Here is a 114,147-nt window from a genome sequence, read left to right as displayed (position 1 = left end):
GCGGCCCGGGCAGGGGCGGCCGCGCTCTCGGCCCGGTCAGCTCGGGGAACGTCCCGGGGTCGTCCGGCGGCAGGACGGGGCGGAGGTGCGCGACACCGAGCGGTGTCGCCACCTCGTCCAGCAGCGCCCGCGCCAGGGGCACCGCGGGGTCGTCCGGGACTTCAGTCGACAATGGCATCGACGAGCCCCCACCGCAGTGCCGTCGCCGCATCGATGCGGTCGCCGGTCAGGGCGAGGTACGCGGTGCGCCACCGCCCGATCCGCGCTGTCACACCCACCGTCCCGCCGGCGCCCGGCACGAGCCCCAACGACAGTTCCGGCAGCTGGACGAACGCGTCGCGCCGGGCTGTCACGTGGTCCGCGAAGCTCGGCACCTCGATCCCGGCGCCGATGCACGCGCCGTGCAGGCGGGCCTCGACGTGCGCGCGGGTGCGCACGATCCGGTCGGCGGCGCTGCGCTCGAGTCGGACGAGGTGCGCCGTGGTGACGTCGGGACTGCTGCCGAACTCGTCGAGGTCGCCGCCACTGCTGAACGACCGGCCCGCGCCCGAGAGCACGACGCGGGCGATGTCGGGGTCGGCGTCGGCGACGTCCAGACCGGCGAGCAGCCCGTCGCGCACCGCCCGTCCGTAGGCGTTGTGACGGTCCGGGCGGTTCAGGACGATGTGCAACTCGTCGCCGTCACGCGCCAGCAGCACGGCCTCGTCGGTGTCGGGCACCCTGCGCACCGGCCGGGACGCGCGCCACCGGGCGAACTCCGGTCCCGCCAGGAGCATCGAGTACGCCGACGATTCCGCGATCAACCCGGCCGACGGTGGCACCACCGACGTCAGGCGGAGCAGGCCGTCCAGGGTGGCAGCGGCGCGCGGGGCGAGGCTCGCCGCGGCCACGGTCCTCGCGATCGCCGCGTCGACGTCGTCGACCCCGACCGTGGCGCGCCCGGCGGCATCCGGGACGAATGTGGCGGTCAGGCGTTCGAGGAGTTCCGACCACGCGTCGGGAACCGGTCCGTGCGACCGACCGATCAGAAGCCGGGTCGGCGCGCTGACGCGGTCGAGCCGCGACACCACGGCGGCACAGGCCCGGGCGTCGTCGTCGAGGCCGTCGAGGTCGACCACGACGAGCGGCGAACCCACCCGGCCGTCGGCGTCGACAATTCCCGGTCCGCCGGCCACGTCCGGCAGCAGTGCGGGGGGGACGCACACCGGGTCGGTCACGACCGGACCACCTCGTGTCGCCGGTACGCGACGGCGCCGTCGATCAGGGTGAGGGCGACGTGTCGCTCGTGCAGGTGCGCCAGCGCCCGGTCGAGGGGTTCGTCGAGCAGCACGAGGTCGGCCGGCCCGCCCGCCTCCACGCGGCGGGGTGGGCCGCCGGGCGCGTAGGCATCGGACAGGTAGCCGCCCAGCGCGACGCGGGCGTCGACCCGCTGGTGAAGACCGATGCGCGACCCGGATGCCGTCGTCCTGCCTGCGGCGAACGCCACGGCTGCCCAGGGGTCGGTCATGCCGTACGGCGCGTCGCTCGAGCACGCCACCGGCACACCCGCATCCAGCAGGGTGCGGAACGGCCACAGGTCAGCGAGGTCGTCGGTGTCGACCTCGGCGAGGTAGACGTCGCCGCGCAGCAGCGGCAGCGACGGCTGTGTCACGACGGTGACGCCCAGCTCGTGCAGGCGTGGGAGCACCTCGCGCGGGGCCACGGCGGCGTGCTCGATGCGGTCGCCGGCGACGGGTCCTGCGTCGGCGAGCGCGGCCAGCGCGAGCAGCAGCGAGGCGCGCGTGACCGCGTGGATCGCCACGGGTCGCGGTCGCAGCGCCGAGATCCGCCGGGTGAACGCATCGAGGTCGGGCAACTCGTGATCGGGCAGCACGAGCTTGAACGGTTCACGTCGGTCGCGGCCGGGTGCCCCGAGCAGCACCACGTGCTGGGCCACGGGTCCGGGAAGTGCGGCCAGTTCCGGTGTCGCGTCGGTGACGCCCGTGATGCCGTACGACGCGAGCTCGAGCGAGAGGGACGACAGTTCGGGTGCATCGTCGCCGATCCGCTCGCGAAGCAGGCCGTCCGCGCGCCACAGCCGGCCGGTCGCACGTCCGGACGCGTCGCGTTCGATCCCCGGGGAGTCCGTCGCGTCGAGGCCCAGAAGGCGCAGGGCGAGCGTGTTCAGCATCCACAGCGCCCCGGACCGGTGCTGGATGCGGACCGGTACGTCGGCGCGCAACCGGTCGATCGCGTCCCGGTCGAGGTCCCCGGCCACGGACTCGTGGTAGGCGACGCCGCGCACCCACCCGTCGGGCGCGTCGTGCAAGCGCGCGGCGAGGCCGTCCGCATCGAGCGGCGGTCCGCAATCGATCGACGCCCGCGCCGCCGCCGTCGCCAGCAGGTGGATGTGATGGTCGTGCAGGCCCGGCAGCAGAGCTCCGCCCCGGCCGGACACCACCGGTTCGTCACCGGCGGGGAGATCGGCGGCGATCTCCGCCACCCGACCGCCCCGGATGCGGACGTCGCTCCGGACCCCGCTGCCGGCACCGTCGTCCAGGACGACGTCACGCAGCAGCATGGCCGTCAGCGTAGGACCATCACGTGCGGCCGGGGCACCGCTCGCTACTCCGTCGCCGGACCGGCCGCCCCGTCGTTCCGCTGCGGAGGACGCCAGAAGAGCGCGAGAAGGGCGCCCGCGCCGACGACGCCCAGAGCCCAGGCGACGCCGCTCGCGGTCCATCCCGGTGGCGCGAGAACGCCCACGGCGTGGTCCAGGGACCAGCGACCACCGCCGGTACCGCCGAACAGCAACCCGCAGCAGGTCAGCACCATGACGTACTCCCAGCCCTCGCCGGGCTGGAAGATGAAGAAGCCGTTACGCAGGTGATTGGTCACCCACGCCACGATCATCACGCCGACGACCCCGGCGCCCGCGAACGGCGTCAGCAGGCCCAGCACGAGGAGCACGCCGGCGCCGATCTCCGTGAGACTGGCCGTCCAGGCGTGCAGCGTGCCGGGCCGCATCCCGAGCGAATCGAACCACCGGGCGGTGCCGGCGATCTTCCCGCCGCCGAAGACGTGGTTCCAGCCGTGGGCGAGGAAGACAGCACCCACTCCGACACGCAGGATGAGAAGAGCCAGGTCTGCGGGTGTCGAGGTCATGCGGTCGGCCCCGTTCCTGGGTCGATGGCGTACTTCGTGGGTGGGCTTCGCCGAAGCATAATAGGTATATCAGTAATCTGTTGTAGCGAGTCGCGTACCGGGTGCCGGGCCGCTGAGATCGGAGGGGAACCCATGGTCGACAAGCCCGTGCCGCAGCCCACGCTGGCGAGTGCCGAATTCTGGAGCTCCGGTGGTGACGGCGTCCTGCGTGTGATGCGGTGCGCGCGGTGTCATCGGTACTTCCACCCCCCGTCGCCGATGTGTCCCCACTGCCGCGGTCGGGACGTGGCTCTCGCAGCGGTGTCGGGACGCGGCACGGTGGCCGCGCTGTCGGTGAACCACCAGACGTGGACTCCGGCCCTTCCACCGCCCTACGCCGTCGCGATCGTGGCGCTCGACGAGGACGACGGCGCGCGGTTGACGACCAACGTCGTCCACTGCGATCCCCAATCGGTCTTCATCGGTCAGCGCGTCCGCGTGGTCTTCGAGCCGCGTGGCGACGGTGACCCGGTGTACCTGCCGATGTTCGAGCCCGACCCCGACCGGGTCGGCGAGGTCGGACGGGTTCCCGAGCCGCGCGACATCAGGACGCGGTTGCGCACGCCGGCCTCGACGCGCAAGTTCGAGGACGACGTCGCCATCACCGGCGTCGGCCAGTCGCGGGTCGGACGCCGCCTCATGGTGGACCCGGTCGCACTCACGGTGGAGGCCTGCCTGGCCGCGGTCGGGGACGCCGGGCTCACCCTCGACGACATAGACGGTCTTTCCACCTACCCCGGCGCCGCCGCGCCAGGCTTCTCGGAGGGTGGCATCACGCCGGTCGAGGAGGCGCTGCAGCTCAGGCCGGTGTGGGTCAACGGCGCCGCCGAGACGCCGGGGCAGAACGGTTCCATCATGGCCGCGATGCTCGCGGTGTCGGCGGGACTCGTGCGCCACGTGCTGTGTTTCCGCACCGTCTGGCAGGCCTCGCAGACGGCGATGCGGCGGGCAGGCACCTGGCCCGCCTCGACGGACGCCGCGACCGGGTTCATGGAGTGGCGCGCGCCCTTCGGTGCGCTGTCCGCGGCGCAATGGATCGCCATGAACGCCTCGCACTACATGCACCGGTACGGCGTGGGCCGGGAGGCCCTGGGCTGGATCGCGGTCAACAACCGGGCGAACGCCGCACGCAACCCCGAGGCGCTGTACCGCGACCCGATCACGATGGACGACTACTTCACCGCGCGCATGGTCACGACGCCGTTCGGGCTGCTCGACTGCGACGTCCCGTGCGACGGCGCGGTCGCCGTCGTCGTCTCCGCGGCGGAGACCGTGCCCGATCTGCGCAAGCCGGGCGTGTTCGTCGAAGCGGTGGGGACGCAGATCCTCGAGCGTCTGTCCTGGGATCAGGACACGCTCACGCACCTGCCGCAGTCGCTCGGCCCGTCGGCTCACCTCTGGACACGCACCTCGCTGCGGCCCTCGGACGTCGACGTCGCCCAGCTCTACGACGGCTTCACGTTCAACGCGCTCTCGTGGCTGGAAGGGCTGGGCTTCTGCGGCCCCGGCGAGGCCACGGCGTTCCTCGACGAGGGCCGGACCATCGCGCTCGACGGCGCTCTGCCCCTGAACACCTCGGGCGGCCAGCTGTCGGCGGGGCGTCTGCACGGGTACGGGTTCGTGCGCGAGGCGGTCCTGCAACTGCGCGGCGAGGCGGGTGACCGCCAGGTGGCGGACGCCCGCGTCGCGGCCGTCACCGCGGGTGGCGGGGTGCCGTCGGGCGCGATGCTGCTTCGGCGCGGCTGACGCGCTGTGGTCAGAGCGTGTTGGGGATGTGGTCAGTAGCGGGCCTTGAGCTGTGTGATCTGCTCGATGTCCCACAGAAGTAGTGCGAGGTCCCGAGACGTCATGTTCCTGCCGCGCTGTCGGATCGGGCGTCGTCCGGGGCACCCGGGGCGATCGCGCGAGTCTGCCGGTGGTTGCGCGCCATTACCGCCGTGCGGCGCTCCTCGAGCGCGAGAAGGTCGGGTGGGTTCGCCCGCGCGACCGACGTCTCCCACGCCAGCGCCTCCGGAAGGGGCCGGCCGGCGGCTCCTGCGTACGCGCTCTTCAGTGCGCGCATGGTCGAAAGGGGCACGTCGGCGACCAGCCCCGCGACCTCGGTCGCCCGGGCGAGCAGGGCGTCACGCGCGGTCACCTCGGTGACGAGTCCGATGCGCAATGCGGTCCGGGCATCGATGACCTCGCCGCTCATGGACAGGCGGCGGGCCCAGCCCGACCCCACCAGGTGAGGCAACCGAGCGGTCATGCCGCCGCCGGGCATAACCCCCACCCGTAGGTGCGTGTCGGCGAACACGGCCGTCTCCGATGCGACCAGGAAGTCGCAGGCGAGCGCCAGCTCGAGCCCGCCGGTGAAGGCGGCGCCGTTGACCGCGCCGATGAGCGGCTTGCTCAGCGATGCGGCCGCCGCCATGCAGTCGGTCTCGTCGAACTGATCGAAATAGGCCCGTCCGCGTGCCGCCGCCTCCTTGAGGTCCACGCCGGCGCAGAAGGCGGACCCCGCACCCGTCAGAACGACCGCGGTCACGGCGTCGTCACGGTCGGCTCGCGTCAACGCGCCGTGCAGCGCGACGACGAGCGACGAGCTCAAGGCGTTGCGCGAACCCGGCCGGTTCAGGGTCACCGTCCTGACCGCGCCCGCGTCGCTCACCAGGACCGCAGGCTCGAGGTCGTCCGTGCCGCGTCGCTCGGTCATGCGAATGTCCCCCGTCGATCCGCTGTGTCGCGCACCGCGCTGGATCCGGGACGCGCCCGCATCGACGGGCAGGGCGACCCTGTGAGCCAGCAGTCTTCTTATCAACCCTAGTTAGCTGGGACAGCGTTGAGCAATGCCGACGCGGTCAGGCGAAGAACGACGAGCCGCCGTCGACGTTCAGGTTTGCTCCGGTCGTGTAACTGGAACGGCGGGAGCCGAGGAAGACCACAGCCGCCGCGACCTCAGCGGGGTCGCCGGCCCTGCCCAGGTCGGACCGCACCGCGTACTGCTCCTGGATCCAGGCCATCACCGCGCCGAGGTCGTCCTGGTCGACGCCCCGCGCCGAGGGGATCTCGTCAAGATGGCGTCGTAGCTGTTCGGTCACGAACGTGCCCGGGGACACGACGTTGGCCAGGATGCCGTCCGGGCCGAGCTCGAGCGACAGGTTCTTCGTGACGCTCGTGAGGGCCGCCTTGGCCGCTGTGTAGTCGGCCAGGCCGTTTCCATGGCTGCGGGCGGACATCGCAGCCAGCGTGACGATGCGCCCCCACGGCGCGGCGCGCAGTGCGGGCAGGGCCGCTCGGACGCAGCGGACCGTGCCGAGCACGCCGACGTCGAACGCGCGCAACCACATGTCGTCCGGTATGTCGTCCCACCGTCGGTTCGACACCTCCGGGCCGACGGCGCACACGAGCGTGTTGAGAGCGCCCCACCGGGCGTGCAGTTCGCCGAAGGCGGCCCGCACCGACTCGTCGTCGGTGACGTCCACTGCGAGACCGACCGCATCCGGGCTTCCGGCCCGCCCGAGCTGCGCCACAGTGGCGTCGAGACGGGTCCGGTCGCGCGCGAGAACGGCCACGCGGGCACCCTCGGCAGCGAACGCGAGAGCGCTCGCGCGTCCCATGCCCTGAGTGCCGCCCTGGACGCACACCGTCGCGTCCGACAAGCCCAGATCCACGATCGACCTCCGTCATCGAGTCGTTGGTTGCGCAGTGCTGTCAGGCATGGTCGGCGTGGTCATCGCGCCGCTCGGCGGCGCGGTCCCGCAGCAAGCGCCGCAACACCTTGCCACTGGGAAGCCGCGGCAGTTCGTCGACGAACTCGATCGACCGGGGTCGTTTGAACGGAGCGAGCCGCTCGGCACAGTGGGCGAGCAACCGCTCGGCGAGTGCGTCGTCGGGAACCTCTGCGGCGTCGGGCGCGACCTGGACGACGGCGCGGACCTGCTCGCCCATGTCGGCGTCGGGTACGCCCACCACCGCGACGTCCAGGACGGCTGGATGGGAGACGAGCGCTTCCTCGATCTCACGCGGGTAGATGTTCACACCACCGCGGATGATGAGATCCGTTCGCCGGTCGGACAGGTAGAGGTAGCCCTCGGCGTCGAGATGCCCCAGGTCGCCCAGAGTGCTCCAGCCGCGCTCGTTGTAGGAGCCCGATGTCTTGTCCGGATCGTTGTGGTACTCGAAGTCGGCCTCGCCCTCGATCCAGATCTGACCCACCTCTCCCGGGTCCAGCTCGTGTCCGTCGTCGTCGAGGATGTGCGGCGTGCCCTGCAGGGAGCGGCCGACCGAGCCGGGGTGAGCCAGCCAGTCGGCGGTGTCGATCGCGAAGAAGCAGTTGCCCTCGCTGCCTGCGTAGTACTCGTGCACGATCGGTCCCAACCAGTCGATGGCACGACGCTTGACCTCGGGTGGGCACGGCGCGGCCGCGTGGACGACCGCACGCAGACTGCTCACGTCATAGCTCTCACGCACGTCACGCGGGAGCTTGAGCAATCGCACGAGCATCGTGGGCACGAACTGGACGTGCGTGACGCGGTGGTGCTCGATCGCGGCCAGGCACTGCTGCGCATCGAAGCGATCCATCACGACGACGCGGCCGCCGAGCGCGGTCGTCGCCATCGACCAGCCGAGCGGAGCTGCGTGGTACAGCGGCCCCGTCGAGAGGTAGACCGTGTCGGGTCCGAAGCCGTAGAGGCGCGCCACCATGTCCTCGAGCGGGTAGGCGGCGCCGAAGGGCTGGGCGGCGAGGTCACGCCGGATTCCCTTGGGCGCGCCGGTGGTTCCGGAGGAATAGAACATGTAGTGACCGTTCGGCTCCGGGTCCGGACGTTCCCGAGGAGCGGAGTCGAGCACGCCCGGTCGGACACCGTCCGCAGCGGAATCGAGGTCCTCGAAACCCGAAACCGGCCCGAACGACAGGCGCACGGTGGGCTCGGGGCCGTCCGTCGCGCGGAGCCGCGCCACCAGATCGGCTGCCAACTCCGCGACGGGCTCGGCCGCGATCAGTGCCTGCGCGCCACTGTCGCGCACGATGTGTGCGGCTTCGGCGACGCTGAGGTGTCGGTTGACCGGGACGAAGTGCAGCCCGGCACGCTGAGCTGCCCAGGCGACCGCCAGCGTGCGCGCGCTGTTCGGCAGCAGGAACGCGATGGTCGATCCCGGGTCACAGCCGCGCCCGGCCAGCACATTGGCGAGCTGGCGTGACAGGTCGTCCAGTTCCTCGCAGCTGAGACCGGACCCGTCGGTGCACACGACGGCCTCTGCCGCCGCGCGGCGGCAGATGAGGTCGGACAGGTGCATCACGCCACCCGTCGGCCTGTCGGCGGGCCCGGAAGGGCGTCGCGCACGCCTGCTCGACCTGGCATGGTCGTATAGTTACTTCAATAGGCTTATTTGGCTAGATAGAGATGCGCAGCGCTCGCGGTGAGTCCGTCGGCGCCGCCGGGCGTCAGAGCCCAAGCGATTTGGCGATGACGGTTTTCATGATCTCGCTGGTGCCGCCGTAGATGCGGGTGATGCGGGCGTCGGCGTAACGGCGCGCGATGGGGTATTCGGTCATGTAGCCGTAGCCGCCGTGCAGTTGCAGGCACTTGTCGATGACCCGGCCCTGCAGTTCGCTGCAGTGGTACTTCGCCTTGGACGCGGTCGCGGCGTCGAGTTCGCCGGTGTTGAGCCGGTCGACGCAGCGGTCGACGTAGGCCTGGGCGACGTCGATGTCGGTGGCGAGCTCGGCGAGCACGAACTTGGTGTTCTGGAACGAGGCGATGGGTGTGGTGAAGGCGTTGCGGTCCTTGACGTAGCGCAGCGTCTCGGCCAGGGCGGCGCTGGCCTCGGCCAGGGCGCTGATCGCGATGGACAGCCGTTCCTGGGCGAGTTTGGCGGCGAGGTAGCCGAACGCCTCGCCGTCCTCGCCGAGCCGGTTGTCGACGGGCACGCGCACGTCGGTGAACGACAGCTCGGCGGTGTCCTGGGAGTGCAGGCCGAGTTTGTCGAGGTTGCGGCCGCGCTCGAAGCCGGGCATGCCGCGTTCGAGGACGAGCAGTGTCATGCCCCCGCGTCGGTCGTCGGAGGAGCCGGTCTTCACCGCGGTGATGACGAGGTCGGCGTTGATGCCGTTGGTGATGAACGTCTTCGATCCGTTGACGAGGTAGCTGTCGCCGTCGCGCACGGCGGTGGTGCGGATGCCGGCGAGGTCGGATCCCGCGCCGGGTTCGGTCATGGCGACGGCGGTGATCAGTTCACCGGAGGCGATGCCCGGCAGCCAGCGCTGCTTCTGCTGCTCGGTGGTGTAGGTGAGGAAGTAGGGCAGGCAGATGTCGTTGTGCAGGGTGAGGCCCAGTCCGGAACCGGTGATGCCGGCCGCGGCGACCTGCTCGCCGATCACCTGGTTGAACCGGAAGTCGGCGACCCCGCCGCCGCCGTACTGCTCGGGTACCGCCATGCCCAGGAAGCCGTCCTTGCCGGCCTCGGTGAACATCGCGCGCGGGGAGATGCCCTCGCGCTCGTAGTCGAGGAAGTTCGGCACGACCGTCTTGTCGACGAACGCCCGGAACGCCTCGGCGAACGCCTCGTGCTCGGCCTCGTAGTGCTTGCGATGCAACGTCCTCACTCCTATCGGGGTGGCATTCGGATGGCGCCGTCGAGGCGGATGACCTCACCGTTGAGCATCGCGTTGCTGACGACATGCTCGACCAGAGCTGCATATTCGGACGGGTCACCGAGGCGATTCGGGTGCGGTGCCTGGGCACCGAGCGCGTCCTGCGCCTGCTGCGGCAACCCCCGCAGCATGGGCGTGAGGAAGAGACCCGGCGCGATGGTCACCACCCGTATCAGGGAGCCGGCGAGGTCCCGGGCGAGCGGCAGCGTCATGCCGACGACGCCGCCCTTCGACGCCGAGTAGGCCGCCTGCCCGATCTGGCCGTCGAACGCGGCCACGGAGGCGGTGTTGACGATGACACCTCGCTCCGGGCTGGTCGGCGGGCCCACCGGCTCGGTGGAGCCGATGCGCTCGGCGGCCAGGCGGACGACGTTGAACGTGCCGATCAGATTGACCTGCACCACCTGGGAGAACTGGGCGAGAGGCAGGACACCGTTCCTGCCGATGACGCGCCCCGGCGTGCCGATTCCGGCGCAGTTGACGACCACTCTCAGCGGCCCGAGGGCGGTGGCGGCGTCCAGAGCGGCGGACACCTCTGTCTCGCTCGTGACGTCGGCCGGAGCGAAGATGCCGTCCCCTGGCAACGACGCGACGGCCTCGTCTCCGTGTGCCTGGGAGCGGTCGACGATCGCGACGTTCGCGCCCGCGGCCGACAACCGTTGCGCGGTCGCAAGACCGAGCCCTGAGGCGCCGCCCGTCACCACTGCCGCGATGCCCTGGAGGTCCATTGCGTCTCCGATCCCCGTTGCTGCCTGCTGTACTGAAACATGTACGGCAGTACACCTCAAGGTTCAGGCGCACGATTCACATGTCGGTAGAGGAGGTGGACATGTCCAGCAGTACTGCTGCATCCCAGACACTGAGCCCGCGGCTGTCGGACATCCGGGACGCGCTGACGACGCTCTTCCTCGAGCGGGGCTTCCGAGGGCTCGACCTCGATGCCATGGCCGCCTACGCGAAATGCTCGAAGTCGACCCTGTACGAGCTCGCGGAGAGCAAGGACCACCTCGTCACCACCTGCGTCGAGTTCTACTTCCGGAGGGCCGGCCGTCACGTCGAAGCCGCCGTCGCGTCCGAACCGGATCCGGCGCAGCGAATCCGCACCTACCTCATGAGCGTGGCCGACCAGCTCTCCCTCGCGTCGACGCAGTTCTTGAGCGACGTGGCGTCGCGGGCGACGACGCGCGGCAGCTACGAGCGGCACACGGCCTTCGCCGCCACGAGGGTCCGCGAGCTCGTCGACGCGGCGAGTGGGGGCCGGTCCCGCGACGGGCGGGGCGGGAACCGCGCTCAGTTCCTCGGCGAGGTCGCGGCCGCCACGATGGACGCCATCGAGCGGGGCGGCGTCTCGGACCGAACCGGTCTGACCCATGCCCAGGCCTATGCCGAGTTGGCCGACGTGCTCGTGCAGGCCACGCGTGCCCGCGTGACGTGATCTCGCCGGCCCGCCGCCGGCGTGGCTCGCACGAGCCGCCGCCAGACACGCGCGGAAACGGCGGCGTCGTCACACCGGCTCAAGCGACGGAGCCGGTCACCTCGGACTGGGCGGTGGCCGCACAGGCACGGCTGCGCATACTCGGGATGTGGTGATCTCGAAACGGGTGGCGTGGCTCCTCGTCGCCTTCGGCGTGTGGTCCTGGATCATCTGGCCCACGTTCTTGAAGAACATCTGGGCGGACGACCGCTCCTGGGACGACGGGCCGACGTCGTTCTTCCTCGTCCACCTCGTGCTGGTGGTCGTGTCCCTCGCGCTCGGCACGACCATCGGCGGGCTGGGCGTGCGCGCGCTGTCCCGATTGCGTACCAGCGGTCGCCGATAGACCGACGAGCACTCGCGGCCCGTGGTGGCATCACGCACGTGACAAACTCCGGAGACGAGGGTGTGGCAGTGGTGCTACGGTTGCGCACATGACATCCGTGGCGTCACGCGACCTTCGTAATCACACGGCCGAGGTCCTTCGCCAAGCAGCGGACGGCACCCGGGTGACGATCACCGTCAACGGCAAGCCGGTCGCGGAGATCGGCCCGGTGAGGTCGCTGCGACCAGCCTTCTTCACCAAGGCCGATCTGCTGACGTTGATCGACCACCAGGCCGACGCCGGTCTGTCGGGTGACCTGGACGTTCTCGCGGGCGACACGACCGACGATCTCGACCCGCTGTGACCTCGCGCCCGGCCGTACTGGACACGAGCGTGCTCATCGCCCGCGAGTCCGGGCGGCCGCTGGAGGTCCGGTCCCTCCCCGAGAAGACGACGATCTGCGTCGTCACGCTCGGTGAATTGCACGCGGGTGTGCTCGCGGCCGCCGACACGGCCACCCGCGCTCGGCGTCTGTCGACACTCGGCGCCGCTTCCGTCGTGGAGGCGCTGCCGGTGACCGCAGAGGTCGCGCGTCGGTGGGCGGAACTGCGAGTGCGACTTGCCGAGCTCGGGCGCCGAGCGAAGGTCAACGACCTGTGGATCGCCGCGGTCGCACTCGCGAACAACATGGACGTCGTCACGCAGGACGACGATTTCGACGTCATAGAACTTGCCGGAGGTCCTGCGGTCATTCGTGTCTGACCTGTCGGAGTAGCGCCCGACAGCCGCTACTGCGACATGTCACCTACGCGATGGCGAACGTTCCACATCTGGGCCGACGACCGTCCGGTCGACGCGGCGCAGGGAACGGACCAGGTCGTTGGTAGCAGAAGTGCTACCGTGCATTCGTGACGACGATTCCGCAGAAGGAGCTACGTAACCAGGTCGGTGAGGTACTGCGGCGCGTGGAGGCCGGGGAGACCCTGACCGTGACGGTGGCCGGTCGTGAGGTCGCCGAGCTGAGCCCGGTCCGTCGGCGTCGTTGGGTGAGCGGACCCGCCCTGGATCGTGTGTGGCGGGGTCCCGCGCCGCGTGATCTGGAACGCGACATCGCCGTGGTCGGTGCATCGGTGATCGACCCGTACGACGCGTGAGGGCGCTGCTGGACACCTCGGTGCTCATCGCCGAGGCCGCGCCGACCGATGTCGAAGCAGCGATCAGCGTCGTCTCGATCACCGAGTTGCACTTCGGAACCCTGCTCGCGCGCGACGATGACGAGCGTGCTCGGCGCACGGATCGACTCGCTGCCGTCGAGGCCACCTTCGACCCGCTCCTGGTCACGGTGGAGGTCGCGCGCGCGTGGGGCAGGCTCGCGGCGGCCGTCGCTCAGCGCGGCGGCACACCCCGCCGCCGGCAGCTGGACCTGGCCATTGCCGCAACGGCGGTGACGGAGGGGGTTCCGCTGCTGACCCACGACCTCGGTGACTTCGCGATCATCGACGACCTCGTCGACGCTCGGCTTCCCTGACGACGCGCATCGTGGGACGACGGGCCGACGTCGTTCCTCCTCGTGCGCCTCGTGTCGGTCGTCGTGATCGGGCACGGCCTCGCGGAGGGCCGCGCGGCCTCGTCCGGCGAGCGCGACGTCGGTCGTGCGGCGATCGCCCTCGCCGCTCCGGCGGGTCACGAGGCCGCGCCGCTCCGTGCGCACGACCTGATGGGACAGCCGGCTGCGCTCCCACCCGATCCGGGTCGCGAGATCGCTGACGGACAGGGAGGTGGCGGCCGCGGTGCTGTTCCTGGCGGCCGACCAGAGCAGCTTCGTCACCGGCAGCGCGCTGTTCGTCGACGGCGGCGACGAGCAGCAGTGAGGTGAACGCCGGTGGGGGAGTGTCGGTCGTGCCGGGCATAGTCGCGGGCATGACCGACAGCCCTGCGCCGACGCTCGGCGTGATCTTCCCGCCCGATCAGCCGCCGGAGAACCTGCGCGAGGTCGCCCGCGCCGCCGACGACAGCGGCCTCGAGCAGCTCTGGCTGTGGGAGGACTGCTTCTACGAGAGCGGCATCGCGACGGCGGCGGCCGTGCTCGGGTGGACGGACCGGGTCGCCGTGGGCATCGGACTTCTCCCGGTGCCGCTGCGCAACGTGGCGCTCACGGCAATGGAGCTGGCGACCCTCGAGCGGCTGTTCCCGGGCCGGGTCGTGCCCGGCATCGGGCACGGCGTGCTCGACTGGATGGACCAGGTCGGGGCGCGAGCGGCCTCGCCCATGACGCTGCTGCGCGAGTACACGTCCGCGCTGCGGGCGCTGTTGCACGGCGAGACGGTGACGACCGACGGCGAGTACGTCCGGCTGCGCGAGGTACGGCTCGACTACCCGCCGAGCCCGCCGCCGGCGCTGCTCGTCGGAGCGGTCAAGCCGAAGACGCTGCAGCTGGCGACCGAGCTCGGCGACGGCGTCATCCTCACCGGCGACACGGGCCTCGACGGCGTGCGGGCCGCGGCAGGTCCGTTGGCGGCGGGACGCGAGGCCGGCGGACGGGCCGACGGCGAGGCCGGCACCGTCGTGGTGTTCGTGACCGTGCAGGACCGGATGGACGCCGCGGCCGTCGCCGAGCGGGTCCGGCAGTACGCCGACGCCGGTGCCACCCACGTCGCGCTGCACGCCGTCGGCGACGATCCGTACCCGCTACCGGAGTTCGTCCGATCGGTCGCGGGTGAGGTGCGGGCCGCGCTCGGGTGACGGCCCGTCCGGCACCCGAGGTGTCCGGGCGTGCGGCCCGGCGCATCATCCTCGTGGTTGGCAACGATCCAGTGACGATCCTGCCGGTGCTGGGTGACCCGTTCACCGGGGGTTAGGCTCCCCGACGTCCGGGTCGTGGGGGAAGCCGAGGAGCCGCGCCACAAGCAGCGGCCGCCCGCGCGCCCAACGCGTTTCGAGGGAGACAGGTACATGCGTTCTGGTCGGTGGACAGCAGCCGTCGTGGGGTGCGCGGTTGCCGCGCTCACGCTGGCCGCGTGCGGCAGCAAGTCCGACGGCGGCGGTTCCAGCAGCGGCGGCGGCGGCTCCACCGCCGCGACGGGCGGCGGCGGCTCCAGCGCGGCCCCGGCCGGCGGCAACCTGAAGGCCTGCATGGTGCTCGACACCGGTGGCGTCGACGACAAGTCGTTCAACCAGGGCTCGTACGCCGGCCTGCAGGCCGCGAACAAGAAGAACCCGAACATCAAGATCAGCTACATCCCCTCGAACTCGGGCAACGACTACGTGCCCAACCTCAAGGCCGAGGTCCAGAAGGGCTGCGACAGCGTCATCGCCGTCGGCGGCCTCATGTTCGACGCGGTGAAGCAGGTCGCGAAGGCGAATCCGAAGACCCAGTTCGCCGAGGTCGACGCCGGCTCCTCCGGCCCGAACGTCTACGGCCTGCAGTTCAACACCGCGCAGGGCGCCTTCCTCGGCGGTTACCTCGCCGCGGGCATGACCAAGACCGGCAAGGTCGCGACGTGGGGTGGCCTCAACATCCCGCCGGTGACGATCTACATGGACGGCTTCTGGGAGGGCGTCCAGTACTACAACAAGCAGAAGAACAAGAACGTCCAGGTCCTGGGCTGGGACGAGAACAAGCCGAAGTCGGGCACGTTCTCGCAGTCGTTCACCGACCAGAACAAGGGCAAGCAGATCAGCCAGACCTTCGTCCAGCAGGGCGCGGACATCATCTTCCCGGTCGCCGGTGGCGCCGGCCTCGGCGCGGGCGCCGCGGCGCAGGCCTCGAACGGCCGCGCGAACGTGATCTGGGTCGACACCGACGGCTGCGAGTCGGCCGCGCAGTACTGCAAGTACTTCATCACCTCCGTCACCAAGGGTCTGGGCACCGCGGTGCAGACCTACGTCGAGAAGGCCGCCACCGGCACCTTCCCGACCGGGTCCTACGTCGGCACCCTGCAGAACGGTGGCACGGGCCTGGCCCCGTACAACCAGTTCGACAGCAAGGTCCCGTCCGCCCTCAAGTCCGAGGTCGACAAGGTCAAGCAGGACATCATCGACGGCAAGATCAAGCTCACGTCGAAGAGCCAGCCGACGTCCTGATCACGTCCTGACTGCTGAGCCGCGGGTGGGGCCTCGTCACGAGGCCCCACCCGTCCGCCGTGAGAAGGGATCCGTCCTTCCGTGAAACTCGAGCTGCGCGGCATCACCAAACGCTTCGGCTCGCTGACCGCCAACGAGGCGGTCGACCTCGTCGTCGAGCCGGGTGAGATCCACGCGCTGCTCGGCGAGAACGGTGCCGGCAAGTCCACGCTGATGAACGTCCTCTACGGCCTCTACCGGCCGGACGAGGGCCAGATCCTGGTGGACGGGCGACCCGTCGAGTTCGACGGCCCGGGCGACGCGATGCGCGCCGGCATCGGCATGGTGCACCAGCACTTCATGCTGATCCCGGTCTTCACCGTGACCGAGAACGTCGTCCTCGGCCACGAGCAGACCGCGGCCGGCTTCCTCGCCCGCCGTCGCGCGCGCAAGCGCGTCGTCGAGATCTCGAAGCAGTTCGGTCTCGACGTGCCGCCGGACGCGCTGGTCGGTGACCTGCCCGTCGGCGTGCAGCAGCGCGTCGAGATCCTCAAGGCGCTCAGCCGCGACGCACAGTTGCTCGTCCTCGACGAGCCCACCGCGGTGCTGACGCCCCAGGAGACCGAGGAGCTCATCACCGTCGTGCGCTCGCTGCGCGACCAGGGCACGTCCATCGTCTTCATCAGTCACAAGCTCAACGAGGTGCGGGCGATCGCCGACCGCATCACCGTCATCCGCCGCGGCAAGGTCGTGGGCAGCGCCGAGCCGACGGCCTCGTCCGCCGAGCTCGCCTCGCTCATGGTCGGTAGGACCGTCAAACTCACCGTCGACAAGAAAGCCGCCGAGCCCGGCGAGCCGGTGCTGCAGGTCAAGGACCTCCGCATCGTCGACGACCAGGGCGTCGTGCTGGTCGACGACGTCGGCTTCGAGGTCAGGGCGGGCGAGATCTATGCGATCGCCGGCGTGCAGGGCAACGGCCAGACCGAGGTCACCGAGGCGCTCGTCGGCCTTCGCGCCCCCACCTCGGGCGAGATCCGCATCCAGAACCGGCGCGTCACGACGATGGGCACGGCCGAGGTGCTCGAGCTCGGTGTCGGGTACGTGCCCGAGGACCGCCTGCACGACGGTCTCGTCGGCAGCTTCACCGTCGCCGAGAACCTCGTGCTCGACATGTACGACAAGCCGCCGTACGCGAAGTCCGGCAGCCTGCAGCTCGACGCCATCGCGAAGAACGCCGCGCACCGCGTGCAGGAGTTCGACGTCCGGCCCGGGAACCCCGGCGCTGCCGGCAGCACGCTGTCCGGCGGCAACCAGCAGAAGGTCGTCCTCGCGCGGGAGCTGTCCCGTCCGCTGAAGCTGCTGATCGTCGCGCAACCGACGCGCGGTCTGGACGTCGGTTCGATCGAGTTCGTGCACCGCCGCATCGTCGAGGAACGCGACAAGGGCACCGCCGTCGTGCTCGTCTCGACCGAGCTGGACGAGGTGCTGGGTCTCGCCGACCGCATCGCGGTGATGTACCGCGGCGCGATCGCGGGCGAGGTCCCCGGCGGCACGCCGGCCGAGCAGATCGGCATGCTCATGGCCGGCAGCTCGGTCGCCGAGGCCGAGGCCGAGGCCGTGCCCCTGTCGGTGCACGCGGGCGAACCGGGACCAGGGGGTGCGGCGTGACGATCTCGATCGAGAAGCCCGGCGAGCCGGGGGACGCGGCGCCGCCGACCGCGCCGCCGGAGGGAAAGAAGCGCTCCCTCGGCCGGCGCCTGCTCGACGCCTACCTCTACGGCAACCAGGTCGTCGTCACGATCCTGGCCTTCCTGGTCGCCCTCGTGTTCGGCGCGCTGCTCATCGCGGTGGCCGACGCCCCGACGCGCGAGGCCGCGGGCTACTTCTTCCAGGAGCCCGGCGACACGTTCAGCCGCGCGTGGGACGCGATCTCCGCCGGGTACTCCGCCCTGTTCCGCGGTGCGATCTTCGACCCGGACTCGCTGTACTCCAACGGCGGCGTCGGCATCTTCGACCCGATCTCCGGCACGCTGCTGAACGCGGCCCCGCTGATCCTCGGCGGCCTCGCCGTCGGCGTCGCGTTCCGCGCCGGCCTGTTCAACATCGGTGTGCAGGGCCAGATCATCGCCGGCGCGATCTGCGCCGGCTACGTCGGCTTCGCGTGGCACCTGCCGGTCGTGATCCACGTGCTCGCGGCCATCGTCGCCGGGGTGATCGGCGGCGCGGTGTGGGGCGGGCTCGTCGGCGTGCTCAAGGCGCGCGCCGGCGTGCACGAGGTGATCTCGACGATCATGCTCAACTACGTCGCCTACTACCTGCTCGGTTACCTGCTCACCCTCGACGGCTACCAGGCGCCGAACCAGACCGAGGCCACGAGCCCGCGCGTCGACGCCAACGCCGACCTGCCCGGCCTGTTCGGACAGGTGCACTTCGGCCTCGTGCTCGCGCTGCTCGCGGCGGTCGCCTGCTGGTGGCTGCTCAACCGTTCGACGCTGGGTTTCTCGCTCAAGGCGATCGGCGCGAACGCGTTCGCCGCGCGCACCGCCGGCATGCGCATCGAGCGCGGCTACGTGCAGGTCATGCTCATCTCCGGTGCCCTCGCCGGGCTCATCGGCGTCTCGCAGGTGCTCGGTACCCGGCACGTCGTCACCCAGGACGTCGACGCCGGGTTCGGCTTCGACGGCATCACGGTGGCGCTGCTGGGCCAGGCCACGCCGCTCGGCACCGTCCTCGCCGGCCTGCTGTTCGGGGCGTTCCGCGCCGGCGGCGTGGTGATGAACTCCGAGACCACGACACCGTCGGACGTCGTCTCGGTGCTGCAGCCGGTCATCGTCCTGTTCGTCGCGGCACCGACCCTGATCCGCGGGCTGTTCCGCCTGCGGGCGGCGCGTGCCGGCACCGGCGGCGCCGCGCTCGCGAAGGGGTGGAACGGATGACGGCCACGGCGCCCGCCGGTCCCGGCATCTCCGATCTCGACACCGTCCACGAGGTCGTCGAACCGCCCGTGTCGAAGCGCAAGCAGTTGCTCGTCGGCGCCGGGTTCCTCGTCACCGGCCTGATCATCTTCTTCGCCTGGGGCCTGGGCGCGGACAACGGCAACGCCAACCTGAACTTCTCGCAGATCGGCGACCGCTGGACCGTCCCGGTCATGCGCGTCCCCGGCGGCGGCGTCGCGATGGTGATGGGCGCGATCGTCCTGCTGATCGCGGTGGGGCAGTTCGTGCGGCCGTACTCGCGCGGCCAGCGGCAGTGGGCGATCACCGTCACCGTCGTGCTGTTCCTGCTGTCGTTCCTGCTGTGGGCGGCGACGGGCTCGTCCTCCGAGCTGGCCGTCACCGGCCTCGTGCAGAACTCGGTGACCGCCTCGATCCCGTTCATCCTCGGCGCGCTCGCCGGCATCGTCTGCGAGCGCAGCGGTGTCATCAACGTCGCGATCGAGGGCCAGATGCTGCTCGGCGCGTTCGCCGGGGCGTTCTTCGCCTCGAGCGCGAGCAACCTCGGGGTCGGGCTGCTCGGCGCCGTGCTGGGCGGTGCGCTCATCGGCCTGCTGCTCGCGGTGTTCGCGATCCGCTACCTGGTGAACCAGGTCGTGCTCGGCGTCGTGCTGAACACCTTCGCGCTCGGCCTGACCAACCTCGGCTACCACTCGTTCATGCAGGACGACCAGGAGTCGTACAACTCCGGCGCGATCCTGTCGCCGATCAAGATCCCGCTGCTGGGCGACCTGCCCGTCGTCGGCCAGGCGCTGTTCAACGTCAACATCATCGTGTACCTGACGTACGGCCTCGTCGTGGCCGTGCAGGTCGGCCTGTTCCGCACCCGCTGGGGGCTGCGCACCCGTGCCGTCGGCGAGCACCCGAAGGCGGCCGACACCGTCGGCATCCGGGTCAACCGCATCCGCTACCGCAACGTGCTGATCGGCGGCCTCATCGCGGGCCTCGCCGGTGCCGCGCTGACGATCGGCGGGTCCGGACAGTTCAACAGCAACATCTCCTCCGGCAAGGGCTTCATCGCGCTCGCCGCGGTGATCTTCGGACGGTGGAGCCCCAAGGGCGCCATCGCGGCCGCGCTGCTGTTCGGGTTCACCGACCAGCTGCAGATCCTGCTCGGCATCGTCACCCCGCCAGTGCAGATCCCGTCCTCGTTCCTGAGCATGGCCCCGTACCTCGTCACGATCATCGCCGTGGCAGGCTTCGTCGGGCGGGTCCGCGCACCCGCCGCCGACGGCGAGCCCTACGTCGCCGACGGTGCGGCGAAGAAGCGCAAGGACAAGAAGCAGCGCACCGACCGCACGGCGCGCAAGACCCGCGCGACGGGCGCGTCCGTCACGGCACCGGCCGACCGGTCCGCGCCCGAGGACGCACCACCGCCCACGAAGGACCTCCGAGGAGACGCATGAGTGACATCGACTGGTCGACGCTGCGCCGTGCGGCGCTCGAGGCCATGGGCAACGCGTACGCGCCCTACTCGCAGTACCCGGTCGGGTGCGCCGCGCTCGTCGACGACGGCCGCGTCGTCACCGGTTGCAACGTCGAGAACGCGTCGTACGGCGTGGGTCTGTGCGCCGAGTGCGGTCTGGTGTCGTCGCTGCACGCCAGCGGCGGCGGGTCGCTCGTGGCGTTCGCCTGCGTCGACGCGCACGGCGACGTGCTCATGCCGTGCGGACGCTGCCGGCAGCTGCTGTGGGAGCACGGCGGTCCCGATCTGCTGCTCGACACCCCGGAGGGCATCAAGCAGATGATCGAGGTGCTGCCGCTCGCGTTCGGCCGCGAGAACCTGGGCTGAAGCCTGGGTCTAACGGGCCGCCGCGTCGGCGGCGGCCACCGCCACACGGATCGCGTTGTCGACCGCGGTGTCCTTCTTGCCGAGGTCGGGCGCCTCGGCCTCGGTGCGCTGGGCGACGATGCCGCACACGCAGCCGGCCCGGAAGCCGTAGACGACCCCCATCGTGAACAGCGTGCCGGCCTCCATCTCGAAGCCGAGCACGTTGAGGTGCACGTACTCGTCGATCAGGCCGCGCTGCCGGCGGATCAGGTGCGGGTTGGCCGACGACCCCGACCGTTCCTGACCCTCGAAGAACGTGTCCGTCGACGCCATCACGCCGACGTGGTGCTCGGCGCCGATCGACCGGGCCGCCTCGACGAGCCCGACGGTGACGAACGGGTCGGCGACCGCCGGGAACGACGGCGGCGCGATGTCGAGCGCGGCTCCCTGGTTGGTCACCGCGCCCGACGCGATCACCACCTGGCCGGTGCGCACGTGGTCCTGGATCGACCCGGCCGTGCCGATGCGGATCACGGTGTCGATGCCGAGTTGCACGAGTTCGTTGACCACGATGCTCAGCGACGGCGCCCCCATGCCGCTCGTGGCGCACACGACGGGCGCGCCGCCCGGCAGTGTCCCGACGAACGCGTCCAGACCACGGTTGCGGGCGAGCACGCGGCCGTCCGACAGGTACTTCTCGGCGATGAGCCGTGACCGGTCCGGATCGCCGCTGAGCAGGGCGGTGGTGGCGCCCTCCGGCAGGTCGGCGCGGCCGAAGCCGAGGTGGTACATGCGGGTGTCGTCAGGCTGCTCGTCGGGCACGGTGCGACTCTATTCCCGCCCGGAAGGCGACCGGGCGGGGATCGCTACCGTGGGCACATGCCCGCGCCACTCGACTTCGACACCATCCGCCGCGCGCCCAAGGTGCTCCTGCACGACCACCTCGACGGCGGGGTGCGTCCGGCCACGGTCCTCGAGCTCGCCGAGAAGATCGGCTACCAGGCCTTGCCGGCCCACGACGTCGACGCGCTGGCCGAGTGGTTCCGCGCCGCGTCCGACTCCGGGTCGCTCGAGCGCTACCTCGAGACGTTCGCCCACACCGTCGCGGTCATGCAGACGGTCGAGGGGTTGCAGCGCGTGGCCCGCGAGGCGGTGCAGGACCTCGCCGACGACGGCGTCGTGTACGCCGAGATCCGGTGGGCGCCGGAGCAGCACACCGACGAGGGCCTGACGCTCGAGCAGGTCGTCGAGGCGGTGCTGCAGGGGTTCCGTGACGGCGAGCGGCTCGCCGCCGAGGCCGGTCACGAGATCAGGGTCGGCGCACTCGTCACCGCGATGCGGCACGCCGCACGCTCGCGCGAGATCGCCGAACTCGCGGTGGAGTACCGCGACCGGGGCGTCGTCGGCTTCGACATCGCCGGCGCCGAGGCGGGTTACCCGCCCACCCGGCACCTCGACGCGTTCGAGTACCTGCGGCGCGAGAACGCCCACTTCACGATCCACGCCGGCGAGGCGTTCGGGTTGCCGTCGATCTGGGAGGCCATCCAGTGGTGCGGCACCGACCGGCTCGGGCACGGCGTGCGCATCGTCGACGACATCACCGCCGGCGGCAAGCTCGGTCGGCTCGCGCAGTACGTCCGCGACAAGCGCATCCCGCTCGAGATGTGCCCGTCGTCGAATGTCCAGACCGGGGCCGCGAAGTCGATCGAGGAGCACCCGATCGGCATGCTGCGCAAGCTGCAGTTCCGGGTCACCGTCAACACCGACAACCGGCTGATGTCCAAGACGTCGATGACCCGCGAGATGACCCTGCTGGCGGACGCGTTCGGCTACGGCTGGCGCGACCTGCAGTGGTTCACGATCAACGCGATGAAGAGCGCGTTCATCCCCTTCGACGAGCGGCTCGAGATCATCGACCGGGTCATCAAGCCCGGGTACGCCGCCCTGCAGGCCTGATCACCGGCACGGCGGGGTGTAGGCGGGGCCGGGCACGTACTTCGCCCACTCCTCCGGGGTGATCTCCGACCCGGCGCGGGCGCACACCAGCCTCGCGGCGGCGTCCGGGTCGAGCGTCCACACGGGTGCGGAGTCGGAGCGTCCGCTCGCGACGAGGTGCTGGCCGTCCGGGCTGAACCGGGCCGAGTACACCGAGCCGCCCACCCCCTCCAGGGTGGCGACCGGACGGGTGCCGGCGCCGACCTCGTAGACGCTCACGGTCGCGTCCGCGCTCGACACCGCGAGCAGCGTTCCGTCCTTGCTGAACGACGTCCCGTTCGCGTAGTCGGTCGGGCCGACCAGATCGCGGCCGTACCGGCGCGGTCCACCGGCGGCGCGCAGATCCCACACCCGGGTGGTGCCGTCGGAGCGGGTGCTCGCGAGCAGCCTGCTGTCGGGGCTGAAGGCGACGCCGCCGCCCTCGAGCGCCTCCCGGTTCAGACGGGCGGCCAGCGTCGGGCGGGCAGGATCCTTCACCGACCACACCCAGACGCGCGGGTCGTCACCGGTGGCGGCCACCTGCGCGCCGTCCGGGGACCAGGCGACGTCGTAGAACCGACCCGCGCCGCGCATGCGGGCGACGAGCGCGGGTGCGGCGGCGTCGCGGACGTTCCACAGCGACACCGTCCCGTCGTCACTGGCCGCCGCGAGCATCGTGCCGTCGGGGCTCGTCGTCATCGACTCGACGAGGTCGCTCGCGGCCCGGAACGGCGGGCCCCAGGCTCGGGGTTCGGCCGGGGCGGACAGGTCGAACAGCTGCACGTTGCCGTCGGCGTCGTTGAGGGCGGCCAGCCGGCCGTCCGGGCTGATCGTGCCGCCGCCGCTGGCGGGGGAGTCCGGCGTGGTCATGCCGAAGAACGGGGTGACGGGTCGCGGCGAGCCGCTGCCGACGTCCCACACGCGGGCCCCGCCGCCACCGCCCCCGGACGTCGCGAGCAGCCTGTCGCCGCGGCGGTCGAAGGTCAGGTTGTACGTCGGGGCCGGGCTGGGCACGCGGTCGCCGTGCGCGGGGATGACGTAGCTGATGCCGTTGCGGCACGACAGCAGCACCGCACCGGACGGCAGGTACGTGGCGGTCGTGATCTCCTTCGGCGCGCGCCGGCCGCCGCTCGGGGTCAGCCCGTCGGCGGCGAACGTGCGGAAGTTGCTGTCGTCGAAGCCGACCCCCAGCGTGCGGCCGTCGGGCGACAGCGTCAGCGTCTGCGCCCATCCCGAACCGTTCACGTAGCCGGTGGCGCGGATCGTTGCCGTCGCCGGGTCGATCGCGTTCACGTAGCCCGCCGAGTTGCCGGCGTAGAGCCGGTCGCCGCCGAACAGCAGCGCCAGCTGCAGCGATCCCTTCGTCTTGACCGTCGCGGGGGCGGCGCCCGGCCGGCGGGTGTCCCAGAGGTACACGCGCTCGGCGTCACCTCCGGCGGCGAACCAGCGACCGTCGGCGCTGCCGGCGAGCGCCCGCAGCGGGGTGTCGGCCGGCCATCCCGACGGCACCGGCAGCCGGCGGGGAGCCGCCGGATCGCCCATGTCGAAACGCTGCAGCGGACGCGCGCCCGAGCCGCCGGTCGTGAGCACGTCGCCCTCGACGAGCAGCGCGGCGGCGGTGGCGTCCTCGCCGAGGTCGACCGACCCGAGCGGACGGCCGGTGTCGACCGCCCACACGCCGACCCGTCCGGTGCCCGCCGCGGCGTACACGCGCGACCCGTCCGGGGAGAACGCGACGGCCGTGACGGCGGTGCGGCCGCCGACCGCGATCGTGCGCCGCACCGCGGGTGCCGCGCCGAGAGAGAGCAGCCGGACACGACCGTCGGCGGCGTCGCCGATCGCGGCCAGGCGGCCGTCGCGCGAGACCGCGGACGGGGTCACGCCGGGCTCGCCGACCACGCGGGTGACGAGCGGACGGGCGGACGCCTCGAGCACGGCGCTGCGCGCCTCGGGCGTTGCGGCGATGCGGTAGGCCGCCACCGCGAGTTGCTCGGCGAGCGCCGGGTCGGTGACCTGCAGCTCGCGGGCGCGCAGCGCGACCTGTCGTGACAGGGCGGCGTCGCGGGCCGTGGCCGCCTCTTGCCGCGCCTCGTCGGCGCTGGAGCGGGCCCGGAAGGCGAACGTCGCGAGGCCGGCGGCGACGACGAGCAGCACGACCACCGCGGCGAGCAGCCGCCGTAACCGCCGCGTGCGCCGCCGCGCGCGCTCGCGGTCGGCGTCGCGCGCCGCGACCCCGGCATCGACGTACTCCCGCTCGAGCGGGGTGAGCACGGTGCGCAGCGAGTCGGCGGTGGTCAGGTCGGCCGCCGCGGCGAGCCGGCCGCCGCGCAGCAGCAGCGCGTCGTCGCGTCCGGCGTGCTCCCACGCCACGGCCGCCTCGCTGACCTGCCGGTGCAGCTTGAGTCCGACGCGGTCCTCGTCGACCCAGCCGCGCAGCCGCGGCCAGGCCGACAGCAGCGCCTCGTGACTGATCTCGAGGCTGCCGTCGGTGGCCGTGAGCAGCCGCCGTCCGACGAACTCCGCGACGAGCTCGGGCCAGGCCGCCAAGGCGGTCTCGGCGTCGCGCAGTGCCTGCAGCTCGGGCCCGGTGACCCGGCGGCGGGTGACGACGACGTCGTCCTCGACGTGCACGAGGCGCAGGAACAGCGCCCGGGCGGCCGCCCGTCCGGCCGGGTCGAGAGCGGCGTAGGCCTCCTCCGCCGTGCGCTGCACCGCGCCGTCGATACCGCCGACGCGCCGGTAGTCGGCGATGGTGAGGGTGCGGCCGCCGCCGCCCTCCCAGGCGGCGAGCAGGGCGTGCGACAGCAGCGGCAGGGCACCCGGGTCGTGCGCGTCCGCACGGCCGTCGTGGGGCGCGAGGTCGGTGAGGACGAGCTCGACCAGGCCGTCCTCGACGTCGCCGCCGGCGGCACGGGCGGGACCGGTGATGGCCTCGCGCAGCTGGCCGGGCGCCAGCGGGCCGACGACGAACTGGGCGTCGCGCAGCACCGGCAGCAGCAGCGGCTCGCGGGTGGCGGTCGCGTAGAAGTCGGCCCGCATGCCCAGCGCCACGACCGTCCGCGGCGGCCCGGCCGCGAGGGCCGTCAACTCGACGAGAAAGGCCGCGCGGCTCGCGGGGTCGGAGGAGGTGAAGGCCTCCTCGAACTGGTCGACGACGAGCAGCCGGTGCCCGCTCGCGCCGTCGAGCTCGGCCCGCGCCGCCGCCAGGGTGGCGGACGGGTCGGGCCCGGGGGTCGTCACCGCCACCGTCCAGCCAGAGCCCGGCTGCCGCAACCGGGCGGCGACGCCGGCCCGCAGCAGCGACGACTTGCCGGAGCCGGATGCCCCGATGACGGCGAGCATGCCCGCGCTCGGGCCCGGATCGTGGCGCAGGTCGTCGAGCCGGGCGATGATCGCGTCGGTCTCGTCGGACCGGCCGAAGAACACGCCGGCGTCGTCGACGTCGAACGACGACAGGCCGGGATAGGGCGAGCGGGGACGGTCGCTCGGCTCTGCGGCGCCCGCCCGGCGCACCCGGTTCATCGCCGCCAGCCAGGCGTCGACCTCGTCCTCGCCGACGCCGCACTCGCGCAGCATCACCCGCACGCGCGGCAGGTAGGCCGGCGTCGGCAGGTTGCGCCCGCTGAAGTAGCCGCCGAGGGTCGTGTACGGGATCCCGGTGCGCCGGGCGAGCTCCCGGATGGTGAGACCGGTGTCCGTGCGCAGCTGCGTCAGCGCTGCCGCGAGCTCGCCGCGATCGTCCAGCCCGCGGGGGTCGGGCATCGTCCGCTCGGCCACTCACACTCCCTGCGGGTACGGCGGGCGCATCATGATCGGCTGCGCATCAGGGCATCCTAGGCCGCCCCGGGAGGCGTACGAGGTTTGTCCGAGAACTCGTGGACCGGGCCCGCGCGGGCGTGCGCGCTGCCAGCATCTGGTCAACCGTCGCCGGCCCGGGTCCTGGGGAGGAGCGGGACGATGGGTGTGCTGCGGGGCGCACCGCTCGTCCCGGACCGAGGCCGGCGACGGATGACCGGCCGCACGCGAGTGTCCCCGGACCCCGTTCAGCGGCACGGCGGGTCGTAGCGGGCGCCGGGCACGTACAGGGCCCACTCGTCCCGGGTGATCGGCGTGCCGGCCACGGCGCAGAGCCGGGTGCGGTACGCCGCCAGGTTCAGGTCCCACGAACGGATCGCCTCGGGCCGTCCGCCGCCCATCACCCGCGACCCGTCCGGCGACCACATCACCGCGAACACGTTGCCGGGCATCGAGGTCAGGGCGAGCTCCGGCACCCGCCGCGGCACGCCCCGCATGTCGTAGACCCGCACCGTGTGATCGGACGACCCCACCGCCAGCCGGTCGCCGTCCGGGCTGAAGGCCACCGAGAGGACGTAGTCGGACGGCCCGATCAGCCGGGGTCCGACCCGCGTCGGGCGTGCCGAGCCGTGCAGCTGCCACAGCAGCACCGTGTGGTCGGCACTGCCGACCGCGAGGCGGGACGAGTCGGGCGAGAACGCGACCGCGTAGACGTACGAGGCGAAGCCGCCGAGCGTCGCGACCCGACGCGGCCGGGCCGGGTCGCGCATCTCCCACACCCAGGCGCGACCGTCGCCGCTGGCCACCGCCAGGTAGCGGCCGTCGCGGCTGACCGCGGTGCCCAGCGCCAGCCCGCCGGTGCGCAGCGTGGCGAGCGGGCGGGGACGCGACGGGTCGGACACGTCGATGACGCGGGCGGTGTCGTCGTCGCCGGCGGCCACCAGCCACCGTCCGTCGGGCGAGAAGGTGATGGCCTCGAGCAGGCTCCCCGCGGTGAGCGCCTGCAGCCGCGCGAGGGGCCGCGGCCGTGCGGGGTCGCTGACGTCGTAGAGCAGCAGCATGCCGGTCTGGGTCCCGGCAGCGACGACCTCGCCGTCCGGGCGCAACCCGGCGGTGCCGCTGACGTCGGAGACGCCCGGCGGTGAGGTGATCAGCGGCGACGCCCGCCGCGGACTGTCCGGGTCGCTCAGATCGAGGATGCGGACCCCCGGCCGCGGCGTGCCGGTGGCCACCGCGAGCCGGGTGCCGTCCCGCGAGGCCTGCAGGTTGAACACGTCCCCGTCCGCGGGCAGGCCCGACCCGGCGGCGTAGGACAGCAGCGTGCCGTCGGCGGCGGTGCTCAGCACCGTCGTGCCGCCGGGACCGTAGGCCACCCCGGTCACCGGCCCCGGGTCACCGACCCCGCTCAGTTCGAGGCGCGAGCGAAGCGACCACTGGGTGACCGTGTTGTCGGACGCTCCCGCGACGAAGCGGTCGCCGTCGGGCGCCGCGGCCAGCACGGTGACCTGGCCGGTGCCGACGTCCAGGGGGGCGCCGTCGGCACGCAGGGTGCGGGCATCGACGACGAGCACCTGCCCGTCACGGTCGCCCAGCAGCAGCCGCCGGCCATCGGGCAGCCAGGCGAGGCCGTACAGCCCGCCCGTGCCGACGGGGCGGTGCCGCGAGCCGGTGACGGTGTCACCCCGCAGCTGCCACGTGTAGAGCGTGCTGTCGTCGCGACCGTCGGCGGCGAGGGTGCGGCCGTCGGGGCTGAAGCGGACCCGCAGGACGGTGACGGCCGGTCCGGCCGGCGCTCCGGGCAGCGCCGGCAGGGCGGACGGCGCGGCCGGGTCGGACACCGACCACAGCGCGACCGACCGGGCGCCGGTGCCCGCGACGGCGAGCAGCCGTCCGTCCGGGGAGAAGGCGACGTCCTGGACGTCGCCGGTGAAACCGGTCGGGATCTGCCCCCGCACCCGGGGACGCGCGCGGTCCGACACGTCGACGAGGCGGACGGTGCGGGACTCGCCGGCGATCGCCAGCAACCGTCCGTCCGGGCTGAAGGCGAGCGCGAACGCCTGCTTGGGGCGCGGGTCGGGCGGGCGGACGGTGGCCACCAGGCGAGGCACCGCGCGCGTGCGGTCGTACAGCGCGACGGTGCCGCTGGCGGCGCGGCCGACGGCGACCGTCCGCCCGTCGCGGGTGATCGCGAGCGGCGTCGGGCCCTGCTCGCCCAGCACCCGGGTGATCGACGGCCGGCTCGACTGGTCGACCAGCGTGCCGCGGGCGTCGTCCGACGGCGCCTCCCGGTAGGCCACGAGGGCGAGCTGCTGGGCCAGCGCCGGGTTCGACGCGGCGAGCTCGCGGGCCCGGCCGGCGATCTGCCGTGAGAGCGCCTCGTCGCGGGCGGCGCCCGCCCGGCGTTCCGCTGCGTCGGCGCTCGACTCGGCGTGCAGCGACAGCGCCGCCAGCCCGGCGGCGACGAGCAGCAGCACGCCCAGCGCGACCAGCTGCTGCTGCAGCCGGCGGGTGCGCCGACGGGCGGCGCGCTCGGCGGCCTCGCGCGCCGCGACCCCCGCGGCGACGTACTCCTGCTCCTGCCGGCTCAGGACCGTGCGGTGGCTCGGGTGGGCGGCCAGGTCGGCCGCGCCGGCGAGCAGGGTGCCGCGCAGCAGCAGCGACTCGTCCCGCCCGGCGCGCACCCAGCTGTTCGCGGCCTCGGTGACCTGGCGGTGCAGTTGCAGGCCGACGCGGTCCTCCTCGAGCCAGCCGCGCAGCCGCGGCCACGCCGACAGCAGCGCCTCGTGGCTGATCTCGAGGCTGCCGTCGGTCGCGGTGAGCAACCGCCGCTGCACGAAACCGGACACCAGGCCCGCGACGGTGTCGTCGTCCTGCAGGTCCTCCAGCTCGGACCCGGTGATGCGCCGGCGGGTCACGGCGACGTCGTCCTCGACGTGCACCAGACGCAGGAACAGCGCGCGCGCCGCCGCCTGCTCGTCGGGTCCGAGCGCGGTGTAGGCGTCCTCGGCGGTGCGCTGCACGGCGGCGCCGATGCCGCCGGCGCCGCGGTAGTCCTCGCGGGTGAGGGTGCGTCCGGTGCCCCGCTCCCACGCCGACAGCAGCGCGTGCGACAGCAGCGGCAGCGCGCCCGCGTCGTGGGCGTCGTCGCGTCCGTCGTGCGGGGCGAGGTCGGCGAGCACGAGGTCGACGAGCCCGTCCTCCACCTCGACGCCCGCGGCCCCGGCCGGCCCGACGATCGTCTCGCGCAGTGCCGCCGCGTCGAGCGGTCCGACGAGGAACTGGGCGTGCTGCAGCACCGGCAGCAGCACCGGCTCGCGGGCGGCCGTCGCGTAGAAGTCCGCGCGCATGCCGAGCACGACGATGCGCCCCGGCGCGCCCGCGGCCAGCCGGCCCAGGAAGCGCGCCCGGACGGCGGCGTCGACCGAGGTGAACACCTCCTCGAACTGGTCGACGACGACCACCTGACGGATCCCGTCCGCGGGGCTGCCGGGGTCCGGGAGGACGGCGAGCGGGTCGCTGCCCGGCGTCACCAGGACGACGTCCCAGCGCTGCGGGTCGCGCCGCAGCGCGGCGACCACCCCGGCCCGCAGCAGCGACGACTTGCCCGACCCGGACGGCCCGACGACGGCGAGCGTCCCGCGGCCGGGTCCGGGGTCGTCGCGCAGCCGCTCGAGCCACGCCAGGATGTCGGCCGTCTCGGCGGCGCGGCCGAAGAAGACCCGCTCGTCGGCCACGTCGAAGGAGCTCAGTCCGGGGTACGGCGACCCTGCCCGGGTGTCGGGGGTGGCGGCGGACGCGCGCGCCCGGCGGATGGCGTCGTCCCAGTCGTCGAGGTCGCCGTCCGGCACCCCGCACGCGCCGAGCATCGCGCGGACGCGCGGCATCTGCGCCGGCGTGGGCACGTTGCGTCCCGCGCAGTAACCGCCGACGGTCGTCCACGGGATGTCCGCCCGGCGCGCCAGCTGGCGGATCGAGAGATCGGCGTCGATGCGCAGCGCGGTCAGGGCCCGGCCCAGCTCGGTGCGGCTCGTGATCGCACGGGGGTCGGGGGGAACGCGTTCCGTCACTCGTCGAGCCCCCCGCTGTTCCCTCGTTCGTGATCGATCGTTCGCCGGATCGTAAGTCGCCCGAATTGAGCGAGTAACGGCCGATCGGACCTTGTCCGAGGCGGCGCGGCGTGTGTACGAGGTCGTACGAACCAGCGTGTGCAGGGCTCTCCGGGAGGGTTCTGGTTGCCATAGTCCGAACCGTGCTCGGCGCGCCGGTGCCGCGGCCGTCGGAAGGGAGCCGGGACGTGCAAGGGGAGTCGGGGGGACGTCCGGGGCAGGCTGCGGCACCGCCGCCGGGACTGTGGCAGCAGATCGGGTCGGACATGCGGCGGTTGCGCCGCGCCGCGGGGGTTTCGCTGCGCCAGGTCGAGGACCGGTCCGGGTACCGGCGGGGGACGCTGTCGCTGATCGAGACCGGACGGTCGCGCCCGAACCGGGGCATCGTCGAGTACTACGACGAGCACTTCGGCGGCGACGGCCTGCTGCTCAGCCTGTACGCCGAGGCGCGCGGCGCGCGCGGCAGCTCGGCCGGCGAGCGTCCCGAGCGGCGGGTGCCGGGCGACGCGATGCGCGTGGAACCCGGATCACTGCCGTTCGGGCAGCTCGTCGGCCCGGGGGAGCCGCTGGCCTCCGCGTGGACGCTGCACAACGCCGGCACCGTCGCGTGGGCCGACCGCGTGCTGCAACGGGTCGGCGCGCCCACGGCCCGGTTCGTCATCGAGAGCGCGCGGGCGGTGCCCCTGCCGGGCTGCCCACCGGGCGAGAGCGTCCGCGTCGAGGTGCCGTTCACCGCCCCGGCGTCCGAGGGATCGTTCGCTGCCTACTGGCAGATGGCGGGCGCGGACGGGTCGACGGCCCTCGCCCTCGACCCCCGGCTGTCGGTGCTCGTCGTCGTGCGGGCGTGAGCGGGGAGGCGCCCGCGGGCGTCAGCCGAGCAGGCCGCGGGCCTGCTTGGCCTCGAGCACGCGCAGCGCGGCGGCGTCCACCAGCCGACGGAAGGACGGGTTGGACCGGGCCTCGGCCAGCAACGCGCCGGTCATGGGCCCGGCATTCGAGCCGACCACGGTGAGCACCATGTCGCCGCCCGCGCGGACGAACTGCACCGCGCGCTGACCGGGCGTCAGGTACGACACCTGCCGGGCGGCGCCGACGTCGTCGCTGACGACGAGACCGCGGAAGCCGAGGGTGCCGCGCAGCAGGCCGGTGACGATCGTCCGCGAGAAGGCGGCCGGGGTGCCGGGATCGATGCGGGAGTAGATCGCGGTCGACATCATCACCCACGGCACGCCGGCGCGGATCGCGGCGCGGAACGGCGCGAGGTACGGGTCGTCGCGCGTGGTGACGGTGTCGGTGACGCCCCCGGTCTCGTCGGTGTTGCCCGAGACGCGGCCCAGACCCGGGAAGTGCTTGACGACCGGGTCGACGCCGGCGGTGCTCATGCCGCGGGCGTAGGCGAGCCCGTGGGACGTGACGGCGGCCGGGGTCGAGCCGTACTGGCGGTCGAGGTCACCGATGGGAGGGTTGGGCCCGCCGCCGGCGGGCACGGTGTCGAGCACGGGCGCCAGGTTCACGTTCACCCCCGCGGCGCGCAGCTGCGCGCCCCACTGCTGGGCGTCGGCGCGCAGCGCGCCGGGCGAGTACGTGCCCTGGACGGTGCCGCTCGGGATGCGGTCGAACCCCGGCCCCTGCAGCCGCTGGACCAGCCCGCCCTCCTGGTCGGTGGCGATGAACAACCCCGGCGCGGACGGCGCGAGGTCGCGCAACTGCGCGGTCAGCGACCGGACGGGCGCGAGGCCTGCCTGGGTGGTGCCGTCCAGGATCACGGACCCGACCGCGTACTGCGTGACGGCCGTGCGGGTCGCGTCGGCGAGCCCGGACGTCGGGCAGTCGATCATGATGAGCTGACCGACCCGCTGCCGCAGGCTCAGGGTCGCCAGCGTCCGCTCGGCGGGGGAGTCCGGGGTGTCGGTCGGGGTGGCGCTCGTGGTGTCGGACGGCGACGTCGACGCCGGCCGGCTGCTCGTACCGGTGGACGGCGCGGCGGACGTGCTCGGGCCCGTCGGGCCGGCACCGCCGCTCGACAGGGTGCGGGACGGCCCGCTGTCGCCGTCCGACGAGCAGGCGGTGAGGGCGAGCAGTCCGGCGAGCAGCGCGGCGAGCGGGACTCCGGCGAGCGGCGGGCGGCGACGCAGGGGCAGGGCCATGGGGCGAGAGTAGGGGCCCGTCCCTGCGAGCGACGTCAGCCCTGCTGCAGACCGAGCGGGAGTTCGTCGAACAGCCCGCGGACGAGTTCGAGCGAACGGATCCGGGCGGCGGTGTCGTAGACCTGCGTGGTGATCATCAGCTCGTCGGCGCCGGTCTGCTGGAGCAGTCGTGTCAGTGCGGCCCGGACGGTCGTCGGCGATCCGATCGCCTGCCCGTCGCGGCGCTGCAGCACGAACTGCTGCTCGTGGGGCGACCACGGGTAGGCGGCCGCCTGCTCCGGCGTCGGGGTCTTGCCCGGGTTGCCCTGGCGCAGCCGCAGGAACGACAGGGCGGACGGCAGCGCGAGCCGGCCGGCCTCCTCGTCCGTCGGCGCGCAGACGACCTGCACGGTGACCATCGCGTAGGGCTTGGTGAGCAGGCCGCCCTCGCGGAACGCGTCGCGGTAGGTCTGCAGCGCCGGCACCGTGTTCCTGCCGGCGAAGTGGTGCGCGAACGCGAACGGCAGGCCGAGCCGTCCGGCGAGCTCGGCGCTGTAGAGGCTGGAGCCGAGCAGCCACAGCGGCGGCTGGAGCTCGCCCTTCGGCACGGCGCTGACGCGTCCGGCGAACGGGTGGTCGGCGGGGAAGTCGTCGGCGAGGAAGCAGGCCAGTTCACCCAGCTGCTGCGGGAAGTCGTCCGGACCCTCGCTGGTGCCGCGGCGCAGGGCGTAGGCGGTCATCTGGTCGCTGCCGGGAGCGCGGCCGAGGCCCAGGTCGATGCGGCCGGGGTGCAGTGCGGCGAGGGTGCCGAACTGCTCGGCCACGGCCAGCGGCGCGTGGTTGGGCAGCATCACGCCGCCGGAGCCGAGCCTGATGCGTTCGGTCGCCGCGCCCACGGCGGCGAGCAGGACGGCGGGGGCCGAGCTGGCGATGCCCGGCATGCTGTGGTGTTCGGCGACCCAGAACCGGCTGAAACCGAGTTCGTCGGCGCGGCGCGCCAGGTCGACGGTCGCGCGGACGGCGTCGGTCGCGGTGGAGCCCTCCTCGACGGGCGCGAGGTCGAGCACGGACAGCGGAACGGGCGCGAGCTGGTCCATACCGGCCACAACGCGGCCCGCGCCGGGGGTGTTCCGTCCGGGACGGGTCAGTCGCGTTCCTCGAAGCAGCTGCGCACCTCGGCGACGAGGTCGGCCCAGTCGTCCTTGTTGACCGTCGGGCCGTCGAGGACGTCGGTGTCGGCACTCAGGCCGCAGAACTCGGCGAGCTCGCGCAGCACCTCGGCGCCGCGCGACGACGGCTTGCGCAGGTCGTACACGGCGTCCTCGGTGGGCTCGAACATGTCGTCGTCGGCGTCGGCGAGCTCCGACCACCACTCGAGCTTGACGAGGCGGTGCTCCTTGGCCTCCCGGCAGTACAGGGCCAGGTCGGCGACCTCGGTGAAGACCGACACCTTCTGGTCGTCGCCGAGGAACTCGACGCGCACCTCGTCGCCGTCCGCGTGCACCGGCACGTCGCCGCGCACGGTCAGGTAGGTGACGTCGGAGAACTGCAGCTCGACGGGCTCGGCGCCGACGCGGTCCCAGACGGTGCCGTCGTCTTCGATCTCGGTATCGGTGAAGTCGCCCTGCCAGTTGAGCCAGTCGTCCACGCGCTTGACCGCGCGCTCCCACGACTCGGCGATGGTGTCGCCCAGCTCGTTCCAGCGCTTGCGGCCCTCGCGGCCCTGGTAGCTGACGTCCTCGTCGACGAGTTCGGCGAACGCCGGCGTGCCCTCGACGAGGCGGCGCAGCTTGCCGTCGTCGCAGCAGTCGGCGATGCGGCCGACCATGTCGACGACGTTGGCGAGGTGGGAGATGTTCAGCGGGTCGGGCTCGCCGGAGGCCCACTCGTAGACCTGGTCGAGGTCGTAGCGGTCCTCGAGCGACGGGCGCAGGTCGGCCGGCGTCGAACGCAGCACCTGGCCCCAGCCGGGGTGGTCGGACAGGTCGTTCTCCTCGCCCGAGGCGATGAAGGTCGCCAGCTCGTCCGCGCTGGGGTAGACCAGGATCTTCGCGCCGTCGCCGAGGAAGCCCTGCCACTCCTCGCCGTCCTCGTCCTCCCACGGGGGCGCGTACAGCGTGATGCCGGTGCGGTCGTTGACGGTGAGCGCGATCGGGACGATGGCGGCGGCGGACGACGTCATAGCCCGGAACCTACCCGTGCCCCGATGAGGGGTAGGGGTACCACTACCCCGGCAATGGGGTGATGCACCCACAGACATCGGGGCGCGCGCACGACAGGCTCGTCACGTGAGCGTGACGACGGTCGAGAACCCGCGGCGGACGGCTGCGCACGCGCTCGTCCTCGTCGCGTGCGTCGGGGTGCTCGTCGTCCAGCTGCGCGACGTCTCGTTCACGCGCATGTTCGTCGACGTCCGCCCGCTGTGGCTGCTCGCGGCCGTCGCGGGGTTCGTGGTGTCGCTCGCGGCGGCGGCCCACAACATCAGCGCCTTCGCGCCCCTGCGGCTGCGGGCCGTCGACACGCTGCGGGCGCAGCTCGCGATCGGTGGGTTGCGGGTGATCGCCCCCGCCGCGGTCAGCACACCCGCCATCGGGACGCGGTTCCTCGTGCGCAGCGGGCTCGAGACCCCGACCGCCCTGACCGTCGTCGCCGTCGCGCAGATCGTGCAGCTCGTCGCGACCGTGGCGGTCGTCGGGGCGATCGCCGGCTTCGCGGCCGGGGACGTCGATCTTCCCGGTCGATCGGGCCTGCTGGTCGCGCTCGCCGGGGCGGTCGTGCTCGCCGTCGCCGTGGTGGTGGCCCGGCACGTGCCGCGGGCGCGCGCGGTGCTCGTACGGACGGTCGCGTCGGCGCGCACGGTCGGTGCCCACCTGCGCGCCCACCCGGTGCGGGCGGTCACGGGCCTCGGCGCCTCCGCTGCGCTCACCCTCACGCACGTCGCCGCGTTCGCCTGCTGCGTGATGGCCGTCGGCGGCCACGCGTCGCTGCTCACGCTGACCGCCGTCTACCTCGCTGCGTCGAGCGCGGGGTCGCTCGTGCCGACGCCCGGCGGCATCGGCGCGGTCGAGACCGCGATGATCTCCGGCCTCGTCGCGGCCGGCCTCGGGCCGGACGCCGCGACCGCCGCCGCGCTGCTCTCCCGCCTGGTCACCGTCTGGCTGCCGGCCGTGCCGGGCCTCGTCGCCCTGCGCGGCCTGCGGCGCGACGGACTGCTCTGACGATCGACACCTCCCTCTTTCTTGGTCCTCCTGCTCTGCCCGCATACGTGCACAAGGCAGGACCCGGCGTTCCTTCTGCTCTGCCCGCATGGGTGCGCACAGCGGGACCCGGCGGTCCTCCTGCTCTGCCCGCAAGGGTGCGCACAGCGGGACCCGGCGGTCCTCCTGCTCTGCCCGCATGGGTGCGCACAGCGGGACCCGGCGGTGTTTCTGCTCTGCCCGCATGCGTGCGGGGGTTGCGACGTGCGCGCTGTGCGCGTTCGGGCGGGCAGAGCAGAAGGGTGGCGGGCGTACCTGGTGCGCACGGACGCGGGCAGAGCAGAAGGGTGGCGGGCGTACCTGGTGCGCTCGGACGCGGGCAGAGCAGAAGGGCGGACGGAAGGGAGGGTGCCGTCGGCCGCCGGTTGTCCACAGCCGGCAGCGTCCGGCGCCGGCTGTCCACAGGACGGCGGACGGGGCCCTCCCGGGCCGGCGGCCCGGGGCACAGTGGGGGCGTGACCGCTGCCGACCCGCTCCGATCGAGTTCCAGGCGACGCCCGCGCCCGGCGGAGGCGCGACGGGAACGGGCCCGCGAGCTGGGGTTGGCCGCGCGCGAGGCCGACCCCGAGCCGTCGGTTCGAGCGGGTACCTGGTTGCGGGCGATCCGGCGTCACCGGCGGCTCAGCCAGCGGGAACTGGTCGAGCTCTCGGGCCTGCGGCGCTCGACGGTCGAGCGCATCGAGGCCGGCACGACCGTCCCGCGTTTCGACACCGTGCTGCGCCTGCTCGACGCCACCGGGTGCGGGCTCGCGCTGATCGACCACCGCGGGCGTCCGCTCGTGCTCGATGTCGAGCACGAGCAACTGCGCGACGGGGCGGGGCGACGATTTCCGGCGCACCTGCCCAGCGGGCCCACGCCGAGCGAGTACGAGGGCGGCTGGTGGGGGTGGCGCACGATCGCGTGGGACCCGCTCGATCGCGACTGGGTGCCGCGCAACACGTTCTGGCGCCGCAACGCGCCGGCGGCCCGCCTCGATGCGCGCTGGTCCGGTGAGGGCGAGCGGGGCCTGGTCTGGGACGACGCGACGTGACCGAGCGCGCTCAGACCCCGATCGGGTGCCAGACGGTCTTGGTCTCGACGAACGCGTTGAGGCGGACGAGGCCCGGGTCGTCGGTCCACCGGCCGGCGCGCGGCACGTAGGTGCGCTTGACGTTGTCGGCGGCGGCGCGCTGCAACTCTGCTCGCTGCTCGGGAGCGGCGCCGGTGAGGTCGAGCGCGTTCACGTCGCGGTGGGAGGCCAGCCACGGCGCGAGCTCGGCGACGCTGCCGGTCAGCAGGTTCACCACCCCGCCGGGCACGTCGGACGTCGCCAGCACCTCGGCGAACGAGATCGCGGGCAGCGGGTGGGCCTCGGCGGCGACGACCACCGCGGTGTTCCCCGTCGTCAGCACCGGAGCGAGTACCGACACCAGCCCGAGCAGCGACGAGTCCTGCGGCGCGAGCACGCCGACGACGCCGGTCGGTTCGGGCAGCGTGAACGAGAAGTACGGTCCGGCCACCGGGTTTGTGGCGCCGACGACCTGCGCGTACTTGTCGGCCCAGCCGGCGTAGTGCACCCACCGGTCGACGGCGGCGTCGACCTGTGCCTCGGCGCGGCGTGCCGTGACGCCCTCGGACGCCTGCACCTCGGCGACGAACTGCGCGCGCCGTCCCTCGAGCATCTCGGCGACGCGGTACAGCACCTGTCCCCGGTTGTAGGCGGTCGCGGCGGACCAGCCGCCGAAGGCCGAGCGCGCCGCGACGACGGCGTCGCGCACGTCCTTGCGGGACGCCTGCGCCGCGTGCGCCAGCAGCGTGCCCTTCGCGGACGTCACCGGGTACGAGCGACCCGACTCGGACCGCGGGAACTTGCCGCCGATGTAGAGCTTGTACGTCTTGCGCACGTCGATCCGGTCGTCAGACATCGAGGTATGCCTCCAGCCCGTGGCGACCGCCCTCGCGGCCGAACCCGGACTCCTTGTAGCCGCCGAACGGCGCGGTCGGGTCGAAGCGGTTGAACGTGTTGGCCCACACGACGCCGGCGCGCAGCTTGTTCGCCATCGACAGGATGCGCGAACCCTTCTCGGTCCACACTCCCGCCGAGAGTCCGTACGGCGTGTTGTTGGCCTTCGCGATCGCCTCGTCCGGGGTGCGGAACGTGAGGACGGTGAGCACCGGCCCGAAGATCTCGTCCTGCGCGATGCGGTTCGCCTGGCTGACGTCGGTGAAGACGGTGGGCGGGAACCAGAAGCCGCGCTCGGGCAGCTCGCACGGCGGCGACCAGCGCGTGGCCCCTTCGGCCTCGCCCTCGTCGGTGATTGCGCGGATCCGCGCCAATTGCTCGGCGGAGTTGATCGCGCCGACGTCGGTGTTCTTGTCGAGCGGGTGGCCGACGCGCAACGTGCTCAACCTGCGCTGCAACGCCGCGATCAGCTCGTCGGCGATCGACTCCTGCACGAGCAGCCGCGACCCCGCGCAGCAGACCTGACCCTGGTTGAAGAAGATGCCGTTGACGATGCCCTCGACGGCCTGGTCGAGCGGCGCGTCGTCGAACACGATGTTCGCGGCCTTGCCGCCGAGTTCGAGCGTCACCTTCTTGCCGGTGCCGGCGACCGACCTCTGGATGATCTTGCCGACCTCGGTCGAACCGGTGAACGCGATCTTGTCGACGTCGTCGTGCTCGACGATCGCCTGCCCGATCGACGGGCCGCCCGCGAGGATGTTCACGACACCCGGCGGCAGGTCGGCCTCGGCGACGATCTCGGCGAGCACCAGCGCCGTCAGCGGCGTCGTCTCGGCCGGCTTGAGCACGACGGTGTTGCCGGTGGCCAGCGCGGGCGCGATCTTCCACGCCGCCATGAGCAGCGGGAAGTTCCACGGGATCACCTGACCGGCGACACCGAGCGGACGCGGCGCGGGACCGAAGCCGGCATGACCGAGCTTGTCGGCCCAGCCGGCGTAGTAGAAGAAGTGCGCGGCAGCGGTCGGGACGTCGACGTCGCGCGACTCGCGGATCGGCTTGCCGTTGTCGAGCGACTCGAGCACGGCCAGCTCGCGACCGCGCTCCTGGATGGCGCGCGCGATGCGGAACAGGTACTTGCCGCGCTCGGCCCCGGACATCGCCGACCACGGCCCGTCGAACGCGCGGCGGGCGGCGCGCACGGCGTCGGTGACGTCGGACGGCCCGGCCTCGGCGACCTCGGCCAGGGGCTGCTCGTCCGCCGGGTCGATCGTCTTGACCGCCTCGCCGGACCCGTCGCGGAACTTCCCGTCGACGAAGATCTGGTAGCTCGGCTTCAGGCGCGCGATGTCGCGTGACTCGGGTGCCGGCGCGTAGTCGAAGGGCATGTCAGTCCACCGAGACGTAGTCGGGGCCGTCGTAGTGGCCGGTGGCGAGTTTGTGCCGCTGCTGCAGCAGGTCGTTGAGCAGGCTGGACGCGCCGAAGCGGAACAGGTGCGGGTCGAGCCAGTCGTCGCCGACGGTCTCGTTGACCATGACGAGGTAGCGGACGGCCTCCTTGGTCGCCCGGATGCCGCCCGCCAGCTTCACGCCCCGCTTCTGCCCGGTCGCGGCGGCGAAGTCGCGGACGGCCTCGAGCATCACCAGCGCGACCGGCGGGGTGGACGCGGGCGACACCTTGCCGGTCGAGGTCTTGATGAAGTCGCCGCCCGCGAGCAGCGCCAGCCACGACGCCCGACGGGCGTTGTCGAGGGTGACCAGCTCGCCGGTCTCGAGGATCACCTTGAGGTGCGCGTCCCCGCATTCGGCCTTGGTCGCCACGATCTCGTCGTAGACCTGCTTGTAGCGCCCGGCGAGGAACGCGCCGCGGTCGATGACCATGTCGATCTCGGTCGCGCCCGCGGCGACGGCGTCGCGCACGTCGTGCAGCTTGGTCGCGAGCGCCGCGCGTCCGGACGGGAACGCCGTCGCGACCGAGGCGACCTGCACGCCCGAGTCGCCGAGCGCGGCGACCGCCGTCTCGACCAGGTCGGGATAGACGCACACCGCCGCGACGGCCGGTGCCGACGGGTCGGACGGGTCGGGGCGGCGCGCCTTCGCGCACAGCGAGCGCACCTTGCCCGGGGTGTCGGCACCCTCGAGCGTGGTGAGGTCGACCATCGAGATGGCGGTGTCGATCGCCCACGCCTTGGACGTCGTCTTGATGCTGCGCGTGGCGAGCGAGGCCGCCCGGCCCGCCGCGCCGACCTGGTCGACGCCGGGCAGGCCGTGCAGGAAGCGGCGCAACGCCGCGTCGTCGCGGGTCGCGCTCTCGAACTCGGCGGGAGCCGGAGTGGACAGCTCGGCGGGAGCCGGAGTGGACAGGGCCGTCATTCCGGTCAGTCTAGGTCTCCGGCCGCCGACCCCGGCGGTCTAGAGTCGCCGGGTGCAGACGACCGTCGTCGACCATCCGATCGTGCAGGCCCGGCTCACCGTGATGCGGGACGAGCGCAGCAGCAACGCCGACTTCCGCAGCGCGCTGCGCGAGCTGGCCACGCTGCTCGTCTACGAGGCCGCCCGCGACCTCGAGCGCGCGGACGTCCCCATCACGACCCCCGTGTCGCCGACGACCGGCACCGGCCTGGCCAACCCGCCGCTGCTGGTGCCCGTGCTGCGGGCGGGCCTCGGCATGGCCGAGGCGGCGTTCAACCTGCTGCCCGAGTCGCAGATGGGCTTCGTCGGCCTCGCCCGCGACGAGCGCACCCACGAGCCGACGCCCTACATGGCCTCGCTGCCCGACTCGCTCACCGGGCGTCCGGTGTTCGTGCTCGACCCCATGCTCGCGACCGGCGGGTCGCTGCTGCACTGCCTGCGCCTGCTCGCCGACCGCGGCGCCACCGAGCTGACCGTCATCTGCGCGCTGGTCGCGCCCGAAGGCCACCGCGCGCTCGAGGAGTCGGGCCTGCCGATCCGGCTGTTCACCGCCAGCATCGACGAGAAGCTCAACGAGAACGCCTACATCGTCCCCGGCCTCGGCGACGCCGGCGACCGGCAGTTCGGGCCTCGTTGATCCGCAGCTGATCCGCACCTGATCCGCAGCTGATCAGCAGTACGCGTACCGGTACGCGGCCTTCCCGCGCGCGACGACGTCCCGGTCGCGCAGGATGATCGACGCCCGGCCGTGCCGCTCGGAGCAGGCCCGGCGGAACGCCGTCCGCCCGTTGTCGGTGTACTCGACCTCGAGCACCCGCGCGCCGTAGTACCGCGCGTACCGCCCGCACTCGCGATAGACCTCGCACTCCTCGGCGACGGCGAAGTCGAACCCGTGCCGCCGCAGCCACGACGACTCCTCGACCGTGTTCTTCTGCGCGATCGCGAGCCCACGCACGTGCGCCCGGTGGGCGAGGGCGTAGGCGAACCAGAGGTTGTCGCTGCGGGTGATCGCCCCGCGCACGCCCCGGCGCGTCCACGAGTCGAGGTTGTCGGGTTCGACGGCGGCGAAACCCTTGCGGGCGCAGCCGTCGATCCAGGGGCCGACGACGCGCAGCAGCGCGGCACGCTTCGCCGGGGTCGAGGTGTCGAGGATGTACTCGCCGGGCCAGCCGGGGTCCTGCACGAGCTTCCCGCCGACCCGCAGCAGCAGCGTCGGGTGCTTCGCGCGCCAGAACCCGTTCTCGTCCGGCTGCGTCTGGAAGGCGTTGACGTAGCAGATCGAATAGCGGCCGGGCGCGGGCTTCGCGCTGCGGTCGCGGTCGACGATGCGGACGGCGCGGACGGGCGCGTACGGCCCGCCGATCTGGTAGTCGAACACGCCGGCCGCGGGCGGCGGGCGCCAGCCCGGTCGCGCGACGGCGGGCACGGACCCGGCGGCCAGCGCCAGCAGAACGACCGCCAGCGGGACGAGCCGCCTCACCACCCCCACGTGCCCTGCCCGCCCTTGAACGGGCCCACGACGTCGTCGGTGATCCAGCCGCCGTAGAACCCGCCCTCCTGCGGCCGCACCCGCTCGTCGTCGACGAAGCACTCGAAGGCGGACGGGTAGAAGGTGACGAAGCCGCGGATCGCGGCGAAACCAGCTGTCGGGTGCTCGTACGACCACGCCTGCGCCTCGACCGTCCGGTCGCCGACCGTGACGTCCCAGTAGGTCGCCTCGCCCTTCCATTCGCAGTACGACCCGCCCCGGCGCGACCGGGACAGGACGCCCGGGGTCGCGTCCGACGGCGGCAGGTACCAGGTCGGCGGGTGGCTCGTCTCGAGCACGCGGTAGGCGCCGCGGGTGTCGACGACGGTCTCGCCGTCGAGGCGGACGACGACGTGCTTGTCGGACGGGACGCAGGCCGGCGGGCGGGGGTAGTCCCAGACGGACTCCTGTCCGGGGCCGGGTGTGACAGGCTGCACGCGGGACGGCATGGCACCAATCGTGCCCCGTGAGGCAACCCCGGTGCCGGGCCGGGCGTCCTCGTCTTGTGACAACCTTGGTGCCCGTGACGTTCGAGGGGGTGCGGCCGACGGACCCGACGCCGGCCCCGCTCGACCTGCGCGCCCTCTACGACGCGCACTGGCGCTATCTGGTGCGCCTGGCGACCCTCATGGTCGACGACGTCGCGAGCGCCGAGGACGTCGTGCAGGACGCGTTCCTGGCGTTCCACCGCCGCTCCGGCGAGCTGCGCGACCCGGACGCCGCACTGGGTTACCTGCGCACCTCGGTCGTGAACCTGTCCCGGTCGGTGCTGCGGCGCCGCCAGACCGTCCGCAAGCACCTCAAGGTGGCCGAACCGGAGGCCACGGCCGGCGCCGACGACCACGCGATCCTGCGCGACGAGCACCGCGAGGCGCTCGCCGCCGTCCGCAAGCTGCCCCGCCACCAGCGCGAGGTGCTGGTGCTGCGCTACTGGTCCGGGCTGTCGGAGAAGGAGATCGCGCAGACGCTGGGCATCTCCAACGGCGCGGTGAAGTCCGCCGCCAGCCGCGGCCTGGCCGCCCTGCAGAAGACCCTCGGGGAGGAGGGACGACGATGAACGACGATTCCGAGTTCGAGCTCGAGCGCCGGTTGCGCGACGCCTTCACCGCGCAGGCTCGCGCCGACGTCCCCGACCACGCCCCCGTGCCCCCGCCCCGCTTCGCCGACCCGATGGCGACGGCGCCCGACATCCGCACGCACGCGGGATCCCGTCGCCGGTGGGCCGCCCCGCTGGCCGCGGCCGCCGCCGTCCTGCTCGTCGGCGCGGGCGCCGTCGTGCTCGCCGAACGCTCGGACGACCCGGCGCCGGTGGCGGCGCCGGGCACCAGCAGGCCCGCGACCCTCTCGTCGACCGGCACGGACGACGGCGTCGTGCGGGTCACCACGCTCAACAGCGACGACTCGACCTACGGCGTCGGCATGCCCGTCATCGCCTACTTCTCGCAGCGGGTCACCGACGGCCGCGCCTTCCAGGCCGCGACGCGGGTGACCGCGAACGGCAGGCCGTTGACGACGGCCTGGTACTTCCAGCGCTCGGCCGCCGGCCGCGGGCCGGTCGAGGGGCAGCTGCGGCCGAAGGACTACTGGCCGGCGAACGCGACCATCCGGGTGACCTTCCCGCCGGCCGGGACGTCGATGGGCAAGGACATGCCGACGGACGGGCGGCTGACCTCGCTCACGTTCAAGACCGGCCCGAGGCAGATCGCCACCGTCGACGACAAGAAGCACGAGCTGGTGCTGACGGTGAACGGCAAGCGCACGCTCACCGCCCCGGTGGCGCTGGGCGCGCCGAGGACACCCACGCGCAGCGGCATCAAGGTCGTGATGGAGCAGCAGGACAGCGTCACGCTGAAGGGCCCCGGCCTGCCCGCGAAGAAGGCGCCCGACGCGCAGCGACTCACCTACGACGGTGAGTACCTGCACGCGGCGCCGTGGAACGAGAAGGGCATCGAGGGCGGCAAGGACAACTCCAACGGCTGCACGAACCTCATGCCGAAGGACGCCGCGAAGCTCTACAAGACCCTCCGGGTCGGTGACGTCGTCGTCTACGAGGGCGTCGACGGGCCGGCCATGCAGGTCGCGCAGGGCTACGGCGCGTGGAACATGTCGTGGCGGGAATGGGTCCGGGGCGGGCTGATCCCCACCCGTTAGCCCACCAGCGCCGACACCTCGTCGCGCAACCGGGCCAGCCGCGACGCGACCTCGTCCGACGACCCGTCCGACACGATCTCGAGGTACGCCTTGAGCTTGGGTTCGGTGCCGGACGGGCGGACCACGACCCGTCCGCCCTCGAAGCGCCAGCGCAACCCGTCGGTGGCGGGCAGCAGGTCCTCGGCGGTGACGTCCGCCCCCACGAGCGTGGTCGGCGGCGACTGCCGCAGCCGCGCCATGGTGTCGCCGATGACCGACAGGTCGTCGACCCGCACCGACACCTGGTCGGTGGCGTGGCGGCCGACCTCGGCGGCGAGTTCGTCGAGCCGGGCGAGCAGCGACGACCCGTCCGCGGCGAGCCGGGCGGCCAGGTCGGCGACCCGGACGGCCGCGCTCACGCCGTCCTTGTCACGGACGAGGTGCGGGGCGACGGCGTACCCGATCGCCTCCTCGTAGCCGAAGACGAGGTCGTCGGCGGCGCGCGAGATCCACTTGAACCCGGTGAGCGTCTCGGCGTACGCGAACCCGCGGGCCGCGGCGAGCCGCCCGAGCATCGACGACGACACGATCGTGGTGGCGTAGGTGCCCCGCACACCCTCGCGCATGAGCGCGTCGCCGAGCAGCACGCCCAGCTCGTCGCCGCGCAGGGCCCGCCAGCCGCCGTCGGCAGTGGGCACGGCGACCGCGCACCGGTCGGCGTCCGGGTCGTTCGCGATCACGAGATCGGCGCCGCGTTCCCGCGCCAGGCCGAGGGCGAGGTCGAGAGCGCCGGGCTCCTCGGGGTTGGGGAACGACACGGTGGGGAAGTCGGGGTCGGGCGCCTCCTGCTCGGGCACCGGGGTGACGTCGGTGAACCCGGCGCGGGCGAGCGCCGCGAGCGCGGTGTGCGTGCCGACGCCGTGCATCGCGGTGTGGACGATGCGCAGCTGCCGGGGGCCCGGCCGGACGAGCCCGGCGACGGCGGCGACGTAGGCCTCGGCGAGGTCGTCGCCGAGCGTGGCGAACCCGTCGTCCAGGGGCACGTCGCGCACGGACGTCACCGCCTCGATGCGGCTCTCGATCTCGGAGTCGGACGGCGGTGCGATCTGCGCGCCGTCGTCGGCGTAGACCTTGTAGCCGTTGTCGCGCGGCGGGTTGTGCGAAGCCGTGACCATGACCCCGGCGGCGGCGTCGAGGTGTTGCACGGCGAACGCGAGCACCGGCGTCGGCAGCACCTGCGGCATCACCCGCGCGTCGAAGCCGGCGGCGGCGAACACCCGCGCCGAGTCGAGCGCGAACTCGTGGCTGCGGTACCGCCCGTCGAAGCCGACGACCACCGGACGTCCGCGGTGGCCGTCGTCGGCGAGCCACGCCGCGACCCCCGCGGCGGCGCGGCGCACGACGGCCAGGTTCATGCCGTTGGGGCCTGCGCGCAGCGGGCCGCGCAGCCCGGCGGTGCCGAAGGTGAGCGGCGCGGCGAAGCGGTCGGCCAGCTCGTCGCCGTCCCCGCGTTCGAGCAGCGCCCGCAGCTCGGCGGCGTCGCCGTCGTGCACCTCGTCGGCCAGCCAGGCCTCGACCTGCTGCCGGACGTCGTCGCGGACTGTCATCGTGCTCCCACCTCGTCGATGCCGAACTCCGGTCCGGTGAACGCGCCGCCGACCAGAACGTCGGACGGACGGGCGGTGCCCGCGACCCGTGCGGCGAAGGCCTCGGCGTCGTCCTGCGGTTCGTAGCCGAGCCGGCGCCCGGCCTCGAGGCTCCAGGTGCGAAGGGTGTTCGCGGAGACGCCCCACACGAGCTCGTGCCCGAGGGCGTCGCTGCGCAGGCAGGCATCGACCAGGCGCGCGCAGTCGTCCGGCGACAACCAGGTGGCGAGCGCGCGCTCGTCGGGGGGTTCGTCCGCGCACGTGCCGATGCGCAGGGACGCGACCCGCAGGCCGTAGCGGTCGTGGAAGTACCGTCCGAGCGCTTCGCCGAAGGCCTTGGTGACGCCGTACAGCGTGTCGGGGCGGACGGGGACGTCCGCGGGCAGCTCGGGCGTCGTGGGGGTGAAGCCGGTCGCGTGGTTCGACGACGCCCACACGACCCGCGGCACACCCGCCGCCCGCGCCGCCTCGAAGACGTTCAGCAGGCCGTCGACGTTGGCGTCGCGCAACGCCGGCCACGGCTGCTCGTCGGGCACGCCCGCCATGTGGACGATCGCGTCGACGCCGGTGGCCGCGCGGACGAGCGCGTCCCGGTCGGAGAGGTCGGCGACCGTCCCGCCCGCCACCGCGACGCGGTCGAGACCGTGCACGTGCCACCCGAGACCGGGCAGCCGGTCGCGCAGGTACGTGCCGAGACGCCCGGCCGCGCCGGTGAGCAGCACCCGGCCGGACGTCACAGCTGCGGGATGACCTGCGCCAGCAGGCGTCCCATGCGCGCGGCGGACGCCTTGCCGACGGCCAGGACCTCCTCGTGGTCGAGGGGGTCGCCGAGGCCGGCCGCGAGATTCGTGACGAGCGAGATGCCGAGCACCTCGCAGCCCTCGGCGCGCGCGGCGATCGTCTCGAGCACCGTCGACATGCCGACGAGGTCGGCGCCGAGGATGCCGGCCATGCGCACCTCGGCGGGGGTCTCGTACTGCGGGCCGGGGAACTGCGCGTACACGCCCTCGGTGATCTGCGGGTCGATGCCGCGGACGAGCTCGCGCAGCCGCCGCGAGTACGCCTCGCTGAGGTCGACGAACCGGGGACCGACCAGCGGGGTGCGGGCGGTGAGGTTCAGGTGGTCCGACAGCAGCACCGGGTCGCCGACGGACAGGCCCGGGCGCAGCCCGCCGCAGGCATTGGTGAGCACGACCGTGCGGCATCCGGCCGCGGCGGCGACGCGCACCCCGTGCACGACGGGTTCGACGCCGCGGCCCTCGTAGAGGTGGGTGCGGCCGAGGAAGGCGAGCACGCGGCGGTCGCCGACCCGCAGCGAGCGGATGCGTCCGGCGTGACCCTCGACGGCGGGCGGCAGGAAGCCGGGCAGGTCGGTGACCGGGAGTTCGACGGGCGCCTCGGCGGCGTCCTCGGCGAGGACGTCGACGGCCGGGACCCAGCCCGAGCCGAGCACGATCGCGACGTCGTGAGCGTCCTGTCCGGTGCGCTCGGCCAGCACTGCGGCGGCGGAGGCGGCGTTCTGCTGGGGGTCACCCGGGTCGGTCACGCCCGCCGACCCTACTCGGCACCGCCGGTGGCACGGAGCCGTGGCGACGCCGATGCCCGGAGCGGCCGGCGGGCGTGACCTCGCTGCCTCAGCCGGCGCCCCCACGCACGGCCTCGGCGCGCTGGCACGACATGCACAGCGCGACCTGGGGCAGGATCTCGAGCCGCTCGAGCGCGAGCGGCGTGGCGCACCGCGTGCACCGGCCGTAGGTGCCCTCGGCCATGCGGGCGAGCGCGTCGGTGACGTCGCGCAGCGCGGCGCGCGCCCCCTCGGCGAGCGCGGCGGTGATCTCGTCGTGGGCGCGGCCCTGCAGGCGTTCGGGGGTCGAGGGCTGCGCCAGCCCGGCCAGTTGCTCGAGCCGGAAGCCGCGCTGCTGCTCGAGCATCAGCCGCAGCTGCGCCAGCGTGCGCGGGTCGAGCCCGGCGCCGGGCCGGGTGGCCGGGACGCGGGGAGAGGTGGTGCTGCGCATGCGTCCATCGTGGGCGATCCGCCCGCGAACGGCCGGTGAGTGCGCTGTGCGTTGGTTCGGTGGGTGTGGCGCGGGCTCAGGACGTGCCGTCGAGCTCGATCTCGGCCCAGACGATCTTGCCCGTCTCGCCGGTGAGGCGGACGCCCCAGGCGGCGGAGATCGCGGCCACCAGGGCCAGGCCGCGACCGCTCACGTCGTGGATGCTGGCCGCGCGCTGCTGCGGCCAGCCGGGGGCGTCGTCGGCGACACGCAGCGCCGCACGGCGTCCGGTGACCTCGACGGCGACCCGGACCGACGCGCTGCCCGCCCGGACGGCGTTGGTGACCAGCTCGCTGACGACCAGCTCGATGTCGTCGCGGACGGGGAAGGTGACCGGCGCGCCCAGCTCCGTGCCCAGGGACGCGATGACGAAGGCGCGCGCCTCGGCGGGCGCATACGGGTCCCCGGAGAACTCGCGCTCGGTCGGCGCCACCAACGCTGCGGTCCCCCCTTCGTCCCGGTCCCGAACGAATAACCGCCTGCATCCTTGCACGGGGCCCGTCGTGCACCCGACGCGGCAGGTGCGCCCCGCGCCCCGGATGCTTCACCGGCGGGCGCAGGCGTCGCCGACTGTGCCACAGTAGGGACGTGAGTTCACTGTCCTTGGGCGCGCGCCGCGAGAACGGCAGTGCCGTGGTCAGCCTCGAGGGCGATCTCGACCTGGCGACGGTTCCGGCCCTGCGCGACGCCGCGCTCGCCGAGCTCGACGAGGCCGACTGCACCACCCTGGTGCTCGACCTCGCCGGCCTCACCTTCCTCGACTCCACCGGCATCGGCTGCTGGATCGAACTGCGCAACCACGCCGAGGACGCCGGCAAGAACCTCGAGCTGCGCTCGGTGCCGCCCGCGGCCCGGCGCACCGTGACCATCGCCGGTCTCGCGCCCATCTTCGGCCTCGACGCCGACGCCGGCTGACCGTCCGTACACCCGGTCGAGACATCGGCCACCTCCGATGGGCCGACACGCCGTCGAAACCCTAGGGTCGGGCCATGCCCGACGCGCAGGCCGAACCGGAGTCCGGACCCGACACCGCGCCCGAATCGGAGCCCGAGGCGCCGGCCTCGCTCGCGCTGGCCTCCGACTTCCCGGCCGCCGACCGCGACGCGTGGCGTGAGCTCGTCCGCGCCGTGCTCGCCAAGTCGGGAGCGAGCCCGGACGACCCCGAGTCGGCGCTGGCGACCACCACGTACGACGGCATCACCATCAGGCCCCTGTACACCGCGGACGACGCCCCGACCGAGGTGCCCGGCCCGCCCGGTACGGCACCGTTCGTCCGTGGCGCCCGGGCCGCGCAGCCCGACGCCGGCGCGCCCGGCTGGGACGTCCGCACCCGGCACGCCGACCCGGACGCGCGCCGCGCGAACACGGCGGTCCTCAACGATCTCGAGACCGGCGCGACCTCGCTGTGGCTGACCGTCGGCGACGGCGCGCTCGGTGTCGACGGCCTCGCCGCCGCGCTCGAGGGCGTCTACCTCGACCTCGCCCCGGTCGTCCTCGACGCGGGGACGGACACCGAGCGGGCCGCGACCGCCCTGCTCGACCTGGCGCGCGAGCGGGGCGTCGACCCGTCCGCGTTGACGGGATCCCTGGGCGCCGACCCCATCGGCACGCGCGCCCGTACCGGGTCGGACGCCGACCTCACCGTGCTCGCGCGGCTCGCCGAGCTGGCGTCCGGCACCGCGCTGTGCGTCGCCACCGTCGACGGCACCGCCTACCACGACGCGGGCGCCTCGGACGCCCAGGAGCTCGGCATCGCGACGTCCGTGGGGGTGGCGTACCTGCGCGCGCTCGTCGACGCCGGCCTCTCGGTCGACGCCGCGCTCGCCCGCCTCGAGTTCCGGCTCGCCGTCACGGCAGAGCAGTTCCCGTCCATCGCCAAGCTGCGCGCCGCCCGCCGCGTCTGGGACCGCGTCGCCGAGCTCAGCGGCGCATCCGACGACCGGCGCGGGCAGCGGCAGCACGCCGTCACGTCCGCGGCGATGATGACCCGCCGCGACCCGTGGGTGAACCTGCTGCGCACGACGATCGCCTGCTTCGCGGCCGCGGTCGGCGGTGCGGAGGCGATCACGGTCGCGCCGTTCGACGCGGCCATCGGACGTCCGGACGACTTCTCGCGCCGCATCGCCCGCAACACGCAGTCGGTGCTGCACGACGAGTCGTCGCTCGCGCGCGTCGCCGACGCCGCGGGCGGTTCGTGGTTCGTCGAGTCGCTGACCCACGAGCTCGCCGAGGCCGCGTGGGACGTCTTCACCGACATCGAGCGGCACGGTGGCGCGCTCGCCCGGCTCGACGACGGCGGCCTCGACGAGCTGATCGCGGCGACCCGGGCCCGCCGCGACGACGACATCGCGCACCGCCGCGCACCGATCACCGGTGTCAGCGAGTTCGCGTTCGTCGGCGAGACGCCGGTCGAGCGCGAACCGTGGCCCGACCCGCCCGGGGGGCCGCTGCCGTCCGTGCGGTGGGCCGGGGCGTTCGAGGGGTTCCGCGACCGTGCCGAGGCCGGCGAGCGTCCGAAGGTCTTCCTGGCCACGCTCGGTCCCGCCGCGGTGCACAGCGCCCGCGCCGGCTTCGCGGCCAACCTCTTCCAGGCCGGCGGCATCGAGTGCGTCACCGGCCCGGTCGACGATTTCGCGCAGTCGGGCGCAAAGGTTGCCTGCCTGTGTTCGTCCGACAAGGTCTATGCCGACGAGGCGGCGACAGCGGCGTCGCAGCTCAAGGACGCCGGCGCCACCCGCGTGCTGCTCGCGGGCAAGGGGGCGTTCGACGGCGTCGACGGCACCGTGTTCGCCGGGTGCGACGCGATCGCCGTCCTGCGCGAGACCTTCGACGAGATCGGAGTGCCGGCATGACGATCCCCGACTTCGGCGACGCGACCCTCGGCTCCGTCGCGCCCGCGGCGCCGCGGGCCGACGGCGCGCCGTGGCAGACCCCCGAGGGCATCGACGTGCTGCCGCTCTACACGCGCGACGACACCGCCGAGCTCGACACCCTCGCCACCTACCCCGGCATCAAGCCGTTCCTGCGTGGGCCGTACCCGACGATGTACGTCAACCAGCCGTGGACGATCCGGCAGTACGCGGGCTTCTCCACCGCCGCCGAGTCGAACGCGTTCTACCGGCGCAACCTCGCGATGGGTCAGAAGGGTCTCTCGATCGCCTTCGACCTGCCCACGCACCGCGGCTACGACAGCGACAACCCGCGCGTCACCGGCGACGTCGGCATGGCGGGCGTGGCCATCGACTCGATCTACGACATGCGCCAGCTGTTCGAGGGCATCCCGCTCGACCGCATGTCGGTGTCGATGACGATGAACGGCGCGGTGCTGCCGGTGCTCGCCCTGTACGTGGTGGCGGCCGAGGAGCAGGGGGTGAAGCCGGAGCAGCTCACGGGGACGATCCAGAACGACATCCTCAAGGAGTTCATGGTCCGCAACACCTACATCTACCCGCCGCAGCCCTCGATGCGGATCATCTCCGACATCTTCGAGTTCACCTCGCAGCGGATGCCGAAGTTCAACTCGATCTCGATCTCCGGCTACCACATCCAGGAGGCGGGAGCGACCGCCGACCTCGAGCTGGCGTACACGCTGGCCGACGGCGTCGAGTACATCCGCGCGGGCATCGAGGCGGGCCTCGACATCGACGCGTTCGCGCCGCGGCTGTCGTTCTTCTGGGCCATCGGCATGAACTTCTTCATGGAGGTCGCCAAGCTGCGTGCCGCCCGGCTGCTGTGGGCGAAGTTGGTGTCGCAGTTCGACCCGAAGAACGACAAGTCGCTGTCGCTGCGCACGCACTCGCAGACGTCCGGCTGGTCGCTGACCGCGCAGGACGTCTTCAACAACGTCACCCGCACGTGCATCGAGGCGATGGCGGCGACACAGGGGCACACGCAGTCGCTGCACACCAACGCCCTCGACGAGGCGCTCGCGCTGCCCACCGACTTCAGCGCCCGCATCGCGCGCAACACGCAGTTGGTGCTGCAGCAGGAATCGGGCACGACGCGGGTCATCGACCCGTGGGGCGGCTCGCACTACGTCGAGAAGCTCACGTACGACCTCGCTCGCCAGGCGTGGGCGCACATCCGCGAGGTCGAGGACGCCGGCGGCATGGCGAAGGCCATCGACAAGGGCCTGCCGAAGCTGCGCATCGAGGAGGCCGCCGCCCGCACGCAGGCGCGCATCGACTCCGGACGCCAGCCCCTCATCGGCGTCAACAAGTACCGCCTCGCCGAGGAGGACGACCTCGACGTCCTCAAGGTCGACAACGCCGGTGTCCGCCGCGAGCAGACCGAGAAGCTGCAGCGGCTGCGCGAGGAGCGCAACGCCGACGAGGTCGAGGCGACGCTCGCCGCGCTGACCAACGCTGCCGACCGGGGAGGCAACCTGCTCGAACTGGCCGTCGACGCCGCCCGCGCGAAGGCCACGGTCGGCGAGATCTCCGACGCGCTGGAGAAGGTCTACGGTCGGCACCAGGCGACGATCCGGACCATCTCCGGCGTCTACCGCGAGGAGGCCGGGGCCGACGTGGGCGTCATCGAGCAGGCCCGCGCCGCGACCGACGAGTTCGAGGCCGCCGAGGGACGCCGTCCCCGCATCCTCATGGCCAAGATGGGCCAGGACGGCCACGACCGCGGCCAGAAGGTGCTCGCCACCGCGTTCGCCGACCTCGGCTTCGACGTCGACGTGGGCCCGCTGTTCCAGACCCCGGGCGAGGTCGCGCGGCAGGCCGTCGAGGCCGACGTCCACATCGTGGGCGTCAACTCGCTGGCCGCCGGACACCTGACGCTCGTGCCGGAACTGCGCGACGAGCTCGCCGCCCAGGGCCGCGACGACATCATGATCGTCGTCGGCGGCGTCATCCCGCCCGGTGACTTCGACGCGCTGCGCGAGGCCGGCGCCGCGGCGATCTTCCCGCCCGGCACCGTCATCGCGCAGGCCGCGCTCGAGTTGCTCGAGAAGCTGACCGCGTCCCGTTGAGTGACTGGCCTCTTCCCGAGTTGACTGGCGACCTGCACCCATGACTGGCCGACTTCAACCCGCCAGCGAAGGCCGGACCGTGCCAGTCAACTCACGAGGGTGCCAGTGACGCGGCCGGCCGTGGACGTGGCGGAGCTGGCGGACGGGGTCCGCGGGGGCCGGCGGGCCGCGATCGCGAAGGCGATCACGCTGGTCGAGTCGCGGCGCGACGACCACCGCGAACAGGCGCAGCAGCTGCTGGCGCGGCTGCTGCCCGACACCGGCGACGCGCAGCGGGTCGGCATCACCGGCGTGCCCGGGGTCGGCAAGTCGACGTTCATCGACCAGCTCGGCGTCAACCTGATCGCCGAGGGACACAAGGTGGCGGTGCTGGCCGTCGACCCGTCGTCCGGACGCACCGGCGGCTCGATCCTCGGCGACAAGACGCGCATGGCACGGCTGGCCGTCGACGAGAACGCGTTCGTCCGCCCGTCCCCGTCCGCCGGCACACTCGGCGGCGTCGCCAAGGCGACCCGCGAGACCATGCTGGTGATGGAGGCGGCCGGCTACGACGTCGTGCTCGTCGAGACCGTCGGCGTCGGGCAGAGCGAGTACGTGGTGGCCGACATGGTCGACACGTTCTTGTTCCTCACCCTCGCCCGCACGGGCGACCAGCTGCAGGGCATGAAGCGCGGCATCCTCGAACTCGCCGACGTCATCGCGGTGAACAAGGCGGACGAGCAGCACGAGACCGAGTCGGAGAAGGCCGGACGGGAGCTGTCGGCGGCGCTGCGCTTCCTGCGCGGCCCGGACGACGACTGGCAGACGCCGGTGGTCACGTGCAGCGGGCTGCACGACATCAACCTCGACCGGGTGTGGAAGCACGTGCAGCGCCACCGCGCCTGGCTCGACGAGCACGGCGGTCTCGAGCGCAAGCGCAGCGACCAGCTCGTGTCGTGGACGCGGGACCTCGTGCGCGACCGTCTGCTCGGACGGCTGCGCCGGCCGGACGTCCGCGATGTCGTCACCACCGCCGAGGCCGAGGTGCGCGCCGAGCGGCTCACCCCCGACCAGGCGGCTACCCGCATCCTCGAGGCGCTGGACCGCCCTCAGGCCTGAGCGGCCTCCCGTTGCTCGCAACGCCGGTACACCCGGTTGCGGGCGCGCAGCACCGCGGTGGCGAACGCGGCCGCCACCAGCGACCCGACGAGCACGCCGACCTTCACGTGCTCGTCCGCCACCGAGCCGGCCCCGAACGCCAGCTCCCCGATGAGCAGCGACACCGTGAAACCGATACCGGCGAGCAGCGCGATGCCTATCACGTCGACCCAGGCGAGGTCGTCGTCCAGGTCGGCGCGGGTGAAGCGCGCCAGCAGCCAGGTCGCGCCGAAGATGCCGACGGCCTTGCCGATCACCAGGCCGGCGGCGATGCCGATGGCGATCGGGTCGCGCAGTGCGCCGCCCAGACCCGACCAGCCGCCGACGGCGACGCCCGCGGCGAAGAACGCGAAGACCGGCACCGCGAAGCCCGCCGACAGCGGACGTACGACGTGTTCGAGGTGCTCGGCCATGCCGGGACGTTCGCGGTCGCCGTCGCGGCGCATCACCGGGACGGTGAAGGCCAGCAGCACGCCGGCGACGGTGGCGTGCACGCCGCTCTCGTGCACGAACACCCAGGCGACGAGCGCGAGCGGCACGAGCACCCACCACGAGCGCACCCGCTTCTGCACCAGCACGCCGAACCCGGCGATCGGCACGAGCGCCGCCAGCAGCCACAGCGGCTGCAACGTGGACGTGTAGAACAGCGCGATGATCGTGATCGCGAGCAGGTCGTCGACGACCGCGAGGGTCAGCAGGAACGTCCGCAACCCGGACGGCAGGTGGGTGCTGATGACGGCGAGCACGGCCACCGCGAACGCGATGTCGGTGGCGGTGGGGATGGCCCAGCCGACGAGGTCGCCGTCACCCGCGACGTTCACCAGCGTGTAGACGACGGCCGGCACCGCCATGCCCGCGACCGCCGCCACCACGGGCAGCGCCGCCCGCCGCGGGTCCCGCAGGTCGCCGGCCACGAACTCGCGCTTGAGCTCGAGGCCCGCGACGAAGAAGAAGATCGCCAGCAGGCCGTCCGCCGCCCAGGTGCCGAGCGTCAGGTCGAGATGCAGGGCGGACGGGCCGATGCGCAGGTCCCGCAGCGACTCGTAGGTGTCGGCGGCGGCGGTGTTGGCCCAGACGATCGCGACCAGGGCGGCGACGACGAGCAGCAGGCCGCCGGTCGTCTCGGCGCGCAGCACGTCGGCGATGCGGCGTGACTCGTCGCGCGAGCCGCGGGCGAAGAGGCGGAACGGAGCAGGCACGGGCGTCCTCGGGGTCGGTGACAGGACTGCCGACCAGACTTCCCGGCGCACCGCAACCCATCCTAACGGTGCCCTCGCGCCGTCGCCGGGCCGCGGAGGGCGCGCACCGCCTAGGCTCACGGGATGCACATCGACTTCTCGCCGTCCGAGCGCACGAGCCTGGGCGTCGAGTGGGAACTCGAGCTCGTCGACCTCGACACCCGCGAGCTCACCGGCGCGTCCGACGCCCTGCTCGCCGCGATCTCGCCGGAGGGCGACGGGGAGCACCCGAAGGCGAAGCACGAGCTGTTCCAGTCGTGCGTCGAGGTCATCACCGGCATCTGCCAGACGGTGGCCGAGGCCCGCGCCGACCTCGCCGGCACCGTCGGCGAGCTGCAGGCCATCGCCGCCGACCGCAACATCGGGCTGATGTGCAGCGGCACCCACCCCATGACCGACTGGTCGACCCAGCGCATCACCGAGAACGAGCGCTACCACGCGCTGATCGAGCGCAACCAGTGGATGGCGCGTCAGCTGCAGATCTTCGGCGTGCACGTGCACTGCGGCATCCGCGGCAACGAGAAGGCGATCCCGATCGTCAACGCGCTGCTGCAGTACCTGCCGCACTTCCTCGCCCTGTCGGCGAGCTCGCCCTATTGGATCGGCTCCGACACCGGCCTCGCGTCCTACCGCTCGAAGGTCTTCGAGGCGCTGCCCACCGCCGGCCTGCCGTACCAGCTCGGCGGGTGGGAGGAGTTCGAGCGCTACATGGACATCCTCGTGCACTCGCACGCGATCGAGTCCATCCGTGAGGTGTGGTGGGACATCCGGCCCCACCCGAACTTCGGCACCGTCGAGCTGCGCATCTGCGACGGCCTGCCCTCGCTGGATGAGATCACGTGCGTCGCCGCGCTCGCGCAGTGCCTCGTCGAGCGCTTCGACCGCCAGCTCGACGACGGGTACACCCTGCCCTCGCCGCGGCCGTGGCTGGTGCGCGAGAACAAGTGGCGCGCCGCGCGCTACGGCCTCGACGCCGAGATCGTCACGGACAACACCGGACGGGTGCAGCCGGTGGTGCAGGCGATCCACGACCTCGTCGAGGACCTGCTGCCCATCGCGCGCCGGCTCGACTGCGTCGCCGAGCTCGAGCTCATCCCGAAGCTCATCGAGCGGGGCGGCAGCTACCAGCGCCAGCGCGCCGCCGCGGCCGCGCACGAGGGCAGGCTCGAGCCGGTCGTCGACCTGCTGGTCAGCGAGATGAAGGACGGGCTGAATCTTTGAGCGCCGCCGAGAACCTCGAACCCCTGGACGTCGTCACGCTGCGGCGCGAGCTGCACGCGCACCCGGAGCTGGCGTTCGCCGAGCACCGCACGACCGAACTGGTCGTCGGGCAGCTGCGCGCGCTGGGCCTGCGTCCGCAGGTGCTGCCGCGCGGCACCGGCGCGGTGTGCGACATCGGCTCGGGCTCTCCCGTCGTCGCGTTGCGCGCCGACATCGACGCACTACCGCTGCAGGACGAGAAGGCGGTGCCGTACCGCTCGACGGTGGCGGGTGTCTGCCACGGCTGCGGCCACGACGCGCACACCGCGATCCTGCTCGGCGTCGCGCGCGAGCTCGCCGCGGCACCGCCCGCCACCGGCACCGTGCGTTTGATCTTCCAACCGGCCGAGGAGACCGTGCCCGGCGGTGCGCCGACCGTCGTCGAGGCCGGGCATCTCGCGGGCGTCCGCCAGATCTTCGCGCTGCACTGCGATCCGCGCATCGAGACCGGCCACGTCGGCGTGCGCAGCGGCCCGATCACCGCGGCGTGCGACCAGGTCGACGTGCGGCTCACCGGCAGCGGAGGGCACACCGCCCGTCCGCATCTCACGCAGGACGTGGTCTACGCCGCCGGGCGGCTGATCACGGACCTGCCCGGCGTGCTGTCACGGCGGGTCGACCCGCGGGCGGCGCTGTCGATGGTCTGGGGGTCGGTGACCGCCGGACGCGCCGCCAACGCGATCCCGCGCTCGGCCGAGCTGAGTGGCACGCTGCGCGTGTTCGACCGCGACGCCTGGGCCGCCGCCGGCTCGCTGGTGCGCGCGCTGGTCGACGAGATCGTCTCGCCGCTCGGCGTCACCGCCGAGACCACCTACCAACGTGGCGTGCCGCCGGTCGTGAACGACGCCGCGGCCGCCGACCTGCAGCGCTCCGCGGTGGTCGCCGCCCTGGGGCCCGCGGCCCTCGTCGACACCGAGCAGAGCATGGGCGGCGAGGACTTCGCCTGGTACCTCGACACCGTGCCCGGCGCGCTCGCCCGGCTCGGGGTCCGGGCACCCGGCGGGTCACCGTTCGACCTGCACCAGGGCACCTTCGACATCGACGAGCAGGCGCTCGAGGTGGGCGTGCGCTACACGGTGGCGCTCGCGCACACGGCGCTGGCCGGCTGAATCACTCGCCGAGCGACCGGCACTCCCGGCCGCGCAGGTCGGTGACGTACTCGCCGGGCGCGCCGGCGGCCTCGGCGGCGTCGGCGATGAGCCCGATCGTGCGGGCGGACGGCAGCCCGCCCTCGAACCCCTCCAGCACGTAGAAGGTGGCCAGCTCGTCGCCCTCGAGGGTCGAGACGCGCAGCCGGATCTTCTCGTAGAGGCCGGTGTCGGCGGCCTCCCAGTAGTCGAGGGTCTTCCAGTCGTGGGGGGAGACGTCGTAGAGGGCCACGAACACCTGGCTGTCGGCGTCGGGGACGATCATCGGCAGCGCCCCGTCCCAGCCGAGGTCCTCGCCGCCAAAGGTGAGCCGCCACCCCGGCAGCCATCCGGTGCCCGCGGCGGGGGAGTGGGGGCAGCGCTCGAGCATCTGCTCGGGGTCCATGTTGGAGCCGTAGGCGGCGTACAGGCCGCCTGTGCTGCTCACGTTGCCCCATCCATCGGTGGGGAGCGTACCGAGCCCGACGGCTGGGAGGACAATGACGGCGTGGTGGCGACGCGCATTGTGGTGATCGGCGGCGGACCGGCCGGGTACGAGGCGGCCCTGGTGGCGGCCCAGCTGGGGGCGGCGGTGACCGTCGTCGACGGCGACGGCATCGGCGGGGCCTGCGTCCTGACCGACTGCGTGCCCAGCAAGACCCTGATCTCGACCAGCGACCGGGTGACCGCGTTGCGCGACTCGGCCCGGGTCGGTGTGGGCACGGGCGAGGTGGACGTCGACTTCGCCGCCGTCAACGAGCGCATCAAGGACCTCGCCCACCAGCAGTCGAGCGACATCGCCGACCGGCTGGTGCGCGAGGGCGTGACCCTCGTCGAGGGCCGGGGACGCTTCGCGGCCGACCAGCCCGTCCGCGCCCACCGCGTCGAGGTGACCGACCCGTCCGGGGAGGTGCTCGACACGCTCGAGGCGGACGTCGTCCTGCTCGCCACCGGCGGCACCCCCCGGGTTCTGCCCACAGCCGTGCCCGACGGGGAACGGATCCTGTCGTGGCGCGACGTCTACGACCTCAAGGAGGTGCCCGAGCACCTGATCGTGATCGGGTCCGGGGTCACCGGGGCCGAGTTCGCGAGCGGCTACAGCGAGGCCGGGGTGCCGGTCACGCTGGTGTCCAGCCGCGACCGCGTGCTGCCCGGCGAGGACCCCGACGCCGCGGACGTCATCGAACGGGTGTTCACCAGCCGCGGCGGAACCCTGGTCAAGCAGGCGCGGGCGGCGGCCGTGCGCAACACCGGCTCAGGCGTCGAGGTCGAACTCGTCGACGGCCGCGTCGTCGGCGGCTCGCACGCGCTGATGTGCGTCGGGTCGGTGCCCAACGTCGACGGGCTGGGGCTCGAGCACGTCGGCGTCGAGCGCGACGACAACGGCTACATCAAGGTCGACCGGGTGTCCCGCACGTCGGTGCCGTCGGTGTACGCGGCCGGCGACTGCACCGGCGTGCTGCTGCTCGCCTCGGTCGCGGGCATGCAGGGACGGCTGGCCATGTGGCACGCCCTCGGCGAGGCGGTGGCCCCGCTGCGGCTCAAGACGGTGGCCGCGAACGTGTTCACGAACCCCGAGATCGCCACCGTCGGCGTGGGCACCGCGGCCGTGGAATCAGGCGAGGTCGATGCGCGTTCGGTGATGGTGCCACTGGCGACCAACGCCAGGGCGAAGATGCAGGGCCACCAGGAAGGGTTCGTCAAGCTCTACTGCCGGGCCACCACCGGCGCCGTGATCGGCGCGGTGATCGTGGCGCCCGGCGCGTCCGAGCTGATCTTCCCGGTGACCTTCGCGGTGCAGCGGTCGCTCACGGTGAACCATCTGGCGGCGACCATCGGCGTCTACCCGTCCCTGGCGGGATCGGTGGCCGAGGCGGCCCGTCGCCTGATGCTGCACGACGATCTGGACTGACGGAACGTGAGAGGTGCACGATGACGAACCACGGTGACTGGTCCCCCGAGGCCAAGCAGGCCGCGCTGGGCAAGGCGCGCGCAGCAGGCGTCTTCGCCGACCACGCCGAGGTCATCGTCGCGGCGTGCGCCGACGTGCCCGACGGGCACGTGCTCGTGGCGATCGTCGACGACGGCCACGAGTTCGGCGGCACCCATCACGTGCCGCAGGACGAGATCGTCGAGCGGGTGCCGCAGCTGGAGCAGGAGGGCTGGGCGATGGTGTTCACGCCCGGCACGGACGTTCCCGGGGTGCAGCGGCGCACGGACGAGATGGGCACGCTGGCCCGCCGCCGCGCCGAGATGATCACGCGCATTCTGGCGCGTCGCACCCCCTGACGCGCATCTCCTACGGCGAGTTGGTGGCAGAACCGGACCGGAACGCCACCAACTCGCCGTAGAAGGCGTTACGAGGCGGCGCCCATGCGCACGTCCGGCGCGCCGAGGCGTGCCGAGTCCGCGGTCTGGTCGTCGGCCTGGTGCTGCGACTCCCGTTCGGCCGCGACCCGCTGCGTGTAGTGCTCGAGCTCGCGCTCGACGGTCGCGGCGTCCCAGCCGAGCACGGGCGCGATCAGCTCGGCGACGTGCGGGGCGGCCTCGACCCCGCGGTCCGGGACCTCGATGGACAGCCGCGTACGGCGGGTGAGCACGTCCTCGAGGTGCCGGGCCCCCTCGTGCGTGGCCGCGTACAGCGCCTCGACCTTGAGGTACTCCGGCGCGCCGGGCAGCGGCTCGGCCAGCTCCGGACGGTCCTTGGTCAGGGCCAGGACCTCGTCGATCAACGAGCCGTAGCGGCCGAGCAGGTGCTCGACCTGCCCGACCCGAAGCCCGGTTCGCGCGGCGATCAGGCGCCGTGAGTTCCACAGCGCGTGGTAGCCGTCCGCCCCGACCAGCGGCACGTTCTCGGTGATCGACTCGGGGATGCGCGCCTCCATGTCGTGCACGACCGAGTCGACCGCGTCCTTCGCCATGACGCGGTAGGTCGTGTACTTGCCGCCGGCGATGACCGTCAGGCCGCGCACCGGTGACGAGACGGCGTGCTCGCGCGACAGCTTGGACGTGCTGTCCGACTCGCCCGCCAGCAGTGGGCGCAGCCCGGCGTACACGCCGATGACGTCCTCGCGGGTGAGCGGGTCGGCGAGCAGCCGGTTCGCCTGGTCCAGCAGGTAGTCGATGTCCTGCTGGCTGGCGGCCGGGTGCGCGAGGTCGAGGTCCCAGTCGGTGTCGGTGGTGCCGACGATCCAGTGGCTGCCCCACGGCACGATGAACAGGACGCTCTTCGCGGTGCGGGCGATGATGCCCGTGGCCGAGTTGATGCGGTTGCGGGGCACGACCACGTGCACGCCCTTGGACGCCCGCACCCGGAACTGGCCGCGGCCGCCCACCATCTCCTGGATCTCGTCCGTCCACACGCCGGCGGCGTTGATCACCTGCTGCGCGCGGATGTCGAACTCGTCGCCGCCCTCGAGGTCCTTCACGCGGACGCCGACGACCTTCTCGCCCTCGCGCAGGAAGCCGACCGCCCGCGTGCTGTTGGCGCAGTACGCACCGAAGTGCGCCGCCGTGCGCGCCAGCATCATCGTGTGGCGGGCGTCGTCGACCTGGCCCTCGTAGAACCTGATCGCCCCGCGGATCGCGGTGCCCTTGCCGGACGGGAAGGACGCCATGGTCGCGCGCTTGCCCATGTGCTTCATGTGGTGGGGCACGCCGCGGCCGCCGCCCATCACGTCGTACACGCCGATGCCCATGCCGACGTACGCCCGGTCGAACCAGTTCTCGAGCGGGTAGATGAGCGGCACCGGCTTGGCCAGGTGCGGGCAGAGCCGGTTGAGCACGAGCCCGCGCTCCTTGAGCGCCTCGAACACCAGGTGGAAGTCGAACTGCTCGAGGTAGCGCAGCCCGCCGTGGAACAGCTTGGTCGAGCGGCTCGACGTTCCGGAGGCGTAGTCGCGGGCCTCGATGAGCCCCACCGTCAGCCCTCGGGTCACGGCGTCGAGCGCGGCGCCCGCCCCGACGACCCCGCCGCCGATGATGAGGACGTCCAGTTCCTCCGTCCGCATGCGCTCGAGTGCGGTGGCCCGGTCGTCCGGGCCGAGGGTGAATTCGGTGCCTGTCACGTGTTCAGCCTTCCCGCGAGGTCAGTCGACATCCACCCAGTCGAGCGTGCGCTCCACCGCTTTCTGCCATCCCGCGTACCCGTCGCGGCGCTGGTCGTCGGACCACTCGGGGTCCCAGCGCTTGGACTCGTTCCAGTTCTCGCGCAGCTCGTCGGTGTTCTTCCAGAAACCGACCGCCAGACCCGCGGCGTACGCGGCACCCAGCGCGGTGGTCTCGGCGACGACCGGACGGCTGACGGGCACGCCGAGGATGTCGGCCTGCAGCTGCATGCACAGCTCGTTGACGGTGACGCCGCCGTCGACCTTGAGCACGTCGACGTGGACGCCCGAGTCGGCCTCCATGGCCTCGGACACCGCGCGGCTCTGGTAGCAGATCGACTCGAGCGTGGCCCGGGCCAGGTGGGCGTTGGTGTTGTAGCGGGAGAGCCCGACGATGGCGCCGCGGGCGTCCGAGCGCCAGTAGGGGGCGAACAGACCCGAGAACGCGGGCACGAAGTACACCCCGCCGTTGTCGTCGACGCGGCGGGCGAGACCCTCGATCTCGGACGCGCCGGAGATGATGCCGAGCTGGTCGCGCAGCCACTGCACGGCCGACCCGGTGACGGCGATCGAACCCTCGAGCGCGTACACCGGGGCGTCGTCGCCGATCTTGTAGCAGACCGTCGTCAGCAGCCCGTTCTCGCTGCGGACGAGTTCGGTGCCGGTGTTGAGCAGCAGGAAGTTGCCGGTGCCGTAGGTGTTCTTGGCCTCGCCGGGCGCGAAGCACACCTGACCGAACATGGCGGCCTGCTGGTCGCCGAGGTCGCCGGTGAGCTTGATGCCGCGGAACGCGGCGATGCTCGTCTCGCCGTAGCCCTCGGGGCAGGACGACGGCTTGATCTCGGGCAGCATCTGCCGCGGCACCCCGAACAGGCCGAGCAGTTCGTCGTCCCAGTCGAGGGTCTCGAGGTCCATGAACATGGTGCGGCTGGCGTTGGTGGGGTCGGTGACGTGCACGCCGCCGTCCGGGCCGCCGGTGAGGTTCCACAGCAGCCAGGTGTCGGTGTTGCCGAAGATGGCGTCGCCCTTCTCGGCCGCCTCGCGCACCCCGTCGACGTTCTCGAGGATCCACTGGATCTTGCCGCCGGAGAAGTAGGTCGCCGGGGGCAGGCCGGCGCGCTGCCGGATGAGGTCGCCCTTGCCGTCGCGCTCGAGCTTGGAGGCGATGCGGTCGGTGCGGGTGTCCTGCCAGACGATCGCGTTGTAGTACGGACGGCCGGTGTTCTTGTTCCACACGACGGTCGTCTCGCGCTGGTTGGTGATGCCCATCGCGGCCAGGTCGGACGGTTCGAGGTTGGCCTTGGTGAGGGCCGACTGGATGACCGACCGGGACCGGTCCCAGATCTCGACCGGGTTGTGCTCGACCCAGCCGGCCTGCGGCAGGATCTGCTCGTGCTCGAGCTGGTGCCGCGCCACCTCGTTTCCGCCGTGGTCGAAGATCATGAAACGCGTGCTGGTGGTGCCCTGGTCGATCGCGCCGACGAAGTCAGCCATGGTGTGGTTCCTTCCGAAGGATTTCGGGTGGGACGTGCGGGGTGACGGTCAGGATGCGGGGGTCTGGTCCTCGCGGGGCATGAAGCGGCCCATGCCGAACTTGTAGAGCGCGCCGCCCACGAGGCCGCCGATCAGCGGGCCGACGATGGGCACCCAGAAGTACAAGTTGCCGTACTGGTCGCGCATCGCTCCGCCGTAGCCGGTGAAGAACGAGGCCAGGCGCGGCCCGAAGTCACGGGCGGGGTTGATGGCGTAGCCGGCGTCGGTGCCCCAGGCCATGCCGATGGCGACGACGAGCAGACCGATGATCAGGGGGGCGAGGTTGGCCAGCGGCGGGCTGTTGCGCACGTCGGTGATGGCGAAGATCAGGAACACGAGGATCGCGGTGCCGATGATCTGGTCGCGCAGCGCTCCCAGTTCGCTCACCGGCAGTCCGCCGTTGCCCGGCAGGGTCGAGAACACGCCCTGCGACTTGATGGTGTTGGTGGGGTCGAACTTGGCGAGCACCTCGCTGTAGTTCCAGCGCACGAGCAGCGCGGCCACGAACGCGCCGAGGAACTGCGCGACGACGTACGGCGCGATCTTGCGCGCCGGAAAACCCTGGAAGGCGGCGAGCGCGACCGTCACGGCCGGGTTGAGGTGGGCGCCGCTGACCCGCCCGGCGACGAAGATGCCGAGCATGACGCCCAGGCCCCACGCCCAGCTGATGGAGTCGTGGTCGCCGAGGCCCTCGCCACCGGCCACCACCTGGGCGACCACGCCGCACCCGAACAGGATCAGGATCATCGTGCCGAAGAACTCGGCGGCGAGCTCGGCCTTCGTCGTCGGTTCGTACTCCGTCGCCGAAGGCAGCTCCACCTCCCCCTCGGGCCTCTCGCGCCTTGCCGTCTCGTCGACCACTGCCGTGCTCCCCTCGTCGGTGAAGTGCCTCGGTTGTGTCGTGCTGGTGACCCCGCGGGGAACCGGCTTCCTCGCGTCGGTGACGTCGACGCTATGAACGCGGTCACACTCCGACAACGACCCGCGGTCGACAATGTCGAACGGTCGGTGCGCGGGCGCCTACGATCCGGCGCATGCCGGGCCTCATCCAGTCGATCGAACGGGCGGCGGCGGCGCTGCGGCTGCTGGCCGCGCCGCCGGGAGAACTGAGCCTGGGCGAGCTCGGATCGGCGCTGCACCTGGCCAAGGGGACGACCCACGGCATCGTCCGCACGCTGGTCGAGGTCGGGTTCGTCGTGCAGGACCCGACCACCGGCCGCTACCGCCTGGTCGATCCCGCGCTGGGGCTCGGGGTGGCCGGCGGCGCTGCCGGGTCGGCCTACCTCGACCCCCACGAGGTGCGCGCCCGCTCGATGAACTGGGCGGACCCGCTCGCCGCCCGCACCGGCCACAGCGTGCTCGTGGCCGTCCTGGCGCGCGGCGCGAACGGCGGGCGCGCCAGCGGCAGCCGGGACGCCGAGGTCGTCCACCACGTGTTCCGTCCGGACGGCAGTCCGCAGCGCACCGAGGTGGGCACGCTGCTGCCCGCGCACGCGACCGCGCTGGGCAAGGTGCTGCTGGCCTACAGCCCGTCGCTCGCCCCGTCCGCGCCGCGGCGCCTCACCCACCGCACGATCACCGACCCGGCCGCCCTGGCCGCGGAGCTGCGGCAGGTGCGCACGGCGGGTGTCGCCACCGACTGCGACGAGTACCGCCACGGGTGGGCGGGGCTCGCCGCGCCGGTCCGCGACACCGGCGGTCTGGTCGTCGCGGCCGTCGGCGTGGTGGGCCACCCCGACGCGCTCGGGGTCGGACGGGCGGCCCCGGCCCCCGAACTGGTCGAGCGGGTCACCGAGTGCGCGCGCCACATCGCGATCGAGCTCGCGGCCAGCCGCGCGGAGGTCCTGCGCCGGCGGGCGGGGGCGAGCCCGCGATGACCGGCGCCCGGTTCGTGCTCGCCGTCGACCAGGGCACCACGTCGACGCGCGCCATCCTGTTCGACCAGTCGGCGCACGTCGTGTCGGTGGGGCAGTACGAGCACCGCCAGTACTTCCCGCAGCCCGGGCACGTGGAGCACGACGCGGCCGAGATCTGGCGCAACACGCAGCGGGCCGTCGAGACGGTGCTCGCCGAGTCGGGTGCCGGCGCGAGCGACATCGCCGCGCTGGGCATCGCCAACCAGCGCGAGACCTTCGTGCTGTGGGAGCGGGCGTCCGGGCGTCCGGTGACCCGCGCGATCAGCTGGCAGGACACCCGCTCGCAACAGCTGGCCGCCGAGCTCGCGGCCGGGCCGCAGGCCGCGGAGGTCGCCGCCCGCAGCGGGCTGCCGATGTCGGCGTACTTCTCCGCGCCGCGGCTGCGGTGGCTGCTCGACCGGGAGCCGCGCATCGCCGCGCGGGCCCGGGCGGGGGAGCTGCTGTTCGGCACGATGGAGAGCTGGCTGACGTGGAACCTCACCGGCGGGGTCGACGGCGGCGTGCACGTCACGGACGTGACCAACGCCAGCCGGACGATGCTCATGGACCTGCGCACGCTCGACTGGGACCCGTGGCTCGTCGAGTTCTTCGGCGTCCCGCCCGCGCTGCTGCCGGCCGTCCGCCCGTCGACGGCCACGTTCGGTGCCGCCCGCGGCCCGATCGACGGGGTGCCGGTCGCCGCCGCGCTGGGTGACCAGCAGGCGGCGCTGTTCGGGCAGACGGCCTTCGACCCCGGTCAGGCGAAGTGCACGCTGGGCACCGGCAGTTTCGTGCTGCTCAACGTCGGCACCGAGGCGGTGCTGCCCGTCAACGGCATGCTGCCGACGGTCGCCTACCAGCTGCCCGGCGAGCGCGCCGTGTACGCCATCGAGGGGTCGATCGCGGTCACGGGCGCGCTGGTGCAGTGGTTCCGCGACAGCCTGGGCATGGTCGAGACCGCCGCCCAGATCGAGACCCTCGCCCGCAGCGTGGACGACACCGGCGGGTGCTACGTCGTGCCCGCGTTCTCCGGGCTGTTCGCGCCGCACTGGCAGCCGAGCGCCCGCGGCATCATCGCGGGGCTCACGTCCTACATCACCCGCGGGCACCTGGCGCGGGCCGTGCTCGAGGCGACGGCGTGGCAGACCAAGGACGTCGTCGACGCCATGAACGCCGCGACGTCGTCGCCGCTGACCTCGCTCACCGTCGACGGCGGCATGACGTCGAACAACCTGCTCATGCAGATGATCGCCGACGTGCTCGACGTGCCCGTCGTCCGCTCGATGACGACCGAGACGGTGTCGCTCGGGGCCGCGTACGCCGCGGGGCTGTCGGTGGGGTTCTGGCCCGACCTGCAGGGTCTGCGCCGCAACTGGCACCGCGCCGCCGAGTGGACGCCCACGATGGCGGCGACCGAGCGGCAACGCCGGCACGCCGACTGGAAGCACGCCGTGGGGCTGAGCTTCGACTGGATCCGCGACTGAGCGCCCGGCCGGGTCCGGCGGTGCCGTCGGCTCAGGCGGCGTCGAGCTGCAGGTCGGCGCAGCGGTTGCGTCCGGCGCGCTTGGCGCGGTACAGCGAGGCGTCCGCCGCGCGGTAGAGCGCGTGCACGTCCCGGGCGTGGGTGGGCAGGTGCGCGAGGCCGACCGACGCGGTCACCTCGAGCACGGTGGCCCGCTCCTCGCCGGCCATCGTGAGCCCGCCGACGTCGATGCGCAGTGCGCGCACGCGTTCGACGATCTCCTGGGCCAGCGCCTCGGCGGCGGCCAGGTCGCACCCGGCGAGCAGGACCGCGAACTCGTCCCCGCCCATGCGGCTGACCACGTCGGTGCGGCGCCCGACGCGGTGCAGCACCGCCGAGACCTCGCGCAGCACGAGGTCCCCCGCCGGGTGACCGTGCACGTCGTTGATCGCCTTGAAGTGGTCGAGGTCGACGAGCAGCAGCGCGGTGCCGCCGTCGCTGCCGGCACTGCGCAGCGCCGACGTCGCCGCCGAGTCGAGCACCCGCCGGGTGACGAGGCCGGTGAGCGGGTCGATGGCGGCCTGTTCCTGCAGCCGGGCGACGAGCTGCTCGGCGCGCTCGCCGGCGTGCACCAGCAGCGCCGCGGCCACCACCAGCACGCCGACGACGTAGACGGCGTCGACCGCGGCCACGTGGGCGGGCAGCGCGGTGAAGGTGACGACGAGGTGGGAGCAGGCGGCCAGCGCGGTCACCGCGACCGCGGCGGGACGGCGCAGCTGCGCGCCCGCGTACAGCACCGGGAAGACGAAGAAGATCTGCGCGGTGATGCCGGCGTCGCCGGTGGCGACGTCGGCGACCGCGATGGTCGCCGTGGCTCCCAGCGGGAACAGCGCCCACAGCCAGGCGGGCGGCTCGGGGAGCGTCCGGATCGCGGCCACGCCCACGAGCACCAGCACGGGACCCACGATCGCGAACACGCCCCACGACCCGCCGGACGGGGCGAGTCCGAGCAGGGCCGTCGCCATGGTGACGACGGCCGCGACGACGGTCAGCACCGTCGCCAGGCGTTTCGCGAGCGTGACGTCCCTCGGCACGAAGGCGGCGGTCCAGCTCATGTGACCTCTATCGACCGATGTGAGATCGGCTTGAGGTCGACGGGTCAAGTTCTGCGTCGGACGGCCGATGGTGCAGTGAGGAGTCCTGGACGGGGGTGGCGCATGCAGCGGGCTGATCGTGTGCTGGCGCGGCTCGTGTGGGTGCTGCTGCCCCTCGGCGTCGGGGTGAACTTCGTGGTCAACGGCGTGCGGATGCAGCCCGACCGCACCGCGGTCACGTGGTTCTGCCTGGTGTTCTTCGGCGTGCTGTGCGCCCGGCTGGTGCTCGCCGCCCGGCGGTGGCCCGCGCGCCGCGGCGTGTTCCTGCTCGCCCTGGCGGGGTTGCTGCTGTGGTGCGTGGAGTCGGCGTCGCTGCAGAACGCGTCCCCGCACGCGGGCGACGGCACGCACCTGGCCGCGGGCGAGCTGCTGTTCCTCGTCAGCTATCTGCTCGTCGCGATGTACCTCGTGCTCGATCTCGACCAGCGTCCCGCCCGGACCCTCGCCGCCTCGCTCGACGCCGCCATCGTCTGTGGCGGCAGCGCCTGCGCCGCGGGGCCCTTCGTCGCGCTGGTGATCGGCGGGTCCGACCTGGCGTCGTGGGTGGCACTGCTCTACCCCGTGCTCGACCTGGCCCTCGCCGGGCTCGTCGTCGCGCAGGTGGCGCTGCGGGTGCGCGGCCGCAACCGCCGCAGCGCGCAGTTCGTCGCGGGCTTCGTCCTGCTCTGCATCGCGGACGCGACGTTCGCCAACCGCGTCGCCCAGGGCAGCACCGGCTCCAGCGTGCTGAGCGTCGTGCTGTGGGGAGCCGGGTTCGCGCTGTTCGTCGGCGCCGCGGGCTCGCCCCGCCCGCCGCGGCTGTCCGCCCGTCCGGGCCAGGCACCGGCGGCGGTGCTGGCCGTCTCGTCGATCGCCGCCATTCTCGTGCTGCTCGCCGGACCGAGCCTCGAGCTCGGTATGGCGGTCGAGCTCGTCGCCGCCGCGACGCTGATCGTCACGGGCACCCGCCTGATCATCGCGTTGCGCGACGCCAACACCGCCGCGAGCGCGATCGAGCTCTCGCAGACCGACGACCTCACCGGCCTGCCGAACCGGCGAGCGATCAACCAGCGGCTCACCGAGGCACTCGCCGCCGGTCACCCGTTCGGCCTGATGATCATGGACCTGGACGGGTTCAAGGACATCAACGACACCCTCGGCCACGACTTCGGCGACACCATCCTGCGCACCGCCGCCGCCCGGATGCGGGACGTGCTGCCGCGCAACGTGCTCGTCGCCCGGCTCGGCGGCGACGAGTTCGCGCTCGTCGTGCCCACCTCGGACGAGCTCGAGCTGTTCGAGGTTGCCCGGCTCGCGCTCGACGAGGTGCAGCGGCCCGACTCGGTCGACGGGTTCGAGATCGTCGTGTCCGCCTCGATCGGCATCGCCACCCGCACCGAGGCCGACACCGCGGGCTCGGCGCTGCTGCGCCGCGCGGACATCGCCATGTACCAGGCGAAGGAGCGCTCGACCGGCATCTCGATGTACGAGCCCGAGACCGACGAGTTCACCCGGCGCCGGCTGCGGCTCGTCGAGGAGGTGCGCAAGGCGATCACGCACGACCAGTTCCGCGTGCACTACCAACCGCAGATCGACGCGACCGACCAGTCGGTGGTGGGCATCGAGGCGCTGGTGCGGTGGCACCACCCGAGCGGGACGATCGAGACGCCGCAGGCCTTCCTGTCGACGGTGCGTCACGCCGGGCTCATGCCGCGGCTCAGCGAGGCGGTCATCCGCCACACGGTCGCCGACATGCGTCGCTGGCGGGCGCACGGGTGGAACGTCCGCGTCGCGCTGAACTGCGCGCCCCCCGAGCTGCTCAGCGGCACCTTCGTGCGTCAGCTGCTGGCCGCGCTGGAGGGCTCGGGCCTGTCGGCGTCCGACTTCGTCCTCGAGGTCACCGAGGACTCCTTCGTGAACGATCCGGAGCGGGCGCGCACGGTGTTGGCCGACGTGCGTGCCGCCGGGCTGCAGGTGGCCGTCGACGACTACGGCACCGGCTTCTCGTCCCTCGCCTACCTGCGCCACCTGCCGGTCGAGGAGCTCAAGATCGACCGGTCGTTCGTCGGCTCGATGATCGACGACCCGCGGACGGCCACGATCGTCGACTCGACGGTGCGGCTCGCCCACGCCCTGGGCCTGCGCGTCGTCGCGGAGGGCGTGGAGGACGCGGCGACCTCGGCCGCCCTGATCGCCATGGGCGTCGACGTCATGCAGGGCTATCACTTCACCCGCCCGCTGCCGGCGGACGTGCTCGAGACGTGGGCCGAGACCTGGACGGCCTCCGCCCCCGGCCTGCCGCAGCTGACGCGTCAGACGGGCAGGACCGCCGGCCCGACGGGCACCGCCGGCGCGGCGGACACGGCGGGCACCGCGAACGGGCCGAGCGCACCGAGCAGGTAGGCGTCCGGGTCGGTGGGCAGCGCGACGTCGCCCAGGCCGACACCCAGCCGGACGAGCCGGTGGGCCTCGGGGTTGTGCCGCCGCTGATGGGCCAGCATGTCGTCGCAGTTGCCCCACACCGGGGTGCTCGCCGCCGACCCGCACCACGGCAGGGGACGGGCGCCCGGCAGCGCGGTGGTCGGCAGTCCGACCAGCCGCAGCGTGGTGCGCACCCGCTCGTCGACGGTCATGAGCAGGTGGCGGATGTCGTTGGCCTCGGCCAGCCGCACCAGCGCGTGGTACAGCGCGCCGAGCACCAGGGTGCGGTTGCGGCCGATGCTGCGGTCGACGGCGAGGGTGCCGACGTCCCACGTGCGGTGGGCGTCGATGCCGGCGGCGCGGATCGAGCGGTGGATGTCGAGGAACCACGGCTGCAGCGCGGCCTCGACGACGGTCTTGACCGGCTCGGCGACCGGGTCGGGGCCGGGGTGGATGAGCCGCATGTGCCCGACCACGTTGTCGAGGGCGTCGGTCACCGACACGAACACCGAGCGCGCGTTGAACGCCGCGAACTCGGCGTCGTGCGCGTCCGGGCCGATGCCGTAGAACTGTTCGAAGATGCGCCGCTCGAAGCGGTACGCCTCCGATGCGACGAGGTCGCACCGCCCTGCCACCTGCAGCCGGAACGCGGCCGTCATCTGCACCGTCCTGTCCGCGAGCATCTCGCGGTCGTCATCCGAGTCGATCAACGTCGACAGATCTAACCGTGAGCGGACGGTTCTTACCGAATCCGGCTCGCGCGGTCGGACGGAGCGGGGGCGTTTCGGACGAAACTCCCGCTGACGATGATCAAACCCGGTGAATGCGAGACATGGTCAGGCGTGCGCGAACGGCAGGTGCTACTCCGCGTCCTTGATGTCGCAGAGCACGGTGCCGGCGGTGACGACGGCGCCCACCTCGGCCGTGAGACCGGTGACGACGCCGGCCTTGTGCGCGGTGATGGGCTGCTCCATCTTCATCGCCTCGAGCACGACGACCGCCTGACCGGCCTCGACGGTGGCGCCGTCCTCGACGGCGAGCTTGACGATGGTGCCCTGCATCGGTGCGGTGAGGGAGTCGCCGGACGCGGCCGCGCCCGCCTTCTTGCCCGACGACCGCTTGGGCGCCTTCTTGGCGGCCCGTCCGCCACCTCCGGAACCGGCCCCGAACCCGGCGGGCAGCGAGACCTCGAGGCGCTTGCCGCCGACCTCGACGACGACGGTCTCGCGCTCGGCGGCCTCGTCCTCCTCGCCGGCGGCACCGCCGAAGGGCGGGATCTGGTTGTCGAACTCGGTCTCGATCCAGCGGGTGAAGATCGTGAACGGGGTGTCGTCGTCCGTGGCGAACGCGGCGTCGCGCACGACGGCGCGGTGGAACGGCAGCGCCGTGGCCATGCCCTCGACGACGAACTCGTCGAGCGCGCGGCGGGCACGCTGCAGTGCCTCCATGCGGTTCTCGCCGGTGACGATCAGCTTGGCCAGCAGCGAGTCGAAGGCGCCGCCGATGACGGACCGTCCCTCGATGCCGGAGTCGACGCGCACACCCGGACCGGCGGGCTCGCGGTAGTCGGTGACGGTGCCGGGGGCGGGCAGGAAGTTGCGGCCCGGGTCCTCACCGTTGATGCGGAACTCGAAAGCGTGGCCGCGCGGGGTGGGGTCCTCGGTGAAGCGCAGCGTCTCGCCCTCGGCGATGCGGAACTGCTCGCGGACGAGGTCGACGCCGCTGGTCTCCTCGGTGACCGGGTGCTCGACCTGCAGGCGGGTGTTGACCTCGAGGAAGCTGATGACGCCGTCGTTGCCGACGAGGTACTCGACGGTGCCGGCACCGTGATAGTCCGCCTCGCGGCAGATGGCCTTGGCCGAGTCGTGGATGCGCTGCCGCTGCTCGTCGGTGAGGTAGGGCGCGGGCGCCTCCTCGACGAGCTTCTGGTTGCGGCGCTGCAGCGAGCAGTCACGGGTGCCGACGACGACGACGTTGCCGTGCTGGTCGGCGAGCACCTGCGCCTCGACGTGGCGGGAGCGGTCGAGGTAACGCTCGACGAAGCACTCGCCGCGGCCGAAGGCGGACGTCGCCTCGCGCACCGCGCTCTCGTAGAGGTCGGCGACCTCCTTCATCTCGCGGGCGATCTTCATGCCGCGACCGCCACCGCCGTAGACGGCCTTGATGGCGATCGGCAGGCCGTGCTCCTCGGCGAACGCGACGACCTCGTCGGCGTCCTTGACCGGGTCCTTGGTGCCGGCGACCAGCGGGGCGCCGGCGCGCTCGGCGATGTGCCGGGCGACGGCCTTGTCGCCGAGGTCGGCGATCGCCTTCGGCGACGGGCCGATCCAGGTGAGGCCCGCGTCGATCACGGCCTGCGCGAACTCGGAGTTCTCCGACAGGAAGCCGTACCCCGGGTGGACGGCGTCGGCGCCGGACTTCTTGCAGGCGTCGATCACCTTCTCGATCACGAGGTAGGAGTCACCGGGGGTGGTGCCGCCGAGCGCGAACGCCTCGTCGGCCACCTTCACGTGCAGTGCGTCGCGGTCGGGATCGGCGTACACCGCCACCGACGTGTACCCGGCGTCCCGACAGGCCCGGATGACCCGGACCGCGATCTCGCCACGGTTCGCGATGAGCACCTTCTGCACGTGCGCCTCCTTGCGGACGTCCGGCCGCGGAACCGCGGCACCCTCGACGTTCCGGAGGCTACCGGGCCCCCGGATCGCTCCCGACCGGGACGTGACCGACCTCGCGCCGCCCCGGGCCGGCGTCCTACCTCGCCGCCCAGGCGCGCACCCAGTCGACCTCCGTCGTCCCCACCTGCGGGGTGGCCGCCGTGGGCGCGTTCTGCGTCCCGGCCACGCCCAGCGACTGCGTGAGAATCATGAAGAACGGCGAGTCGAACGGGGCTCCCGGCGCCAGGCCCAGGGCCGAGTAGGTGTTGGCGAGGCAGAGCCTGCCGTCGTACACGATCGAGACGGACGTCGGCGTCCAGGTCATCGAGTAGGTGTGCCAGCCGTCCGGGTCGGTCTGCGTGCAGAAGTTGTTCGTGTCGACGTTGGTACCGGTGACGCTGAAGCCCTGCGACCAGTCGCCCGTCACCGCGGTCATCAGTGCGGTCGTCGCGTCGTAGTCGTAGTGCATGAACGGGATCGCGCGGTCGGGGTGGACGCTGTAGCGCTCGGCGATGTCGAGCTCGCCCGACAGCGGCCACGCGCCGTACTTCGTCGCGTCCTGCGGCCACATCCAGATGGCCGAGTGCAGCCCGGCCGCCGTCGTCGCCGGGAACTTCGCGCGGACGGAGAACGTGCCGTACGCCTGCGAGAACTTGCCGATGCTCGAGACCGAGCCGCTGGTCCAGGTGGCGTCCCGGGTGCCGCGCAGGCCGTCCTGGCAGGTGTTGGCCTGCGCGCGGGTGGTGAGCTTCAGCGTCCCGTCCGACACCGCGATGTTCTGCGGGGAGTCGACGAAGCACTCGGCGAGGTTGGTGACGAAGCCGCTGTCGGCGCTGGTGACCGCGGACCACTTCGTGCGGTCGAGTGCCGTACCGGTGAAGTCGTCGCTGAACGTGCACGTCCAGTTCGCGGTGCCGTCGGGGGTGACCCCGCCGCACGGGGTTCCGGACGCGGTGGGCGCGGACGTCGTGGTGCCGCCGGAGACCTTGGCGGTCACGGCGGCGGCGGCGGCCTGCTGGGCGTTCCGGCGGGCGGCGGCGAGGGCGCGCTGGCGGGCGACGGCAGCGGCGGCCGCTCGGGCGGCGGTCCGGGCGCGGACGGTCGCCGCGGCGCGCGCGGCCCGGGCCGCGCGGGTCCTCGCCAGCGCCGCGGCGCGAGCGGGGGAGGCGGCGCGGACGGTCGCGCTCGAGCGGGCCGTGCGGCGGGCGGTGGCGGTTGCCGAGCCCCGTCCGGACGCGCGCTCGGTGACGGAGGCGACGGGGACGCCCGCGCGGGCGGTCGCGCTCGCGGTGGCGGTGGTGGTCACCCGGGCGGTGTGGCTCGCGGCCTCGACGACGGTGACGGTGCGGACGTAGCGGGCGGCGGCGTCGGCCGGGGCGGCGACGGCCACCGAGCAGGTGGTGAGCGCGACGGCGCCGAGGGCGACGGCGGCTCGGCGGGTGACACGGCGGGCAGTGGGGGCCATGGGGAATCCGGTTCGCTGCATAGGTGGGATCCGTCCGGATCCCTCGGGTTCCCCGCCCAACGGCACCGTACGTCCGATTTCAGCGCTCCCGCGCGGACGTCCGACCGGGTCAAGGATGACCAAAGTCCCTGGCTATGTCAAGTCTGTGTTAGCTCAGCGCGACGTCCCCGTGAGTTCCGACAGGCGCTGCCGACAACGGTCCGCGACGTCGTCCACCTCGGCGAGCGTGCGCCGCAGGTCGGTCTCCCGGCGCCGCAGGTCGGCGCCGATCTCGTCCAGCCGTGCGAGCAGCGTGGTGAGCTGCCGGCGTTCCGAGGTGGCCGCGCCGTCGTACATGTCGACGATCTCGCGGCACTCGGCCAGCGTCATGCCGAAGCGGCGGCCGCGCAGGATGAGCTTGAGCCGGGTGCGGTCGCGGTCGTCGTAGACGCGGTTCGTGCCCTCGCGGCGCGGCGCGAGCAGGCCCTCGGCCTCGTAGTGCCGCAGCGTGCGCGTGGTGACACCCAGGTCGGCGGCGAGCTCGCCGACCGTCCAGGTGCGTTCGTCCGCCGGGTTGCCCACGGTCACCCGGTCATGGTTCCCTGACGTTGACGTTAACGTCAACCCGAGCAGTTGGAGGCCGTCGTGACGTTCGAGCTCGCCGCCGAGCACGAGTCGTTCCGCAAGGTGGTGCGCGACTTCGCCGAGCGCGAGGTCGGTCCGCACGTCGCCCGGTGGGACAAGGACCACCACTTCCCGGTCGAGGTCGTGCACGCCATGGGCGACCTGGGGCTGTTCGGGCTCAACGTGCCCGAGGAGTACGGCGGCGCCGGTGGCGACTTCACCTCGCTCTGCGTGGCCATCGAGGAGCTCGGGCGGGTCGACCAGTCGATCGGCATCACGCTCGAGGCCGGCGTCGGCCTCGGCATCAACCCGATCCTGACCTTCGGCTCGGACGAGCAGAAGCAGCGCTGGCTGCCCGACCTGGTCGCCGGACGGACGCTCGCGGGCTTCGGCCTCACCGAGCCCGAGGCAGGGTCGGACGCCGGCGCGACGAAGACGCGCGCCGAGCTGGCCGACGGGCAATGGACGATCAACGGCGCGAAGTCGTTCATCACCAACTCGGGCACGGACATCACCTCGCTGGTCACCGTCACCGCGCGCACGGGCGAGAACGAGATCAGCTCGATCATCGTCCCGAGCGGCACGCCCGGCTTCACCGTCGAGCCCGCCTACGACAAGCTCGGGTGGCACATCAGCGACACGCACGGCCTGAGCTTCGACGACTGCCGCGTGCCCGAGGAGAACCTGCTCGGCGCGCGCGGGCAGGGTTTCAAGCAGTTCCTCGCCGTGCTCGACGACGGCCGCATCGCCATCGCCGCCCTCGCCGTGGGTCTCGCGCAGGGCTGCCTCGACCTGTCGCTGCGCTACGCCAACGAGCGGCACACCTTCGGCGCGCCGATCGGCTCCCGGCAGGCGGTCGCCTTCTCGCTCAGCGACCTCGCCGTGTCGGTCGAGGCGGCGCGCCTGCTGACGTACAAGGCGGCCTGGCTCAAGGACGCCGGCCGCGGCGGCGCCGAGCTCAAGCAGGCCGCCGCCATCGCCAAGCTCTACGCCACCGAGGCGGCCGTCACCGCGACGCGCACGGCGACGCAGGTGTTCGGCGGCAACGGCTTCATGGAGGAGTACCCGGTCGCGCGGTTCTACCGCGACGCGAAGATCCTCGAGATCGGCGAGGGCACGTCCGAGGTGCAGCGCATGCTCATCGCCCGTGGGCTCGGTCTGCCGGTGACATGAGCTCGTCGCCGGAACAGATCGCGGCGGCCCGCGAGGCCACCCTCGCGCCGTCGGAGAAGGCCGCCGCCAAGCTGGCGTCGCAGAACAAGCTGTTCGTGCGCGAGCGCATCGCGCTGCTGTTCGACGACGGCAGCTTCGTCGAGGACGGGCAGCTCGCCAACGCGCTCGCGTCCGGTCTGCCGGCGGACGGTGTCGTCACCGGCCAGGGCCTGGTCGACGGCCGGCCCGCGCTCGTCGTCGCCAACGACCCGAGCGTCAAGGCCGGCTCGTGGGGCGCGCGCACGGTCGAGAAGATCATCCGCGTCACCGAGCGCGCGCTGCGCGAGGAACTGCCGATCTTCTGGCTCATCGACTCTGCCGGCGCGCGCATCACCGACCAGGTCGAGCTGTTCCCCGGTCGCCGGGGTGCGGGGAAGATCTTCCACAACCAGGTGGCGCTGTCGGGCAAGGTGCCGCAGATCTGCTGCCTGTTCGGACCGTCCGCCGCGGGTGGCGCGTACATCCCCGCCTTCTGCGACGTCGTGATCATGGTCGAGGGCAATGCCTCGATGTACCTCGGCTCGCCGCGCATGGCCGAGATGGTCGTCGGCGAGAAGGTCGGTCTCGAGGAGATGGGCGGAGCTCGGATGCACGCCACCGTCTCGGGGTGCGGCGACAACCTCGCCGTCGACGACGAGGACGCGATCGAGCAGGCGCGGGTCTTCTTCTCCTACCTGCCCACGTGCTGGCGCGAGCAACCGCCCGAGGTCGAGGCGGTCGCTCCCGCCCGAGAACTCGCCGACGACTGCGTGCCCGCGGCCGAGTCGGTGCCCTTCGACGTCCACGAGCTCGTCGACGGTCTCGTCGACGACGACTCGTTCTTCGAGGTCAAGCCGCTCTTCGCCGCCGAGGTCGTGGTGGGCTTCGGCCGCATCGACGGACGGCCGGTGGGCATCGTCGCGAACAACTCGGCCGTCCGCGGCGGGGTCCTGTTCGTCGACTCGGCCGACAAGTGCGCCCGCTTCATCTGGCTGTGCGACGCGTTCAACGTGCCCCTGCTGTACCTCGCCGACGTGCCCGGTTTCATGATCGGCAGCGAGGTCGAGCGCATGGGCATCATCCGCCACGGGGCGAAGATGATCACTGCGGTGTCCGAGGCGACGGTGCCGCAGGTGTCCGTGATCGTCCGCAAGGCGTACGGCGCGGGTCTGTACGCCATGGCGGGTCCGGGTTTCCAACCCGACGCCTGCATCGCGCTGCCCACCGCGAAGGTGGCGGTCATGGGACCGCAGGCGGCGGTCAACGCCGTCTACGCCAATCACATCGCCGCCATCGACGACGCCGACGAGCGCGAGCGGTTCGTCGCCGACAAGCGCGCCGAGTACGAGCAGGACGTCGACATCCTGCGCCTGGCCGCCGACCTCGTGCTCGACGCGATCATCGAGCCGTCGCAGCTGCGTTCCGAGCTCGCGCGCCGCTACGAGGTGCTCGTCGGCAAGGACCGCTCGATCGCCGCGAAGCGTCACGGGGTGCCGCCCGTATGACGCCTTCCCGGCCCGATCGGTCGTCCTCGGACGGCGTGTCGGCAACCGATCCGGCCGGGAAGCGGGTTGGTGTGCGCGGCGGTGCGGTGCCGGAGGAGCTGGCGGCGGTGCTCGTCGCGCTGGCGGCGGTCTCCGTCCCGACGGAGCCGGCGCCGAGCTGGCGCCGAACCCGTATCGCCGCGCTCGCACGGCATCCGCACCCGCGCACGGTGTAACCGGCGCCACCCCCGCACCCCCGCTTCGACAGGTGCTCCCCGCCCTCCGGTGGGAGAATCAGGACGTGGAGATGCGCGCGGGTGAGGTCGACGCGATCGACGTCACCCGTGTCGCCGCGAACGTCCCCTTCGTACTGCGCACCGCCGGCGGCATCGCCGTCCTCGGCATCGGCATGAACATCGTCGGCGTCGTGGTCGTGGCTCTGCTGGTGACGGCGATGAACGCGTCCCTGCCGAGCGAGCAGTTCAGCACGCTGGTGACGACCGCGATCACCCTCACCGGGCTCAGCGTGATCGCGGGGGTCACGCTCGTCACGCTCGTCCAGCGCCGCACCCTGCGCTGGTTGCTGCGCGGTGACACCCCCGGCCCCGCCGACGCGAAGCGTGCGCTGCGCATGCCCCTGGACGTCGGCGTCATCACCGCCGGACTGTGGGCGACCGGCGCCGTGGTCATGGGCCTCGTCGCGGGGGTCGTCGGCACCGGTCCGCAGCGCGCCGCGGGCATCGGGGCGGGCCTGCTGGTCGCGGGGTTCGCGTCCGCCGGCCTGTCGTACGCGATGCTGCAGCGCGTCAACCAGCCCATCGCGCGGCTGGCGCTCGCGGCCAGCCCGCCGCGCACCGCGCCGGTGTTCGGGGTGCGGCAGCGGTTGCTCGTCAACTGGGTGCTCACCAGCGGCATGCCCCTGGCCGGGGTCGTGCTCGTGCTCACCGCGCCGCCCGGTCGCGCGAACCGCACGCAGGTCGGCGTCGTGGTCGTGCTCATCGCGATCGTGGTCGGGGCGCTGTCGACCGCCCTGGTCGCGCGCGCCATCGGCACGCCGTTGCGCCGGGTCGTCGACGCGTTGCGCCGGGTGGGCGACGGCACGCTCGACGTCGACCTGCCGATCGAGGACTCCGGCGAGATCGGGCTGGTCGAGAACGGCGTCAACGAGATGGTCGCCGGCCTGCGCGAGCGCGACCGGGTCACCGACCTGTTCGGGCGTCACGTGGGCCCGGCGGTCGCCGCCGAGGCCATCAGCGGTGGCGTGACCCTGAGCGGCGAGACCCGCGACGTCGTCGCGTTGTTCGTCGACATCACCGGCTCGACCAAGCTCACCCGCATCACCGAACCGTCCGACTTCGTCGCCATGCTGAACCGGTTCTTCGAGGTCGTGGTGGAGGAGGTCGAGGGCCACGGCGGCCTGCTGAACAAGTTCGAGGGCGACGCCGCGCTGTGCGTCTTCGGCGCGCCCGTCGACCTGCCCGACGCCGCCACCGCCGCACTGCGCACGGCCCGCGCGATCCGTGACCGGGTGGCCGAGATGGGCGAACTCGAGGTCGGGGTCGGCGTCGCGTCCGGGCCGGTCATCGCCGGCCAGATCGGCGCCCCGAGCCGCCTCGAGTACACCGTCATCGGTGACGCCGTGAACGAGGCCGCCCGCCTCACCGACCTGGCCAAGCGGGTCGAGGGTCGCATCCTGGCGAGTGCCCCGACCGTCGAGGCGGCGAGCGAGCGGGAGCGGTCCGAGTGGGTGACGGGCCGTACGTTCCGGCTGCGCGGGCGCGACGCCGCCACCCGCAGCTTCCGCACGGTCACGGCGCCGGAGGAAAACTCGACCTCGCTGCCGCGCCGCCTGGGCGACGTCGCGCGGGCGGTGGCCGACCTGCCGTCGCTGCCGCACCACCTGGGAGGTGCGCCGCGCGGGTCAGCGGCCGACGGCCCAGCCGAGGTCGACGAGCTCGACGCCGAGGCCGCGCAGGAGCTGGCGGACGAGCGGCAGTGACACGCCGACCACCGCGTGGTGGTCGCCCTCGACCGAGTCGACGAACCAGCCGCCGAGCCCGTCGACGGTGAACGCGCCCGCGACCGCGAGCGGCTCGCCGGACGCGACGTAGGCGTCGATCTCGGCGTCGGTGACGTCGGCGAAGCGGACCGTCGTCGAGGCGGTCGCGCCGGCCCGGCGGCCGTCCGCGGCGATCAGGCAGTGCCCGGTGTGCAGCGTGCCGCTCCGGCCGCGCATCGTGCGCCATCGCGCGCGGGCGACGTCGGGGTCGTGCGGCTTGCCCAGCGGTTCGCCGTCGAGTTCGAGCATCGAGTCGCAGCCGAGCACGAGGGCGTCCGCCTCGTCCGCGGCGACGGCGGACGCCTTCAGCTCGGCGAGGCGCTGCACGAGGGCAGCGGGGGAGTCGGCGGTGACGGCGTCCTCGTCGACGCCGCTGACGACCACCTCGGGCTCGAGTCCGGCGGCGCGCAGCGTGGCCAGGCGCGCCGGCGACTGCGACGCGAGGACGAACCGGGTCACAGGCCGAGTGACTTGGCGATGACGGTTTTCATGATCTCGCTGGTGCCGCCGTAGATGCGGGTGATGCGGGCGTCGGCGTAACGGCGCGCGATCGGGTATTCGGTCATGTAGCCGTAGCCGCCGTGCAGCTGCAGGCACTTGTCGATGACCCGGCCCTGCAGTTCGCTGCAGTGGTACTTCGCCTTGGACGCGGTCGCGGCGTCGAGTTCGCCGGTGTTGAGCCGGTCGACGCAGCGGTCGACGTAGGCCTGGGCGACGTCGATGTCGGTGGCGAGCTCGGCGAGCACGAACTTGGTGTTCTGGAACGAGGCGATGGGTGTGGTGAAGGCGTTGCGGTCCTTGACGTAGCGCAGCGTCTCGGCCAGGGCGGCGCTGGCCTCGGCCAGGGCGCTGATCGCGATGGACAGCCGTTCCTGGGCGAGTTTGGCGGCGAGGTAGCCGAACGCCTCGCCGTCCTCGCCGAGCCGGTTGTCGACGGGCACGCGCACGTCGGTGAACGACAGCTCGGCGGTGTCCTGGGAGTGCAGGCCGAGTTTGTCGAGGTTGCGGCCGCGCTCGAAGCCGGGCATGCCGCGTTCGAGGACGAGCAGTGTCATGCCCCCGCGTCGGTCGTCGGAGGAGCCGGTCTTCACCGCGGTGATGACGAGGTCGGCGTTGATGCCGTTGGTGATGAACGTCTTCGATCCGTTGACGAGGTAGCTGTCGCCGTCGCGCACGGCGGTGGTGCGGATGCCGGCGAGGTCGGATCCCGCGCCGGGTTCGGTCATGGCGACGGCGGTGATCAGTTCACCGGAGGCGATGCCCGGCAGCCAGCGCTGCTTCTGCTGCTCGGTGGTGTAGGTGAGGAAGTAGGGCAGGCAGATGTCGTTGTGCAGGGTGAGGCCCAGTCCGGAACCGGTGATGCCGGCCGCGGCGACCTGCTCGCCGATCACCTGGTTGAACCGGAAGTCGGCGACCCCGCCGCCGCCGTACTGCTCGGGCACCGCCATGCCCAGGAAGCCGTCCTTGCCGGCCTCGGTGAACATCGCGCGCGGGGAGATGCCCTCGCGCTCGTAGTCGAGGAAGTTCGGCACGACCGTCTTGTCGACGAACGCCCGGAACGCCTCGGCGAACGCCTCGTGCTCGGCCTCGTAGTGCTTGCGCTGCATGCCCTGCAGTTTAGGTGCGGGCCGGCCCCTACGCTCGGGGCGTGCAGCCCATCGGCGTCATCGGCGGTTCCGGTTTCTACTCCCTGCTCGACGACCCGCAGTCCCGGGACGTCGACACGCCGTACGGCCCGCCGAGCGACACCTTCACCGTCGGCCGGCTCGCCGACCGCGACGTCGTGTTCGTGCCGCGCCACGGTTCGGGACACCGGTTCCCGCCGCATCGCGTCCCCTACCGGGCCAATCTCTGGGCGCTGCGCTCGCTCGGCGTCCGCCAGGTGGTGTCGCTGTCGGCGGTGGGGTCGCTGACGACGTCGCTGCCCACCGGGACGCTCGTCGTCCCCGACCAGGTCGCCGACCGCACCCACGGCCGTCCGCACACCTTCTTCGACGCGGACGACGGCGTCGGTCACGCGGGGTTCGCCGACCCCTACTGCCCGCGCGGTCACGCGGCGGCGGTCGCGTCCCGGGAGGTGCACGACGGCGGCACGCTCGTCGTCGTCAACGGTCCCCGCTTCTCGTCCCGCGCCGAGTCGAAGGAGTTCCAGTCGCACGGCTGGTCGATCATCGGCATGACCGCGATGCCCGAGGCGGGCCTCGCCCGCGAGCTCGCGCTCTGCTACACGACGCTGGCGCTCGTCACGGACCTCGACGCGGGTGTCGAGGCGGGGGAGGGCGTCACCCACGCCGCCGTGCTCGAGGCGTTCGCCGAGAACCTGCCGCGGCTGCGGGAGCTGCTCGTCGCCACGCTGGGACGGCTGCCGCAGGAGCAGGGCGACTGCCCGTGCGGCGACACGTCGGGCTTCCCGGCGTCGTTCGTGCTGCCGTGAGGCCGGTCAGGCGTCGGCGAGCTCCCGCAGCACGCGCCGCTGCGTCGGCCGCGCGGCCTCGAACCGCTCGCGCCCGGCGGGCGTGATCTCGGTGAACACCGAGCGGCGGTCGTCGGCGCACATCGCGCGGGCGACGAGCCCGTCCTTCTCGAGGCGGGCGACCAGGCGCGACAGCGCGCTCTGGCTCAGGTGGCACGTCGCCGCCAGGTCGGACATGCGCAGCGAGCCCTCGGGTCCCGACTCGTGCAGCTGCTGCAGCACCTCGAAGTCGCTGCCGGACAGGCCGTGCGCGGCCTCGAGCTCGCGGTCGAGCCGGCAGGACGTGCGGTGGTAGCGGCTCATCAGCTCGTGCCAGGCACGGGCCAGCTCGTCGTCGGCGGACGGGCGGCGGGCCATGGGCGGAGCCTATCACGTGCACGTGCAACTGTTGTCGAGGCATTATGTGCTTGTGCATTGAATGCACATGCATAAAACTGGCCGCATGGCACTCACCGATGCGCCGGAACTCACGGCGCCGCGCACCACCCCGTCCGCACCCGCACCCGCACCCCTGCACGTGACCGACACCCGCTGGACCCCGGCTGTCTGGGGACTGCTGGTCGTGCTGGCCGGCGCCCTGTTCCTCGACGCCCTGGACGTGTCGATGGTCGGCGTGGCGCTGCCCTCGATCGGCGGCGACCTCGGCATGGCCCCGGGGTCGCTGCAGTGGATCGTCAGCGGCTACGTGCTCGGTTACGGCGGACTGCTGCTGCTGGGCGGACGCGCGTCCGACCTCGTCGGCCGGCGGGTCGTGTTCCTGACCGCCGTCGCCGTCTTCGGTGCGGCGTCCGTCGTCAGCGCGATGCTGTCCGACCCCACCACGTTGATCGCCCTGCGCTTCCTCAAGGGCGCGGCCGCCGCGTTCACCGTCCCCGCCGGTCTGTCGATCATCACGACGACGTTCGCCGAGGGACCGGCCCGCAGCCGTGCCCTGAGCATCTACACCGTGTGCGGTGCGAGCGGGTTCTCGCTCGGGCTCGTGGTCGGCGGCGCGCTCACCGAGCTGGGCTGGCGCGCCACTTTCCTGCTGCCCGGGCCGGTGGCCCTGCTGCTGCTCGCCGCCGGGCTGCGGGTCGTTCCCCGCGCGTCGCGGCAGCGGGTGCGGGCGTCGGACTTCGACCTGCCGGGTGCGCTCACGAGCACCGCGTCGCTGCTGGTGTTCGTGTACGCGGTCGTGGGGGCGCCGTCCGCCGGATGGGGCAGCGCGCGCACCGTCGGTCTCCTTGCGCTGGCCGTCGCCCTGGGCGTGGCGTTCGTGCTGTTCGAGCGGCGTCACCCCCGTCCGCTGCTGCGGCTCGGCATCCTGCGCTCCGGCGCCCTGGTGCACGCCAACCTCGCCGGCGCCGCCATGTTCGGCGGGTACGTCGCCTTCCAGTTCGTCGTGACCATCTACCTGCAGGACGCGCTCGGCTGGTCACCGATGTCGATGGCGCTCGCGTTCCTGCCCGGCGGGCTGATCGTGGTCGCGAGTGCGCTGCGCATGGACCGCGTGCTGCAGCGGGTGACGACGTCCCGGCTGATCGCGGTCGGTCTGGTGGCGTTCGTGGCCGCGTACGCGCTCTTCCTGCGCGTCGAGCCGGGCCTGTCGTACTGGGGGCTGCTGTTCCCGACGATGGTGCTGCTGGGGGTCGGCTTCGCGCTCACGTTCCCCGCGGTCAACGAGCAGGCCACCGCCGGCGTGTCCGACGACGAGCAGGGACTCGCGTCGGGGCTCGTGAACACCAGCATCCAGATCGGCGGCGCCACCGTGCTCGCGATCGTGTCCGCCGTGATCGGTGCCGGCGGCGAGATCGAGCGGGGCCGCCTGCTGCCCAACATGACGACCGCGATCGCGGTCGTCGTCGGTGTCGGCGTGCTGGGCCTGCTCGCCACCCTGCCGCGGCTGCGGCGGGCGGGTCAGCGGTAGGACGAGCGCCAGGCGCCCGGGCCCTGGGCCAGGCGTCGCCGCGCCAGCATGACCGGATCGCTCCAGCTGCCCCGGACCCGCCTCGGCTCCGGGGCCCTGTCGTCGCCGCCGGCGGCCATCAGAGCGGTGAGCACCGCGATGTCCTCGGGGCTCGCGTCGCCGCGCACGACCCGCAGCACGGGGCGCTTCGGCTCGTCCTCGGGTGGGGTGGTCACTCCGGGGTCCCCGCGTGATCGTGGAGCGAAGCGGAGCGATTTCGTGGGGTGGTCACAGCGGGATGTTCCCGTGCTTCTTCGGCGGCAGCGCCTCGCGCTTGTTGCGCAGCATGCGCAACGCGCGAATGACGTAGGCCCGCGTCTCGGACGGCTTGATCACGGTGTCGACGTAGCCGCGGTCGGCCGCGACATAGGGATTGAGCAGCTCGTCCTCGTACTCCTGCGTGAGCTGCACCCGCAACTGCTCGGGGTCGTCGGCCTTCGCGAGCTTCTTGCGGTGCAGGATGTTGACCGCGCCCTGCGCGCCCATGACCGCGATCTGCGCCGTGGGCCACGCGATGTTGATGTCGGCGCCGAGGTGCTTGGACCCCATGACGTCGTACGCGCCGCCGAAGGCCTTGCGGGTGATCACGGTGACCTTCGGGACCGTCGCCTCGCTGTAGGCGTAGATCAGCTTCGCGCCGCGGCGGATGATGCCGGCGTGCTCCTGGTCGACACCGGGCAGGAACCCCGGCACGTCGACGAGCGTGAGCACCGGGATGTTGAAGGCGTCGCAGGTGCGCACGAAGCGTGCGGCCTTCTCGGACGCGTCGATGTCGAGGCAGCCGGCGAACTGCATCGGCTGGTTGGCGACGACGCCGACCGGGTGGCCCTCGACGCGGCCGAAACCCACGATGATGTTCTGCGCGAACAGCTCGTGCACCTCGAGGAAGTCGTCGTCGTCGAGCAGGTGCGCGATGACCTCGTGCATGTCGTAGGGCGTGTTGGCCGAGTCGGGGACGAACGTGTCGAGGGCGAGGTCGTCGTCGTCGACCTCCTCGGTGACCGTGGTGTCGTACACCGGCGTCGGGTCGAGGTTGTTCGACGGCAGGAAGCTCAGCAGCGACTTGACGTAGCCGATCGCGTCGTCCTCGTCCGTGCCGAGGTAGTGCGCGTTGCCGCTCTTGGTGTTGTGGGTGCGGGCGCCGCCGAGCTCCTCGAGCGTGACGTCCTCGCCGGTGACGGTCTTCACGACGTCGGGACCGGTGATGAACATCTGCGAGGTCTGGTCGACCATCACGATGAAGTCGGTGAGCGCCGGCGAGTAGACGTGCCCACCCGCGGCCGCCCCCATGATCAGGGAGATCTGCGGGATGACCCCGGACGCGCGGACGGTGCGGTGGAAGATCTCGCCGTAGAGGCCGAGCGAGACGACACCCTCCTGGATGCGGGCGCCGCCGCCCTCGTTGATGCCGACGACCGGGCAGCCCGTCTTCATCGCGAAGTCGAGCACCTTGACGATCTTCTCGCCGTAGACCTGGCCCAGCGCGCCACCGAAGACGGTCACGTCCTGGCTGAACACGGCCACCGGACGTCCGTCGACGGTGCCGCACCCGGTGACCACGCCGTCGCCGAACGGCTTGTTCTTCTCCATGCCGAACGACGTGGAGCGGTGACGGGAGAACTCGTCGAACTCCATGAAGGAGCCCTCGTCGAGCAGGGCCGCGATGCGCTCGCGGGCGGTCATCTTGCCCTTGGCGTGCTGCTTCTCGACCGCCCGCTCGGAGCCGGCGTGGACGGCCTCGTCGTAGCGCCGGTCCAGGTCGGCCAGCTTGCCGGCCGTCGTGTGGATGTCGGGCCCGGCTGCGGTGTCGTCATTCGCGACGGCGTCTGCTGACATGGTCCAGAGCTTAGGACCACCGGACCGCCGCTAGGTTGTGGGTGTGGAACGTCCCACGCTCGATCACGCGAGGCTGGTCGCGGCCCTCGGCGCGCGCTGGCCCCAGGTCGAGGTCGTGTCCGACACCGGCTCGACCAACGCCGACCTCGCCGCCCGGGCCGCCTCCCTCCCCGACCGCACGCTGCTCGCGGCCGAGCACCAGAGCGCGGGCCGCGGCCGCTACGACCGGGTGTGGCAGTCGCCGCCCGGCGCGGGCCTGACGTTCTCGGTCCTCGTCCGGCCGGCGGTGCCGCTGGCCCGGTGGGGCTGGCTGCCGCTGCTGACGGGTGTCGCGGTGGCCGAGGCGGTCGACGGGTGGGCCAGTCTCAGCGGCACCGGGAGCACGGTGGCGCTCAAGTGGCCCAACGACCTGCTCGCCGGCGGCCGCAAGCTCGCCGGCATCCTCGCCCAGACCGCCGACGACAGCGCCGTGATCGGCGTCGGGCTCAACGTCTCGACCACCGCGGACGAGCTGCCCGTCGACACCGCCACCTCGCTCGCGCTGGTTGGTGCCGATCCCGACGTGGTCGCCGACCGCACCGGCCTGCTGGTCGCAGTGGCCGAGCGGCTGGACGCCCGCGTCGCCCAGTGGGACGACCACCAGGGCGACGCCGAGGCGTGCGGCCTCGCCGCGGCGTACCGGCAGCGGTGCGCCACGCTCGGCCGGACCGTCCGGGTGACCCTCGGCGGCGGCACGACGCTCGAGGGCGAGGCCCGCACGGTCGACGCCGACGGGCACCTGGTGGTCGTGCCGGCGGACGGTCCCGAGCAGGTCGTCCCGGCCGGCGACGTGGAGCACCTGCGCCCCGCCGGCTGATCGGCACCGCCCGGCCCTCAAGTTCCGGGCGCGGCCGCCGATGCCAGGTTCGTGGTAGGTCTTCCGGAGGAGCGCGCGCGGCGTCACGCCGTCGTCGTGATCGCCGTCGTCGTCGTCGCCCTCGGGGTGATGCTGCGGTGGCGGCCCCTGGAACCGCACGCCATGCGCGGTTTCGACGACCTGAGCCAGTCGGCCTCGGCGTTCGTCGGAGCCGGGTTCTGCTGGTGGCGGGCACGACACGTGATCGGTCGGCTGCGCCTGTCGTGGTTGCTGTTCGGTGCCGCCCCGGCCTTCTGGGGCGCCGGCGAGGCGGTCTGGTCGTACTACGAGATCTCCGGCCGCCGCGAGCTGCCGTTCCCGTCGCTGGCCGACGCCGGCTTCCTGATGTTCCCCCTGCTCGCCCTTCCGGCGTTGCTGCTGCGGGCCTCGCTGCCGACCGCGAAGCGGCTGCGGTTCGTGCTCGACGGGGTCATGGTCGCCGCCTCGCTCGTCTGCCTGGGCTGGGCGACGAACCTCGGTGTGACCTATCACGAGGGCCGCGGCTCGGCGTTCACGTTCACCGTGAGCCTCGCCTACCCCGCCTTCGACATCCTCATGCTGGCCGTGGCGGTCAGCGTGATCGTCTACGCCCGCGACCGGGTCGTCGTCCCGTTCGTCGCCGGCTCGCTCGTCGCCATGAGCGTCGCCGATGCGTCCTTCACCTACCTCACCGCGACCGGCCAGTACGGCACCGGGACGCTGACCGATCTCGGCTGGCACGCGGCGTTCCTCGGCCTCGCCGGTGCGGCGTGGTGCGAGAGCCGCGCCGCGACACGGGCGTCGCACCTCGAACCCGAACGCGACGCCGCCGTGCCGTCGTTGTTCGCGCTGCTGCTGCCGTACGCGATCGTGCTGAGCGGCACCACCGCGACCGTCGTCTCGTACGTCGACGGCACGGCGGCGCCGGCGACGCTCGCCATCCAGGGCGTCGGGCTCGTCGCGTTGCTGCTGCGCCAGTGGCTGACCGTCCGTGACAACCGCCAGCTGCTGCTGGACGTCATGGCCAAGCAGGCCGAGTTGCGCTTCCGCGCCTTCCACGACGGGCTGACCGGGCTGGCGAACCGGGCGCTGTTCCACGACCGCCTCACGCACGCGTTGGCGCTGCGCGAGCGCGATCAGCGCGGCGTCACGGTGGTCTTCTGCGACCTCGACGACTTCAAGCTCGTCAACGACTCCCTCGGCCACGGCGCCGGTGACGAGCTGCTGCGCGTGATCGGGCAGCGGCTGCGCGAGAACACCCGCGAGAGCGACACCGTCGCCCGGCTCGGGGGCGACGAGTTCGCGCTGCTGTGCGAGTACGACGTCGACACCCCGGCCATGGCGGCGCGATTGCTGTCGGTGCTGCGCGAGCCCGTGACCATCGCGGGCCGCACGATGCGCCTCACCGCCAGCATCGGCACCACCCAGCTGCGCGGCGACGACCCCACCCCGGGCAACGAGGTGCTGCTCAAGCGGGCCGACCGGGCCATGTACGCGGCCAAGCAGCTGGGCAAGTCGGCGGCGGTCGCGTTCGACCCGTCCGCCGATTCGGCGTCGGACGAGAGCCGCGGGTCGGAGTTCGACCTGCGGATGGCGCTGCTCGACGACATCCGCGAGGGCTGCATCGACGTGGCGCTGCAGCCGATCGTCCGCCACGACGGCAGCGTGATCGGCTTCGAGGCGCTGGCCCGCTGGACGTACGAGGGCGTGCCGGTGCCACCGGACCGCTTCGTTCCGGTGGCCGACCGCGCCGGCGCGCTCATGGACCTGGACCTGCTGGTCGCCGGACGGGCCTTCGACCTGGTCGCCGCGCGCGGCGGCGACCTCACCGTCGCGGTCAACCTCGGCCTGTCGACCCTGCGGCAGCCGGGCCTGGTCGAGCGGGTGACCGACCTCGTCGCCGAGTCGGGCCTCGACGTCGGCCGCATCCTCGTCGAGGTACCCGAGACCGATCAGGACCCGGGCGGCGCGGTGTTCGAGACGCTCGAGCGGCTGCGCATGCTGGGACTGCGCATCGCCATCGACGACTTCGGCACCGGGTTCTCCAACCTCGCGCGGGTGAGCCGCCTGGTGCCCGACGTGATCAAGCTGGACAAGTCGCTGATCGCGCAGCTGGGCGACACGGCGGCGCCGGTACGCGTCGAGCCCGCGACCCGCATCGTGGCCTCGCTCATCGCCCTCGCCCACGAGCTCGGCGCGACCGTCGTCGCCGAGGGGGTCGAGGAGCCCGCCCAGCACGCGATGCTCACCGCCCTGGGGTGCGACGGCATGCAGGGTTACCTGCTCGGCCGTCCGACCGTCGCCGAGCGCATCGTGGCCGTGATCCCCGATGCCGCCCCTGATTCCGTCACGGCGGGCGCCGCCGGCCGGACGCCGGACCTGACGGCCGTCGCCTGAACCGATAGCCTCCCGGCACACCCGTCCGTCTCGAAGGGCGTTCGCCGTGGGATATCCCGAGAAGCTGCTCGCCGACGACGAACGCGTCGTCGAACACCTGCACCCGCACTGGATCACGCTGGTCCCGGCGACGTTGTGGTTCCTGGTCGTCTGCGCCGCCGCGGGCGTCGGCATCGCCTACGCGCCCGACGAGGGCGCCGGCCGCCTCGCGGTCCTGGTCGCCATCGGCGTCGTCGGCATCGTGCTGCTGTGCTGGCTGTCGTTCGCGCCGTGGATCCGCTGGCGCACGACGCACTACGTGTTCACCACGCACCGCGTGCTCATCCGGCGCGGCGTGCTGCACCACACCGGCCGGGACATCTCGCTGCAGCGCATCAGCGACGTCGCGTTCAGCCAGTCGCTCTGGGACCGCATGGTGCGCGCCGGCACGCTCACGATCGAGTCCGCGGGCGAGCACGGGCAGGAGACGCTCGAGGACGTCCCCCGCTCCGACCAGGTGCAGCAGATGATGAACCGGCTCATCGAGGAGGACGCCGACCGCCGGGCCCGCAACGCCTACGGCGGCGGCCCGGGGTACGGGCAGGGCGGACGGGACGACTACCAGCGCTGAGCGGCGGCTCCCGGACGGTCGGTCCTACCGACCGGCCGCCTGCGACAGCTGAGATCCCTCCGCGGCGGACGCCGGTGCGACGAACGCCTGCATCGTCAGCTGCAGTGAGGTCGCGCCGCGGCCGGTGGTCGCCTCCGCGCCGCCGAGCGTCAGCTGCGTGACCAGCACCGCACGCGGCTGGTTGCGCTGCAGCGCGTCGAGGAACGCCTCGAGCTGGGCGGGTGTGCCGTTGGCCTGGGCCGAGATGCTGAGCGCGTAGACGCCCGCCGCCGGTCCGGCGGCCGGCGACACGGGCGCGGCGGACGGCGCCGTGCCCGCAGGGGCCGCCGCACCGGCGGCGACCGAGGTGACGTCCGTCGGCGTGCCCACGCTCAGCGTGACCACGTCGACGCCCGTCCGTCCGCCGAGCGACTGCAGGGTGCGCAGCAGGTCGGGCACGCCGCTGGTGCCGGGCAGCGCCTGCTGCGCGGCGGCGAGCGCGGCACGCACCGACGTCATGCGCCGGCTCTCACCGGCGAGCTGCCGGATGCGTGTCCGCAGCGTGTCGTTGTCGACCTGCACCGACGCCGCCCGCGCGTTCACGTCGTCGGTCTCCGAGCGCTGCGGCGAGATGAACAGCAGCCAGCCGACGAGCGTCAGCAGCAGCCCGGCGACCAGCCCGGCGACCAGCCAGGTGCGTTCGCGCGACGGCGCGGGGAGCGTGGTGGCCATGTCAGTTGCCCTTCGTGCAGGTCGGGGCGCCGGTGCCCGTCGCGTACCGGCCGCCCAGGGCGTCGGTCGTGACGAGCACGCGGAGGGTGAAGGCGGTGCGTCCCTCGGCGGTGGCGACGTTGGTGGGATACGGCGCGGCGAGGCCCTTCACACCGGCGAGCCGGTCGGCGTACGCGGCGACGGCGCGCTTGTCGGGGGCGGTGCCGGTGATGGTCATCGGCCCGACGACGGTGCAGCCGCTGCGGTTCAGCACCTGCTGTCCGGTGCCGCCGGCGCTGTCGGGGTCGCTGCCGGTCACCGGTGTGGTCAGGGTGCCCGCGACCTGCGTGAGGGCGACGCCCGCGGGGGCCTGCTGCCGCAACGTGGTCAGCATGCCGCGCCACGGCAGGTCGCCTACCATGAGCCGGCGCAGCTGCTGCTCGATGGCGGTGGTGGTCGCCTTCGCCCGCACGAGCGGCGCGTACTTCTGCGTCTGGGCGCTCAGAGCGCTGCGTTCCCGTTGCGCGGCCGCGAGGTGCTCGTCCGCCGTGTGCGTCTGCCACCACGAGAAGCCGTACGCCAGCGTGAGAACGGCCACGAGCGCCGCGAGTCCCGACAGCACCCGCCGGCGCATGGCGTCCGTCCGTCGCCCCGCGACGATCTCGCGCGGCAGCAGGTTGGCGCGCACGGCGACGAAGCGCAGCGGGCCGGCGGACGGGTCGGGGGCGGGGGCCGGCCGGGCGGCGGGACGCCGCGCGGCGTTCGCGGACGGGGGTCGGTCGTCGACGACGGACATCACGCTGCTCCCAATGTGAGGCCGATGGAGACGGCCGCGGCGGAACGGAACCGGCCGAGCTGGTCGGCGGCGGGGCCGTCCGGGCGCTGGGCCTTCTTGGGTCGGTTCACCCGCTGCAGCGGGTCGCTGAGGAAGGCGGGGACGCCGAGGTCGCGGGTCAGCTGGTCGGTCAGGCCGGGCAACAGCGATGCCCCGCCGACCAGCGCGACGCGCACGACCCGTTCGGACGGGTTCGCGGACGAGAAGTAGCTGAACGAGCCGCGCAGCTCGGTCACGAGCGGGCGCAGCGCCTCGGCGACGACGGCGGCGCTCTCGGACAGGTCGGTGCCCTCGGCGGTCTGCGCGGCGCCCGCCGGCAGCGGCCGCAGCCCGTGACGTCGTTTGACGAGTTCGGCGTCGGCGAGGCCGATGCCGAGTCGCGACGCGAGCAGCCGGGTGATCTCGTTGCCGCCGCGGGGGATCGTCCGCACGATCTTCGGTGTGCCGTCGGTGTGGACGACGACGGTGGTGACGTCGGACCCGAGGTCGACGACGGCCTCGGTGTCGTGCGCCAGGTGCGCGCACGCCCGCAGCACCGCGAAGCACGCGAGGTCGACCTGGGCGACGTGCAGCCCGGCCTGCTCGACGGCCTTGACCACGCTGATCACCGCGTCCTTCGGCGCTGCGATCACCAGCCCGTGCACGGTGTCCTCGGCGGTGGCGGCGTCCTCGAGCGGGTAGAAGTCGAGCGTCACCTCGTCGACCGGCAACGGCAGCACGTCCTTGACCAGGTAGGGCAGGGCCTGGCGCAGCTCCTTCGCCGGCAGGTTGGTGACGTCGACCTCGCGCACGACGACCTGGGAGTGGGTCACGCCGAGCACGACGTTGCGCGTGCCGAAGTCCTGCTCGGCCCACAGCTGCCGCAGTGCCGTGGCCACGGCGCGCTCGTCCTTCACGAGCCCGTCGGCGACGGCGCCGTCGGGCAGCGACACCTGGCCGAAGCGCGAGACGGTCGGACGGTCCTTGCCGGTCGTCGCCTCGACCGCGCGGATGGTCGAGGAACCGACGTCGAGTCCGACGAGCGTGGTGGCGGGCATGGCGGTCTCCGGGATCAGGCGGACAGCAGGGGGACGGGGACGAGCAGGACGGCGATGACCACGGCGGACGTCGCCACGAAGCGCGGGGGCAGGCGTTGCCCGTCCGCGGTGACGAGGGCGAGCGTGACGCCGACCGCCGCGAGCACGAGGAGCCCGGGCAGTGCGGCGGAGAGGCCGACGAGCAGGGTGAGGGCGCCGAACAGGACGCCGGTCGCGGCCTCGACGAGCGGGTAGCGGGCGCTGATCGGCAGCGCGCACGACGCGCAGCGTCCGCGCAGCACGAGCCAGCCGAGCACGGGCACGTTGTGCCGGCCCTTGATGCCGGCGTCGCAGCGGGGGCAGTGCGACGGCGGCGAGACCACCGATTCGCCGCGCGGCACCCGGTGGATCACGACGTTGAGGAACGAGCCGACGAGCAGGCCGAGCAGGGTGGTGAGCGCGGCGACGAACCAGAGGGGGATCACGGCGTGCCTCCCGTTGCGATGCTCAGCACCAGCCACGGCGAGCTGAGCGGGTTTCCGGTGTCGAGCACGGGCACGTACGGCAGGCCGGCGTCGGTGTAGCTCACGTAGTCGATCTGCAGCCGGTACCCGGACGCCGCACGCGCCGCGGTGGTGGCGGCGGGCGTCTCCCACAGCTGTCCGACCGCGCCGCGGTGGTTCTGGTACACCCCGCCGCGGACGGTCAGGGTGCCGCGGGCGGTGCCCCGGTTGGCGTTGTCCGTGCGCAGCGAGCCCTGCAACGCCATCACCGCGGCGTCGAGCTCGACGTCCCGCGCCGGGCGCACGTCGACGTACTGCCTGGCCGGGTGGGCGGCGGCGAGCGTCCCGTCGGCGTTGAGCACGGTGCCGCTGTCGACGGTCGCGTAGAGGCCGGTGGCGTCGTCGTTGCACCAGCCCGGCGTCGTCGCCTTTGACGTCGCGCAGCCGACGGGGTGGTAGATGCGGACGTCGCCGGTGGCCACGAGCGCGATCGCGGCACCGGACGTCCACGACTTCTCCCCGCCGACCGTGGCGGTGGTCGAGGTCGTCGTGACGTCGCCCGTCGCGACCACGTCGCCGCTCGTGACGATGCTGAGCCGGCCGCCGGTCAGCCGGCCCTGCACGTAGGCGTCGCCGGCCGTGGCCGAGTAGGGGGTGACGTCGTCGGCGCCGGTGAGGTTGTCGACGCCGAGCGCGGTGGGCACCCGTCCGGTGATCGTCGAGCCGGTCGCGTCCTGCACCTGGATGGTCGTACGGCGCACCGGCACGGTGAACGTCGACCCGGTGCGGGCGACGCAGCTGCTGGACGTCAGCGGGCTGGTCACGATGGCGGTGGTGCCGCTGAGCACGATGCCGGTCGGCCCGGTGAACACGCAGGCGGTGCGCGGCGATGCGGTCGACGGCAGCGTGATGCTGCCGGGCAGCGACTGCACCGGCTGCGCGACGCCGTTCTTCGTCACGCTCGGCACGCCGCCCAGCACCGTGTCGCTGCGGTACAGCGCGGCCGGTGCCGCGGGGGCGCTGCCGGTGGTCCAGCCGGTCGACAGGGCGGGCAGCGTCTCGCCCGACGGCACCGCGAACGCGGGGCCGGCCGTCGACCCGTACTCGCCGTAGCTGATGCGCAGCGCGTCGTGCGAGTAGACCGGGCCGGTGAACGCCATGCCCTTGCTGAAGCTGACCTCGCAGGGCACGTCCCGCGACACCGCGGTGCGGTCGTTGGTGACCTGCTGCGCGGGTGACTGCGTCGACCCGTCCTCGCGGAAGTCGGTGCCGTCGTCGAGCGCGGTGCGCAGCGCGGCGAGGCCGGCGCGGCCCTGCTGTCCGTCGTCGTAGTACGCGCGGTCGCAGATCGCGTCCGTCCACCCGTTGGCCTGGACGCCCGACGTGCCGTTCCAGGTCACCCGCGACCCGACCGGCAGGCCCATCGCCTGCGCCACCGCGGTGTCGGTGATCTTGATCGTCCGGGCGGGGTAGTAGCCGTCGAGGAAGCGGGTGCCGAGAGTCTCGTAGTTGGAGAAGTAGGCGAAGCGCAGCACGCTGGGCACGCCCGACACGTCGGCGGTGAGGGTGCGGCTCACGTCGCCCACGGTTCCGGTCGAGACGATGCGGACGACCCCGTCGTTGTCGTTGACGTAGTCCTCGGGGTTGACCGCGCGGGCGGTGTAGCGCTGGTCGTTGCTCGTGCCGGTCACGGGGCCGGCGTCCGACAGCCAGTCGCAGCTCTGGATCGACAGCGTGCGACAGCGCGCGTTGAGGTGGGCGACGAAGTCCTCGATGCCCGACCGCGCCGCGGTGAGCGCGCCGGCGGTGTCCTGGCTGCGTTTGGCCGGCCCGATCTGGCCGACGGTGACGGTCAGCATCGATGCGGTGCCGATGAGCACCAGCGTGGTCACGAACAGCACGTAGATCAGCGCGAAACCGTCGTCGTCGTCGTCGGCGGGGCGGCGACGGGCCGCCGGCAGCCGGTTCACGTCCCGCTCCCGGGCAGCGCGACGCTCGTGCCGTAGGTCTGGGCGGAATCGCCGTGCGGCGTGAGCACGAAGGCGAAGTCGACCCGCGCGACGGAGTCGAGTTCCGCGGCGGTGAGCCCGGTGCACTTCGGCGTGTTGCCGCCCGACGAGAGCAGTGACCCGTCCGCCCGGTGGAACGAGAACAGGCACGGCCCCTGCGCACGCGGGGACGACTCGGCCGGCACCAGCACCAGGCGGTCCTCGCTGTCGGCGCGGGTGATCACCTGCACGAGGTCGCCGGTCGCGTCGTCGATACCGAGCGTCACCTCGGTGGCGGCAGCGGTCGTGCACGAGGTCGCGCACGACGACGGCTTGCTGTTCAGCTGCGCCAGGAATTTGATGGTGTCGCTGTCGACCGCGAGCTCCCGTCCGCCCGGCGTCGCGACGGGTGACATCACGCCGAGCATCGACGACCACGTGTCGACCGCGGTGCGGGCGCGGGCGGTGTCGATGCTCGACTCGGTCGTCCGGCCGGTCGCCGTCGTCGAGCCGACCATCCAGCCGAGCGCCATGGCGCCGACGATCGACATCAGCGTCATCGTCACGATGAGTTCGGTCAGGCTGACGCCGGCGTCCGGGGTTTCGCGCCGGATCCGCCGGACCCGGCTCAACATGCGAGCACCGAGTCGAGGCGGACGGAACGCCCGCTGCCGGGGACGGCCACCCGGACGGTCACCAGCACCTTCTGGACGGCGGTGCCGGACGGCGCCGCGGACGGTGCCGGGCACGGGCTGCCACCGGGGGCCGGGGACACCGAGCGGGTCACCGCGTAGGTCTTGCTGCCGCGGGTCACCGACGTGCTGGACGGGAGCCCGGACAGGGCGGTACGCGGCATCGCGCCCGCCCGCTCGACCTCCTGGCGCGCGATCTGCGTCGCGGCCACCCGGTCGCCGGTGTCGTTCTCACTGCGGATGCCCGTGACGACGGCCATCGTCCCGGCCGCGGCCACCATCACGAAGATGGTGAGGGCGACCAGCGCCTCGACGAGCGTGAAACCGCCGTCCGAGTCGGTGGGGTGGAGAACACGACCGAGGCGGCCCGCACGGGTCGGTTCGGGGCGGGACGACATGGGGCCTCCTCTCGTTCTCAGATGACGGTGACGGGGACGTAACCCGGTGCGAGACCGCCTGCGGTCGCGGTCGCATAGGCGAGCTGCAGGGAGGCGAGGTTCGGTTGGGTGCCGCCGACGGTCACGCCGACCGACGTCAGGCCGCCGAGCAGTCCGAGCAGGCCCGACACGCCCAGGTTCAGCGATGCGGTGAGGCCGACACCGACGGCCAGGCCCCACGCCGAGCTCTGCCCGCCGTTGTTCGACACGACGGCGCCCGGCCCGAGGGTGACGACGAGCGTGGCCGTCGTGCCGGTGTCGGTCGTGGTTCCGCCGAGCAGCGAGCCGAGGGCCGAGAGGGTCGTGCCGAGCAGCGTGAGCAGCTGGGTGAGACCGAGATCGATCTTCACCGTCAGCAGGTTCTGGTTCAGGGTGGCGGTCACGCCCGGCACCACCGGCAACGCCGTGCTGCCCACCACGGTGTTGCCGACCTTGGCGAGCGTCGACCCGTTCGCGACGCTGACGGTGAGCGCGCCCCCGAACAGCGACCCGCCGGTGAGGGACCGGTCGGCCGTGCAGGTCGTCGTCGTGCAGGTGGCACGGGCGTCGGCGACCCCGAGATCGCCGAGAGTGATGCCGAGCAGCTGCAGTTGCAGGTTCGCGGCGCGGGAGGCCGCGACCCATCCCGCGCCGTCGCCGGTGGCGTAGCCCTGCACGGTCCCGGTGCCGAGAACGGCGAGCGGCGGCGCGCTCACGGCGGGAACCAGGGGTCCGTAGCAGTTCGTCGCCGACCACCCGCGTTGCCCGCACGTCGGGTAGCCCGAGGTGGGACGCGGTTGCCGCGTGGTCCCGCTCGAGGCCTGCAGGCCGGCGCCGGTGAGTCCCGCGGCCAGCGCGGCGGAGAGCCTGCCGGGAAGTTGCGTCAGGGGCACCGCGAGGGCGGAGTTGACGGGGGCGACCAGGGAACTGAGCAGGCCGCCGCTCGTCACGACGGTGATCGAGCCGGTCGTGGCCTGCGCGGCGCGGGCCGAGGCGGAACCCTGGCCCGGTGCCGAACCCGCGCGGGCGTCCGGAGCCGTGGGGGTCAGGCTGCCCGCGATCACCGCCGCGGCGACGGCCAGCGCACCGAACCCGACGCGGCTGCGGTGGCGCAGCGGCGGGGCGGCGAGGTGGGGACGCGGTGGGGACACGACCTGGCCTTCTGGTGACGACGCGGACGATGCTGAGCGGGCCCCCCGGCTTCACATGAAACTAACGCCTACCCGTTCCTCGGGAAAGCTAACGTCGATTTAATGTTCGCTTCCGGGACGCCCGGGAGGGTGGGCTCTTCGCATCGCGTACGGCGAACCGGTGCCGCGGCGCGCTCCCGCCCGTCGGCCCCCCAACGGGTCGTGAGTCGGCAACCGCGGCACCGGTCCGCGCTAGGACCCGGCCGTCCCGAGGTGGGGCCGGCCGATCCGTCCGACGCCGCGCACGGTGCGGGCCCCCCGGCCGTCTGCCGTGCGTGCGTCGGTGACACCCCGTGTCCCGACGGGGTGGTTCGTGACCGGGGCTAGGGCCCGGTGGAGGACGGTGCCGCTGTCGGTGCCGCCGTCGGTGCCGCTGTCGGTGCCGTTGTCGCGGGAGGTGCGACGAACGCCTGCATCGTCACCTGCAGGGTGCTGCGTGCCCCCGGCCTGTCGCTGTCGCTGCCGCGCGTGATCTTCGAGATCAGCACTGCACGGGGTTGCCCGGTCTGCAGCTTGGCCAGGAACCTGCTGAGCGCGATCGGCACGCCGCTCACGGACGCCGTGATCGGGATGGTGAAGACCCCGCCGGCTGCCGCCGCCGGCTCGCCGCCGCCGGAACCGGGCTGTGTCCCCGGCGCGGCCGAGGTCGGGGCAGCGCCCGCGGCCGGTGTGACCGGGGTGGGTGACTCGACGTTCACGGCCGTCACGGTGGTCGACGTCGCCGTCGCGATGGCCTGCAGGTTGCGCAGGAAGGCCGACATGTCAGTGGTCTCCGGCAGTGCCGCCTGCGCGGCCCGCAGGTCGGCGGCGTAGCGCGCGACCTTCGCGCGGTCGTCGTCCAGGTCGAGGATGCGTCCCTGCAACACGGTGTTCTGCAGCTGCGCGTCCGCGAGTTGTCCCTCTCGGTCGGCGGTCTCGTCCTGCTGCGGGGAGATCAGGAGGAACCAGCCCACGGCCGCGACGACGAGCGACAGCAGCGCCGCTCCGACGATCCAGGTGCGCTCCGCGCGGTCGCGAGCCATCACTTTCCTCCGGAGAAGCGGCCGCCGAGCACGGCCTTGGTGAGCGACACGGTGAGCGTGTAGTCGGTGTGTCGACCCTGGGCGGTGACGCTGCCCGGATCGACCTGGGCGACGCCCGCGACCTTCTGCAGTGCGTCGAGGAAGCGCGAGACCGCGCGGTAGTCGGGCGCGGTGCCCGACAGCCCGATGGTCGCGACGATCTGTTGCCCACCCGGGTTGTAGGAACCCGCCGCGGGTGGCGCGCCGGCGCCGGTCGGGTCGACGACCTCGCCGTCGACCTGGTTGACGACGAGGCCCGTGGGCGCCACGGCGACGAGTCGCGCCAGCACCGTGCTCCACGGCAGGTCACCGGTCATGACGGCGCCCAGCTGCGTGCGCAACGCGGCCGTCCGGCCCTGCATGCGCACGATGTCGTCGTACCCGCCGATCTGCTTGGTCAGCTGCTGCGTGCGCTGCTGCTCGGCGGCCAGGGCGTCGTCACTCTGCGACGTCTGCTGCTGCGCCCACACGTATGCCAGCGCCGTCAGCACCAGGACAAGGCTGACGACGAAGGCCAGGCGGCGCTTCAACCACCCCAGTCGGCGGCGGGCGACGAGGGACGGCGGGAGCAGGTTCGCCGACACCGTGGCCACCGGCGCGGGGGCCGGACCGGCGACGGTCTCCAACGGCACGGTGCGGTCGCCCCGCACCTGCAGGCTGGTCATGCCGCTGCGCCCAGCGTCAGACCGACGGAGACGGCGACGGCGGACCGCTGCGCGGACAGCTCGTCCGAGCCGCGGGAGCGACGGGCATAACCCACGTACTGCAACGGATTGCCCACGACGGTGGGCACTCCCAGCGCGCGGCCGAGCTCGTCCGCGAAACCGGGCAGCCGAGCGGCGCCGCCGACGATGCTGACCCGCTCGACGGGTTCGGTACGACTGCCGTGCCAGTACCCCAGCGAGCTGCGGATCTCCGAGATGAGCGGACGGACGCCGTCGCCGATGGCGTCGGTGACGTCGGGGTCCGGGTGCGGGAGCAGGCCGTGACTTCGCTTGAGTTCCTCGGCTTCGGGGACGCGCAGGCCGAGACGTCGGCACATCAGCGAGGTGAGGTCGTCGCCGCCGCGCGGGATGGTGCGCACCAGCTGCGGCACACCCCGGTGGTGCATGACGAACATGGTCGTGTCGGCGCCGAGGTCGATCACCGCTTCGGCGCCGTCGCGGCAGCCGGCGACCGCGCGCAGCAGGGCGAAGCAGGCGAGGTCGACCTTCGCGACGTGCAGGCCGGCTTTCTCGACGGCGTCGACGGCATGCGTGACGGCCTCGCGGGGAGCCGCGGCCAGCAGGCCGCGCACGGTGTCCTTGCCGCTCTTCGCGTCGGCGTCCTCGAGCGGGATGAAGTCGAGCACGGCCTCGTCGACGGCCAGCGGCATCGCCTCGCGGGCGAGGTGCGGCAGCGCCTGGCGCAGCTGGTCGGCGGGAAGCCGGGGCACCTCGAGTTCACGGACGACGACCTGCTGATGCGTGACCGCGAGGGCGAGGCCCTTGCCGCCGAGCATCTTGCGCCCGCGCAACTGCTTGAGCGCGGCGACGACGGCCTTGCCGTCCTTCACGACCCCGCCGACGACGGCGCCGGCGGGCAACGGCACCTGCTCGAAGCGCTCGACCATGGTCCGTGTCCTGGTACGTCTGACCTCGACGGCGCGCACGTGGGTGGCGCCGATGTCGAGACCCGCGGTGAGGGGGGCGGCCATCACGGGTTCCTTTCGCTGGTGGGGGCTGGGGGCTATCCGGCGGACAGGCTGACGACGTTCCAAGGGCGGACGTCGTTGCCGCTCGTGCTGGGCGGCACGTACGGCAGTTCCGCGCGTTGCAGGTCGACGTAGGTGTAGGTGAGCGTGGTGCCGCTGAGGTTGCTGGTTCCCGACACGACGCCGTTGCCGCCACGGTGCGACTGGTAGATGCCGCCGTTGACGATCAGCTTTCCGATCGCGTCGCCGCGGTTGTAGTTGTCGGTGCCGAACGAGCCCGACAGCGCGAAGACGGCGGCCTCGATGGTGCGGTCACCGTTGGGCAGCATGTTGACGTACTGCTCGGCCGGGTGCGCGGACGTGTACGCGCCGTTGCTGATCATGCTGTTGTTCGAGGAGTTGAGGCCGGTGATGTCGTTGGGGCACCACCCGGCGCTCGTGTTGTCGATGTCGGTGGCGGCCTGGTCGAGGCACCGCACGGGGTGGTAGTTGCGAACGTCGTCGCCCGCCGCGATGGACACCGCGTCGGTCGCGCCCGTGTACCCGGTCGGGTTCACGATGTTGCCGGTGACGACCACGTCGTTGTCGGCGACCAGGCTGACCTTGCCCCTGTTGGCGCCCTCGACGTAGAGGTCGCCGGGCTGCCGCGTGCCGGTGCTGCCCACGGGCGTGGACCCGGTGTCGCCCACGCCGCTGTTGTACTGCGTGACGTCCTGCTCGTCGGGGAAGTAGCTCGCGCCGCTCGCCTGCTTGCTGATCGCCCAATCGGTGCGCGTGACGGTGAAGGTGAACTGCGGGACGTTGCCGCCCCACGTCCGCGTCGTCGAGTTGTAGGTCTGTCGGTACACGGTGACGGTGAGGGGAGTGTTCGTCGCCGTCTCCTGCGCCGGCGTACCGGAGAAGGAGAACAGCGGATCACCGGACGTCGGGTTGGCGGGGCTCGACCCGACGCTCTTGCTGGTGCCGGCCTTGGCGGTACCCGACAGCGCGAGCGCGATGTACTGGCGGTCGCCGTTGGAGGGCGACGGGTAGTTGTACGCCCGCCCGGCCGTGTTCGCCTGCTTGAGGCCGGTGGTGTTGAGCCAGGTGCCGATGCACGACGTCTGGTCGCTGATCGTCCCGGTCGAGCACTGGCCGCTGGTGAGCAGGTTCTTCACCGCATTGCGCAGCAGTGCGTACTGGTCCGTGGTCGGCTTGGTGGCGCCCGGGTTCGTCCGGCTGTACTCGCACTCGAACGTCAGCCGGTCTCTCGGGACGACCGTGCTGGGGCACTTGGTCGTCGCCGTGTTCGTGTACTGCGTCCATCCCTGCGTGATCGACTGGTTGCCGTCCGACGCCGAGCTCAGGTTCGTCCAGGCGCACGCCGCGTTCACGGCGGCGCTGTACGTCACCGAGGTGGTGCAGCCGTCCGGCGCGGCGCCGGTGCTGGGGTCCGGGGTCGCCGTCACGGCCGACGCGGGGTAGTAGAAGACCTCGTTGCCGGCCGCCGGCGTCTGGGTCGCCTTCACCGGCAGGGCAGGCCACCCGGTCGCAGGGGGCGCACCCAGGTTGCGGGCCACGATGGCGCCGCCGCCCGTGGTCGCGTAGTCGAGCCGGTACCGGAAGATGCCGGTCGTGGGCAGCGCCCCCGTCGGGTAGCAGCCCGCGTCGCTGTCCGGGTTCTTCGTCGTCGTGCCCGGGCTCGTGACGGTGGCTGTTCCGTCGCCGTTGAGCTTCACGCGCGTCGGGCCGGTGTAGACGCAGGCGTTCTCCGGCATGCCGTCGGTGCCGATCGACTTCGGCAGCACGAGGTCGTTGTTCGCGATGGCGGGCAGGTAGGACGACCGGGTCATCGTGTCGCCGCGGTAGTACCGGCCGACCGCGTCGAACGCGGGGTTGGTGTTGTCGCGGGTGTCGTCCTCGTAGCCCCACATGGTGTAGACGGGCTGGTTGAAGCGCGGCCCGGCGCCGTCCATGAGGAGGGCGTCGCGGCTGTAGGTCATGCCGTTCTGCGTCATCGAGGAACTGAAGACGAGATCGCAGCCGCCGACGCGGCTGGTGGGTGTGCCGCTGCTCGTGGTCGCGGACGAACCCAGGGTGCCGCTCTCGGCGAAGCGCGAGTTCGTGCTCGCCCGCCCGGGTGACGCCGGCGACTCCCAGTACCAGTGCTGGCCGCAGTTCGCAGCGGTCGAGGGGCCGCGCCAGTTCGCATAGCGCGGCACCGTCGTGCTGCCCCGGTAGCTCGACGACACGTTGTTGTACGTCGTCGAGTTCGTGAGGTAGACGCTGCGAGCCGGGTAGTAGCGCTGCAGGAACGACGGGGAGAGCGACTCGTAGTCGGTGTAGTAGCCGTAGGCCAGGATGCTCGGCCGCAGCGCGAGGTCGGCGACGACCGTCTTCCTGACGCCCTGGTACGACCCGGTGCTGCGCACGCGGAGGAAGCCCTCCGGGGTGAGCTTCTGGTCGATGGCCCACGAGAACGACTGCCCGTAACGCGTGAACGTGCCGGGCTGGCCGCCCGCAGTCTGCAGGGCAGGGCGCGGCCTGCCGATGGCGGCGAGGTTGTCGCTCGTCACGGGCCGGTTGGTCCCGTCCGGCAGCTGCGTCGCCGCGGGACAGACCCGGCTCTCGGAGCGGCACGACGGGAAGCTGACGAGATAGGCGATGGCGTCGTCGATGCCCGAGCGGGCGGCGATGTACGCGGCCGTCTGGTCCTGGCTGCGCTTGGCGCCCGTGATGCCCGGTTGCACCGTGATCATCACGGTGGTCAGCGTGATGAACACGACGGTCGACACCATGAGGGCGAAGACGAGGGCGAATCCGCCCTCCTCCTCGCGCAGACGCTGCAGGCGCGAGATCACGGGGTCACCCCCGCCGCGGATCCCGGCGTCACCGAGCCGTTGATGGCCACGCGGGTGGTGAGCCACTTGGCCGGCACGTACTGGGTCGACCCCGGTGTCCCTGTCGCGTCGTCGATCTTGAGTCGCACGAGCACCGAGGCGATCTGGCTCGGCGACGCGGTCGCGGGCACGCACGTGTCGCCGACATCGCGCGCCGACGTGCAATAGGTGAACAGCGGTTCCGTCCACGTTCCCGTCGGCGTGGGCTTTCGGCTGTTCGCGAGGCCGCGGACGAGGACGGTGGTCGAGGTGGGCGCGGTCGGGTAGTTGGCCGCGTAGTTGTACGGCGACGGGTACGGCCGGCCGGCGGTGCCGTAGACGGTGGTCGGTTTCCACACCCGCATGACCAGGTTGACCAGTTGCTGGTCGGCGGGCTTCCCTGCGGTGGAGGGGTCGGATTCGGCCTTGAAGCTGACGCGGACGGGCGGCGTCCGCGAGTCGGAGTACGCGCGGCTGCCGGTGTCCCGATTGCTGTAGAAGACGATCTCGCCCGGACCGTACGTTTCGAAGCGTCCGGTGGTGTAGAGCGGCAGGGCCTGGGGCGAATCGGCGGTGCGCAGATCGGATGCGATCTGGTTCAGCGCGACGCGCGCGGTGTCCGCGAGGGTGGCGTCGGTGGTCGTGATGGTCGACTGCTCCGACACGACGACGAACAGGCTCAGCCCGATGATCCCGGCGATGCCGGCGAGGGTGGAGCCCACGATGACGTCGGCCAGGCTCATGCCGGCGTCGCCGTGTTCACGCCGCAGCTGTCGCCACCGGGTCAACATGCGATCAGCGCCTTGAGCGTCACCGAGTTGCCGCGACCGGGCCAGCTCACCTGCGTGGTCACGACCATGAACTGCTTCGTGTTGTAGACCGGCGTGTCCGGGCACGGCAGCGTCGTCGCGCCGGCCGGTGCGGGCGTGCTCGACCCGGTGGCGGTCGCGGACGGGCTGGTGGTCGTGGAGCTGCTGGTGACCGCCGCGGACGTCGACGGGCTCGACTCGCACCCCGTCGGTGCCGGCGGGTTCGTCCGCGGGCTCGGCCGGAACGCGCTCGTCGACGGGGAGGTGGAGCCGCTGCCGGTGGGTGACCCGGCGCTCGAGGACGCGGTGCCGGAGGAGCCGGTGCCCGAGGGCGAACCGGTCCCCGACGAAGAACCCGTGCTGCTCGACGACGAACCCGGAGAGGCGCTGGTCGTCGGGCTGGCCGTCGCGCTGGTCGTCGGCGACGAAGCGGCCGTGGTGGGCACCGCGGTGCTGGATGCGGGCAGCGAGCTCGGCGTGGTCGTCGTGGCCGTGCTGGGCGTCAGGACGTCCGTCACGGTGCGGCGCACGGTGTACTTCGTGCCGTCGACCGTCACGGTGCAAAGCGAGTCGCGGGGGTAGTCGGGGTAGCGCAGCGCCTGCATCTCCTGCAGGTCCTGCTGCGCGATGTTGGCCGCCGCGAGGCGGTCGTCGGAGTTCTTGGCCGTCGTGGTCGTGGCCGCAAGAGCGGTCACGGTCGCGGCGGAGACCAGTCCGAGGATGACCAGCGACACCAGCGCCTCCACCGTGGTGAAGCCGTCGTCGTCTCGCCGATCGCTTCGACGGAGTCGGGGGAGGACCCGGTAGGGGCGCATGGGTCACCTCCATCGGAAGTCAGAGGAGCGTGTGGAGTTGGAAGGCAAGCGGCGGCGTCGGGCGGGACGTCCGCGAGGGACGTCCCGCCCGGTGCCGTGGCCTGTCAGGACTTGGCGATGTTGCCGGTCGAGCTGTCGTAGACGAACGTCGTGCCGTCGCCGTCCGAGCCGGTGATCGTGTAGGTGCTGCCGGTGAGCGCGTACGCGATCGACTTGGTGGTGTCGCTCGAGAGCGTCACCTTGTCGCTGGCGCACGCGGTCTCGGTGAACGCGCCGGTGGCGGTGAAGGTCTTCGACACCGGCATGGTGTTGTTGTTGTCCGCGTAGCACTGCTGCACGGCGGTGACGGCGTTGCGCACGTCCGCCTTGATGGACTTCTCCTTGGCGTTCTGCTGGTAGTTCAGGTACAGCGGGATCGCGATCGCGACCAGGACGCCGATGATGACGACGACGACCAGCAGCTCGATGAGGGTGAAGCCGCCCTCACCGTCCTCGCGCTGGGTCTTCAGGTCGTGGTACTTGCCGATCAGGGTGTCGAACATGGTGAGCCTCCGGGACTCTTGCGGGGGTTCGCCGGGCACGGGGTATGCCCGGGTGGTGCGCGGCCGGGGGAGGACCGCTCCGCGTCTGCGGGGGTTGACGCGGAAGTTGTGGAGTTGTGCGGTGCTACTTGATGTTCTGGTAGATCGTGAACATGGGCAGGTAGAGGCAGACGACCATCACGCCGACCATCGCGCCCATGACGACGACCATGAGCGGTTCGATGGCTGCGGTGAGTGATTCGGTGGCGGTCTCGACCTCGTGGTCGTAGAAGTCCGAGACCTTGTCGAGCATCGCGCTGATCTGGCCGGTCTCCTCGCCGACCTCGATCATCTGCACGACCATCTGCGGGAAGACCGGGTGCTCGGCGAGCGGGGCCGACATGGGCTGGCCCTGCTTGACCGCGTTGGCGACGTCGGTCATCGCGTTGCCGATGACGGCGTTGCCGGTGGTGCCGCCGACGACGTCGAGGGCCTGCATGACCGGTACTCCGACGGCGAGCAGGGTGCCGAGGTTGCGGGCGAAGCGGCTGATCGCGATCTTGGCGATGAGCGACCCGAACACCGGCACACGAAGCTTCAGCGCGTCGAACTTCAGCCGGAAGCTCGGGTCGGTCTTGAGCCTCCTGCGGAACAGCTTGGTGCCGAGCAGGACGATGCCGCCCACGAGCGGCAGCAGCCACAGTGCGTTGTGGCTCAGGGTCACCATCACCTGCGTCGGCATCGGGAGCTCGCCGCCGAGGTTCTTGAACATGTTCTCGAACACCGGGACGATGAAGAGCAGGACGCCGGTGATCATCAGCAGGCTGAAGCACACGACGATGACCGGGTACGTCATCGCCGACTTGATCTTGGCGCGGAGATTGGCGTCCTTCTCGAAGTTGTCCGCGAGCCGCTGCAGCGCCTGGTCGAGGAAGCCGCCGGTCTCGCCGGCCTTGATCATCGCGACCATGATCGGCGGGAAGATGGAGTCGTGCTTCGCCAGCGCGTTCGAGAGCGACGAGCCCGTCTCGATGTCGCGGCGCACGTCGCGCAGCGCGTTCGCGAGGGGCTTCTTCTCCGTCTGCTCCTCGAGGATGCTGAGCGAACGCAGCAGCGACAGGCCGGACGAGGCCATCGTCGCGAACTGGCGCGACATGACCGCGAGATCCTTCAGCCCGACGCGCTCGCCGAGCCCCGGGATCGAGATCTCGCGCTGCAGGCCGGTGCCGGTCTGCTGGATGAACAGCGGCGTGACGCCCTGCGTCTTGAGGTGCGCGGCGACACCGGCCTCGTCGCGGGCCTCGATGGTGCCCTTCGACCGCTTGCCCTTCAGGTCGACGGCCTCGTAGGCGTACTTCTTGTCCTTGGCGGTCTTGGTGGGGGCGCTCATCGCGACCGTCCTGCGAGTCGGCGGAATTCCTCGGGGGCGTGGCAGAGCGACAGCGCCTGGTCGTAGCCGACGGCGCCCTCGCGGACCCGCTCGGCCAGGTGGGCGTCGAACGTGAGCATCCCGTCGCCGCCGGAGGACTGCATGAACGAGGGGATCTGGTGGTTCTTGCCCTCGCGGATCAGGTTGCGGATCGCGGCGGTCGCGAACATGACCTCGCAGATCACGGTGCGGCCCGACCCGTCCGGGCGCTTCGCCAGCGCCTGCGTGACGATGCCCTGCAGGGCCGTCGACAGCTGCGCGCGGATCTCCTGCTGCTGGTGCGCGGGGAACATGTCGATGACCCGGTCGATGGTCTGCGCGGCCGACTGCGTGTGCAGCGTGGCGAGCACGAGGTGACCGGTCTCGGCGGCGGTGAGCGCGGTCGACACGGTCTCGAGGTCGCGCATCTCGCCGACCAGGATGATGTCGGGGTCCTGCCGCAGCACGTGCTTGAGCGCGTCGGCGAAGCCGTGGGTGTCGACGCCGAGCTCGCGCTGGTTGACCACGCACTTCTTGTGCTCGTGCATGAACTCGATCGGGTCCTCGATCGTCACGATGTGGTCGCGACGGGTGCGGTTCGCGAGGTCGAGCAGCGCGGCGAGCGTCGTGGTCTTGCCGGAGCCGGTCGGTCCGGTCACGAGGACGAGGCCGCGGGGCAGTTCGGCGAAGCGGGCGATCTGCTCGGGGATGCCGAGCTCGTGCAGCGCCTTGATGCCGTGCGGGATGCTGCGCATGACCGAGCCGAAGTGGTTGCGCTGCTGGAAGAGGTTGATGCGGAAGCGCGAGACGTCCTCGAGGCTGTAGGCCAGGTCGAACTCAAGGTCGGCCTCGAAGCGTGCCCACTGGTCGGCGTCGACGACGCTGCGGACGATCGCCTCGGTGTCGGCGGGCTCGAGCACCGCCCAGCCGGGCAGCGGGTTGAGGTCGCCGTGCAGTCGCATCATCGGCGGGACGCCGACGGTCAGGTGCAGGTCGGAGCCGCCGGCGCGCACGAGCGCCGTCAGCATCCGGTCGAGCGAGTCGCGGGCGTGCTCGCGGTCGACCCGGGCCGGCTCGGTGACGGCCGGGAATCCCGAGCCGGGACGAGGGGCGGACGACGCCGGTGCCGGGGTCGCGACCGGGTACGGCTCGGGCACGTAGCTGGGTGCCGGCACCGCCGGGGACAGGACCGATGCGGCCGTCGTCCAGCCGGCGACCGGGCCGGAGGCGTCGTAGCGAGGGGCGGTCACGACTCCTCCTTCCGTGTCAGCCGACGTGAACTAACACGGAACTTACTTACACCGATCTAACGTGCGCAAGGGGCTGACGCGAGAAATTCGGACGGGTTCCCGTGTTCGAACCCGTCCAAGGTCGGACGAGACCGGGCATAGCGGCGGGACTTTCGACTACGCCGAGTGGTCGAACGGCACATTGCGGGTTGCGCTGCGTGATCGGTAGTGGGGCCGTTCGCGACACCGAAAGCCGGTTCGCGACAGGGCGCGACCGCGTCAGCCCGCGGCCCGGGTCGCGGCGCCGGCCTGTGCCTCGAGTGCCCGCAGCGTGCTCACCTGATCGGTCAGCACGCCGGCCAGCACCTTTCGCGCCACCGCCATCAACTCGGCGATGGTGGGAGAGGCCAGCGAGTAGATGACCGAGTTGCCCTGCTTGCGGGTCACGACGACGCCCGCGCGTCGCAGGACCGCCAACTGCTGGGACATGTGCGAGGACTCGAGCCCGATTGCGGCCTGCAGCTCACCGACGGAACGATCGGCCTGGACCAGCAGTTCGAGGGCGCGGATCCGAGCCGGGTGGCCCAGGGTCTTGAACAGATCGGCCTTCACCGTGGCGAGCGACGGCGCCGCCTCGTCGTCCACCCCCATGGGAGCCCCCCTCGGAGTCCGCGTACGATCTGGTTATCTAATCAGATGACGAAGTTGTCAACTACGCGGTCGACGGGGCCGTGCGCGACCACGGGGGTCGGGCACGGCTGCGACGAGGACAGGGAGCAGCCGTGAGCCCGGCAGCATCCGACGATTCCGGCGCACCGACGGCGGGCCGCGCAGCCGACGATGCCGCACCCGCTCTCGTCGAGCGGCCCACCGTGCGCTGGCTCGCGTGGTACACGATCGGCGGATCGCTTCCCGAACGCTACTGGCCCTGGGTTCGGCGTGACATCACCTGCGCGACGTGGGCGGTGCGGGAGTTCGCCCGGTTCCTCGCCGTGCTCGGGCCGCTCTTCGTGGTCTATCTGCTGTTCGGGCCCGGCTCGGTGGCCCTGCGCGTTCTCTGCGGCACCACGTTCCTCGGCGGCGTGCTGCTGTACCTGTTCGTGAACATCCTGGTTCTCAACGACAAGCGTGCGGTGCGGGCCGGGATGCCGTCCGGTTCCGTGGCGCACGTCCGCGAGCGTCGCTCACGGGACAGCCATCGGCTGGCGGTGCAGGCCCGCAACGAACGCATCTACCAGCGGCGGCAGGCCCGGCGTCGGTGACACCCGCCCGCCGCGGGTGCCGATCGCGAGCGATCGGTCAGACGGCGACGCGCAGCACCTCGGCGACGGACGTGTCGCCCAGGGCGGCCTTGCGCAGACCGTCGTAGCGCAGCACCCACATGCCCTGATCGAGGGCGGTGCGCTGCAGGTCGTGCGCCGACTGCCGCTCGACGGCCTGGCGCTCGATCTCCTCGCTCACGGGCATGACCTCGTGGATCGCGATGCGTCCGCGGTAGCCGGTGTTCGCGCAGGAGCGGCAGCCGACCGGTCGCCAGAGCTTGTCCGGGGTGCCGAGCAGGCCTACCGGCCAGCCGGCGGCGCTGAGTTCGGCATGGGCCGGCACGTACGCCTCCTTGCACCACTGGCACAGCCGGCGGGCGAGGCGTTGCGCCATCACGCACTCGAGCGACGAGCCGACGAGGAACGGCTCGATGCCCATCTCGATGAGGCGGGTCAGGGCGGACGGTGCGTCGTTCGTGTGCAGCGTCGAGAGCACGAGGTGGCCGGTCAGTGACGCTTCCACGGCCAGTTGCGCGGTGGCGCGGTCGCGGATCTCGCCGATGAGCACGACGTCCGGGTCGGACCGCAGGATCGCCGGCAGCACCGCCGCGAAGGTCAGCCCGGCCTTGTGGTTCACCTGCACCTGGTTCACGCCGGGCAGCCGGTACTCGACCGGGTCCTCGACGGTGATGACGTTGACCTCCTTGGACGCGATCGCCGTCAGCGCCGCGTACAGGGTGGTCGACTTGCCGGAACCGGTGGGGCCGGTCACGAGCACCATGCCGTGCGGCTTGCGCAGGGCGTGGTCGAAGCGCTCGTAGTTGGCGTCGCTGAACCCGAGCCGGCGCAGGTCGAGATCGACCCCGCCGGTGTCGAGCACCCGCAGCACGAGCTTCTCGCCCCACACCGTGGGCAGCGTGGCGACGCGCAGGTCGACGCTGCGGCCACCGAGGTTCATGGTGATGCGCCCGTTCTGCGGCACCCGGCGCTCGGTAATGTCGACCGCGGCCATGATCTTCAACCGGCTGATCAGTGCCGACTGGGCGCTGCGGGGCACGGTGTCGATCTCGTGCAGCACGCCGTCGATGCGGAAGCGGATGCGCAGGTCGCCGTCCGTCGGCTCGATGTGCATGTCGGACGCGCGGTTGGTGATCGCCTGCTCGATCAGCGAGTTGACGTAGCGGACGATCGGCGCCTCGTCGGCGTCCGTCGCGACGACGACCTCGAGTGCATGTCCCTCGTCCTCATTCGACACCACCTCGTCGAGGTCGTTCTCGGCGCGCTGGTAGCGGTCGAGCACCTTGAGCAGCTCGTCGCGCGCGACGGCGACAGGGCGCACCCGCCGTCCGGTCGAGGCGCGGACGTCGTCGAGGGCGAGCACGTCACCGGGATCGGAGATCGCGACCACGAGCTCGTCGTCCTCGATCGCGATGGCCAGCACCCGGTGCCGGCGCGACAGGGCCAGCGGGATCGCCGACACCGCCGCAGGGTCGATCTGGTGGGTCGCGAGGTCGACGCTGGCGATGCCGTAGGCGTCGGCGAGCACGTCGGCCAGCTCGACCTCGGTGACGGTGCCCTGGTCGACGAGCACGTCGCGCAGCGGCCGTCCGGTGGAGTTCGCGGTCTCGACGGCGCGGACGATCGCGGACACGTCGTAGCCGCGCAGACGCAACGCGTCGAGCACAGGGCCGTGCGTCTCGTACATCTCACGCCGTCCAGGGTGGGGTTTCACCGGGCGGGGCAGGTCGCCGAACCGGGCTCGTGCCGACTATCGGCAGGTTGCCCGCCGCTGTGAGCACCTAACCGGAGATGTACTGCTCCAGCTGCACCCTGTCGTACTCGAGTTGCGCGATGCGGCCGGCGACGACGTCACCGATCGACACGATGCCCACCAGCTCGTCGTCGTCGACGACGGGCATGTGCCGCACCCGCCGCTCGGTCATCGTCGACGCGATCGACTCGACGTCGTCGGAGCTCGAGCAGGTCACGACGGTGGTCGTCATGATCGACGAGACCGGGGTGTCGAGCGCGGCCGCGCCGTCGGCGGCGAGACGGCGGACGACGTCGCGCTCGGAGACGATGCCGGCCACGCCGGAACCGTCGGCCACGACGAGGGCACCGACGTTGTGCTCGGCCAGCGCGGCCAGCAGACCCGACACCGGGTCCTCGGGGCTGATGGTGACGACGTGCCTGCCCGCCTTCTTGCGGTGCAGCAGGTCGGAGATGATCATCTGAGCTCTCCTCCGGTGCGCCGAACAGGGATGCCCAAGAGTGCCGTACCCGGGGCTGTCGCACCAGGGTCGGACGGGCGCAACGGTTCGAGTCGCCCACCGCGTCGTAGGAGGGTGCACGCGATGACGACGAAGCCGGCCGGGGCGGTGACCCTCGCCGGGTTCGCCCGCGCGTCCGGCCCCGACCTGCTGCGCTTCGCCTACCTGCTCGCCGGCGACCGCCACCGCGCGGAGGACCTGCTGCAGGAGGTACTGCTGGCCATGCACCGCCGGTTCGGCGACGGCGAGCTGCCCCTGGACAACCCCGTGGGCTATGCGAGACGGGCGCTGGCGAACCAGAACGTGTCGTGGTCGCGTCGCGGAGCGAGTTCCGAGGTGGTGACCGACGAGTTCGCGGCGTCCGACACCGCGGTGGCCGCCGACGATCCCGCCGACCGTGACGCGCTCTGGCACGCGCTGCGGCGGCTGCCCGTCCGCCACCGCACGGTGCTCGTCCTGCGCTACTACGCGGACGCGACCGACGACGACATCGCCCGCGTTCTCGACTGCCGGCGCGGCACCGTCCGCAGCCTGGCCTCGCGCGGGCTCGCCGCCCTGCGCGGCGACGACTCCCCCGACTTCACCGGAGGTGCCCGATGAGCATCGACCAGCACGACGATCTCGAGGCGCAGCTGCGCACGATGCTGCGCGAGCGGGCTCGTGACATCACGACCGTCCCGGAGCGCGTGTTCGCGTTCGAGCAGGAGGACGGACTCGCCGGGCCGCGGCGGTCGTGGCGACCCGGTCCGCGGCTGACCGCGGTGGCCGCGGCGGTGGTCGCGGTTCTCGCGGTCGCCGGGACGGTGCTCGCGGTCCGCGGCGGCGGGGACGATGGTGAGCCACCCGCGATCTCGTCCGCGCCGTCGCCGTCGGTGACGATCGTGCCGCAGGAGCAGGTCGTCCTCCGCGCGGCGGCGCTGTCGTGGGTCGGTCCCGCGTCGTTGCCGGCGTACACCGTCGACTGGCGTACGTCGTGGCCGGGCTTCCGTCAGATCGGGCTGTACCGCACTGTCGACGGCCCGCGGCGCCTCAACGGTGTCGACACCTACCGGACGCTCGTCACCGTGTACGACCCGGCCGCGTTCGACGCGGCCACGGTCGCCGGGTGGCGCACCGGGTCCGTGGACGGGACGAGCGTGCGTTTCGGTACCGCCCGCATCCCCGGCGACGACTCCCGCGAGACCGCCCGGACCCTGGCGTTCCGCGCGGCGTCCGGCCGGTGGGTGCTCGTACAGGGGCTCACCCCCGACGCCGAGCCCGATGCCGCGCTCGCGGCGGTGGCCCGTCTCGTGCGGCCGGATTCGACGGTGGTGCAGCGCGTCCCGTTCCGCCTGTCGTCCGCGCCCGGCCGCCTCAGGACGGAGCTGATGACGCTGGGCGGGAAGAGCGCCGATGCCCTGCACATCCGTCTCGGGTCGCGCATCGTCGGGCTCGAACTCGACGTGAGCGACTCCGTCCCGACCGGAGGTGCGGGGTACGTGCGGCGCCAGGTCGACGGCCGCACGGCCTGGGTCGACTACGAGCTCATGACGGCGAACGTGCAGGTGGCCGACGGTGTGGCCGTGACCGTCTCGTTGAGCACGTTCAACGGGTACGAGCCCTCGAGGACCGCCCTTCGCGCCCAGTTCGACCGCATCCTCGACGGCATCACGTGGGCGACGGGCCGGAATCGTCCGACTGCGGAGCAGGCGATCCCGTGAGCAGCCGTCACTGGTCGGTGAACCGACCGCCGGACGGGCGTGCCACGCCCGCCCGGCGGTACAGCTCGTCGAAGTAGCGCTCGGGCGGGTAGGCGCCGCTCGCGTAGCGCCGCTCGTAGTCGCGGACGTGCTCGGGAAAGGCGTCCCGCAACCAGGCGAGGAAGTGCTCGCGCACACCCGGCCGCAGGTACAGCGCGCCGATGCCGAGGAACCGTCCGCCCGCGCCGTCGACGGCATTCAGCACCTCACGCAACTGCTCGGCGGAGTCGGAGAGCCCCGGCAGCACCGGGGCGACCAGCGCGCCGGTGCGGATGCCGGCATCGGCGAGGGTCCGCATGGCCTCGACGCGGCGGCGGGGGTGCGGGGTGCCGGGCTCGCTCGCCCGCCAGACCGTCTCGTCGAGGGTCGCGATCGAGAAGTTGACGCTGACGGCGGCGCGCTCCTTCGCCCGCAGCAGCACGTCCAGGTCGCGGGTGACGAGCGGCGACTTCGTGAGGATCGAGAACGGGTTGCCGCGCTCGGCCAGCGCCTCGAGCACCCCGCGGGTGAGGCGGTACTTCGCCTCGGCCCGCTGGTAGGGGTCGGTGTTGGTGCCCATCGCGACCGGCTCGCCCGTCCAGCGCGGGTCGGCGAGCTCCTGCCGCAGCTTCTCGGGTGCGTTGATCTTGACGACGATGCGGCGGTCGAAGTCCTCGCCCAGGTTCAGCCCGAGGTATTCGTGGGTCGGACGGGCGAAGCAGTAGGAGCACGCATGCGAGCAGCCCCGGTAGACGTTGATCGTCCACGGGAACGGCGCACGGGAGCCGGGCGGGACGTGGTTGAGGATGCGCTGCGCGGTGACGTGCAGGAACTCGAGTCCGGACATGCGGCCGGTGCCGAGTTCGGGCACGAACAGCTCCTCGGCGTCGAAGAGGCCGGGGGCGTCGTCGGCGGTGGTGCGCCAGCGCAGGGACCCGCTCACCGGAAGTCGCGCGATCGCGTGTGCAGCCCGAGGTGCAGGCGTTCGAGCTTCTCGGCGAGGACGTTGATGACGCCGTCCTTGGTGTTCTCGAGCATGCCGCGGATCAGCAGACCGCCCGACTCGCGCGCGACGCGGCGGTACTTCTGCCAGATGACCTCGTCGACGATCACGTTCACCATGCCGGTCTCGTCCTCGAGGTTGAGGAAGGTGACGCCGCGGGCGGTGGCCGGCCGCTGCCGGTGGGTCACGACGCCGCCGATGGTGACGCGGGTCCTGTTCGGGATCGCGCGCAACGCGGTGGCGGTGACGATGCCCTGCGCGGCGAGCCGGTCGCGGATCAGCGCGGTCGGGTACACGGTCGGCGTGACGCCGGTGGCCCACATGTCGGCGATCAGCTGCTCGGGTTCGGTCATCGCCGGCACGGGGGGTGGTGCGGACTCGTCGAACACGGCGAGGTCGAGCTGTCCCGGACGGGCGGTGGCCGCGGCGCCCGCGCCCCACAGCGCCTCGCGGCGGTCGGTGGTGAACGCGTCGAACGCGCCGGCGGTCGCGAGCGCCTCGGTCTGCTCGGCGGTGAGGCCGATGCGCCGGGCCAGGTCGGCCATGGACGCGTACGCCCCGCCGGTGTCGCGCTCGGCCGCGATGCGCTCGGCGAGTTCGGCGCCGATGCCGCGGACGGACGACAGCCCGAGCCGCACCGCGGGCTGCGGGGCGTCGAGGCACGGGCACTGCGACGGGCCGTCCGCCGGTTCGAGCGAGGCGGTCGCGAGCGAGCGGGCCAGCGACGGTCGGCGCACCTCGACACCGTGCCGCTTCGCGTCGTGCACCAGCGACTGTTCGGAGTAGAAGCCCATCGGTTGGGCATTGATCAGAGCCGCGCAAAAGGCCGCAGGGTAGTGCAGCTTGAGCCACGACGACGCGTAGACCAGCAGC

104 protein-coding genes and 2 pseudogenes (2 of these 106 running past the window's edge) are annotated in these 114,147 nt (G+C 72.5%); 45 read left to right on the top strand and 61 right to left on the bottom strand.

Features of this window, described 5'->3' with window-relative positions; all coding sequences use genetic code 11:
• The 4 genes in view from ACYVP9_RS18975 to ACYVP9_RS18960 are tightly spaced (at most 44 nt apart) and all read right to left on the bottom strand, a layout consistent with a single transcriptional unit that may run on beyond the window.
• Positions 1-178, bottom strand: partial view of a CoA-transferase family III protein gene (locus ACYVP9_RS18975; protein ID WP_460606502.1) — the beginning only. The gene continues 1,010 nt to the left of window position 1, outside the view; the window shows 178 of its 1,188 coding nt (coding positions 1-178); it begins with the start codon at positions 176-178; its stop codon lies off the left edge, out of view.
• Positions 162-1,217, bottom strand: coding sequence for an enoyl-CoA hydratase/isomerase family protein (locus ACYVP9_RS18970; protein ID WP_460606501.1), 1,056 nt, complete (start codon positions 1,215-1,217; stop codon positions 162-164). The genes ACYVP9_RS18975 and ACYVP9_RS18970 overlap by 17 nt, the downstream gene beginning before the upstream one ends.
• Positions 1,214-2,560, bottom strand: a complete 1,347-nt coding sequence (locus ACYVP9_RS18965) for an amidohydrolase family protein (protein WP_460606500.1) — start codon at positions 2,558-2,560, stop codon at positions 1,214-1,216. The genes ACYVP9_RS18970 and ACYVP9_RS18965 overlap by 4 nt, the downstream gene beginning before the upstream one ends.
• A gap of 44 nt (positions 2,561-2,604) precedes the next feature.
• Positions 2,605-3,144 (bottom strand): DoxX family protein, encoded by a 540-nt coding sequence (locus ACYVP9_RS18960; RefSeq protein ID WP_460606499.1) that lies wholly within the window; start codon positions 3,142-3,144, stop codon positions 2,605-2,607.
• A 132-nt stretch (positions 3,145-3,276) separates the two neighbouring features.
• Here ACYVP9_RS18960 and ACYVP9_RS18955 point away from each other — a divergent pair, with 132 nt between their 5' ends.
• A complete protein-coding gene (locus ACYVP9_RS18955) occupies positions 3,277-4,929 on the top strand; it encodes a thiolase C-terminal domain-containing protein (RefSeq protein ID WP_460606498.1) in 1,653 nt (550 codons plus the stop codon).
• Positions 4,930-5,029: 100 nt separating this feature from the next.
• Here the strand turns inward: ACYVP9_RS18955 and ACYVP9_RS18950 are convergent, their stop codons facing one another.
• The 5 genes from ACYVP9_RS18950 to ACYVP9_RS18930 form a co-directional block, all read right to left on the bottom strand.
• Positions 5,030-5,878 (bottom strand): Clp protease/crotonase-like domain-containing protein, encoded by an 849-nt coding sequence (locus ACYVP9_RS18950; protein ID WP_460606497.1) that lies wholly within the window; start codon positions 5,876-5,878, stop codon positions 5,030-5,032.
• Between the two features lie 145 nt (positions 5,879-6,023).
• Positions 6,024-6,836, bottom strand: a complete 813-nt coding sequence (locus ACYVP9_RS18945) for an SDR family NAD(P)-dependent oxidoreductase (protein ID WP_460606496.1) — start codon at positions 6,834-6,836, stop codon at positions 6,024-6,026.
• A gap of 40 nt (positions 6,837-6,876) precedes the next feature.
• Positions 6,877-8,463 carry an AMP-binding protein gene (locus ACYVP9_RS18940; RefSeq protein ID WP_460606495.1) on the bottom strand — a complete coding sequence of 529 codons (1,587 nt, stop codon included), beginning with the start codon at positions 8,461-8,463 and terminating at the stop codon, positions 6,877-6,879.
• Between the two features lie 148 nt (positions 8,464-8,611).
• On the bottom strand, positions 8,612-9,763 hold the full coding sequence (locus ACYVP9_RS18935; protein ID WP_460606618.1) for an acyl-CoA dehydrogenase family protein: 1,152 nt from the start codon (positions 9,761-9,763) through the stop codon (positions 8,612-8,614).
• An 11-nt stretch (positions 9,764-9,774) separates the two neighbouring features.
• Positions 9,775-10,548, bottom strand: coding sequence for a Rossmann-fold NAD(P)-binding domain-containing protein (locus ACYVP9_RS18930; RefSeq protein WP_460606494.1), 774 nt, complete (start codon positions 10,546-10,548; stop codon positions 9,775-9,777).
• 101 nt (positions 10,549-10,649) lie between these two features.
• Between ACYVP9_RS18930 and ACYVP9_RS18925 the strand changes: the two genes are divergently transcribed.
• The 14 genes and pseudogenes from ACYVP9_RS18925 to ACYVP9_RS18860 all read left to right on the top strand — a co-directional run bounded on the left by ACYVP9_RS18925 (position 10,650) and on the right by ACYVP9_RS18860 (position 20,466).
• Positions 10,650-11,255: a TetR/AcrR family transcriptional regulator gene (locus ACYVP9_RS18925; RefSeq protein ID WP_460606493.1), complete on the top strand. Its 606-nt coding sequence runs from the start codon at positions 10,650-10,652 to the stop codon at positions 11,253-11,255.
• 148 nt (positions 11,256-11,403) lie between these two features.
• Positions 11,404-11,640, top strand: a complete 237-nt coding sequence (locus tag ACYVP9_RS18920; protein ID WP_460606492.1) for an SCO4848 family membrane protein — start codon at positions 11,404-11,406, stop codon at positions 11,638-11,640.
• Positions 11,641-11,728: 88 nt separating this feature from the next.
• Positions 11,729-11,797, top strand: a pseudogene (locus ACYVP9_RS18915) (hypothetical protein); the annotation flags it as partial.
• 6 nt (positions 11,798-11,803) lie between these two features.
• Entirely contained in the window at positions 11,804-11,983 is a 180-nt protein-coding gene (locus ACYVP9_RS18910) for a hypothetical protein (protein ID WP_460606624.1), read from the top strand.
• Entirely contained in the window at positions 11,980-12,381 is a 402-nt protein-coding gene (locus tag ACYVP9_RS18905) for a PIN domain-containing protein (RefSeq protein ID WP_460606491.1), read from the top strand. The genes ACYVP9_RS18910 and ACYVP9_RS18905 overlap by 4 nt, the downstream gene beginning before the upstream one ends.
• Positions 12,382-12,527: 146 nt before the next feature.
• Positions 12,528-12,773, top strand: a complete 246-nt coding sequence (locus ACYVP9_RS18900) for a type II toxin-antitoxin system Phd/YefM family antitoxin (protein WP_460606490.1) — start codon at positions 12,528-12,530, stop codon at positions 12,771-12,773.
• Positions 12,770-13,147 (top strand): PIN domain-containing protein, encoded by a 378-nt coding sequence (locus ACYVP9_RS18895; protein ID WP_460606489.1) that lies wholly within the window; start codon positions 12,770-12,772, stop codon positions 13,145-13,147. Before ACYVP9_RS18900 ends, ACYVP9_RS18895 begins: the two co-directional genes overlap by 4 nt.
• A 247-nt stretch (positions 13,148-13,394) precedes the next feature.
• Positions 13,395-13,490 (top strand): annotated as a pseudogene (locus tag ACYVP9_RS18890) (SDR family oxidoreductase); the annotation flags it as partial.
• Positions 13,491-13,539: 49 nt separating this feature from the next.
• Complete coding sequence (locus ACYVP9_RS18885; RefSeq protein ID WP_460606488.1) at positions 13,540-14,361, top strand: LLM class flavin-dependent oxidoreductase; 822 nt, start codon at positions 13,540-13,542, stop codon at positions 14,359-14,361.
• A gap of 210 nt (positions 14,362-14,571) precedes the next feature.
• Complete coding sequence (locus ACYVP9_RS18880) at positions 14,572-15,702, top strand: BMP family lipoprotein (RefSeq protein WP_460606487.1); 1,131 nt, start codon at positions 14,572-14,574, stop codon at positions 15,700-15,702.
• Between the two features lie 81 nt (positions 15,703-15,783).
• Positions 15,784-17,349: an ABC transporter ATP-binding protein gene (locus tag ACYVP9_RS18875; RefSeq protein ID WP_460606486.1), complete on the top strand. Its 1,566-nt coding sequence runs from the start codon at positions 15,784-15,786 to the stop codon at positions 17,347-17,349.
• Entirely contained in the window at positions 17,346-18,617 is a 1,272-nt protein-coding gene (locus tag ACYVP9_RS18870) for an ABC transporter permease (protein WP_460606485.1), read from the top strand. Before ACYVP9_RS18875 ends, ACYVP9_RS18870 begins: the two co-directional genes overlap by 4 nt.
• Positions 18,614-20,080, top strand: a complete 1,467-nt coding sequence (locus ACYVP9_RS18865) for an ABC transporter permease (RefSeq protein ID WP_460606484.1) — start codon at positions 18,614-18,616, stop codon at positions 20,078-20,080. Before ACYVP9_RS18870 ends, ACYVP9_RS18865 begins: the two co-directional genes overlap by 4 nt.
• Positions 20,077-20,466: a cytidine deaminase gene (locus tag ACYVP9_RS18860; RefSeq protein WP_460606483.1), complete on the top strand. Its 390-nt coding sequence runs from the start codon at positions 20,077-20,079 to the stop codon at positions 20,464-20,466. Before ACYVP9_RS18865 ends, ACYVP9_RS18860 begins: the two co-directional genes overlap by 4 nt.
• Before the next feature lie 9 nt (positions 20,467-20,475).
• Here the strand turns inward: ACYVP9_RS18860 and ACYVP9_RS18855 are convergent, their stop codons facing one another.
• On the bottom strand, positions 20,476-21,237 hold the full coding sequence (locus ACYVP9_RS18855; protein ID WP_460606617.1) for a nucleoside phosphorylase: 762 nt from the start codon (positions 21,235-21,237) through the stop codon (positions 20,476-20,478).
• Positions 21,238-21,324: 87 nt separating this feature from the next.
• On the opposite strand from ACYVP9_RS18855, the gene ACYVP9_RS18850 reads away from it, so the two are divergent.
• Entirely contained in the window at positions 21,325-22,401 is a 1,077-nt protein-coding gene (locus ACYVP9_RS18850) for an adenosine deaminase family protein (RefSeq protein ID WP_460606482.1), read from the top strand.
• On the opposite strand, the gene ACYVP9_RS18845 is transcribed toward ACYVP9_RS18850, so the two are convergent.
• Positions 22,402-26,196, bottom strand: coding sequence for an nSTAND1 domain-containing NTPase (locus ACYVP9_RS18845; protein ID WP_460606481.1), 3,795 nt, complete (start codon positions 26,194-26,196; stop codon positions 22,402-22,404).
• A gap of 266 nt (positions 26,197-26,462) precedes the next feature.
• Positions 26,463-30,281: an nSTAND1 domain-containing NTPase gene (locus ACYVP9_RS18840; protein ID WP_460606480.1), complete on the bottom strand. Its 3,819-nt coding sequence runs from the start codon at positions 30,279-30,281 to the stop codon at positions 26,463-26,465.
• Positions 30,282-30,508: 227 nt separating this feature from the next.
• On the opposite strand from ACYVP9_RS18840, the gene ACYVP9_RS18835 reads away from it, so the two are divergent.
• On the top strand, positions 30,509-31,168 hold the full coding sequence (locus tag ACYVP9_RS18835) for an NBR1-Ig-like domain-containing protein (protein ID WP_460606479.1): 660 nt from the start codon (positions 30,509-30,511) through the stop codon (positions 31,166-31,168).
• Between the two features lie 21 nt (positions 31,169-31,189).
• Here the strand turns inward: ACYVP9_RS18835 and ACYVP9_RS18830 are convergent, their stop codons facing one another.
• The 3 genes from ACYVP9_RS18830 to ACYVP9_RS18820 are packed head-to-tail and all read right to left on the bottom strand — an operon-like array spanning position 31,190 to position 34,628.
• Positions 31,190-32,467: a glycoside hydrolase family 3 protein gene (locus ACYVP9_RS18830; protein WP_460606478.1), complete on the bottom strand. Its 1,278-nt coding sequence runs from the start codon at positions 32,465-32,467 to the stop codon at positions 31,190-31,192.
• A gap of 35 nt (positions 32,468-32,502) precedes the next feature.
• On the bottom strand, positions 32,503-33,543 hold the full coding sequence (locus ACYVP9_RS18825) for an LLM class flavin-dependent oxidoreductase (protein ID WP_460606477.1): 1,041 nt from the start codon (positions 33,541-33,543) through the stop codon (positions 32,503-32,505).
• Between the two features lie 47 nt (positions 33,544-33,590).
• Positions 33,591-34,628 carry a hypothetical protein gene (locus ACYVP9_RS18820; RefSeq protein ID WP_460606476.1) on the bottom strand — a complete coding sequence of 346 codons (1,038 nt, stop codon included), beginning with the start codon at positions 34,626-34,628 and terminating at the stop codon, positions 33,591-33,593.
• A 106-nt stretch (positions 34,629-34,734) separates the two neighbouring features.
• Here ACYVP9_RS18820 and ACYVP9_RS18815 point away from each other — a divergent pair, with 106 nt between their 5' ends.
• Positions 34,735-35,664, top strand: a complete 930-nt coding sequence (locus tag ACYVP9_RS18815; RefSeq protein ID WP_460606475.1) for a lysylphosphatidylglycerol synthase transmembrane domain-containing protein — start codon at positions 34,735-34,737, stop codon at positions 35,662-35,664.
• A gap of 494 nt (positions 35,665-36,158) precedes the next feature.
• Positions 36,159-36,734, top strand: a complete 576-nt coding sequence (locus ACYVP9_RS18810) for a helix-turn-helix domain-containing protein (protein WP_460606474.1) — start codon at positions 36,159-36,161, stop codon at positions 36,732-36,734.
• 10 nt (positions 36,735-36,744) lie between these two features.
• On the opposite strand, the gene ACYVP9_RS18805 is transcribed toward ACYVP9_RS18810, so the two are convergent.
• Genes ACYVP9_RS18805 through deoC form a run of 3 tightly spaced genes read right to left on the bottom strand, consistent with a single transcriptional unit; the run spans position 36,745 to position 40,016 of the window.
• The gene (locus ACYVP9_RS18805) at positions 36,745-37,608 is read right to left on the bottom strand and encodes an aldehyde dehydrogenase family protein (protein ID WP_460606473.1); all 864 of its coding nucleotides are present in this window, start codon (positions 37,606-37,608) and stop codon (positions 36,745-36,747) included.
• On the bottom strand, positions 37,601-39,031 hold the full coding sequence (locus ACYVP9_RS18800) for an aldehyde dehydrogenase family protein (RefSeq protein WP_460606472.1): 1,431 nt from the start codon (positions 39,029-39,031) through the stop codon (positions 37,601-37,603). Before ACYVP9_RS18800 ends, ACYVP9_RS18805 begins: the two co-directional genes overlap by 8 nt.
• Position 39,032: 1 nt before the next feature.
• Entirely contained in the window at positions 39,033-40,016 is a 984-nt protein-coding gene (deoC, locus tag ACYVP9_RS18795) for a 2-deoxyribose-5-phosphate aldolase (RefSeq protein ID WP_460606471.1), read from the bottom strand.
• 52 nt (positions 40,017-40,068) lie between these two features.
• Between deoC and upp the strand changes: the two genes are divergently transcribed.
• Positions 40,069-40,692 carry a uracil phosphoribosyltransferase gene (gene upp / locus ACYVP9_RS18790; RefSeq protein ID WP_460606470.1) on the top strand — a complete coding sequence of 208 codons (624 nt, stop codon included), beginning with the start codon at positions 40,069-40,071 and terminating at the stop codon, positions 40,690-40,692.
• Positions 40,693-40,725: 33 nt separating this feature from the next.
• On the opposite strand, the gene ACYVP9_RS18785 is transcribed toward upp, so the two are convergent.
• Together ACYVP9_RS18785 and ACYVP9_RS18780 are read right to left on the bottom strand one after the other, a co-directional pair.
• Positions 40,726-41,535, bottom strand: coding sequence for an endo alpha-1,4 polygalactosaminidase (locus ACYVP9_RS18785; RefSeq protein ID WP_460606469.1), 810 nt, complete (start codon positions 41,533-41,535; stop codon positions 40,726-40,728).
• On the bottom strand, positions 41,532-42,032 hold the full coding sequence (locus ACYVP9_RS18780) for a DUF427 domain-containing protein (RefSeq protein WP_460606468.1): 501 nt from the start codon (positions 42,030-42,032) through the stop codon (positions 41,532-41,534). The genes ACYVP9_RS18785 and ACYVP9_RS18780 overlap by 4 nt, the downstream gene beginning before the upstream one ends.
• Before the next feature lie 74 nt (positions 42,033-42,106).
• Between ACYVP9_RS18780 and ACYVP9_RS18775 the strand changes: the two genes are divergently transcribed.
• Both ACYVP9_RS18775 and ACYVP9_RS18770 read left to right on the top strand, forming a co-directional pair.
• Entirely contained in the window at positions 42,107-42,640 is a 534-nt protein-coding gene (locus ACYVP9_RS18775) for an RNA polymerase sigma factor (RefSeq protein ID WP_460606467.1), read from the top strand.
• On the top strand, positions 42,637-43,734 hold the full coding sequence (locus tag ACYVP9_RS18770; protein ID WP_460606466.1) for a L,D-transpeptidase: 1,098 nt from the start codon (positions 42,637-42,639) through the stop codon (positions 43,732-43,734). The genes ACYVP9_RS18775 and ACYVP9_RS18770 overlap by 4 nt, the downstream gene beginning before the upstream one ends.
• Here ACYVP9_RS18770 and ACYVP9_RS18765 read toward each other — a convergent pair.
• From ACYVP9_RS18765 to ACYVP9_RS18745, 5 genes are all read right to left on the bottom strand, one after another.
• Positions 43,731-45,320: a phospho-sugar mutase gene (locus ACYVP9_RS18765; RefSeq protein WP_460606465.1), complete on the bottom strand. Its 1,590-nt coding sequence runs from the start codon at positions 45,318-45,320 to the stop codon at positions 43,731-43,733. The two genes, ACYVP9_RS18770 and ACYVP9_RS18765, sit on opposite strands and share 4 nt — an antisense overlap.
• A complete protein-coding gene (locus tag ACYVP9_RS18760; protein ID WP_460606464.1) occupies positions 45,317-46,096 on the bottom strand; it encodes an NAD-dependent epimerase/dehydratase family protein in 780 nt (259 codons plus the stop codon). The genes ACYVP9_RS18765 and ACYVP9_RS18760 overlap by 4 nt, the downstream gene beginning before the upstream one ends.
• Complete coding sequence (locus tag ACYVP9_RS18755; protein ID WP_460606463.1) at positions 46,093-46,905, bottom strand: purine-nucleoside phosphorylase; 813 nt, start codon at positions 46,903-46,905, stop codon at positions 46,093-46,095. The genes ACYVP9_RS18760 and ACYVP9_RS18755 overlap by 4 nt, the downstream gene beginning before the upstream one ends.
• 88 nt (positions 46,906-46,993) lie before the next feature.
• Positions 46,994-47,374, bottom strand: a complete 381-nt coding sequence (locus ACYVP9_RS18750; protein ID WP_460606462.1) for a TraR/DksA family transcriptional regulator — start codon at positions 47,372-47,374, stop codon at positions 46,994-46,996.
• Positions 47,375-47,450: 76 nt separating this feature from the next.
• The gene (locus ACYVP9_RS18745; RefSeq protein ID WP_460606461.1) at positions 47,451-47,846 is read right to left on the bottom strand and encodes an ATP-binding protein; all 396 of its coding nucleotides are present in this window, start codon (positions 47,844-47,846) and stop codon (positions 47,451-47,453) included.
• 155 nt (positions 47,847-48,001) lie between these two features.
• On the opposite strand from ACYVP9_RS18745, the gene ACYVP9_RS18740 reads away from it, so the two are divergent.
• The 4 genes from ACYVP9_RS18740 to meaB all read left to right on the top strand — a co-directional run bounded on the left by ACYVP9_RS18740 (position 48,002) and on the right by meaB (position 53,489).
• A complete protein-coding gene (locus ACYVP9_RS18740) occupies positions 48,002-48,328 on the top strand; it encodes an STAS domain-containing protein (protein WP_460606460.1) in 327 nt (108 codons plus the stop codon).
• A gap of 74 nt (positions 48,329-48,402) precedes the next feature.
• Positions 48,403-50,265: a methylmalonyl-CoA mutase family protein gene (locus tag ACYVP9_RS18735; protein ID WP_460606459.1), complete on the top strand. Its 1,863-nt coding sequence runs from the start codon at positions 48,403-48,405 to the stop codon at positions 50,263-50,265.
• On the top strand, positions 50,262-52,391 hold the full coding sequence (gene scpA / locus ACYVP9_RS18730) for a methylmalonyl-CoA mutase (protein ID WP_460606458.1): 2,130 nt from the start codon (positions 50,262-50,264) through the stop codon (positions 52,389-52,391). The genes ACYVP9_RS18735 and scpA overlap by 4 nt, the downstream gene beginning before the upstream one ends.
• 105 nt (positions 52,392-52,496) lie before the next feature.
• On the top strand, positions 52,497-53,489 hold the full coding sequence (gene meaB / locus ACYVP9_RS18725; protein ID WP_460606457.1) for an ArgK/MeaB family GTPase: 993 nt from the start codon (positions 52,497-52,499) through the stop codon (positions 53,487-53,489).
• Here the strand turns inward: meaB and nhaA are convergent.
• Complete coding sequence (gene nhaA, locus ACYVP9_RS18720; protein ID WP_460606456.1) at positions 53,480-54,727, bottom strand: Na+/H+ antiporter NhaA; 1,248 nt, start codon at positions 54,725-54,727, stop codon at positions 53,480-53,482. The genes meaB and nhaA overlap by 10 nt on opposite strands.
• Before the next feature lie 123 nt (positions 54,728-54,850).
• On the opposite strand from nhaA, the gene ACYVP9_RS18715 reads away from it, so the two are divergent.
• Entirely contained in the window at positions 54,851-55,987 is a 1,137-nt protein-coding gene (locus ACYVP9_RS18715) for a glutamate--cysteine ligase 2 (protein ID WP_460606455.1), read from the top strand.
• On the top strand, positions 55,984-57,135 hold the full coding sequence (locus ACYVP9_RS18710) for a zinc-binding metallopeptidase family protein (protein WP_460606454.1): 1,152 nt from the start codon (positions 55,984-55,986) through the stop codon (positions 57,133-57,135). The genes ACYVP9_RS18715 and ACYVP9_RS18710 overlap by 4 nt, the downstream gene beginning before the upstream one ends.
• Position 57,136: 1 nt before the next feature.
• Here the strand turns inward: ACYVP9_RS18710 and ACYVP9_RS18705 are convergent, their stop codons facing one another.
• Entirely contained in the window at positions 57,137-57,601 is a 465-nt protein-coding gene (locus tag ACYVP9_RS18705) for a gamma-glutamylcyclotransferase family protein (RefSeq protein ID WP_460606453.1), read from the bottom strand.
• A gap of 60 nt (positions 57,602-57,661) precedes the next feature.
• Between ACYVP9_RS18705 and ACYVP9_RS18700 the strand changes: the two genes are divergently transcribed.
• A complete protein-coding gene (locus ACYVP9_RS18700; protein WP_460606452.1) occupies positions 57,662-59,065 on the top strand; it encodes an NAD(P)H-quinone dehydrogenase in 1,404 nt (467 codons plus the stop codon).
• Between the two features lie 20 nt (positions 59,066-59,085).
• Positions 59,086-59,442 (top strand): hypothetical protein, encoded by a 357-nt coding sequence (locus ACYVP9_RS18695; protein ID WP_460606451.1) that lies wholly within the window; start codon positions 59,086-59,088, stop codon positions 59,440-59,442.
• Positions 59,443-59,510: 68 nt separating this feature from the next.
• Here the strand turns inward: ACYVP9_RS18695 and ACYVP9_RS18690 are convergent, their stop codons facing one another.
• The 3 genes from ACYVP9_RS18690 to ACYVP9_RS18680 all read right to left on the bottom strand — a co-directional run bounded on the left by ACYVP9_RS18690 (position 59,511) and on the right by ACYVP9_RS18680 (position 63,611).
• Positions 59,511-61,163 (bottom strand): glycerol-3-phosphate dehydrogenase/oxidase, encoded by a 1,653-nt coding sequence (locus ACYVP9_RS18690; protein ID WP_460606616.1) that lies wholly within the window; start codon positions 61,161-61,163, stop codon positions 59,511-59,513.
• A 78-nt stretch (positions 61,164-61,241) separates the two neighbouring features.
• On the bottom strand, positions 61,242-62,753 hold the full coding sequence (gene glpK, locus ACYVP9_RS18685) for a glycerol kinase (RefSeq protein WP_460606450.1): 1,512 nt from the start codon (positions 62,751-62,753) through the stop codon (positions 61,242-61,244).
• A 48-nt stretch (positions 62,754-62,801) separates the two neighbouring features.
• A complete protein-coding gene (locus ACYVP9_RS18680; RefSeq protein WP_460606449.1) occupies positions 62,802-63,611 on the bottom strand; it encodes an MIP/aquaporin family protein in 810 nt (269 codons plus the stop codon).
• A 215-nt stretch (positions 63,612-63,826) separates the two neighbouring features.
• Here ACYVP9_RS18680 and ACYVP9_RS18675 point away from each other — a divergent pair, with 215 nt between their 5' ends.
• Positions 63,827-64,669, top strand: a complete 843-nt coding sequence (locus tag ACYVP9_RS18675; RefSeq protein WP_460606448.1) for an IclR family transcriptional regulator — start codon at positions 63,827-63,829, stop codon at positions 64,667-64,669.
• The gene (gene glpK, locus ACYVP9_RS18670) at positions 64,666-66,171 is read left to right on the top strand and encodes an FGGY family carbohydrate kinase (RefSeq protein ID WP_460606447.1); all 1,506 of its coding nucleotides are present in this window, start codon (positions 64,666-64,668) and stop codon (positions 66,169-66,171) included. Before ACYVP9_RS18675 ends, glpK (ACYVP9_RS18670) begins: the two co-directional genes overlap by 4 nt.
• A gap of 31 nt (positions 66,172-66,202) precedes the next feature.
• On the opposite strand, the gene ACYVP9_RS18665 is transcribed toward glpK (ACYVP9_RS18670), so the two are convergent.
• Positions 66,203-67,264: a GGDEF domain-containing protein gene (locus ACYVP9_RS18665; RefSeq protein ID WP_460606446.1), complete on the bottom strand. Its 1,062-nt coding sequence runs from the start codon at positions 67,262-67,264 to the stop codon at positions 66,203-66,205.
• Between the two features lie 102 nt (positions 67,265-67,366).
• On the opposite strand from ACYVP9_RS18665, the gene ACYVP9_RS18660 reads away from it, so the two are divergent.
• Complete coding sequence (locus ACYVP9_RS18660) at positions 67,367-69,685, top strand: putative bifunctional diguanylate cyclase/phosphodiesterase (protein ID WP_460606445.1); 2,319 nt, start codon at positions 67,367-67,369, stop codon at positions 69,683-69,685.
• Here the strand turns inward: ACYVP9_RS18660 and ACYVP9_RS18655 are convergent.
• The 4 genes from ACYVP9_RS18655 to ACYVP9_RS18640 all read right to left on the bottom strand — a co-directional run bounded on the left by ACYVP9_RS18655 (position 69,595) and on the right by ACYVP9_RS18640 (position 74,392).
• Positions 69,595-70,413, bottom strand: coding sequence for a hypothetical protein (locus ACYVP9_RS18655; protein ID WP_460606444.1), 819 nt, complete (start codon positions 70,411-70,413; stop codon positions 69,595-69,597). The two genes, ACYVP9_RS18660 and ACYVP9_RS18655, sit on opposite strands and share 91 nt — an antisense overlap.
• Before the next feature lie 150 nt (positions 70,414-70,563).
• Positions 70,564-72,333, bottom strand: coding sequence for an acetyl/propionyl/methylcrotonyl-CoA carboxylase subunit alpha (locus ACYVP9_RS18650; RefSeq protein ID WP_460606443.1), 1,770 nt, complete (start codon positions 72,331-72,333; stop codon positions 70,564-70,566).
• Positions 72,334-72,457: 124 nt separating this feature from the next.
• A complete protein-coding gene (locus ACYVP9_RS18645; RefSeq protein WP_460606442.1) occupies positions 72,458-73,825 on the bottom strand; it encodes a glycoside hydrolase family 16 protein in 1,368 nt (455 codons plus the stop codon).
• Between the two features lie 153 nt (positions 73,826-73,978).
• Entirely contained in the window at positions 73,979-74,392 is a 414-nt protein-coding gene (locus tag ACYVP9_RS18640) for a MerR family transcriptional regulator (protein ID WP_460606441.1), read from the bottom strand.
• A 57-nt stretch (positions 74,393-74,449) separates the two neighbouring features.
• Here ACYVP9_RS18640 and ACYVP9_RS18635 point away from each other — a divergent pair, with 57 nt between their 5' ends.
• The 3 genes from ACYVP9_RS18635 (at position 74,450) to ACYVP9_RS18625 (ending at position 79,102) form a co-directional block, all read left to right on the top strand.
• Positions 74,450-75,601 carry an acyl-CoA dehydrogenase family protein gene (locus ACYVP9_RS18635; protein ID WP_460606440.1) on the top strand — a complete coding sequence of 384 codons (1,152 nt, stop codon included), beginning with the start codon at positions 74,450-74,452 and terminating at the stop codon, positions 75,599-75,601.
• Positions 75,598-77,124 (top strand): acyl-CoA carboxylase subunit beta, encoded by a 1,527-nt coding sequence (locus ACYVP9_RS18630; protein WP_460606439.1) that lies wholly within the window; start codon positions 75,598-75,600, stop codon positions 77,122-77,124. The genes ACYVP9_RS18635 and ACYVP9_RS18630 overlap by 4 nt, the downstream gene beginning before the upstream one ends.
• A gap of 286 nt (positions 77,125-77,410) precedes the next feature.
• Positions 77,411-79,102 carry an adenylate/guanylate cyclase domain-containing protein gene (locus ACYVP9_RS18625; RefSeq protein ID WP_460606614.1) on the top strand — a complete coding sequence of 564 codons (1,692 nt, stop codon included), beginning with the start codon at positions 77,411-77,413 and terminating at the stop codon, positions 79,100-79,102.
• Here ACYVP9_RS18625 and ACYVP9_RS18620 read toward each other — a convergent pair.
• Positions 79,025-79,621, bottom strand: a complete 597-nt coding sequence (locus ACYVP9_RS18620; RefSeq protein ID WP_460606438.1) for a Maf family protein — start codon at positions 79,619-79,621, stop codon at positions 79,025-79,027. The genes ACYVP9_RS18625 and ACYVP9_RS18620 overlap by 78 nt on opposite strands.
• Positions 79,618-80,769, bottom strand: a complete 1,152-nt coding sequence (locus tag ACYVP9_RS18615; protein ID WP_460606437.1) for an acyl-CoA dehydrogenase family protein — start codon at positions 80,767-80,769, stop codon at positions 79,618-79,620. The genes ACYVP9_RS18620 and ACYVP9_RS18615 overlap by 4 nt, the downstream gene beginning before the upstream one ends.
• 41 nt (positions 80,770-80,810) lie before the next feature.
• Between ACYVP9_RS18615 and ACYVP9_RS18610 the strand changes: the two genes are divergently transcribed.
• Positions 80,811-81,596, top strand: a complete 786-nt coding sequence (locus ACYVP9_RS18610) for an S-methyl-5'-thioadenosine phosphorylase (RefSeq protein ID WP_460606435.1) — start codon at positions 80,811-80,813, stop codon at positions 81,594-81,596.
• 6 nt (positions 81,597-81,602) lie between these two features.
• On the opposite strand, the gene ACYVP9_RS18605 is transcribed toward ACYVP9_RS18610, so the two are convergent.
• Positions 81,603-81,992, bottom strand: coding sequence for a MarR family winged helix-turn-helix transcriptional regulator (locus ACYVP9_RS18605; protein WP_460606433.1), 390 nt, complete (start codon positions 81,990-81,992; stop codon positions 81,603-81,605).
• Positions 81,993-82,077: 85 nt separating this feature from the next.
• On the opposite strand from ACYVP9_RS18605, the gene ACYVP9_RS18600 reads away from it, so the two are divergent.
• Positions 82,078-83,541: an MFS transporter gene (locus ACYVP9_RS18600; RefSeq protein ID WP_460606431.1), complete on the top strand. Its 1,464-nt coding sequence runs from the start codon at positions 82,078-82,080 to the stop codon at positions 83,539-83,541.
• Here ACYVP9_RS18600 and ACYVP9_RS18595 read toward each other — a convergent pair.
• Both ACYVP9_RS18595 and ACYVP9_RS18590 read right to left on the bottom strand, forming a co-directional pair.
• A complete protein-coding gene (locus tag ACYVP9_RS18595) occupies positions 83,532-83,756 on the bottom strand; it encodes an acyl-CoA carboxylase subunit epsilon (RefSeq protein ID WP_460606430.1) in 225 nt (74 codons plus the stop codon). The genes ACYVP9_RS18600 and ACYVP9_RS18595 overlap by 10 nt on opposite strands.
• A gap of 52 nt (positions 83,757-83,808) precedes the next feature.
• The gene (locus ACYVP9_RS18590; protein WP_460606428.1) at positions 83,809-85,416 is read right to left on the bottom strand and encodes an acyl-CoA carboxylase subunit beta; all 1,608 of its coding nucleotides are present in this window, start codon (positions 85,414-85,416) and stop codon (positions 83,809-83,811) included.
• Positions 85,417-85,459: 43 nt separating this feature from the next.
• Here ACYVP9_RS18590 and ACYVP9_RS18585 point away from each other — a divergent pair, with 43 nt between their 5' ends.
• The 3 genes from ACYVP9_RS18585 to ACYVP9_RS18575 are packed head-to-tail and all read left to right on the top strand — an operon-like array spanning position 85,460 to position 89,297.
• Positions 85,460-86,272 carry a biotin--[acetyl-CoA-carboxylase] ligase gene (locus ACYVP9_RS18585; RefSeq protein WP_460606427.1) on the top strand — a complete coding sequence of 271 codons (813 nt, stop codon included), beginning with the start codon at positions 85,460-85,462 and terminating at the stop codon, positions 86,270-86,272.
• A gap of 51 nt (positions 86,273-86,323) precedes the next feature.
• Positions 86,324-88,687 carry a putative bifunctional diguanylate cyclase/phosphodiesterase gene (locus ACYVP9_RS18580; RefSeq protein WP_460606426.1) on the top strand — a complete coding sequence of 788 codons (2,364 nt, stop codon included), beginning with the start codon at positions 86,324-86,326 and terminating at the stop codon, positions 88,685-88,687.
• A gap of 46 nt (positions 88,688-88,733) precedes the next feature.
• Entirely contained in the window at positions 88,734-89,297 is a 564-nt protein-coding gene (locus tag ACYVP9_RS18575) for a YdbT family protein (protein WP_460606424.1), read from the top strand.
• Between the two features lie 24 nt (positions 89,298-89,321).
• On the opposite strand, the gene ACYVP9_RS18570 is transcribed toward ACYVP9_RS18575, so the two are convergent.
• The 13 genes from ACYVP9_RS18570 to ACYVP9_RS18510 form a co-directional block, all read right to left on the bottom strand.
• On the bottom strand, positions 89,322-90,008 hold the full coding sequence (locus ACYVP9_RS18570) for a hypothetical protein (protein WP_460606423.1): 687 nt from the start codon (positions 90,006-90,008) through the stop codon (positions 89,322-89,324).
• 1 nt (position 90,009) lies between these two features.
• Positions 90,010-90,783 (bottom strand): PilN domain-containing protein, encoded by a 774-nt coding sequence (locus ACYVP9_RS18565; RefSeq protein ID WP_460606422.1) that lies wholly within the window; start codon positions 90,781-90,783, stop codon positions 90,010-90,012.
• Positions 90,783-91,859, bottom strand: coding sequence for a type IV pilus assembly protein PilM (pilM, locus tag ACYVP9_RS18560; RefSeq protein WP_460606421.1), 1,077 nt, complete (start codon positions 91,857-91,859; stop codon positions 90,783-90,785). Before pilM (ACYVP9_RS18560) ends, ACYVP9_RS18565 begins: the two co-directional genes overlap by 1 nt.
• Before the next feature lie 14 nt (positions 91,860-91,873).
• Positions 91,874-92,323: a prepilin peptidase gene (locus ACYVP9_RS18555; RefSeq protein WP_460606419.1), complete on the bottom strand. Its 450-nt coding sequence runs from the start codon at positions 92,321-92,323 to the stop codon at positions 91,874-91,876.
• Positions 92,320-94,311 (bottom strand): hypothetical protein, encoded by a 1,992-nt coding sequence (locus ACYVP9_RS18550; protein ID WP_460606418.1) that lies wholly within the window; start codon positions 94,309-94,311, stop codon positions 92,320-92,322. Before ACYVP9_RS18550 ends, ACYVP9_RS18555 begins: the two co-directional genes overlap by 4 nt.
• Positions 94,308-94,964 (bottom strand): pilus assembly FimT family protein, encoded by a 657-nt coding sequence (locus ACYVP9_RS18545; protein WP_460606417.1) that lies wholly within the window; start codon positions 94,962-94,964, stop codon positions 94,308-94,310. Before ACYVP9_RS18545 ends, ACYVP9_RS18550 begins: the two co-directional genes overlap by 4 nt.
• Positions 94,958-95,419, bottom strand: coding sequence for a type IV pilus modification PilV family protein (locus ACYVP9_RS18540; protein WP_460606415.1), 462 nt, complete (start codon positions 95,417-95,419; stop codon positions 94,958-94,960). The genes ACYVP9_RS18545 and ACYVP9_RS18540 overlap by 7 nt, the downstream gene beginning before the upstream one ends.
• Before the next feature lie 17 nt (positions 95,420-95,436).
• On the bottom strand, positions 95,437-96,588 hold the full coding sequence (locus ACYVP9_RS18535) for a hypothetical protein (protein ID WP_460606414.1): 1,152 nt from the start codon (positions 96,586-96,588) through the stop codon (positions 95,437-95,439).
• Between the two features lie 362 nt (positions 96,589-96,950).
• Complete coding sequence (locus ACYVP9_RS18530) at positions 96,951-97,649, bottom strand: hypothetical protein (RefSeq protein WP_460606413.1); 699 nt, start codon at positions 97,647-97,649, stop codon at positions 96,951-96,953.
• Positions 97,649-98,353, bottom strand: a complete 705-nt coding sequence (locus ACYVP9_RS18525) for a PilN domain-containing protein (protein WP_460606412.1) — start codon at positions 98,351-98,353, stop codon at positions 97,649-97,651. Before ACYVP9_RS18525 ends, ACYVP9_RS18530 begins: the two co-directional genes overlap by 1 nt.
• Positions 98,350-99,384 carry a type IV pilus assembly protein PilM gene (pilM, locus tag ACYVP9_RS18520; protein WP_460606411.1) on the bottom strand — a complete coding sequence of 345 codons (1,035 nt, stop codon included), beginning with the start codon at positions 99,382-99,384 and terminating at the stop codon, positions 98,350-98,352. The genes ACYVP9_RS18525 and pilM (ACYVP9_RS18520) overlap by 4 nt, the downstream gene beginning before the upstream one ends.
• Before the next feature lie 32 nt (positions 99,385-99,416).
• Positions 99,417-102,221: a hypothetical protein gene (locus ACYVP9_RS18515; RefSeq protein WP_460606410.1), complete on the bottom strand. Its 2,805-nt coding sequence runs from the start codon at positions 102,219-102,221 to the stop codon at positions 99,417-99,419.
• Positions 102,218-103,030 carry a hypothetical protein gene (locus ACYVP9_RS18510; protein ID WP_460606408.1) on the bottom strand — a complete coding sequence of 271 codons (813 nt, stop codon included), beginning with the start codon at positions 103,028-103,030 and terminating at the stop codon, positions 102,218-102,220. The genes ACYVP9_RS18515 and ACYVP9_RS18510 overlap by 4 nt, the downstream gene beginning before the upstream one ends.
• A 93-nt stretch (positions 103,031-103,123) precedes the next feature.
• On the opposite strand from ACYVP9_RS18510, the gene ACYVP9_RS18505 reads away from it, so the two are divergent.
• Positions 103,124-103,630 carry a hypothetical protein gene (locus ACYVP9_RS18505; RefSeq protein WP_460606407.1) on the top strand — a complete coding sequence of 169 codons (507 nt, stop codon included), beginning with the start codon at positions 103,124-103,126 and terminating at the stop codon, positions 103,628-103,630.
• Between the two features lie 337 nt (positions 103,631-103,967).
• Here the strand turns inward: ACYVP9_RS18505 and ACYVP9_RS18500 are convergent, their stop codons facing one another.
• The 4 genes from ACYVP9_RS18500 to ACYVP9_RS18485 all read right to left on the bottom strand — a co-directional run bounded on the left by ACYVP9_RS18500 (position 103,968) and on the right by ACYVP9_RS18485 (position 107,672).
• Positions 103,968-104,405: a prepilin-type N-terminal cleavage/methylation domain-containing protein gene (locus ACYVP9_RS18500; RefSeq protein ID WP_460606406.1), complete on the bottom strand. Its 438-nt coding sequence runs from the start codon at positions 104,403-104,405 to the stop codon at positions 103,968-103,970.
• Positions 104,406-104,529: 124 nt separating this feature from the next.
• Positions 104,530-105,774 (bottom strand): type II secretion system F family protein, encoded by a 1,245-nt coding sequence (locus tag ACYVP9_RS18495; protein WP_460606405.1) that lies wholly within the window; start codon positions 105,772-105,774, stop codon positions 104,530-104,532.
• Positions 105,771-107,042, bottom strand: a complete 1,272-nt coding sequence (locus tag ACYVP9_RS18490) for a type IV pilus twitching motility protein PilT (protein WP_460606404.1) — start codon at positions 107,040-107,042, stop codon at positions 105,771-105,773. The genes ACYVP9_RS18495 and ACYVP9_RS18490 overlap by 4 nt, the downstream gene beginning before the upstream one ends.
• Before the next feature lie 258 nt (positions 107,043-107,300).
• Entirely contained in the window at positions 107,301-107,672 is a 372-nt protein-coding gene (locus ACYVP9_RS18485) for an ArsR/SmtB family transcription factor (protein ID WP_460606403.1), read from the bottom strand.
• 131 nt (positions 107,673-107,803) lie between these two features.
• On the opposite strand from ACYVP9_RS18485, the gene ACYVP9_RS18480 reads away from it, so the two are divergent.
• On the top strand, positions 107,804-108,283 hold the full coding sequence (locus ACYVP9_RS18480; RefSeq protein ID WP_460606402.1) for a DUF5313 family protein: 480 nt from the start codon (positions 107,804-107,806) through the stop codon (positions 108,281-108,283).
• A gap of 37 nt (positions 108,284-108,320) precedes the next feature.
• Here ACYVP9_RS18480 and ACYVP9_RS18475 read toward each other — a convergent pair whose 3' ends face one another.
• Both ACYVP9_RS18475 and ACYVP9_RS18470 read right to left on the bottom strand, forming a co-directional pair.
• Complete coding sequence (locus ACYVP9_RS18475) at positions 108,321-109,988, bottom strand: GspE/PulE family protein (protein ID WP_460606401.1); 1,668 nt, start codon at positions 109,986-109,988, stop codon at positions 108,321-108,323.
• A 94-nt stretch (positions 109,989-110,082) separates the two neighbouring features.
• The gene (locus ACYVP9_RS18470) at positions 110,083-110,514 is read right to left on the bottom strand and encodes a CBS domain-containing protein (RefSeq protein WP_460606400.1); all 432 of its coding nucleotides are present in this window, start codon (positions 110,512-110,514) and stop codon (positions 110,083-110,085) included.
• A 123-nt stretch (positions 110,515-110,637) separates the two neighbouring features.
• Here ACYVP9_RS18470 and ACYVP9_RS18465 point away from each other — a divergent pair, with 123 nt between their 5' ends.
• A complete protein-coding gene (locus ACYVP9_RS18465; RefSeq protein ID WP_460606399.1) occupies positions 110,638-111,153 on the top strand; it encodes a SigE family RNA polymerase sigma factor in 516 nt (171 codons plus the stop codon).
• Positions 111,150-112,253: a hypothetical protein gene (locus tag ACYVP9_RS18460; protein WP_460606397.1), complete on the top strand. Its 1,104-nt coding sequence runs from the start codon at positions 111,150-111,152 to the stop codon at positions 112,251-112,253. Before ACYVP9_RS18465 ends, ACYVP9_RS18460 begins: the two co-directional genes overlap by 4 nt.
• A 7-nt stretch (positions 112,254-112,260) precedes the next feature.
• Here the strand turns inward: ACYVP9_RS18460 and ACYVP9_RS18455 are convergent, their stop codons facing one another.
• Both ACYVP9_RS18455 and ACYVP9_RS18450 read right to left on the bottom strand, forming a co-directional pair.
• Positions 112,261-113,214 (bottom strand): radical SAM family protein, encoded by a 954-nt coding sequence (locus ACYVP9_RS18455; RefSeq protein WP_460606396.1) that lies wholly within the window; start codon positions 113,212-113,214, stop codon positions 112,261-112,263.
• On the bottom strand, positions 113,211-114,147 hold the end of the coding sequence (locus ACYVP9_RS18450; protein ID WP_460606395.1) for an error-prone DNA polymerase. Its footprint extends 2,519 nt past the window's final position; the window shows 937 of its 3,456 coding nt (coding positions 2,520-3,456); its start codon lies off the right edge, out of view; it ends in the stop codon at positions 113,211-113,213. The genes ACYVP9_RS18455 and ACYVP9_RS18450 overlap by 4 nt, the downstream gene beginning before the upstream one ends.

The sequence above is a fragment of the Jatrophihabitans fulvus genome, from assembly GCF_054781375.1.
The sequence above is the reverse complement of the archived record's forward strand: the minus strand, read 5'-3'. Positions and strand labels throughout refer to the sequence as shown.

Coding starts and splice junctions, on each gene's coding strand:
- ACYVP9_RS18625 (WP_460606614.1), top strand. CDS start 77,411: ATGCGCGCGGGTGAGGTCGACGCGATCGACGTCACCCGTGTCGCCGCG.
- glpK (WP_460606450.1), bottom strand. CDS start 62,753: ATGGCTGACTTCGTCGGCGCGATCGACCAGGGCACCACCAGCACGCGT.
- ACYVP9_RS18510 (WP_460606408.1), bottom strand. CDS start 103,030: ATGTTGACCCGGTGGCGACAGCTGCGGCGTGAACACGGCGACGCCGGC.
- ACYVP9_RS18665 (WP_460606446.1), bottom strand. CDS start 67,264: ATGAGCTGGACCGCCGCCTTCGTGCCGAGGGACGTCACGCTCGCGAAA.
- ACYVP9_RS18495 (WP_460606405.1), bottom strand. CDS start 105,774: ATGAGCGCCCCCACCAAGACCGCCAAGGACAAGAAGTACGCCTACGAG.
- ACYVP9_RS18925 (WP_460606493.1), top strand. CDS start 10,650: ATGTCCAGCAGTACTGCTGCATCCCAGACACTGAGCCCGCGGCTGTCG.
- ACYVP9_RS18750 (WP_460606462.1), bottom strand. CDS start 47,374: ATGCGCAGCACCACCTCTCCCCGCGTCCCGGCCACCCGGCCCGGCGCC.
- ACYVP9_RS18715 (WP_460606455.1), top strand. CDS start 54,851: ATGCACATCGACTTCTCGCCGTCCGAGCGCACGAGCCTGGGCGTCGAG.
- pilM (WP_460606421.1), bottom strand. CDS start 91,859: ATGCCCGCCACCACGCTCGTCGGACTCGACGTCGGTTCCTCGACCATC.
- ACYVP9_RS18465 (WP_460606399.1), top strand. CDS start 110,638: ATGACGACGAAGCCGGCCGGGGCGGTGACCCTCGCCGGGTTCGCCCGC.
- ACYVP9_RS18800 (WP_460606472.1), bottom strand. CDS start 39,031: ATGCCCTTCGACTACGCGCCGGCACCCGAGTCACGCGACATCGCGCGC.
- ACYVP9_RS18565 (WP_460606422.1), bottom strand. CDS start 90,783: ATGTCCGTCGTCGACGACCGACCCCCGTCCGCGAACGCCGCGCGGCGT.
- ACYVP9_RS18950 (WP_460606497.1), bottom strand. CDS start 5,878: ATGACCGAGCGACGCGGCACGGACGACCTCGAGCCTGCGGTCCTGGTG.
- ACYVP9_RS18470 (WP_460606400.1), bottom strand. CDS start 110,514: ATGATCATCTCCGACCTGCTGCACCGCAAGAAGGCGGGCAGGCACGTC.
- ACYVP9_RS18880 (WP_460606487.1), top strand. CDS start 14,572: ATGCGTTCTGGTCGGTGGACAGCAGCCGTCGTGGGGTGCGCGGTTGCC.
- ACYVP9_RS18885 (WP_460606488.1), top strand. CDS start 13,540: ATGACCGACAGCCCTGCGCCGACGCTCGGCGTGATCTTCCCGCCCGAT.
- ACYVP9_RS18675 (WP_460606448.1), top strand. CDS start 63,827: ATGCCGGGCCTCATCCAGTCGATCGAACGGGCGGCGGCGGCGCTGCGG.
- ACYVP9_RS18600 (WP_460606431.1), top strand. CDS start 82,078: ATGGCACTCACCGATGCGCCGGAACTCACGGCGCCGCGCACCACCCCG.
- ACYVP9_RS18955 (WP_460606498.1), top strand. CDS start 3,277: ATGGTCGACAAGCCCGTGCCGCAGCCCACGCTGGCGAGTGCCGAATTC.
- ACYVP9_RS18930 (WP_460606494.1), bottom strand. CDS start 10,548: ATGGACCTCCAGGGCATCGCGGCAGTGGTGACGGGCGGCGCCTCAGGG.
- ACYVP9_RS18525 (WP_460606412.1), bottom strand. CDS start 98,353: ATGACCAGCCTGCAGGTGCGGGGCGACCGCACCGTGCCGTTGGAGACC.
- ACYVP9_RS18475 (WP_460606401.1), bottom strand. CDS start 109,988: ATGTACGAGACGCACGGCCCTGTGCTCGACGCGTTGCGTCTGCGCGGC.
- ACYVP9_RS18965 (WP_460606500.1), bottom strand. CDS start 2,560: ATGCTGCTGCGTGACGTCGTCCTGGACGACGGTGCCGGCAGCGGGGTC.
- ACYVP9_RS18485 (WP_460606403.1), bottom strand. CDS start 107,672: ATGGGGGTGGACGACGAGGCGGCGCCGTCGCTCGCCACGGTGAAGGCC.
- ACYVP9_RS18825 (WP_460606477.1), bottom strand. CDS start 33,543: ATGGACCAGCTCGCGCCCGTTCCGCTGTCCGTGCTCGACCTCGCGCCC.
- ACYVP9_RS18645 (WP_460606442.1), bottom strand. CDS start 73,825: ATGGCCCCCACTGCCCGCCGTGTCACCCGCCGAGCCGCCGTCGCCCTC.
- ACYVP9_RS18770 (WP_460606466.1), top strand. CDS start 42,637: ATGAACGACGATTCCGAGTTCGAGCTCGAGCGCCGGTTGCGCGACGCC.
- scpA (WP_460606458.1), top strand. CDS start 50,262: ATGACGATCCCCGACTTCGGCGACGCGACCCTCGGCTCCGTCGCGCCC.
- ACYVP9_RS18820 (WP_460606476.1), bottom strand. CDS start 34,628: ATGACGTCGTCCGCCGCCGCCATCGTCCCGATCGCGCTCACCGTCAAC.
- ACYVP9_RS18500 (WP_460606406.1), bottom strand. CDS start 104,405: ATGTTCGACACCCTGATCGGCAAGTACCACGACCTGAAGACCCAGCGC.
- ACYVP9_RS18940 (WP_460606495.1), bottom strand. CDS start 8,463: ATGCACCTGTCCGACCTCATCTGCCGCCGCGCGGCGGCAGAGGCCGTC.
- ACYVP9_RS18630 (WP_460606439.1), top strand. CDS start 75,598: ATGAGCTCGTCGCCGGAACAGATCGCGGCGGCCCGCGAGGCCACCCTC.
- ACYVP9_RS18570 (WP_460606423.1), bottom strand. CDS start 90,008: ATGGCCACCACGCTCCCCGCGCCGTCGCGCGAACGCACCTGGCTGGTC.
- ACYVP9_RS18615 (WP_460606437.1), bottom strand. CDS start 80,769: ATGCAGCGCAAGCACTACGAGGCCGAGCACGAGGCGTTCGCCGAGGCG.
- ACYVP9_RS18830 (WP_460606478.1), bottom strand. CDS start 32,467: ATGGCCCTGCCCCTGCGTCGCCGCCCGCCGCTCGCCGGAGTCCCGCTC.
- ACYVP9_RS18540 (WP_460606415.1), bottom strand. CDS start 95,419: ATGTCGTCCCGCCCCGAACCGACCCGTGCGGGCCGCCTCGGTCGTGTT.
- ACYVP9_RS18590 (WP_460606428.1), bottom strand. CDS start 85,416: ATGTCAGCAGACGCCGTCGCGAATGACGACACCGCAGCCGGGCCCGAC.
- ACYVP9_RS18735 (WP_460606459.1), top strand. CDS start 48,403: ATGCCCGACGCGCAGGCCGAACCGGAGTCCGGACCCGACACCGCGCCC.
- ACYVP9_RS18460 (WP_460606397.1), top strand. CDS start 111,150: ATGAGCATCGACCAGCACGACGATCTCGAGGCGCAGCTGCGCACGATG.
- ACYVP9_RS18855 (WP_460606617.1), bottom strand. CDS start 21,237: ATGTACCACCTCGGCTTCGGCCGCGCCGACCTGCCGGAGGGCGCCACC.
- deoC (WP_460606471.1), bottom strand. CDS start 40,016: ATGACGGCCCTGTCCACTCCGGCTCCCGCCGAGCTGTCCACTCCGGCT.
- pilM (WP_460606411.1), bottom strand. CDS start 99,384: ATGGCCGCCCCCCTCACCGCGGGTCTCGACATCGGCGCCACCCACGTG.
- ACYVP9_RS18850 (WP_460606482.1), top strand. CDS start 21,325: ATGCCCGCGCCACTCGACTTCGACACCATCCGCCGCGCGCCCAAGGTG.
- ACYVP9_RS18780 (WP_460606468.1), bottom strand. CDS start 42,032: ATGCCGTCCCGCGTGCAGCCTGTCACACCCGGCCCCGGACAGGAGTCC.
- ACYVP9_RS18605 (WP_460606433.1), bottom strand. CDS start 81,992: ATGGCCCGCCGCCCGTCCGCCGACGACGAGCTGGCCCGTGCCTGGCAC.
- glpK (WP_460606447.1), top strand. CDS start 64,666: ATGACCGGCGCCCGGTTCGTGCTCGCCGTCGACCAGGGCACCACGTCG.
- ACYVP9_RS18530 (WP_460606413.1), bottom strand. CDS start 97,649: ATGGCTCGCGACCGCGCGGAGCGCACCTGGATCGTCGGAGCGGCGCTG.
- ACYVP9_RS18960 (WP_460606499.1), bottom strand. CDS start 3,144: ATGACCTCGACACCCGCAGACCTGGCTCTTCTCATCCTGCGTGTCGGA.
- ACYVP9_RS18765 (WP_460606465.1), bottom strand. CDS start 45,320: ATGACAGTCCGCGACGACGTCCGGCAGCAGGTCGAGGCCTGGCTGGCC.
- ACYVP9_RS18690 (WP_460606616.1), bottom strand. CDS start 61,163: ATGCGGACGGAGGAACTGGACGTCCTCATCATCGGCGGCGGGGTCGTC.
- ACYVP9_RS18865 (WP_460606484.1), top strand. CDS start 18,614: ATGACGGCCACGGCGCCCGCCGGTCCCGGCATCTCCGATCTCGACACC.
- ACYVP9_RS18860 (WP_460606483.1), top strand. CDS start 20,077: ATGAGTGACATCGACTGGTCGACGCTGCGCCGTGCGGCGCTCGAGGCC.
- ACYVP9_RS18695 (WP_460606451.1), top strand. CDS start 59,086: ATGACGAACCACGGTGACTGGTCCCCCGAGGCCAAGCAGGCCGCGCTG.
- ACYVP9_RS18660 (WP_460606445.1), top strand. CDS start 67,367: ATGCAGCGGGCTGATCGTGTGCTGGCGCGGCTCGTGTGGGTGCTGCTG.
- ACYVP9_RS18545 (WP_460606417.1), bottom strand. CDS start 94,964: ATGTTGAGCCGGGTCCGGCGGATCCGGCGCGAAACCCCGGACGCCGGC.
- ACYVP9_RS18805 (WP_460606473.1), bottom strand. CDS start 37,608: ATGTCTGACGACCGGATCGACGTGCGCAAGACGTACAAGCTCTACATC.